Origin of the sequence: Janthinobacterium sp. 344 (genome assembly GCF_900112025.1) — a bacterium.
Lineage (GTDB): Bacteria > Pseudomonadota > Gammaproteobacteria > Burkholderiales > Burkholderiaceae_D > Janthinobacterium.
This window is the reverse complement of the sequence record NZ_FOKL01000005.1, coordinates 288,358-403,700: the sequence shown is the minus strand read 5'-3', so window position 1 is coordinate 403,700 and position 115,343 is coordinate 288,358. Positions and strand designations below refer to the sequence as shown.

The 115,343-nt window shown below is 65.8% G+C and carries 90 protein-coding genes and 3 tRNA genes (2 of these 93 only partly in view); 48 read left to right on the top strand and 45 right to left on the bottom strand.

What is annotated here, in order from left to right; genetic code table 11:
* On the bottom strand, positions 1 to 499 hold the 5' portion of the coding sequence (locus BM193_RS16140) for an ABC transporter ATP-binding protein (RefSeq protein ID WP_254786287.1). The gene continues 149 nt to the left of window position 1, outside the view; only the first 499 of its 648 coding nucleotides appear in the window; its start codon is at positions 497 to 499; its stop codon lies off the left edge, out of view.
* Positions 500 to 623: 124 nt separating this feature from the next.
* Here BM193_RS16140 and BM193_RS16135 point away from each other — a divergent pair, with 124 nt between their 5' ends.
* The gene (locus BM193_RS16135; RefSeq protein ID WP_092797474.1) at positions 624 to 1,313 is read left to right on the top strand and encodes an arylesterase; all 690 of its coding nucleotides are present in this window, start codon (positions 624 to 626) and stop codon (positions 1,311 to 1,313) included.
* A 220-nt stretch (positions 1,314 to 1,533) separates the two neighbouring features.
* Here the strand turns inward: BM193_RS16135 and BM193_RS16130 are convergent, their stop codons facing one another.
* The 8 genes from BM193_RS16130 to tig form a co-directional block, all read right to left on the bottom strand.
* A complete protein-coding gene (locus BM193_RS16130; protein ID WP_175533312.1) occupies positions 1,534 to 3,459 on the bottom strand; it encodes a SurA N-terminal domain-containing protein in 1,926 nt (641 codons plus the stop codon).
* Between the two features lie 422 nt (positions 3,460 to 3,881).
* Positions 3,882 to 3,958 (bottom strand) — tRNA-Asp (locus BM193_RS16125).
* 17 nt (positions 3,959 to 3,975) lie between these two features.
* A tRNA-Asp gene (locus tag BM193_RS16120) sits at positions 3,976 to 4,052 on the bottom strand.
* A 125-nt stretch (positions 4,053 to 4,177) separates the two neighbouring features.
* Positions 4,178 to 4,450, bottom strand: a complete 273-nt coding sequence (locus BM193_RS16115) for an HU family DNA-binding protein (RefSeq protein WP_010398442.1) — start codon at positions 4,448 to 4,450, stop codon at positions 4,178 to 4,180.
* Between the two features lie 204 nt (positions 4,451 to 4,654).
* Positions 4,655 to 7,066: an endopeptidase La gene (lon, locus tag BM193_RS16110; RefSeq protein WP_092797472.1), complete on the bottom strand. Its 2,412-nt coding sequence runs from the start codon at positions 7,064 to 7,066 to the stop codon at positions 4,655 to 4,657.
* Between the two features lie 274 nt (positions 7,067 to 7,340).
* On the bottom strand, positions 7,341 to 8,609 hold the full coding sequence (gene clpX / locus BM193_RS16105; RefSeq protein WP_076568804.1) for an ATP-dependent Clp protease ATP-binding subunit ClpX: 1,269 nt from the start codon (positions 8,607 to 8,609) through the stop codon (positions 7,341 to 7,343).
* Between the two features lie 199 nt (positions 8,610 to 8,808).
* Complete coding sequence (gene clpP, locus BM193_RS16100) at positions 8,809 to 9,435, bottom strand: ATP-dependent Clp endopeptidase proteolytic subunit ClpP (RefSeq protein WP_034751013.1); 627 nt, start codon at positions 9,433 to 9,435, stop codon at positions 8,809 to 8,811.
* 76 nt (positions 9,436 to 9,511) lie between these two features.
* Positions 9,512 to 10,849, bottom strand: a complete 1,338-nt coding sequence (gene tig, locus BM193_RS16095; RefSeq protein WP_092798030.1) for a trigger factor — start codon at positions 10,847 to 10,849, stop codon at positions 9,512 to 9,514.
* 600 nt (positions 10,850 to 11,449) lie between these two features.
* Between tig and BM193_RS16090 the strand changes: the two genes are divergently transcribed.
* Both BM193_RS16090 and BM193_RS16085 read left to right on the top strand, forming a co-directional pair.
* Positions 11,450 to 11,632 carry a hypothetical protein gene (locus BM193_RS16090; protein WP_092797471.1) on the top strand — a complete coding sequence of 61 codons (183 nt, stop codon included), beginning with the start codon at positions 11,450 to 11,452 and terminating at the stop codon, positions 11,630 to 11,632.
* A gap of 7 nt (positions 11,633 to 11,639) precedes the next feature.
* Positions 11,640 to 13,154 carry a hypothetical protein gene (locus BM193_RS16085; protein WP_092797470.1) on the top strand — a complete coding sequence of 505 codons (1,515 nt, stop codon included), beginning with the start codon at positions 11,640 to 11,642 and terminating at the stop codon, positions 13,152 to 13,154.
* 61 nt (positions 13,155 to 13,215) lie between these two features.
* Here BM193_RS16085 and BM193_RS16080 read toward each other — a convergent pair.
* From BM193_RS16080 to BM193_RS16070, 3 genes are all read right to left on the bottom strand, one after another.
* Positions 13,216 to 13,298, bottom strand: a tRNA-Leu gene (locus tag BM193_RS16080).
* Positions 13,299 to 13,608: 310 nt separating this feature from the next.
* Complete coding sequence (locus BM193_RS16075) at positions 13,609 to 16,719, bottom strand: efflux RND transporter permease subunit (protein ID WP_092797469.1); 3,111 nt, start codon at positions 16,717 to 16,719, stop codon at positions 13,609 to 13,611.
* Positions 16,716 to 17,885, bottom strand: a complete 1,170-nt coding sequence (locus BM193_RS16070; protein ID WP_092797468.1) for an efflux RND transporter periplasmic adaptor subunit — start codon at positions 17,883 to 17,885, stop codon at positions 16,716 to 16,718. The genes BM193_RS16075 and BM193_RS16070 overlap by 4 nt, the downstream gene beginning before the upstream one ends.
* A gap of 292 nt (positions 17,886 to 18,177) precedes the next feature.
* Between BM193_RS16070 and hpnC the strand changes: the two genes are divergently transcribed.
* The 6 genes from hpnC (at position 18,178) to BM193_RS16045 (ending at position 23,242) form a co-directional block, all read left to right on the top strand.
* Positions 18,178 to 19,050, top strand: a complete 873-nt coding sequence (gene hpnC / locus BM193_RS16065; protein ID WP_092797467.1) for a squalene synthase HpnC — start codon at positions 18,178 to 18,180, stop codon at positions 19,048 to 19,050.
* Positions 19,051 to 19,096: 46 nt separating this feature from the next.
* Positions 19,097 to 19,930, top strand: coding sequence for a presqualene diphosphate synthase HpnD (gene hpnD, locus BM193_RS16060; protein WP_092797466.1), 834 nt, complete (start codon positions 19,097 to 19,099; stop codon positions 19,928 to 19,930).
* Entirely contained in the window at positions 19,923 to 21,302 is a 1,380-nt protein-coding gene (gene hpnE, locus BM193_RS16055; RefSeq protein ID WP_092797465.1) for a hydroxysqualene dehydroxylase HpnE, read from the top strand. Before hpnD ends, hpnE begins: the two co-directional genes overlap by 8 nt.
* A gap of 130 nt (positions 21,303 to 21,432) precedes the next feature.
* On the top strand, positions 21,433 to 21,597 hold the full coding sequence (locus tag BM193_RS28795; RefSeq protein WP_175533311.1) for a hypothetical protein: 165 nt from the start codon (positions 21,433 to 21,435) through the stop codon (positions 21,595 to 21,597).
* Positions 21,598 to 21,624: 27 nt separating this feature from the next.
* Positions 21,625 to 22,425 (top strand): DUF1700 domain-containing protein, encoded by an 801-nt coding sequence (locus tag BM193_RS16050; RefSeq protein ID WP_254786261.1) that lies wholly within the window; start codon positions 21,625 to 21,627, stop codon positions 22,423 to 22,425.
* 10 nt (positions 22,426 to 22,435) lie between these two features.
* Entirely contained in the window at positions 22,436 to 23,242 is an 807-nt protein-coding gene (locus tag BM193_RS16045) for a head GIN domain-containing protein (protein WP_092797464.1), read from the top strand.
* 169 nt (positions 23,243 to 23,411) lie between these two features.
* Here BM193_RS16045 and BM193_RS16040 read toward each other — a convergent pair whose 3' ends face one another.
* On the bottom strand, positions 23,412 to 24,653 hold the full coding sequence (locus tag BM193_RS16040; RefSeq protein ID WP_092797463.1) for a TIGR03862 family flavoprotein: 1,242 nt from the start codon (positions 24,651 to 24,653) through the stop codon (positions 23,412 to 23,414).
* Positions 24,654 to 24,807: 154 nt separating this feature from the next.
* Between BM193_RS16040 and BM193_RS16035 the strand changes: the two genes are divergently transcribed.
* Positions 24,808 to 25,041, top strand: coding sequence for a hypothetical protein (locus tag BM193_RS16035; protein WP_092797462.1), 234 nt, complete (start codon positions 24,808 to 24,810; stop codon positions 25,039 to 25,041).
* 47 nt (positions 25,042 to 25,088) lie between these two features.
* Here BM193_RS16035 and moaD read toward each other — a convergent pair whose 3' ends face one another.
* The 3 genes from moaD to thrC are packed head-to-tail and all read right to left on the bottom strand — an operon-like array spanning position 25,089 to position 28,064.
* Positions 25,089 to 25,346, bottom strand: a complete 258-nt coding sequence (gene moaD, locus BM193_RS16030; protein WP_092797461.1) for a molybdopterin converting factor subunit 1 — start codon at positions 25,344 to 25,346, stop codon at positions 25,089 to 25,091.
* A gap of 10 nt (positions 25,347 to 25,356) precedes the next feature.
* Positions 25,357 to 26,583 carry a molybdopterin molybdotransferase MoeA gene (glp, locus tag BM193_RS16025; RefSeq protein ID WP_092797460.1) on the bottom strand — a complete coding sequence of 409 codons (1,227 nt, stop codon included), beginning with the start codon at positions 26,581 to 26,583 and terminating at the stop codon, positions 25,357 to 25,359.
* Positions 26,583 to 28,064: a threonine synthase gene (thrC, locus tag BM193_RS16020; protein ID WP_092797459.1), complete on the bottom strand. Its 1,482-nt coding sequence runs from the start codon at positions 28,062 to 28,064 to the stop codon at positions 26,583 to 26,585. The genes glp and thrC overlap by 1 nt, the downstream gene beginning before the upstream one ends.
* Positions 28,065 to 28,333: 269 nt before the next feature.
* Here thrC and BM193_RS16015 point away from each other — a divergent pair, with 269 nt between their 5' ends.
* On the top strand, positions 28,334 to 29,074 hold the full coding sequence (locus BM193_RS16015) for an AAA family ATPase (RefSeq protein ID WP_092797458.1): 741 nt from the start codon (positions 28,334 to 28,336) through the stop codon (positions 29,072 to 29,074).
* Positions 29,075 to 29,155: 81 nt separating this feature from the next.
* On the opposite strand, the gene BM193_RS16010 is transcribed toward BM193_RS16015, so the two are convergent.
* From BM193_RS16010 to kbl, 3 genes are read right to left on the bottom strand one after another with little or no spacing between them, the layout of a single operon-like run.
* Entirely contained in the window at positions 29,156 to 30,556 is a 1,401-nt protein-coding gene (locus tag BM193_RS16010; protein ID WP_092797457.1) for an L-serine ammonia-lyase, read from the bottom strand.
* 48 nt (positions 30,557 to 30,604) lie between these two features.
* Positions 30,605 to 31,570 (bottom strand): NAD-dependent epimerase/dehydratase family protein, encoded by a 966-nt coding sequence (locus BM193_RS16005; protein WP_092797456.1) that lies wholly within the window; start codon positions 31,568 to 31,570, stop codon positions 30,605 to 30,607.
* 20 nt (positions 31,571 to 31,590) lie between these two features.
* Positions 31,591 to 32,814 carry a glycine C-acetyltransferase gene (gene kbl, locus BM193_RS16000; RefSeq protein ID WP_092797455.1) on the bottom strand — a complete coding sequence of 408 codons (1,224 nt, stop codon included), beginning with the start codon at positions 32,812 to 32,814 and terminating at the stop codon, positions 31,591 to 31,593.
* A gap of 221 nt (positions 32,815 to 33,035) precedes the next feature.
* Between kbl and BM193_RS15995 the strand changes: the two genes are divergently transcribed.
* The 6 genes from BM193_RS15995 (at position 33,036) to BM193_RS15970 (ending at position 39,137) form a co-directional block, all read left to right on the top strand.
* Positions 33,036 to 33,611 (top strand): helix-turn-helix domain-containing protein, encoded by a 576-nt coding sequence (locus BM193_RS15995; RefSeq protein WP_092797454.1) that lies wholly within the window; start codon positions 33,036 to 33,038, stop codon positions 33,609 to 33,611.
* 313 nt (positions 33,612 to 33,924) lie between these two features.
* A complete protein-coding gene (locus tag BM193_RS15990) occupies positions 33,925 to 34,851 on the top strand; it encodes an STM4015 family protein (protein ID WP_092797453.1) in 927 nt (308 codons plus the stop codon).
* Positions 34,852 to 34,872: 21 nt separating this feature from the next.
* The gene (locus BM193_RS15985; RefSeq protein WP_254786283.1) at positions 34,873 to 35,955 is read left to right on the top strand and encodes an STM4014 family protein; all 1,083 of its coding nucleotides are present in this window, start codon (positions 34,873 to 34,875) and stop codon (positions 35,953 to 35,955) included.
* A complete protein-coding gene (locus BM193_RS15980) occupies positions 35,948 to 36,790 on the top strand; it encodes an STM4013/SEN3800 family hydrolase (RefSeq protein WP_092797451.1) in 843 nt (280 codons plus the stop codon). Before BM193_RS15985 ends, BM193_RS15980 begins: the two co-directional genes overlap by 8 nt.
* On the top strand, positions 36,787 to 38,166 hold the full coding sequence (locus BM193_RS15975) for an STM4012 family radical SAM protein (RefSeq protein WP_092797450.1): 1,380 nt from the start codon (positions 36,787 to 36,789) through the stop codon (positions 38,164 to 38,166). Before BM193_RS15980 ends, BM193_RS15975 begins: the two co-directional genes overlap by 4 nt.
* Positions 38,160 to 39,137, top strand: coding sequence for an STM4011 family radical SAM protein (locus tag BM193_RS15970; protein WP_254786260.1), 978 nt, complete (start codon positions 38,160 to 38,162; stop codon positions 39,135 to 39,137). Before BM193_RS15975 ends, BM193_RS15970 begins: the two co-directional genes overlap by 7 nt.
* 7 nt (positions 39,138 to 39,144) lie before the next feature.
* Here the strand turns inward: BM193_RS15970 and BM193_RS15965 are convergent, their stop codons facing one another.
* Positions 39,145 to 41,340 (bottom strand): prolyl oligopeptidase family serine peptidase, encoded by a 2,196-nt coding sequence (locus BM193_RS15965; RefSeq protein WP_092797449.1) that lies wholly within the window; start codon positions 41,338 to 41,340, stop codon positions 39,145 to 39,147.
* Positions 41,341 to 41,754: 414 nt separating this feature from the next.
* On the opposite strand from BM193_RS15965, the gene BM193_RS15960 reads away from it, so the two are divergent.
* The gene (locus tag BM193_RS15960) at positions 41,755 to 43,542 is read left to right on the top strand and encodes a GGDEF domain-containing protein (RefSeq protein WP_092798028.1); all 1,788 of its coding nucleotides are present in this window, start codon (positions 41,755 to 41,757) and stop codon (positions 43,540 to 43,542) included.
* A gap of 45 nt (positions 43,543 to 43,587) precedes the next feature.
* Here the strand turns inward: BM193_RS15960 and BM193_RS15955 are convergent, their stop codons facing one another.
* The 5 genes from BM193_RS15955 to BM193_RS15935 form a co-directional block, all read right to left on the bottom strand.
* Positions 43,588 to 44,019, bottom strand: coding sequence for a DUF6386 family protein (locus BM193_RS15955; protein WP_092797448.1), 432 nt, complete (start codon positions 44,017 to 44,019; stop codon positions 43,588 to 43,590).
* An 8-nt stretch (positions 44,020 to 44,027) separates the two neighbouring features.
* The gene (locus BM193_RS15950; protein WP_092797447.1) at positions 44,028 to 44,504 is read right to left on the bottom strand and encodes a DUF4262 domain-containing protein; all 477 of its coding nucleotides are present in this window, start codon (positions 44,502 to 44,504) and stop codon (positions 44,028 to 44,030) included.
* Positions 44,505 to 44,605: 101 nt separating this feature from the next.
* Positions 44,606 to 46,021: a tetratricopeptide repeat protein gene (locus BM193_RS15945; RefSeq protein WP_092798027.1), complete on the bottom strand. Its 1,416-nt coding sequence runs from the start codon at positions 46,019 to 46,021 to the stop codon at positions 44,606 to 44,608.
* Between the two features lie 218 nt (positions 46,022 to 46,239).
* Positions 46,240 to 46,869 carry a 3'-5' exonuclease gene (locus BM193_RS15940; RefSeq protein ID WP_175533310.1) on the bottom strand — a complete coding sequence of 210 codons (630 nt, stop codon included), beginning with the start codon at positions 46,867 to 46,869 and terminating at the stop codon, positions 46,240 to 46,242.
* A 36-nt stretch (positions 46,870 to 46,905) separates the two neighbouring features.
* On the bottom strand, positions 46,906 to 48,159 hold the full coding sequence (locus BM193_RS15935) for an Hsp70 family protein (protein WP_092797446.1): 1,254 nt from the start codon (positions 48,157 to 48,159) through the stop codon (positions 46,906 to 46,908).
* A 369-nt stretch (positions 48,160 to 48,528) separates the two neighbouring features.
* Between BM193_RS15935 and BM193_RS15930 the strand changes: the two genes are divergently transcribed.
* Positions 48,529 to 49,644, top strand: a complete 1,116-nt coding sequence (locus BM193_RS15930) for a LacI family DNA-binding transcriptional regulator (RefSeq protein WP_092797445.1) — start codon at positions 48,529 to 48,531, stop codon at positions 49,642 to 49,644.
* Positions 49,645 to 49,698: 54 nt separating this feature from the next.
* Here the strand turns inward: BM193_RS15930 and BM193_RS15925 are convergent, their stop codons facing one another.
* On the bottom strand, positions 49,699 to 50,118 hold the full coding sequence (locus tag BM193_RS15925; protein WP_092797444.1) for a YidB family protein: 420 nt from the start codon (positions 50,116 to 50,118) through the stop codon (positions 49,699 to 49,701).
* 262 nt (positions 50,119 to 50,380) lie between these two features.
* On the opposite strand from BM193_RS15925, the gene BM193_RS15920 reads away from it, so the two are divergent.
* From BM193_RS15920 to BM193_RS15910, 3 genes are all read left to right on the top strand, one after another.
* On the top strand, positions 50,381 to 50,593 hold the full coding sequence (locus BM193_RS15920) for a hypothetical protein (protein WP_034751103.1): 213 nt from the start codon (positions 50,381 to 50,383) through the stop codon (positions 50,591 to 50,593).
* A gap of 104 nt (positions 50,594 to 50,697) precedes the next feature.
* On the top strand, positions 50,698 to 51,423 hold the full coding sequence (locus BM193_RS15915) for a hypothetical protein (protein ID WP_092797443.1): 726 nt from the start codon (positions 50,698 to 50,700) through the stop codon (positions 51,421 to 51,423).
* A gap of 74 nt (positions 51,424 to 51,497) precedes the next feature.
* Positions 51,498 to 51,968 carry a DUF6328 family protein gene (locus BM193_RS15910; RefSeq protein WP_092797442.1) on the top strand — a complete coding sequence of 157 codons (471 nt, stop codon included), beginning with the start codon at positions 51,498 to 51,500 and terminating at the stop codon, positions 51,966 to 51,968.
* Here BM193_RS15910 and BM193_RS15905 read toward each other — a convergent pair.
* The gene (locus tag BM193_RS15905; RefSeq protein WP_092797441.1) at positions 51,965 to 52,867 is read right to left on the bottom strand and encodes a LysR substrate-binding domain-containing protein; all 903 of its coding nucleotides are present in this window, start codon (positions 52,865 to 52,867) and stop codon (positions 51,965 to 51,967) included. The genes BM193_RS15910 and BM193_RS15905 overlap by 4 nt on opposite strands.
* Positions 52,868 to 52,969: 102 nt before the next feature.
* Between BM193_RS15905 and BM193_RS15900 the strand changes: the two genes are divergently transcribed.
* The 3 genes from BM193_RS15900 (at position 52,970) to BM193_RS15890 (ending at position 55,937) form a co-directional block, all read left to right on the top strand.
* Positions 52,970 to 53,986 (top strand): aldo/keto reductase, encoded by a 1,017-nt coding sequence (locus BM193_RS15900; RefSeq protein ID WP_092797440.1) that lies wholly within the window; start codon positions 52,970 to 52,972, stop codon positions 53,984 to 53,986.
* 21 nt (positions 53,987 to 54,007) lie between these two features.
* Positions 54,008 to 54,424, top strand: coding sequence for an SRPBCC family protein (locus BM193_RS15895; protein ID WP_092797439.1), 417 nt, complete (start codon positions 54,008 to 54,010; stop codon positions 54,422 to 54,424).
* A gap of 295 nt (positions 54,425 to 54,719) precedes the next feature.
* Positions 54,720 to 55,937, top strand: a complete 1,218-nt coding sequence (locus BM193_RS15890; RefSeq protein ID WP_368087082.1) for an MFS transporter — start codon at positions 54,720 to 54,722, stop codon at positions 55,935 to 55,937.
* 38 nt (positions 55,938 to 55,975) lie between these two features.
* Here the strand turns inward: BM193_RS15890 and BM193_RS15885 are convergent, their stop codons facing one another.
* The 4 genes from BM193_RS15885 to BM193_RS15870 form a co-directional block, all read right to left on the bottom strand.
* Complete coding sequence (locus tag BM193_RS15885) at positions 55,976 to 56,245, bottom strand: hypothetical protein (protein ID WP_092797437.1); 270 nt, start codon at positions 56,243 to 56,245, stop codon at positions 55,976 to 55,978.
* A gap of 150 nt (positions 56,246 to 56,395) precedes the next feature.
* A complete protein-coding gene (locus tag BM193_RS15880) occupies positions 56,396 to 56,911 on the bottom strand; it encodes a hypothetical protein (RefSeq protein ID WP_139176098.1) in 516 nt (171 codons plus the stop codon).
* A 24-nt stretch (positions 56,912 to 56,935) separates the two neighbouring features.
* Positions 56,936 to 58,477, bottom strand: coding sequence for a hybrid sensor histidine kinase/response regulator (locus tag BM193_RS15875; protein WP_368087081.1), 1,542 nt, complete (start codon positions 58,475 to 58,477; stop codon positions 56,936 to 56,938).
* Between the two features lie 11 nt (positions 58,478 to 58,488).
* Positions 58,489 to 59,307, bottom strand: coding sequence for an alpha/beta fold hydrolase (locus BM193_RS15870; RefSeq protein WP_092797435.1), 819 nt, complete (start codon positions 59,305 to 59,307; stop codon positions 58,489 to 58,491).
* A 1,410-nt stretch (positions 59,308 to 60,717) separates the two neighbouring features.
* On the opposite strand from BM193_RS15870, the gene BM193_RS15865 reads away from it, so the two are divergent.
* The 16 genes from BM193_RS15865 (at position 60,718) to BM193_RS15790 (ending at position 91,106) form a co-directional block, all read left to right on the top strand.
* Positions 60,718 to 66,531, top strand: coding sequence for a non-ribosomal peptide synthetase (locus tag BM193_RS15865; protein WP_175533309.1), 5,814 nt, complete (start codon positions 60,718 to 60,720; stop codon positions 66,529 to 66,531).
* A 4-nt stretch (positions 66,532 to 66,535) separates the two neighbouring features.
* A complete protein-coding gene (locus BM193_RS15860) occupies positions 66,536 to 69,892 on the top strand; it encodes a non-ribosomal peptide synthetase (protein WP_092797433.1) in 3,357 nt (1,118 codons plus the stop codon).
* Positions 69,889 to 74,442, top strand: coding sequence for a non-ribosomal peptide synthetase (locus tag BM193_RS15855; protein ID WP_092797432.1), 4,554 nt, complete (start codon positions 69,889 to 69,891; stop codon positions 74,440 to 74,442). The genes BM193_RS15860 and BM193_RS15855 overlap by 4 nt, the downstream gene beginning before the upstream one ends.
* A complete protein-coding gene (locus tag BM193_RS15850; protein ID WP_175533308.1) occupies positions 74,439 to 75,776 on the top strand; it encodes an MFS transporter in 1,338 nt (445 codons plus the stop codon). The genes BM193_RS15855 and BM193_RS15850 overlap by 4 nt, the downstream gene beginning before the upstream one ends.
* Before the next feature lie 127 nt (positions 75,777 to 75,903).
* Positions 75,904 to 76,698 carry a DUF6875 domain-containing protein gene (locus tag BM193_RS15845; RefSeq protein ID WP_139176097.1) on the top strand — a complete coding sequence of 265 codons (795 nt, stop codon included), beginning with the start codon at positions 75,904 to 75,906 and terminating at the stop codon, positions 76,696 to 76,698.
* Positions 76,695 to 78,044 (top strand): FAD-dependent oxidoreductase, encoded by a 1,350-nt coding sequence (locus tag BM193_RS15840; protein WP_092797429.1) that lies wholly within the window; start codon positions 76,695 to 76,697, stop codon positions 78,042 to 78,044. Before BM193_RS15845 ends, BM193_RS15840 begins: the two co-directional genes overlap by 4 nt.
* Positions 78,044 to 79,552, top strand: a complete 1,509-nt coding sequence (locus BM193_RS15835; RefSeq protein ID WP_092797428.1) for a glycosyltransferase family 87 protein — start codon at positions 78,044 to 78,046, stop codon at positions 79,550 to 79,552. Before BM193_RS15840 ends, BM193_RS15835 begins: the two co-directional genes overlap by 1 nt.
* A 26-nt stretch (positions 79,553 to 79,578) precedes the next feature.
* A complete protein-coding gene (locus tag BM193_RS15830) occupies positions 79,579 to 81,819 on the top strand; it encodes a carbohydrate binding family 9 domain-containing protein (protein WP_092797427.1) in 2,241 nt (746 codons plus the stop codon).
* A 98-nt stretch (positions 81,820 to 81,917) separates the two neighbouring features.
* Positions 81,918 to 82,802, top strand: coding sequence for a decaprenyl-phosphate phosphoribosyltransferase (locus tag BM193_RS15825; protein WP_092797426.1), 885 nt, complete (start codon positions 81,918 to 81,920; stop codon positions 82,800 to 82,802).
* Positions 82,799 to 83,767 carry a lysylphosphatidylglycerol synthase transmembrane domain-containing protein gene (locus tag BM193_RS15820; RefSeq protein WP_092797425.1) on the top strand — a complete coding sequence of 323 codons (969 nt, stop codon included), beginning with the start codon at positions 82,799 to 82,801 and terminating at the stop codon, positions 83,765 to 83,767. Before BM193_RS15825 ends, BM193_RS15820 begins: the two co-directional genes overlap by 4 nt.
* Complete coding sequence (locus BM193_RS15815) at positions 83,764 to 85,056, top strand: FAD-binding oxidoreductase (protein WP_092797424.1); 1,293 nt, start codon at positions 83,764 to 83,766, stop codon at positions 85,054 to 85,056. Before BM193_RS15820 ends, BM193_RS15815 begins: the two co-directional genes overlap by 4 nt.
* The gene (locus BM193_RS15810) at positions 85,053 to 85,811 is read left to right on the top strand and encodes an SDR family NAD(P)-dependent oxidoreductase (protein ID WP_092797423.1); all 759 of its coding nucleotides are present in this window, start codon (positions 85,053 to 85,055) and stop codon (positions 85,809 to 85,811) included. Before BM193_RS15815 ends, BM193_RS15810 begins: the two co-directional genes overlap by 4 nt.
* Positions 85,811 to 86,431: an HAD-IB family hydrolase gene (locus tag BM193_RS15805; protein WP_092797422.1), complete on the top strand. Its 621-nt coding sequence runs from the start codon at positions 85,811 to 85,813 to the stop codon at positions 86,429 to 86,431. Before BM193_RS15810 ends, BM193_RS15805 begins: the two co-directional genes overlap by 1 nt.
* A complete protein-coding gene (locus BM193_RS15800) occupies positions 86,424 to 87,131 on the top strand; it encodes a 4'-phosphopantetheinyl transferase family protein (protein WP_139176096.1) in 708 nt (235 codons plus the stop codon). Before BM193_RS15805 ends, BM193_RS15800 begins: the two co-directional genes overlap by 8 nt.
* Positions 87,132 to 87,215: 84 nt before the next feature.
* A complete protein-coding gene (locus BM193_RS15795) occupies positions 87,216 to 88,463 on the top strand; it encodes a PepSY-associated TM helix domain-containing protein (protein ID WP_092797420.1) in 1,248 nt (415 codons plus the stop codon).
* Between the two features lie 339 nt (positions 88,464 to 88,802).
* Positions 88,803 to 91,106 (top strand): TonB-dependent receptor, encoded by a 2,304-nt coding sequence (locus BM193_RS15790; protein WP_254786259.1) that lies wholly within the window; start codon positions 88,803 to 88,805, stop codon positions 91,104 to 91,106.
* Between the two features lie 53 nt (positions 91,107 to 91,159).
* On the opposite strand, the gene BM193_RS15785 is transcribed toward BM193_RS15790, so the two are convergent.
* From BM193_RS15785 to BM193_RS15765, 5 genes are all read right to left on the bottom strand, one after another.
* The gene (locus tag BM193_RS15785) at positions 91,160 to 92,188 is read right to left on the bottom strand and encodes a DUF4034 domain-containing protein (protein WP_092832427.1); all 1,029 of its coding nucleotides are present in this window, start codon (positions 92,186 to 92,188) and stop codon (positions 91,160 to 91,162) included.
* Positions 92,185 to 93,393: a hypothetical protein gene (locus BM193_RS15780; RefSeq protein WP_139176095.1), complete on the bottom strand. Its 1,209-nt coding sequence runs from the start codon at positions 93,391 to 93,393 to the stop codon at positions 92,185 to 92,187. The genes BM193_RS15785 and BM193_RS15780 overlap by 4 nt, the downstream gene beginning before the upstream one ends.
* A 208-nt stretch (positions 93,394 to 93,601) precedes the next feature.
* Complete coding sequence (locus tag BM193_RS15775; RefSeq protein WP_092797416.1) at positions 93,602 to 95,443, bottom strand: glycoside hydrolase family 15 protein; 1,842 nt, start codon at positions 95,441 to 95,443, stop codon at positions 93,602 to 93,604.
* Between the two features lie 3 nt (positions 95,444 to 95,446).
* A complete protein-coding gene (otsB, locus tag BM193_RS15770) occupies positions 95,447 to 96,208 on the bottom strand; it encodes a trehalose-phosphatase (RefSeq protein WP_092797415.1) in 762 nt (253 codons plus the stop codon).
* Entirely contained in the window at positions 96,208 to 98,481 is a 2,274-nt protein-coding gene (locus BM193_RS15765) for an alpha,alpha-trehalose-phosphate synthase (UDP-forming) (protein WP_092797414.1), read from the bottom strand. The genes otsB and BM193_RS15765 overlap by 1 nt, the downstream gene beginning before the upstream one ends.
* A 260-nt stretch (positions 98,482 to 98,741) precedes the next feature.
* Here BM193_RS15765 and BM193_RS15760 point away from each other — a divergent pair, with 260 nt between their 5' ends.
* From BM193_RS15760 to BM193_RS28790, 4 genes are all read left to right on the top strand, one after another.
* Positions 98,742 to 99,857, top strand: coding sequence for a mechanosensitive ion channel family protein (locus tag BM193_RS15760; RefSeq protein ID WP_092797413.1), 1,116 nt, complete (start codon positions 98,742 to 98,744; stop codon positions 99,855 to 99,857).
* A gap of 50 nt (positions 99,858 to 99,907) precedes the next feature.
* On the top strand, positions 99,908 to 101,203 hold the full coding sequence (locus BM193_RS15755; protein WP_092798024.1) for a cation:proton antiporter: 1,296 nt from the start codon (positions 99,908 to 99,910) through the stop codon (positions 101,201 to 101,203).
* A 108-nt stretch (positions 101,204 to 101,311) separates the two neighbouring features.
* Entirely contained in the window at positions 101,312 to 102,493 is a 1,182-nt protein-coding gene (locus tag BM193_RS15750) for a serine hydrolase domain-containing protein (protein WP_092797412.1), read from the top strand.
* Between the two features lie 90 nt (positions 102,494 to 102,583).
* Positions 102,584 to 102,745 (top strand): hypothetical protein, encoded by a 162-nt coding sequence (locus BM193_RS28790; RefSeq protein WP_175533306.1) that lies wholly within the window; start codon positions 102,584 to 102,586, stop codon positions 102,743 to 102,745.
* Here the strand turns inward: BM193_RS28790 and BM193_RS15745 are convergent.
* Complete coding sequence (locus tag BM193_RS15745) at positions 102,742 to 103,125, bottom strand: YkvA family protein (protein WP_092797411.1); 384 nt, start codon at positions 103,123 to 103,125, stop codon at positions 102,742 to 102,744. The two genes, BM193_RS28790 and BM193_RS15745, sit on opposite strands and share 4 nt — an antisense overlap.
* A 112-nt stretch (positions 103,126 to 103,237) precedes the next feature.
* Between BM193_RS15745 and BM193_RS15740 the strand changes: the two genes are divergently transcribed.
* Positions 103,238 to 104,290: a DNA topoisomerase IB gene (locus BM193_RS15740; protein ID WP_254786258.1), complete on the top strand. Its 1,053-nt coding sequence runs from the start codon at positions 103,238 to 103,240 to the stop codon at positions 104,288 to 104,290.
* A gap of 11 nt (positions 104,291 to 104,301) precedes the next feature.
* Here the strand turns inward: BM193_RS15740 and BM193_RS15735 are convergent, their stop codons facing one another.
* Together BM193_RS15735 and BM193_RS15730 are read right to left on the bottom strand one after the other, a co-directional pair.
* Positions 104,302 to 104,520, bottom strand: coding sequence for a hypothetical protein (locus BM193_RS15735; RefSeq protein ID WP_092797409.1), 219 nt, complete (start codon positions 104,518 to 104,520; stop codon positions 104,302 to 104,304).
* A gap of 132 nt (positions 104,521 to 104,652) precedes the next feature.
* A complete protein-coding gene (locus tag BM193_RS15730; protein WP_092797408.1) occupies positions 104,653 to 105,339 on the bottom strand; it encodes an MgtC/SapB family protein in 687 nt (228 codons plus the stop codon).
* 207 nt (positions 105,340 to 105,546) lie between these two features.
* On the opposite strand from BM193_RS15730, the gene BM193_RS15725 reads away from it, so the two are divergent.
* The gene (locus tag BM193_RS15725) at positions 105,547 to 108,921 is read left to right on the top strand and encodes a hypothetical protein (RefSeq protein ID WP_092797407.1); all 3,375 of its coding nucleotides are present in this window, start codon (positions 105,547 to 105,549) and stop codon (positions 108,919 to 108,921) included.
* A 6-nt stretch (positions 108,922 to 108,927) separates the two neighbouring features.
* On the opposite strand, the gene BM193_RS15720 is transcribed toward BM193_RS15725, so the two are convergent.
* The 4 genes from BM193_RS15720 to BM193_RS15705 all read right to left on the bottom strand — a co-directional run bounded on the left by BM193_RS15720 (position 108,928) and on the right by BM193_RS15705 (position 112,486).
* Positions 108,928 to 109,749, bottom strand: a complete 822-nt coding sequence (locus BM193_RS15720) for a ferritin-like domain-containing protein (RefSeq protein ID WP_092797406.1) — start codon at positions 109,747 to 109,749, stop codon at positions 108,928 to 108,930.
* A gap of 41 nt (positions 109,750 to 109,790) precedes the next feature.
* Entirely contained in the window at positions 109,791 to 110,702 is a 912-nt protein-coding gene (gene dsdC, locus BM193_RS15715; protein WP_217638445.1) for a DNA-binding transcriptional regulator DsdC, read from the bottom strand.
* Positions 110,699 to 112,018: a D-serine ammonia-lyase gene (locus tag BM193_RS15710; RefSeq protein ID WP_092797405.1), complete on the bottom strand. Its 1,320-nt coding sequence runs from the start codon at positions 112,016 to 112,018 to the stop codon at positions 110,699 to 110,701. Before BM193_RS15710 ends, dsdC begins: the two co-directional genes overlap by 4 nt.
* 135 nt (positions 112,019 to 112,153) lie before the next feature.
* On the bottom strand, positions 112,154 to 112,486 hold the full coding sequence (locus BM193_RS15705) for a hypothetical protein (RefSeq protein WP_092797404.1): 333 nt from the start codon (positions 112,484 to 112,486) through the stop codon (positions 112,154 to 112,156).
* A gap of 242 nt (positions 112,487 to 112,728) precedes the next feature.
* Here BM193_RS15705 and BM193_RS15700 point away from each other — a divergent pair, with 242 nt between their 5' ends.
* Positions 112,729 to 112,953 carry a hypothetical protein gene (locus BM193_RS15700; RefSeq protein WP_092797403.1) on the top strand — a complete coding sequence of 75 codons (225 nt, stop codon included), beginning with the start codon at positions 112,729 to 112,731 and terminating at the stop codon, positions 112,951 to 112,953.
* Between the two features lie 90 nt (positions 112,954 to 113,043).
* On the opposite strand, the gene BM193_RS15695 is transcribed toward BM193_RS15700, so the two are convergent.
* On the bottom strand, positions 113,044 to 115,122 hold the full coding sequence (locus BM193_RS15695; protein WP_092797402.1) for a TonB-dependent receptor: 2,079 nt from the start codon (positions 115,120 to 115,122) through the stop codon (positions 113,044 to 113,046).
* Between the two features lie 88 nt (positions 115,123 to 115,210).
* A protein-coding gene (locus BM193_RS15690) for a DUF2946 domain-containing protein (RefSeq protein ID WP_139176094.1) crosses the window boundary here: on the bottom strand, positions 115,211 to 115,343 show its 3' end. Its footprint extends 260 nt past the window's final position; the window shows 133 of its 393 coding nt (coding positions 261-393); its start codon lies beyond the right edge, outside the window; the stop codon is at positions 115,211 to 115,213.

The following is a 115,343-nucleotide window of genomic DNA, read 5'->3' as shown; positions in this document are numbered from 1 at the left end:
GGCTGCCCGTCGGCTCATCGGCGAACAGCAGCGGCGGTTCCGTGACGAAGGCGCGGGCCAGCGCCACGCGCTGCTGCTCGCCGCCGGACAGGTATTTCGGATAGTGCTTCAGGCGGCTGCCCAGGTTCACCCTGCCCAGCATGGCTTGCGCCTTGTCCTTCGCCTGCGGGTCGCCGCGCAATTCCAGCGGCAGCATGACGTTTTCCAGCGCCGTCAGGTGCGCCAGCAACTGGAAGGACTGGAACACGAAGCCCAGCTTTTCCTTGCGAAAACCGGCGCGGCCATCCTCATCGAGGGCGAAGATATCCGTGCCGTCGAGCATCACCTTGCCCTCGCTGGGCGTGTCGAGTCCCGCCAGCAGACCCAGCAAGGTGGACTTGCCGGAACCGGAGGCGCCGACGATGGCCAGCGTCTCGGCCGTTTGCACGGTAAAATCGACGCGATGCAGGATGGTCAGCTCGCCATCGGCATCGGGTACGCGCTTGGCCAGCTGGACCACTTCGATGGCCGGCTGGGCATTTTGGCTGTTTTGGCTGTTGCTGGCGGCGGGCCGCTGGTCCGCTCGCCGTGCGGCTGTCTCTGACGGGAGAAAACTGGTGGAAGTCGCTTTAGGGAATTCAGGCATGCTGATCTATCTTAAAAAATTTCGTGAACAAATAAGTGTCGAGGGCGGCAGCCGCATGCGGCGGCGCACCCTGTCCCTGCTTCCTGCGGCAATCCTGCTCCTGGCGGCAGGCATGACGAACGCCTATTCTGCACCAAAAACGCTGCTGGTGCTCGGCGATAGCCTCTCGGCCGAATATGGGCTGGCACGGGGCACGGGCTGGGTGGCGCTGATGGAACAGCGGCTGAAGGCGCAAAAGAACGAGACGCGCATCGTCAACGCCAGCATCAGCGGCGAGACCACCAGCGGCGGCCGCGCCCGCCTGCCCGCGCTGCTGGCCAAGCACCAGCCGGACGTGGTGCTGATCGAGCTGGGCGCCAACGACGGCTTGCGCGGCCTGCAGCTGGCCGCCACCGAGGCGAACCTGCGCGCCATGGGCGAGGCGTCGAAAAAGGCCGGCGCGCAAGTGGTGCTGGTGGGCATGCGCATGCCGCCCAACTATGGCCGCGACTATGGCGACAAGTTCTATGCCATGTTTGGCAAGCTGGCGAAGGAATGGCAGGCGCCGCTCGTGCCCTTCATGTTCGAAGGCATCGCCGACCAGCCGCAGCTGTTCCAGGCCGACCGCATGCACCCGACCGCGCAGGCGCACCCGGCGATCCTGAAAAACATCTGGCCGCGGCTGGCGCCGTTGCTGGGGGCGAAGTAAGCCGGTTCATAAGCTCATTCAATTTCCCCCCCGAAGGCCGAACTGCCGAAAATCCGGGGTCAGACCCGGCGGGTCTGACCCCAGCTTTACGCGGGGTCAAACGGGGTCGCCCCGCCCCCAGCTTCACGCTGGGGACATAGCAAATTGCACAACATGCACATTTTCCAGACAAAAAAATAGCCGCTCGAAAGCGGCTATTTTTATGCGTGGAAACTCAATCTTATGGCGCTTCCGGCGCTGCGGCGGCTGGTGCCGTGACCGGCTTGACGATCTTCACCTTGGCCTTGGCTTTCAGGTACTCGACGTAATCGAACATTTCCTGTTGTGCCAGGATGCCGCTGATCTGGTCTTTCTCTTGCTGGCGGCGTGCCGCATCGACTTGCTCCGGCTGCTGCACCTTGCTGATGCGGTAGATGCCGTAGCCCAACGCTGGCAAGTCGACGCCCACGTACGCTGGCAGCTTGCTGGTGTCGGCTTTCATGACTTGCGCGATGGCGGCGCGGTTGATGCCGTCGAGCTTGCTGCGCGACACCCATTGCGCGGCGCCGAAACCGGTGGCGTCACCCGAGGCCTTCAAGGCGGCCAGCTTGGCTTCGCCGGCTTTCTTCGCCAGCTTTTCCGCTTCTTCCATGGTCACGCGCTGACGGATCATCGCTTCGACTTCGGCCAGCGGACGCTTCGATGCCGGCTTGAATTCCACCACGCGGCCAGCGATCAGCACGTTCGGCGCGACGGTCACGGCTTCCGTGTTGCGCTTGTCTTTCAGCGAGTCGTTCGAGAAGATGGCGCTCAGGAACTTGGCATTGTTGAATGGCGCGTTACCGAGGGCTGGCGACGGCGTGCGCGACAGGTTGGCGACGGTTTCCACTTTCAGCTTCAGCTTGTCAGCGGCCGGTTTCAGGCTGTCCGATTGCTCGTACACGGTGTTGGTGAAGGTTTCCGCCATTTCCGAGTATTTCTTGGCGGCGAACTGCTTGCGCAGGTCGGCCGTGATTTCGCCGCGCACTTCGTCCAGCGCCTTGACGTGCTGTGGCTTGAGCGAGGTGACGGTCAGAATGTGGAAACCGAAATCGGAAGCGACGACATCGCTGATCTCGCCTTGCTTGAGCTTCGAGACGGCATTGAGCAGCGGCGCAGGCAAGCCATCCTTGCCGATCACGCCCAGGTCGCCGCCCTGTTCCGCGGAGGCCGGGTCTTCCGACTTGGCTTTCGCCACGGCGGCAAAGGTGGCTGGCGCCTTGCGCACTTCAGCCAGGATCGCTTCGGCCTTGGCCTTGGCGGCGGCCTTGTCGGCGGCCGATGCGTCTTTCTTCACAGCCACCAGGATGTGGCTGGCCTGACGCGCTTCTTCCGTCGTGTAGGCTTTCTGGTTCTTCGCGTAGTAGCTGGTCACGTCGGCGTCGGTGACGTCGACCTGTTCGCCGGCGGCGCTGTCGTCGAGCACGACGTATTCGATCTTCGCTTGTTCCGGGATTTCAAAGAACTTGCTGTTCTTGTCGTAGAAGGCCTTGACCATGGCGTCCGTCACTTTAACTTCCGACACGTACTGGGCGATCGGCAACAGCAATTCCTGCACTTCACGCTCTTCCGAGGTGATGTCGGACAGGCGCTTGGTGACGGTGGTCGGGGCGAAGGCGGTGCCTTGCACGGCGCCAGCCAGTTGCTGCAGGGCCAGGTCGCTGCGGCGGCGCGCATCGTACATCTGCGGCGTCATGCCTTGGGCGGCCAGCATGGCCTTGTAGCGTTCCAGGTCGAACTTACCGTCTGGCAAGGTCAAGCCGGGGATGTCCAGCACTTCTTTTTGCAGCACGGCATCGCTGATGACCAGGTGGCTGCGGCCCACTTCGGCGGACACGGCGCGCTCGGCGATCAGGTTGTCGAGGATGCTCTGGCGCGCTTCCGGCGTATCGAACATTTTCTGGTCGAACTGCTCGCCCATCATCTGGCGGTAGCGGTCGATCTGCTGGCGTTGCGCTTCTTCATATTGCTGCTGCGTGATCACCTGATCGCCGACCTTGGCGATGGTGTTCGCGCCGTCGCCGAAGCTTTGGTAGCCACTGATACCGACCAGTGCAAAAGACGGGACGATCACCAGCATCAAGAGAAACTGCATGAAGCGTCGATGGGTACGAATAAATTCAAACATGGTCAGCCAATTCGGGATGAGTGGATCACTATAAAAAAAGGCGAACATGCGTTCGCCTTGATTTCTTCGGCGGAATGGACGGGACAGATGTCCACTTCCCCTTTAGATTCAACAACTTGGCGCTGGAACTAAAGCAGGATTCTGACGCCCAAGCCATTATCTCCTGATTCTACAATGCCCATAGCGCTATAGCAAGAGTAAATCAGGGTCGGCGCCCCGCCCCGGCCGCGCATGCGAACGCATTGCCGGCGGGGCGCCGAGCCCGGCCATTAAACCCGGTCCAGCTTAAAGGCGATTTAAATGCACGCCCTTCCTTATTCAAGAAAGCACTGCGGAGATTTAAAGCGGCGCCGCGCGAAGATAATCGGACGCATAAACAAAAAACCCGCGCTGCTTATTCAGCAGCGCGGGTTTCTATATTCTGGCGGAGCGGACGGGACTCGAACCCGCGACCCCCGACGTGACAGGCCGGTATTCTAACCAACTGAACTACCACTCCTTGAGAGCGTATTTTTTTGGCGGAGCGGACGGGACTCGAACCCGCGACCTCCGACGTGACAGGCCGGCATTCTAACCAACTGAACTACCACTCCGAAAAATACACAGTACTACTTGCATTTGCATCCAGGGTGGCGCTCCGAAGAACTTCAACCCTGAAATCGCGGCACCCGAGAGCGCCGCCAAATGTTTCCGGTGATTGTCACCTCACCGAAGTCCGTTAGTTTACAGCATCCTTCAAAGCTTTACCAGCTTTAAATTTCGGGACTTTTGCAGCTTCGATCGTGATCGCTTCTTTGGTACGCGGATTGCGGCCGGTACGCTCAGCGCGTTCGCTGACCGAGAAAGTACCGAAACCAACCAGCGTCACGCTGTCGTTGTTTTTCAAAGTTTCCGTCACGCCGCCGATAACAGCGTCGAGTGCGCGCGCAGCGGCGGCTTTGGAAATGTCAGCTTTTTCAGCAATGTGGTCGATCAATTCAGTCTTGTTCACTAGCATCCCCAATTACAAAGGTATAAAACGTTTACCGTATCGTTGCGGCACTTTTGGCACCACAGCTGTCCGGCGAAAAAAATGTGCAGGCGTATTAAACAAGCCACACTGTATATGTGTCAAGCGCTTTGGGGGCGCAATTCACGTTTCAATATAAAACAAGCGCTCTAAAAGCGCTTGTTTGGGGAAAACAGGGGTAAAACGTTAGTGTTTTACTACCTCGCCAGCCGCATCAGGCTTGGCCGCCGCGGCCGTGACAGCCTCCACGGCAGCGACTTCCGTCAACGGTTCAGGCATGCGTTCGAGCGCGATTTCCAGCACTTTATCGATCCAGCGCACCGGCACGATCTCCAGCTTGTTCTTGACGTTGTCCGGAATTTCGGCCAGGTCTTTCACATTCTGCTCTGGAATCAGGACCGTCTTGATGCCGCCGCGATGGGCCGCCAGCAGCTTTTCTTTCAGGCCGCCGATCGGCAGCACTTCGCCGCGCAAGGTGATCTCGCCCGTCATCGCCACGTCGGCGCGCACGGGAATGCCCGTGAAGACGGACACCATCGCCACCGTCATGGCCGCGCCAGCCGAAGGACCATCCTTCGGCGTCGCGCCTTCCGGCACGTGGATATGGATGTCGCTCTTCTCGAACACGTCCGGCTTGATGCCCAGGCGCGCGGAACGGCTGCGCACGACGGTGCGGGCCGCCTCGATCGATTCCTTCATCACGTCGCCCAGGGTACCCGTGCGGATGACGCCGCCCTTGCCCGGCATCGACACGGCTTCGATGGTCAGCAGATCGCCGCCCACTTCCGTCCATGCCAGACCGACCACCTGGCCCACCTGGTTTTCTTTCTCCGCGACGCCGAAATCATAGCGGCGCACGCCGAGGAATTTATCCAGGTTCTTCGAATTGACGATGACTTTCTTGTCGGACTTTTTCAGCAGCAGCATCTTGACCACCTTGCGGCAGATCTTCGACACTTCCCGCTCGAGCGAGCGCACGCCGGCTTCCCGCGTGTAGTAGCGGATGATGTCGCGCAGCGCCGATTCGGCCACCGAAATTTCTTCTTCCTTCAAGCCATTGTTCTTGATCTGCTTCGGCAGCAGGTAGCGCTGCGCGATGCTGGTCTTTTCATCTTCCGTGTAACCGGACAGGCGGATCACTTCCATGCGGTCCAGCAAGGCTGGCGGAATGTTGTACGAGTTCGACGTGGCCACGAACATCACGTCGGACAGGTCGAAATCGACTTCGATGTAATGGTCGGAGAACGTGTGGTTCTGTTCCGGGTCCAGCACTTCCAGCAGGGCCGACGACGGATCGCCACGGAAATCGGCGCCCATCTTGTCGACTTCATCGAGCAGGAACAGGGGATTGCGCACGCCGACTTTCGACAGCGATTGCAGGATCTTGCCCGGCATCGAGCCGATGTAGGTACGACGGTGGCCGCGGATCTCGGCTTCGTCGCGCACGCCGCCCAGGGCCATGCGCACGAACTTGCGGTTCGTCGCGCGGGCGATGGACTGGCCCAGCGACGTCTTGCCGACGCCAGGAGGACCGACGAAGCACAGGATAGGCGCTTTGAGCTTGTCGACGCGCTGCTGCACCGCGAGGTACTCCAGGATGCGTTCCTTGACCTTGTCGAGGCCGTAGTGGTCGCCTTCGAGCACTTTTTCCGCATTCGACAGGTCATTGTTGACCTTGGATTTCTTTTTCCAAGGCAAGTTGACGAGGGTGTCGATGTAGTTGCGCACGACGGTGGCTTCGGCCGACATCGGCGACATCAGCTTGAGTTTTTTCAGCTCGTTGGTGGCCTTGTCCAGCGCTTCCTTCGGCATTTTTGCCGAGGCGACTTTTTTCTCCAGCTCGTCGAGGTCGGCACCATCCTCGCCCTCGCCCAGCTCTTTCTGGATCGCCTTGACTTGCTCGTTCAGGTAGTACTCGCGCTGCGATTTTTCCATCTGGCGCTTGACTCTGCCGCGGATGCGCTTTTCCACCTGCAAGATGTCGAGCTCGCCTTCGAGCTGGCCCAGCAGGTGTTCCAGGCGCTTGGCCACGCTGAAGATTTCCAGGATGACCTGTTTCTGCTCCAGCTTCAGGGGCAGGTGCGCGGCCACCGTGTCGGCCAGGCGGCCGGCATCGTCGATGCCCGACAGGGAAGCGAGGATTTCCGGCGGAATCTTTTTGTTCAGTTTGACGTACTGGTCGAACTGCTGCACGATCGCGCGGCGCATGGCTTCGACTTCCGACTCGTCGCCCGGCTCGGACTCGAGCGGCGTCAGGTCGGCGATGAAGTGCGTCGGCGCATCGCTGATGTGGTTGATACGGGCACGCTGCGCGCCTTCGACCAGCACCTTGACGGTGCCATCGGGCAGCTTCAGCATTTGCAGAATATTGGCGACGCAGCCAATTTCATAGATATCCGAAGGAGACGGCTCGTCCTTCGCGGCTGCTTTTTGAGCGGCAAGCATGATGCTCTTGCCCTGCTCCATCGCAGCTTCCAGCGCCTTGATCGACTTTGGACGGCCAACGAACAGCGGTATCACCATATGCGGGAAAACGACGACATCCCGCAACGGCAATAACGGCAGTTGAGTTTGCTCAGTTAATTTGGAAGTTGTCATGGCGTACCTTATAGAAAGCGTGTTTACGATGTTGGCGCTCGCTGCCAAAACACAAGACCGGCGAGAATAAATAATTCTGTGAAACAAACATCACTGTCTATTTCGCAAAACACACCCGCATGACTCTAATGTGCAAGTTGAATGATAAAAAAGCCACGCGCAGCGAAGCGCCGCGAGTGGCTTTACGATTGAAGCCTGCACCATTATTGATTTAAATTGTACTGCCATGCCTTAAGGAATCAAAACCCTTTTTATGCATTTGTGTGGGCAGTTCTCAATTTTCTCCGGAGGCCTTGGCAGTCTCTTGGTAAATCAACAAAGGTTTGGCACCGCTGGTGATGGTATTTTCGTCGATGACGACCTTCACCACATTTTGTTCGCTCGGCAGTTCGTACATGACGTCCAGCAAAGCGTGTTCCAGGATGGAACGCAGGCCACGGGCGCCGGTCTTGCGCGCCAGCGCCTTGCGGGCGATCGCATGCAGGGCGGCCGGACGAATCTCCAGTTCCGCGCCTTCCATCTCGAGCAGCTTCGAATACTGCTTGATCAGCGCATTCTTTGGCTCGACGAGAATCTGGATCAGCGCCTCTTCCGTCAATTCCGCCAGGGTGGCGATGACAGGCAGGCGGCCCACCAGTTCCGGGATCAGGCCGAACTTGACCAGATCTTCCGGTTCCGCTTGCAACATCAGTTCGCTGGCCGAGCTTTGCGACTTGCTGCGCACGGTGGCCGAGAAGCCGATGCCGCTCTTTTCGGAACGGTTGGCGATCACTTTCGACAGGCCGTCGAAGGCGCCGCCGCAAATGAACATGATGTTGGTCGTGTCGATCTGCACGAAATCCTGGTTAGGATGCTTGCGGCCGCCTTGTGGCGGCACGGACGCCATCGTGCCTTCGATGAGTTTCAGCAAGGCTTGCTGCACGCCTTCGCCGGACACATCGCGCGTGATCGACGGATTGTCGGACTTGCGCGAAATCTTGTCGATCTCATCGATGTAGACGATGCCGCGCTGGGCTTTCTCGACGTCATAGTTGCAGCTTTGCAGCAGCTTCTGGATGATGTTTTCCACGTCCTCACCCACGTAACCGGCTTCGGTCAGGGTGGTGGCGTCGGCGATCACGAACGGCACATTGAGCATGCGCGCCAGGGTCTGTGCCAGCAGGGTCTTGCCCGAGCCGGTAGGACCGACCAGCAAGATGTTGCTCTTGGCCAGTTCGATGTCGTCTTTCTTGCCCAGGTGCTTGAGGCGCTTGTAATGGTTGTACACCGCCACCGACAGGATGCGCTTGGCAGTCTGCTGGCCGATCACGTACTGATCGAGCAAGGCGGCGATTTCTTGCGGCGTCGGCAGGTCGGATTTGGTACCGGTCACCGTCTCGATGCTCGACGTTTCATCACGGATGATGTCGTTGCACAAGTCGATGCACTCGTCGCAAATGAACACGGACGGGCCGGCGATGAGTTTCTTCACCTCGTGCTGGCTTTTGCCGCAGAACGAGCAATACAGTAATTTTTCGCCGCTAGAGGATTTTTTGTCTGACATAAGGCATTTTGGTTGGAACTGCATTAACAATATTGCAAAATCGCAAGCCGGATCGCGGTCGCCGCCCGCAAGGCAGCCACCCATGGCGCAAGTCAACAACGTGCACAAGCTCCATGCTACCCGAAATAAAAGCGAAACGCCCGAACGTTTGAGCGCCCGGGCGTTTACTTACAACCTTAGCAATACCGGTAGGGGCTCATCAAGCGCGGCTGGTCAACACTTTGTCGATCAAACCATACTCAACGGCCTCGTCGGCGGACATGAAACGGTCGCGGTCGGTGTCCTTGGCGATCTGTTCGATCGACTGGCCCGTGCGCTCGGCCATGATGCCGTTCAAGCGGGTACGCAGGTAAAGGATTTCCTTCGCCTGGATCTCGATGTCCGACGCCATGCCTTGCGAACCACCGGACGGCTGGTGAATCATGATGCGCGAGTTGGGCAGCGAAAAACGCTTGCCCTTGGCGCCAGCGGCCAGCAGGAAGGCGCCCATCGAGGCGGCCATCCCCGTGCACAGGGTCGAGACGTCCGGCTTGATGAACTGCATGGTATCGTAGATGGCCATGCCAGCCGAGACGGAACCACCTGGCGAGTTGATGTAGAGCGAGATTTCCTTTTCCGGATTTTCGCTTTCCAGGAACAGCAGCTGGGCGACAACCAGGTTGGCCATCTGGTCATTGACCGGGCCGACCATGAAAATCAAGCGTTCCTTCAGCAGGCGCGAGTAAATATCATACGAGCGCTCGCCGCGACCGCTTTGTTCCACCACCATCGGCACCAGGCCGAGCATCTCTGTGTCCAGCGCCGGATTACGGTTCATACCTGTCATTTCATTTCCTTGTGAAGCAGTTAGAGGGCGCCGCCTGGGCCTTGCGGCCGGGAGCGGCGTCCGGATACCAACTGGTTTACGCTTGTGCGTTGCTTCCCATCAGTTCGTCGAAAGCAACTGCTTTCGTCGTGACTTTCGACAGGCCCAACACGTAAGTGACGACGTTTTCTTCCAATACAAGGGCTTCGATCTCACCCAGGCGACGACGGTCGCTGTAGTAGTACTTCAGCACTTCGCGTGGATCTTCGTAGCTTTGGGCGAAATCTTCGATCTGCGCCTTGACTTGCTCAGGCGTCGCCTGCAGGTTGTTGTCGCCCACCAGCTGCGACAGGATCAGGCCCAGGCGTACGCGACGCTCGGCTTTTTCCGCGAACAGTTCTGCTGGGAAAGGCACATCCTTGACGTTCATGCCGCGCTGCGCCATGTCCTGGCGGGTCATTTCAGCCAGGCGCTCGGAATCCTGAGCGATCAGGGTCTTTGGCACTTCCAGCTCAGCAACTTTGATCAGCGCGTCCATGACGGCTTCCTTGTTGCGTGCCTTCACGCGGCCAGCGACTTCGCGCTGCAGGTTGACTTTGATGTCTTCGCGCATTTTGGCCAGGTCGCCATCGGCAACGCCCAGCGACTTGGCGAATTCGGCATCGACTTCCGGCAGGTGCGCCCATTCCAGCTTTTGCAGCGTGATGGTGAACGAGGCGGTTTTGCCGGCCACGTCCTTGCCATGGTAGTCCTCAGGGAACGACAATGGGAAAGTCTTCGACTCGCCCACTTTCAGGCCCAGGGTCGCGGCTTCGAATTCTGGCAGCATGCGGCCTTCGCCCAGCACGAAAGCGTAGCCTTCAGCTTTGCCGCCTGGGAATTCAACGCCGTCGATCGAGCCGACGAAGTCGACGGTCACGCGGTCGCCGTTCGCAGCGATCGGCTCGCCGCCGTCGCCGTGTTCGCCAGCTTCGCCCTTGGTGTGGAAATGCACGCGCTGCTTGCGCAGGATGTCGATGGTCTTGTCGATTTCGGCTTCCGACACGTCGGCTTGCACGGTTTCGATTTCAACGGCCGTCAGGTCGCCGATGACGACTTCCGGATACACTTCGAAGGTGGCGTCGAAAGCCAGCTGGCCTTCGGCTGCTTCTTTCGGTACGATGTTCGGGAAACCGGCGACGCGCAGGTTGTTTTCGTTGGCGGCGTCGTTGAAAGCGCGGCCGACTTTGTCGTTCAGCACTTCGGATTCGATCTGGTAGCCGTATTGTGCTGCGACCATTTTCAACGGCACTTTGCCCGGACGGAAGCCCGGTGCCTTAGCCGTACGGGCTTGCACTTTCAGGCGCTTCTCAACTTCCGTGCGGACGTCCGTCAGCGGGAAGGAGATCGTGATACGACGTTCGAGTTTGCCCAAGGTTTCGACTGCAGTTGCCATGTAAAAAATCGTCCAAAAAATAAACACTGTTGGTACGAGAAAAGAAGACCCGACCCCTTGCGCCATCACTGACGACAAGACATGGGTCCAGCTTCACTCGCTCGCATATTCATCTGTAAAAGCATTGAAAGCAGGACAATGGACCTGGTCTACTTGGCTGAGGGAAAACCCGCACCAGGCACCAAACAATCCGCCGCTCGCAATACTGCGACAGGGCTCCGAGCGTCCAGCCCTGCTTCAAGGTAAAGCGCAGGGCCGGCCATCATTCGGTAAAGCGTGGCATTATAACAAAGGACTTCGGAGAAGTGGCTGGCTTTGCAGCCCGACCACAGAGGATGCCAGCGGCGGCGAACGAGTCGCCGCAGCCTGGCGCTGCCCTGTCTTTACTCTTGCCCCGGCATTCTTCATTCGCCAGAGACAGGCTTTCCAGCCTGCTTCGTACATTAGTATATGCGAACTGTCGCTCCGTCCGAAACAAAGAAATGCGCTCTTGGCGAAGATTTCGGCCAAAAAACCTTTGATTTGCCTCAATTTGGCCATTTTTCAGGCAAACCTAAGTCCCCGTATGCCTCTCCAAGTGAATTTAAGGGAGAAAACATCATGAGCGACAGCGCACCCGGCACTTCCAGCAACGCCAAAGCCAAGCTGCAAATGGTCCTCAGCCGCCTGCTCGACGGCGTCACCGATGACGATCTGCAAAAAATCCAGACGGAAGTCGATGAAATGGAATTGCGCATGAAGGGCGACGGCCACCACGACCACGACCACCCGACCGTCGCCTGAGGCGGCGATGGCGGCATTTCTGCTGCGGGCCACGCCGCCCGGATTGGATGTGCTCGACGCCGTGGAAACGGCGCTGGTACGCCACCGCGCTTTTGGCGACAGCAACTACATCCGCGACCAGCTGGCCGTCGCCTACCGGCGGCGCCTGCACAAGCTGGGCAGCACCCTGCCCGAGGCGGAACGGCTGGCCAGCCTGCTGGACGCGGCGCCACCCGCGCGCCAGCACCAGCTGGTGGGCGACACCGTGTTGCGCTGCGCCGTACAGCACGCCATGCGGCAGCGGCATCTGGGCGACGAGTATGGCTTGCCCCTGCCCCAGTGCGCGGCGCTGTTCCAGGCCGCCGAAGCGCATCTGCGCGCCGACCTGCCCGGCGGCCCCCTGACGGCGCACTTGCCGGACATGGCGCGCCTGCACGACGCGCACCCGCCGCCGGACGGCGACACTTACATATGGCATGCGTGGCACCGGGGCACGCCGTATGCCACCGCCTTCCTTGCCGTGATGGAAGACAACTACGGCGCCCCGCTGGCCACGCCCACACCGCATGAGCGCGCCCTGCTGCGCCGCGGCTTGCGCCTGCTCGATACTCTGCTGCCCCGGTTGTGCGCCAGCGCCCTGTCGCACGTGCAATTGATCGCCCTGTTTCCCAAGCTGGGCACGTGGCGCGGCAAGGCCTCCAGCTCGCAGTTTCGCGTCAATGGCAGCGTGTTCCTGAACCAGGAGCTGATCGGCAACCCCTGGTGGCTGGCCGAGCACCTGCTGCACGAGGCGCTGCACCAGAAGCTGTACGACTTCCGCCATGGCCACAGCCTGCTGGCGCCTGACTATGCGCGCGACGACGGCGCGAAAGTCTGTTCACTGTGGAACGCCCCCGATGATGAGGGCAATCACTACTGGGATGCCCACCGCGTGCTGGCCGCCTTCCACGTGTACGTGCACCTGGCCTTGCTGTGCCTGCTGGCGGAGCGCCATGAAGCGGCGCTGGCGCCCCTGTATGGCCCCATCGGCAACAACATGAGCGGCAGCCGGCGCGCCATCGACCGGGCCCGCTACCTGGGCGAACAATTGCTGGCGACCACGTGGCCGGAGCTGGGCCTGGCCGGGCGACAGCTGACGCACTGGCTGCTGGCCGTGCTGGACGAACTCGATATGCAACGGCGGCCAGCCGGCGCCACCGTCCACCTGCTGCTCGACCTGTATGAACGCCAGAGCCGCAAGCTCGACACATTCCTCGCGCAGCAACCGCCCCCATCCGGCGAGACGCTGGCATTGCAGGCGCAACAGGAGCTGGCGGCGGCGCGCGCGGCACTGTATCTGCTGGACAAGGAAATGCCGCCATCGACGCCACCGCAGGAACAGGACTGGCCGCAGACGCGACAATACGTGCTGCAGGCGCTATTGCCCGTGGCACAGGATGTATCATGGATGGAAAGAACGGGCTACCCGCAGGCGCAGGCAATGATTGCGCAGATGGTGCAACAGTCGAGCCGGCAACTGGCCGCACTGGGCGCGCTGGGCTGAGGAATAGTAGTGCAAAGAAAATCTTGATGGTGCTGCACGTCCGGGCTGGAACAACCCGGATTGGTGCGGATGGGGAGACTCGAACTCCCAAGCCGAAGCACTGGCTTCTAAGACCAGCGTGTCTACCAATTCCACCACATCCGCATTTGTACTACTTTGTGCCGCTTGCCACAGGCTGCCGCCCCTGATTTTAACAACTCGGGAGCGATCTGGCTACCGTGGGCGCATTGAACGAGCCCGGAGCAAGCGCTCGGTAAAGCAAAGGCGGCATTCTACTGGATTTCCTAGAGGAATGCCGCCTTTTTTTTGCTGCACCGCGGAGCGCACCGGCGGTCGGTTGGCGGCATTTTTACCTCCAAAGACAGGCACCGGGGCCGTCCCCTCAAGGCACGCCCCCGGCATTTCCGCCAGTCGGGAAAATTGGCGCAGGCGCCCTGCGGCACACGCCAGGGTCCTACACCGCTGGCGTACCCGCTCCCCTTGCCGCAGGCTCCGGCCTCTTGACGCGGAACCAGGCCGCGTACAAGGCCGGCAGGAACAGCAGGGTCAGGGCCGTCGCCAGGATCAGGCCGCCCATGATGGCCACAGCCATCGGTCCCCAGAAGACGGAACGCGACAGCGGGATCATGGCCAGCGCGGCGGCGGCCGCCGTCAGCACGATGGGGCGGCAGCGGCGCACGGCCGAATCGATGATGGCATCCCATGGGGCCGAACCATCCTTGATGTCTTGCTCGATCTGGTCGACGAGGATCACGGAGTTGCGGATGATCATGCCGAACAGGGCGATGATGCCCAGGTTGGCCACGAAACCCAGCGGCCGGCCCAGCGCCAGCAAGGCAAAGGCGGCGCCCGCCACGCCCAGCGGCCCCGTCAGGAACACCAGCAAGGCGCGCGAGAAACTGTGCAGCTGCAGCATCAGCAAGGTAAAGATGATGAAGATCGCCAGCGGCAGGTTCGCCGCGATCGACGCCTCCGCCTCGCCGCTGTCGGCCGCCACGCCTTTCACCGTGATGCGGTAGCCGGCCGGCAGCTTGGCGCGCAAGGCATCGAGCTGGGGCGCCAGCTGCGTCGACACCGTCGCGCCCTGGATGCCGTCCACCACGTCCGACTGCACCGTGATCGCCCATTCGCGGCGGTCGCGCCACACCACGCCCGGCTCCCAGACGAAATGCACGCGCGCCAGCTGCGAGATGGGCACGGACTTGCCCGTTGCCGTCGGAATATTCGTGTCGTTCAGCACGGAAATCGTCGCCCGCTCGGCCAAAGGCTGGCGCACCTGGATATCGATCAGCTTGTTGTCTTCGCGGAACTGGCCGATGACCGTGCCGGACAGGATGGTGTTGGCCGCCTGCATCACCGTTTTCGAGGTCACGCCCAGCGCGCGCATCTTGTCCTGGTCCAGGTCCAGGCGCAGCACCTTCACCGATTCATTCCAGTTGTCATTGACGCCCAGGGTATTCGGGTTGGCGCGCATGATGTCCTTGACCTGGTCGGCAATGGCGCGCACGCCGGCCACTTCCGGTCCCGTGACGCGAAATTGCACGGGATACGGCACGGGCGGCCCGTTCGGCAACAGCTTGACCCTGCCCCGTACTTCCGGGAAATCCTTCTTGAAGACATCGACGATTTGCTGGCGCAGGCGTTCGCGGTCCGCCAGGCTCTTCGGCAATACCACCACCTGCGACACGTTGGTCTGCGGGAAGATCTGGTCCAGCGGCAGGTAGAAGCGGGGGCTGCCCGTGCCGACATAGCTGGTCACGCTTTCCACGCCGTCGAGCTTGCCGACAAAGGCTTCGAATTTCTTTACCTGCTTTTCATTCGCGGCAAACGTCGTGCCCTCGGGCGACCACATCTCCACCATCAGTTCGGGACGGCTGGAATCGGGAAAGAATTGCTTTTCGATGAAATTGAAGCCATAGATGCCCAGCGCAAAGATGGCCAAGGTGGCGGCAATCGTCGTCTTGCGCCATTCCACGCACCAGGTGACGGCGCGGCGGAAACGGCGGAAATTCGGCGTATCGAACAATTCGTGGTCGTTGTGGGCGTGCGGCTTGACCTTCAGCAAGATGTAGCCAATGTACGGCGTGAAGACCACGGCCACCACCCAGGAAATGATCAGCGCCAGCGCATTCACGGAGAACAGCGAGAATGTGTATTCCCCGGCGGCCGACTTGGCCAGGCCGATGGGCAAAAATCCCGCCACCGTGATCAGGGTGCCCGTCAGCATGGGCATCGCCGTGGACGTGTAGGCGAACGTGGCCGCGTCGAAGCGCGACATGCCCTCCTCCATCTTGCGCACCATCATCTCGACGGCGATGATGGCGTCATCGACTAGCAAGCCCAGCGCGATGATCAGGGCGCCGAGGGAAATCTTGTGCAAGTCGATGTCGAGCAGGCGCATGCACAGGAAGGTGACGGCCAGCACCAGCGGGATGGTCAGCGCCACCACCAGGCCCGGGCGCACGTCGATGCGCAGCGGCTTGGTGTGCAAGCCCAGCGCGACAAAGCTGACGGCCAGCACGATCAGGATGGCTTCGATCAAGGTATGCACGAATTCGCCCACGGACGCGGACACGGCTTCCGGCTGGTTCGACACGCGCTGCAGTTCTATGCCGACCGGCAATTCGCTTTTCATGCGGCTGACGGTCGTTTGCAGGGCCTTGCCCATGTCGATGATGTTGCCGCCCTTTTCCATCGACACGCCCAGGCCGATCACTTCCTTGCCATTGAAACGCATCTTGTCCTTGGGCGGATCGACGAATTCGCGTTTCACGGTGGCAAAATCACCGAGGCGGAAGGTGGTGTCGTTGGCGCGCAGCTCCAGGTTTTCCAGGTCCTTGACCGTGAGCATGGCGCCCGTCACGCGCACTTGCAGGTTGTCCGTCGGCGTGACCAGCACGCCCGTGGCGTTGATGGAGTTTTGCTCGGACAACTGCTGCACGATGGCATCAAACGGAATGCCCAGCTGGGCGAATTTCTTGTGCGAAAAGATGATATTGATCTTTTCATCCTGCACGCCGAACAGTTCCACCTTCGATACCTGCCCCACGGCCAGCAGCTCCTGGCGCACCTTGTCCGCATAATCCTTCATTTCCGCGTACGTAAAACCGTCGCCGGACAGGGCGAAGATGGAGCCGTACGTGTCGCCGAACTCGTCATTGAAGAACGGCCCCACCACGCCGGCCGGCAAGGTGCCCTTGATGTCGCCGATCTTCTTGCGCACCTGGTACCAGGCGGCCGCCGTTTCCTTGGGCGGCGCCGATTCGCGCAGCTCAAGCAGGATCAAGGTTTCACCGGGCTTGGAATAGCTGGTGATTTCATTGATGTAGGGCGTTTCCTGCAACTTCTTTTCCAGCTTGTCCGTCACCTGCTCGGCCATCTGCAGGGCCGTCGCGCCGGGCCAGTAGGCTTGCAGCACCATGGCGCGGAAAGTGAACGGCGGATCTTCGTCCTGGCCCAGGCTGGCATAGCTGAGCATGCCGCCGATCAGCAGCACGGCCATCAGGTAGCGCGTCAGTGGAATATGTTCCAGCGCCCAGCGTGACAGATTGAAACCGCCCTTCATTTGGCGGCTCCGAGCGCGACGCCGTCTGCGGACGCGGCAGCCGTCACGGGCGCGGCCGTTTCCGCGCCCAGTATGCTGACTTTCTGGCCCGGTTTCAGCAGGTTGACGCCGGCCGTGACCACCGTCTGGCCCGCCTTCACGCCCGAGGTCAGCAGCAACTCATTGCCGGCCACGCCGCCCACCGTCACGGGCACCAGCTTGACGACGCCGTTTTCCACCACCCACACGGAACTTTGCGATTTCTCATTGAACAGGGCCGTCAGCGGCACCTTGATCTGCGGCGTGGCCGATTGCGAGGCGAACTGCACCACGGCCGTCATGCCCAGGCGCGCCTGCGGCGCATCGGGAATGCTGACCTTGGCGATATAGGTGCGCGTGGCGGGATCGGCCACGGGCGACACTTCGCGGATCTTGCCAGGCAAGCCCTGCTGCGGGTCGGCCCACAGGCGCACGGTGACATCCTTGACCTTGCGCAAGGTCTCCACCTTGTCTTCCGGAATGCCGATCACGACTTCCTTTTCGCCGGACTTCGCCACCTGCACCACGGGCGTGCCGGGCGACACCACCTGCCCCACTTCGGCATCGATGCGCGTGACGACGCCGTCCGCATCGGCCAGCAGGCTGGCATAGCCGGACTGGTTGGCCTGGCCCCGGTAAGCGGCCTGGGCAGCCTCAAAATTCGCTTGCGCCGCCTTGTAGGCCGCGTCCTTGCTATCGAGCACCGCCTGGCTGACGAAATTTTTCTCGCGCAAGTCCTGATAGCGTTTCAGCTCGGCGCGCGCCAGGTCGCGGCTGGTTTCCGCGCTGGCCAGTGCCGCTTTGGACTGCGCCTGCGCCAGTTGCAGGTCGAGTGGATCGAGCTGCATCAGCAGCTGGCCTTTCTTGACGACGGCGCCCACATCGACCTTGCGCGCGACGATCTTGCCGCCCACGCGAAAGCCCAGCTGCGACGCGACGCGGGGAACGACCTCGCCCGCCAGCTCGGCACTCACATCAACATTACTGCTAGACAATACTATCGCGCGCACGGGGCGCACGTCCTCCACCTTCGGCACGGGCTTGGAACAGGCGGCCAAGGTCATCGCCAGGGCGGCGGCGGCCACCAGGCGCAGGGCGGGAAGCGTCGTTGCGCCGGTCTCGCGGCGCAGGGTTTTCAGGGCAAACAAGGTATTTTCCTTTACTATGCGGGCTGTAAGATTTTTATGCGAGGAAACTTTTTGCTTGCCATTGGGGGTGAGCCAAATTTTTTCGCACGCGATATCCTTAAATTTGTGACAATATCAGTGTGGTCATGGCGGGGTGCGTCAAACCCTTAATGACTTTCTGGTTATTAATTATAAGCGCGACTAAAAGTTTTTAGTGACTTTTGCGTCATTAATCTTGAGACGAACAACGTCCGGCGCAACCGCAGGGTTGCCCGGACGTCGGACAAAACTGCAAGACTAGAGAAGTGTGTTCATGCCTGTAGACCATTACGAGAATTTCCCTGTAGCATCATTTTTACTGCCGCGCCGCCTGGTGCCTGCCGTCGAGGCCATCTATGCCTTCGCCCGCAGCGCCGACGACCTGGCCGATGAAGGCGACGCCAAGCCGGCGGAACGCCTGTCCGCCCTGCACGCCTACGAAGAAGCGCTGGACCGTATCGCGCGGCAGGAAACCGTGTCCGATCCCATGTTCGCGCGCCTGGCCGCCGTCATCGCCAAGTTCCAGCTGCCGCTGAAGCCGTTCTACGACTTGCTGTCCGCCTTCAAGCAGGACGTCGAAACGACGCGCTATGCGCGCTACGAAGACGTGCTCGACTACTGCGCCCGCTCCGCCAACCCCGTGGGGCTGCTGATGTTGCACCTGTACGGTGCGGCCGATGAAGAGAATGTACGCGATTCCGATGCGATATGTTCAGCTTTGCAACTAATTAATTTCTTGCAAGACGTCGCCATCGACCAGCAAAAGGAACGCATCTACCTGCCGATGGAAGACCTGACCCGCTTTGCCGTCTCGCCCGCCGCCTTCGAGCGTCCCGAGGCGCACGGCAAATGGAGCGCGCTGATGCGCTTTGAGGTGGCGCGCACGCGGGCCCTGATGCTGTCCGGCGCGCCGCTGGCCCTGCGCTTGCGCGGGCGCATCGGCTGGGAGTTGCGGCTGGTGGTGCAAGGGGGCTTGCGCATCCTCGAATGCATCGAGGCCGTCAATTACGACGTCTTCCGGCGTCGCCCCAAGCTGGAAAAACGCGACTGGCTGATCATTTTCTGGCGCGCCCTGCGCATGTCGCGCAAAAACCTGCGGCAAGAGACGCAAGTAAACACGGCTTTTCCCCCGTCGCCCACTCTGTAAGACGATAGAATAGCGGCTTCGATCTGCAACCCTTGCTCTTTTGACTATGTCTCCCGACGAATACTGCCAACAAAAGGCCGCCCAGAGCGGCTCCAGCTTCTACTACAGCTTCCTGTTCCTGCCCGCCGAGCGCCGCAAGGCCATCACGGCCCTGTACGCCTTCTGCCGCGAAGTCGATGACACGGTCGACGAATGCACGGACGAGGCCGTGGCACGTACCAAGCTGGTGTGGTGGCGCAAGGAAGTCAAGGCCATGTACGAGGGCAATCCCACGCACCCCGTGATGCGGGCGCTGCAGCCGCACCTGGACGTGTATCAACTGGAAGAAAAGCATTTGCAAGCCATCATCGATGGCATGGAAATGGACTTGAACCAGACCCGCTACCTCGATTACCAGGCCATGAGCCGCTATTGCTGGCACGTCGCCAGCGTGGTGGGCATCCTGTCGGCCAGCATCTTCGGCGCGACGCGTCCGGAAACCCTGCTGTACGCGGAAAAGCTGGGGCATGCCTTCCAGCTGACCAACATCATCCGCGACGTGGGCGAAGATGCGCGCAAGGGGCGCATCTATTTGCCCATCAGCGAGTTGCAGCAATTCAATGTCACGGCGGCCGACCTGCTGAATGCCCGCCACAGCGAGAACTTTGAAAACCTCATGCGCTTCCAGGTGGCGCGCGCGCAACAGGCGTATGACGACGCCTTCGCCCTGCTGCCGGCCGAGGACCGCCGCGCCCAGCGCCCGGGCCTGATCATGGCCGCCATCTACCGCACCCTGCTCAACGAAGTCGAGCGCGACGGCTATCACGTGCTGAAACAGCGCATTTCCCTGACGCCGATCCGCAAACTGTGGCTGGCCTGGAAGACCTGGGTTCGTGGCTGACAGTCGCGTGAAGCAGCGCTACGCCGTCATCGGCGGCGGCTGGGCGGGTTGCGCGGCGGCCATGGAACTGGCGCGCGCCGGCCATGCCGTCACGCTCTACGAAGCGGCGCGCACCCTGGGCGGGCGCGCGCGGCGGGTGGAGAGGGAAAATACCGTACTCGACAACGGCCAGCACATCCTGCTGGGCGCCTACACGGAGACCCTGCGCCTGATCCGGCTGGCGGGCCAGGACCCTGCCGAACTGATCCTCACCCTGCCCCTGCAGATGCGCTATCCGGCCGCTTCCGGCGGCATGGACTTCGTTGCGCCGCGCCTGCCCGCGCCGCTGCACCTGGCGTGGGCCTTGCTGCGCGCCAAGGGTTTACGGCGCGCCGACAAGCTGGCCTTGATGCGCTTTTCCACAGCCATGCGCTGGATGGACTGGCAACTGCATAACGATTGCACCGTCAGCGCATTGCTGCAGCGCTTCGACCAGACGGATACCTTGAACCGGCTGATGTGGCATCCGCTGTGCCTGGCGGCATTGAACACGCCGCCCGGGCGGGCCTCGGCCCGCGTCTTCATCAACGTGCTGCGCGACAGCCTGGGCGCGCGCCGCCGCCGCGCATCCGACATGCTGATCCCGAAAGCGGACCTGAGCGCCCTCTTTCCCGACGCCGCCGCCCGCTACGTCGCGCAACATGGCGGACAGGTGAAGACGGGCGCCAAGGTCGCCGCCTTGCAGAGCCTGGCGGACGGCCGCTGGCAGCTCGACGATGGAGAGCACTTTGACGCCGTCATCGTCGCCACCTCGTCCGTACAGGCGGCGGCCCTGCTGCAAGGCGTGGCCGATGCCCGGCTGAACCAGTCCATCGGCCAGATGCAGGCCTTGACCACGGAAGCCATCAGCACCTGCTACCTGCAATACGCCGCCTCCGTGCGCCTGGACTTGCCGTTTTACGCCCTCGTCGATGCGCCAGAGCAACAGCACTGGGGCCAGTTCGTCTTCGACCGGGGCCAGCTCGACACCGGGCAGGCCGGATTGCTGGCCGTCGTCATCAGCGCCTCGGGTACCGCCGCCGAACAAGGCCACGGGCCGCTGGCGCAAGCCATCGCCACGCAGCTGGCGCACGCGTTGCGCCGGCCTGAACTGGCGCAGCCGCTGTGGACCCAGCTGATCACGGAAAAGCGCGCCACCTTTGCCTGCACGCCCGACTTGCTCCGCCCCGGCAATGCCAGCGGCGTGCCGGGCCTGCTGCTGGCCGGCGACTATACGGCCGGCGATGACCGCAGGCAGGATTATCCGGCCACCATCGAAGCGGCTGTGCGCAGCGGCGTGGCGGCGGCCAGGGCCGCCGGCGAAGGCCGGCAGGCGGCACGCCAGCCACAGTAGACGTGACGGTGCATCCCGCCCTGGTGTCGCTCGCCCCTGCCAAATTGCATTCTGTCGCACCGTGCTGGTGCGCCCGTGTGCGCTTGGGTACAGTCTGACCATCGACAACCGCCGCGCCACGAGGAATACCATGCATACCACCTTGCACTTGAAAAACAGCTTGAAAGCCGTGGCGGTGCTGGCCCTCGTGGCGCTGGCCATGCTGCTCGTCATTGACGGCCAGCAAGCACAACCAGCGCAGGGGATGCCGCTGCTGCTGAGCCAAGCGAGCATGCTGCTGCCGACGGTAGGCTGACCCGGCGCACCGGAAGACAGGAAGAATATGATGAACAAGCAAGATTATCTCGAGGCGCTGCGGCGCGCGCTGGCGGGCTTGCCACCGGACCTGGTGGCCAAGACGCTCGATTATTACGAACAGACCTTCATCGAAGGCGCCGCCGCCGGCCGCAGCGAGCAAGAGATCGCCGCCGACCTGGGCGACCCGAAGAAAATCGCCCTGACCTTGCGCACCAGCACGCACCGCCAGGCCTTCGAGCACAAAAAAAACCCCGTCAACCTGCTGCGCCTGCTGGTCTCGCTGGTGGGCCTGGCCATCTTCAACCTCTTCATGGTCGTGCCTGCCGCCGTGTATGCGGCCCTGCTGGCCGCCTTGTACGCCGTCGGCCTGAGCTTTTACCTGGCGGGCATCGCCATCACGGCCAGCGGCCTGTCCGGCGCCAACGAGCTGGTGCTCGACGGCCCCCTGCGCTACATGCTGATCCATGACAATGACGGTGGCGATAGCGACGACAGGGGCGAAACCCGCATCACCATCGGCGACACGGGCATCGAGGTGCACAACATCCCCGGCCCGGCACAGGGCGAAGCGGGCGATACGGACCAGGCGGAAACAGCGAACACCTCGTCACGCATGATGGAACGGGCCGAGGCGCTGGCCGGCGGCGGCATCCGCATCTCAACCGACCTGGACCGCGATGCGCGCACCACGCAAACCGTCTTCGGCATGGGCATGTTGCTGGGCGGCATAGGCATCTTCCTGCTCAGCCTGGTGGTCACCCGCTATACCCTGATCGGCATCCGGCGCTACATCGCCATGAATGTCTCCCTGCTCAAAGGTCACTAGAAAGGCTGCCATGAAACGCTTGCTCAAAGTCGGCCTGTCCATGTTCCTGCTGGCCCTGGTCCTCATCGCCATGTCGTATGCGGCGCTGCGCGCCAAGGGCATCAGCAGCCCCAGCAGCGCTGCCGGGCGCGCCGTGCGCAGCGACACGCGGCCCGTTTCCGCCAGCATCACCAGCGTCGACCTGGCCGGTCCCATCGACCTGGTGCTGCGGCGCGGCAGCACGCCCTCGCTGAAAGTGAGCGGCGAGCAGCGCCTGCTGTCGAACGTCGACACCACGGCCGATGGCACGACCCTGCATATCGGCCCCAAAGGCATGCTGTTCCACCACCGCCAGCCGCTCAAGGTGGAACTGGTGCTGCCCGCCCTGACACGCCTGGACGTGCACGGCAATGGCGACAGCAAGATCACGGGCTTTTCCGGCGACAGTTTTATCCTGGAATTGATGGGATCAGGCAACGTCAGCTTCACGGGCCGCTACAAGCAGGTGCAGGCGACCGTCAATGGCAGTGGCGACCTCGACATCAACGCCGGCAACAGCGACAGCGTGGTGCTGGAAATGGTGGGTTCGGGTCGCATCGCCGCCAGCGGCAATACCAAGTTCGTGCGCGCCGACCTCAGCGGTTCAGGCGATATCGACGCCGAGCACCTGGCCGCCGACAAGGCCAGCGTCAGCCTGCAAGGCTCGGGCCAGAGCACCCTGTTCGTGCGCGACGCCGCCAACCTGACCCTGCGCGGCAGCGGCGACATCCACGTCTACGGCAACCCGCGCCAGCGTGAAACGCAAAAGAGCGGGTCAGGCGACATCATCTGGCATTAATGATGACGCCGTTCACAATCTACTGCGCGGCGCGATTTGCGGCTGGCGATGCTCGCTGCCTCGGCGGCCCCGTACCAGAGTACAGCTGCGCTTCTCAGCCACAACTCGGGGCCGCTCGCTACGATTGTGAACAGCGTCGTGGCGCTAACGATCAAATGCTGTTGTAATTTCAAAAATTCCCTTCCAGCCAACTGACCGCCTGCTCGCCGGCCGCCTTGCCTTGCGCCAGGCAGGCCGTCAGCAGGTAGCCGCCCGTCGGCGCCTCCCAGTCCAGCATTTCACCGGCGACGAAGACGCCCGGCATGGCGCGCAGCATGCTGCCGTCGATGCCGTCGAAGTCCACGCCGCCGGCGCTGCTGATGGCTTCATCGATGGGACGCGGGCGCCGCAGGATGACGGGCAGCAGCTTGATGGCGGCCGCCAGCTTCGCCTCGTCGGCAAAGTCGGCCGCGCCCAGGCATTCGCGCAGCAAGCCCGATTTCACGCCCTTGATGCCCAGCCGGCTTTGCAGGTGGCTGGACATGGAGCGGGCGCCGCGCGGGCGCGTCACTTCCTCGAACACGCGCGCATGCGTGTGGTCGGGCGCCAGGTCCAGCCAGATGGTGGTCTGGCCGTCACGCGCGATCTGCTCGCGCAGCGCGGCCGATAGCGCATAAATCAGGCTGCCCTCGACGCCGCCGGCCGTGATGACGAACTGCCCTTGCCGCTTGATGATCAAGCCATCGACATCATGCGCCGTGATGGCCACCGTGGCCAGGTGCTCGCCCGCGTGGCGGCTGCTGAAATGCCCGCTCCAGTCCACGTCGAAGCCGCAATTGGCCGGCACCAATGGTGCCACCGAAACGCCCCGCCCTTGCAGCAGCGGCACCCAGGCGCCGTCCGATCCCAGGCGCGCCCAGCTGCCGCCGCCCAGCGCCAGGACCACGGCATCAAACGTGAAATGGCGCTCGCCGTCGGGCGTGGCGAACGCCAGCTGACCGTCCCGCCAGCCCGTCCAGCGGTGGCGCATGTGAAATTGCACGCCCGCTTCGCGCAGTCGATGCAGCCACGCGCGCAGCAAGGGCGCCGCTTTCATATCCGTCGGGAAGACGCGGTTCGAGGAACCGACAAAGGTCTCCACGCCCAGGCCGTGCACCCAGTCGCGCACTTTTTGCGGTCCGAACTGGTCCAGTGCCGGCTTGACCCGGTGCGCCTGCCTGCCGTAGCGCGAGACGAAGGGCTGGTAGCCCTCCGCATGCGTGATGTTCATGCCGCCGCGCCCGGCCAGCAGGAATTTGCGGCCGACGGAGGGCATGGCGTCGAACAGCTCCACCCTGGCGCCCCGGTCGGCTGCCGCCTGGGCGGCCATCAGGCCGGCGGGGCCGCCGCCGATGACGGCGATGTGAAACGGAGGGGAACTGGTTGGGGTCATGGCAAGCTGGGAGACGGTGAAAACCCCGGCATTTTAGTCGAGATAAGGCCCGGGGATGGCAATCATGCCGAAAAATGATGCATACTGCGTGGACATGCTGCAGCGATCAGCACGTTCACTTCACAAGACCACGAGACGACAAGAGGAGAAACACATGGGTGCAGGATACTGGATTTCCCGATATTTACTGGCCAGTTCGATTTTATTCATCATCCTGACGGTGGTCGAGTACAGCAAGGGCACGACCAGCCAGGCCGATATTCTCAGCGCGCTGGCCTGGTCGCTGGTGGCCTCGGCCATCTTCATCGGCTCGAAATACTGGCGCTACCGCAAAGCCGTCGCCTGCGCCACCTGCAGCGGTGACAAACCGAAAACCAGGTCGCCATGAAAAAACGGCCACTTCGATGAAGTGGCCGTTTCATTCGACAAGCGGCATCAGCCGCCCGTCACGGGCGGGAAAAATGCCACCTCGTCGCCTTCGGCGACCGGCGTGTCGGCAGCGCACATCACCTGGTTATGCGCCATGCGCAGCGAACGCGCCTGCGCCAGCGCATATTCCCAGTTGCCGCCGCGGGCGATCAGGAAAGTCCGCACGTCGCCCACGGTATGCAGCGGCTCGGCTACTTCCAGCACTTCCTGCGCCGTGCCCACCAGTTCGCGCACGCTGGCAAAAAACCGCAGATTGATCTTCATCGTCACTTCCTTAATACAGCAATTCGTTAAACGGGATGAAGCGCAGCTTGTCGCCGCGCGCAATCGACAAGCCAGGCGGGCAGTCGATCAAGCCATCGCCCCACACGGTGGACGTCAGCACGCCCGAGCTCTGGTTGGCGAACAGTTCCAGCTCGCCCCCGCCATTCACTTTGGCACGCAAGAACTCGTTGCGCTTGTCCGCCTTCAGGCGTTCAAAGGCGGCCGGCAGCGCGTAGCTGCGCGGCGCGAGGTCGCCCGCCACGCCCTGAAGGCGCAGGATGAGTGGCCGCACGAAGAGCAAAAACGTGACGAAGCTGGAGACGGGATTGCCGGGCAGGCCGACAAAGAAGGCCTCCTTGACTTCGCCAAAGGCCAGCGGCTTGCCCGGCTTGACGGCGATCTGCCACATGTTCAGCCGCCCTTCCGCTTCCACGGCCGGCTTGATATGGTCTTCCTCGCCGACCGACACGCCACCCGAAGTGATGATCAGATCATTGCCGTGGGCCGCCTGGCGCAGCACGGCGCGCGTCGCTTCCAGGCTGTCGGGCACGATGCCCAGGTCCGTGATCTCGCAACCGAGATTTTCCAGCAGGCCGCGCAGGGTAAAGCGGTTCGAGTTGTAGACGGCGCCCGGCGCCAAAGGCTCGCCCGGCATGGCCAGCTCGTCGCCCGTAAAAAACACGGCGACGCGCAGCTTGCGCAGCACGGGCAACTGCGCCAGCCCCACGGAGGCGGCCAGGCCCATTTCCTGGCTGCGCAGGCGGCGGCCCGCTTCCAGGATCACGCTGCCGGCGCGGATATCCTCGCCCTGGCGGCGCACCCATTCGCCCGCGTGCGGCACGTGGTTGACCGTCACCACGCCGTCCGCCACCGTGCACTGCTCCTGCATCACCACGCAGTCGGCGCCATCGGGCATCAGCGCGCCCGTAAAGATGCGCGCCGCCGTCCCCGGCTGCAAAGGCTGGCCCACGTGGCCTGCCGCGATGCGCTGCGACACGGACAGGCTGGCCGCGCCGCTGGCGCAGTCGCTGGCGCGCACGGCATAGCCATCCATCTGCGTGTTGTCGCGCTCGGGCACGTTCAGGGTCGACGTCTGCGCGGCCGCCAGCACGCGGCCATTCGCGCGCATGGTGTCGACCAGCTCCACTTCGGCCACCGGGCGCGCCGCGGCCAGCATGAAGGCTTGCGCCTCGGCCACCGACAGCATGGGTTTGCGTTGTGCGGTCGGATCGCTCATCACAAGCCCGTGTTGGCGGCGATATACGCCTTCATCTTTTCCACGTCGGCGTCCATCACGACGAACTTCTGCGGCAAGTCCTCGATGTTCTCGAAGCCGTTTGGCCGTTCCGCATCCACGCCCAGCGCTTCGAGGATGGTTTCATTGAACTTGGCCGCCAGCGCCGTTTCCAGCACGATCATCGGCACGTTCGGCTCCAGGTGTTCGCGCGCCACCTTGATGCCGTCCGCCGTGTGCGTGTCGATGGTGATGCCGTAGTCGTCGGCCACGTCGCGGATGGTGTCGAGGCGGTCCTGGTGCGTGGACTTGCCCGACTTGAAGCCGTACTTGGCCACCAGCTTGAACTCGTCGCCATCGCTGCCAGGCTTGCCGGACAAGTCGAAGCCGCCGTGCGTTTCCACCTTCGTGAACAGCGCGCGCACGCGGTCGCTGTCGCGGCCCACCAGGTCGTAGACGAAGCGCTCGAAGTTCGACGCTTTCGAGATATCCATCGACGGGCTGCTGGTGTGGTAGGTTTCGGCGGACTTGCGCACGCGGTAGACGCCCGTGCGGAAGAATTCGTCGAGCACGTCGTTTTCATTCGTGGCGGCCACCAGCTTCGAGATCGGCAAGCCCATCATGCGGGCGATATGGCCGGCGCAGATATTGCCGAAGTTGCCAGACGGCACCGTGAACGAGACTTTCTGCTCATTGCTGGTGGTGGCCGCCAGGTAGCCGCGGAAGTAGTACACCACCTGCGCCACGACGCGCGCCCAGTTGATGGAATTGACGGTGCCGATCTTCTGTTTTGCCTTGAAGGCCAGGTCGTTCGACACGGCCTTGACCATGTCCTGGCAATCGTCGAACACGCCTTCGACGGCGATGTTGTAGATGTTCGGGTCTTGCAGGCTGAACATCTGCGCCGTCTGGAAGGCGCTCATTTTCTTGTGCGGCGAGAGCATGAAGACGCGGATGCCCTTCTTGCCGCGCATCGCGTATTCGGCCGCGCTGCCCGTGTCGCCCGAGGTGGCGCCGAAGATATTGAGTTCGGCGCCCGTCTTGGCCAAGGTGTATTCGAACAGGTTGCCCAGCAGCTGCATGGCCATGTCCTTGAAGGCCAGGGTCGGGCCGTTCGACAGCGCCTGCAGGATCAGGGTGGTCGATCCCCCCTTGACGAGGTTTTCTTCCAGCACGCGCAGCGGCGTGATGTCGGCCGCGTTTTCGCCGGCGCGGGCGTTCTTGTAGACTGCCTTGGTATAGGTTTTCGCCGTCATTGCCTTCAGGTCCGCGGCCGGGATATCGGTGGCGAACTTCTTCAGGATTTCGTAGGCCAGGTCGGCATACGACAATGTGCGCCAGGCATTGAGCTCGGCACCAGTGACTTGCGGGTAGTGTTCTGGGAGGTACAGTCCGCCATCGGGGGCCAGGCCGCCCAGGAGGATGTCGGAAAATTGCGGCGGATTCGATGGCGCTTTGTCAGCGCGGGTAGACACGTAATGCATAGATTTGAAGAGTCCAGTTGAGCTGAGTGCGGTTGATCATGAATGGCAGCGGATATTATAGTGCCAGCCGCCGTCCAAGGCGAATCGCGTGGCGCGCATCGGCGCAGGATGTGACAATTGGAGAACCTGTCTATTGCCAAACAAGCCATAATGACAGGCGATCAAGCCCGCCGGCCATGGCTGCGTGCCTGCTGGCGCGCGCCGCCGATTTGCGCCACACTGTGCCTGTCGCCCCTTGCCACGCCCATTGATGGAGTCGAGAACCGGCCATGCCGATCAGTAAAAAACCGTACCTGCAAAGCGCCGCGCTGCGCGCCGACGCCGTCGTCGACCTGCAGCGCTATCCCTTCACCATCCCCGCCATCCGCGACTTCGTGCACATCGACTTCCACCGCGACGTGACGTTTTTCGTCGGCGAGAACGGCAGCGGCAAGTCCACCATGCTCGAAGCGCTGGCCGTGGCGCTGGGCTTTGGCAAGGATGGCGGCACGCGCAATGTGCGCATCGCCCTGCCCTCGGACGAGGAATCGGGCCTGCATGCGCATCTGCGCCTGAGCAAAAGCTATAAAAAACCCGACGACAGCTATTTTTTGCGCGCCGAGAGTTTTTTCAACGTCGCCACCTACATGGACGACATGCCCGAATACCTGGCAAGCTACGGCGGCAAGTCGCTGCACGCGCAGTCGCACGGCGAGGCGTTCATGGCGACCCTGATCAACAAGCTGCGGGGCAAGGGCCTGTACCTGCTGGACGAGCCCGAGGCGGCCCTGTCGCCCAGCCGCCAGCTGGCCGCCTTGTCCGTGATCCACCAGCTGGTGCAGGACGATTCGCAGCTGATCATCGCCACCCACTCGCCGATTCTGCTCGCCTACCCGCACGCGAAGATCCTGATGTTTACGGGCGGCGGCATCCACGAAGTGGCGTATGAAGACACCGAGCACTTCGCCGTGACGCGCGATTTTCTGAACAACTACCCGCGCAGGCTGGAGCAGTTGTTCGAGGAGGAGTGAGGACCAACCCAAGGACAAACTCTGGGGTCGGACCCTGAGGGTCCGACCCCAGTCCTTGCCGTTGGGGTATTTGGCTGATGCTCAGCAAGCGGCGTGGTTGACGGTAATCACGTGCACGGCCAGGCCGCCCAAGGACGTTTCCTTGTATTTGTCCTGCATGTCCGCGCCCGTCTGGCGCATGGTTTCGATGACTTCGTCGAGGCTGACGAAGTGCGTGCCGTCGCCCTTCAGCGCCAGCGAAGCGGCCGTGATGGCTTTCACGGCGCCCATGCCATTGCGTTCGATGCAGGGGATCTGCACCAGGCCGCCGATCGGGTCGCACGTCATGCCCAGGTGATGCTCGATGCCGATTTCGGCCGCGTTCTCGATCTGCTCGTTCGTGCCGCCCAGGGCCGCCACCAGGCCGGCCGCCGCCATGGCGCAGGCCACGCCCACTTCGCCCTGGCAGCCTACTTCGGCGCCCGAGATCGAGGCATTGCGCTTGCACAGCATGCCGATGGCCGCTGCCGTCAGCATGAAGCGGCGCACGCCGCCCACCGGGTCGCTGGGGCGGCAGTCTTCCGCGTAGTAGCGCAGCACGGCCGGGATGATGCCGGCGGCGCCGTTGGTCGGCGCCGTCACCACGCGCCCGCCGGCAGCGTTTTCCTCGTTGACGGCCATCGCGTACAGGCTGACCAGGTGCACGGCGTCGTGCGGCAAGTCGTTGGCGCGGTTGTCCGACGCCTTCGCGTCCTGCGCCAAGCGCCACAGTTTCGCCGCGCGGCGCTTGACGTTCAAGCCGCCCGGCAGGTTGCCCGTCGTTTCCAGGCCGTGCGCGATGCAGTCGCGCATGACGTGCCAGATGCGGTCCAACCCTGCATTGAGTTCGGCCTCGCTGCGCTTGACGCACTCGTTGGCGCGCAGCATTTCAGGAATCGACAGGCCGCTTTCCACGCCATGCGCCAGCAACTGCTCCATGGTGTCGAAGGGGAAAACGACGCGGGCAGCGGCGGCCGATTCCACGGCCGCTTCCGCCTGGGCCTCGCCAGCTTCGCGGATAAAGCCGCCGCCGATCGAGTAATACACCTTGTCGACCCGGCTGCCGTCGGCCAGCTTCAACGTAAAGCGCATGCCGTTCGGGTGTTCTGGCAAGGATTCGCTCTTGTGCCAGACCAGGCCCGTGGCGGCCGTAAACGGCACCACGCGCGTGCCCAGCAGCGCGATTTCGCCGGCCGCCTCGATGGCGGCCAGCTTGCTGTCGACGTCATCAGGCGCCACGTCCTGCGGCGTTTCGCCCATCAGGCCCAGAATGACGGCCTTGTCCGTGGCATGGCCCACGCCCGTCAGCGCCAGCGAGCCATACAGGGCCGCCTCGACGCCCACCACCTGGTCCAGCGGACCGTATTCGACCAGAAAACGCCGCGCCGCCACCATCGGTCCCACGGTGTGGGAACTCGACGGCCCGATGCCGATTTTAAACAGGTCAAATACGCTCATATCCATGTAGTGTCTCTTTATATTAGTATGTTTTGATGAATGCTCGGGCGTGCCTCAGGCTGCCTTGGCAGCCTGGCCCACGTCGACATTGGCCAGCATGTCCGTGACCATCCGCTCGACGCCGATTTGCGCCTTCCAGCCCCAGTCGGCGCTGGCCGTGCTGTCGTCCAGGCTTTGCGGCCAGCTGTCGGCGATGGCCTGGCGGCTGTCCGGCTTGTAGCTGATCTTGAAGTCGGGGACCATGTGCACGATGGCTTTCGCCAGCTGCTCGGGGTTGAACGACACACCGGCCACGTTGTACGAGGAGCGGATCTTGATCGATGCGGCGGGCGCGTCCATCAGTTCGATGGTGGCGCGGATCGCGTCGGGCATGTAAATCATCGGCAAGGTCGTGTTCGCATCGAGGAAGCAGTCATAGCGCTCGCCGCGCAAGGCCGCATGGAAGATGGCGATGGCGTAGTCGGTGGTGCCGCCGCCCGGAGGCGACTTGTAGCTGATGATGCCAGGGTAGCGGATGCTGCGCACGTCCACGCCGTACTTGTTGAAATAGTATTCGCACAGGCGCTCGCCGGCCAGCTTGCTGATGCCGTACATCGACGTCGGGTCCATCACCGTCATTTGCGGCGTGTTCACTTGCGGCGTGTTCGGGCCGAAGGCGGCGATCGACGATGGCCAGAAGATGCGCAACGGCTTGCCCGCTTCGCCGCGCTCGCGCGCCAGTTCCAGGATATTGAGCAAGCCATCCATGTTCAGGCTCCACGCCTTCAGCGGGGCCGCTTCGCCCGTGGCCGACAGCATGGCCGCCAGCTGGTACACCTGCGTGATGTTCTCGTCGGCGATGAGCTTCGCCAGGCCGTCCTTGTCCAGCACATTCAGCTGCACGTAGCGCTTGGCCTGGTACAGATTGTTCGTGCCGATGTCGCTGGCGATGACGTTGTCCGCGCCGTGCTGCTGCGCCAGGGCGCCCACCAGTTCACTACCGATTTGGCCGTTTGCGCCAATGACTAAGATGCGTTCCATGCTATTTTCCTGAATTCTTGTTAATTGGTCGTGGTGGTGGTCAGCAGACCCAGTTCCTTGCCCGCCTGCTCGAAGGCGGCCAGCACTTGCACCAGCTGTGCGCGCGTGTGGGCGGCCGACAGCTGCACGCGGACCCTGGCCTGGCCCATCGGCACAACCGGGTAGAAGAAGCCCGTCACCAGCACGCCCAGTTCATACAGGCGGGCGGCGAATTTCTGCGCCACGGGGGCGTCGAACAGCATCACGGGAACAACGGGATGGGTGCCCGGCTTGATGGTAAAACCGATGCGCTCGATCTCGCTGCGGAAGAAGGCCGTATTCTCATGCAGGCGGTCGCGCAGTTCCGTCGACTTGGCCAGGCGCTCGAGCACCGACAGCGAGGCGCCGGCGATCGATGGCGCCAGCGTGTTCGAGAACAGGTAGGGGCGCGATTTCTGGCGCAGGGTGTCGATGACTTCCTTGCGCGCCGACGTAAAACCGCCCATGGCGCCGCCCAGGGCCTTGCCCAGGGTGCCCGTGATGATGTCGATGCGGCCCATTACATTGTGGTGCTCGTGCGTGCCGCGGCCCGTCGCGCCCATGAAGCCGGAAGCGTGGCATTCGTCGATCATCACCAGCGCGCCGTATTTGTCGGCCAGGTCGCAGATCTTGTCGAGTTGCGCAATCGTGCCGTCCATCGAGAAGACGCCATCCGTGACGATGACTTTATGGCGCTTGCCGGCGGCAATCGCCGCCTGCAGCTGCACTTCCAGGTCGGCCATGTCGTTGTGCGCATAGCGGTAGCGGCCGGCCTTGCACAGGCGGATGCCGTCGATGATGGAGGCGTGGTTCAGCGCGTCCGAGATGATGGCGTCGTTTTCATCGAACAGGGGCTCGAACACGCCGCCGTTGGCGTCGAAGGCGGCCGCGTACAAAATCGTGTCTTCGGTGCCCAGGAAGGCGGAAATCGCCTGTTCCAGTTCTTTATGCACGGTCTGCGTGCCGCAGATGAAGCGCACGGACGACAGGCCGTAGCCGTATTTTTGCGTGGCGGCGATGGACGCTTCCTGCGTCTGCACGTCGCCGGACAGGCCCAGGTAGTTGTTCGCACACATATTGATCAGGGTACGGCCATCGTCGCACACCACTTCGGCGCCCTGGCGCGAGGCGATCACGCGCTCGGGCTTGTACAAGCCCTGCTGGCGCAGTTGATCGAGATTCTGTTGCAGACCGCTGAAAAAGGTGTTCTTCGCTTGCTCGCTCATGATGTTCCTTGTGTCCCTGATGGATGCGTGTGGTGTGCGTGTGGTTTCAGCCGCCATAGGGAAATGCCGCCGCTTGACCGGTGCGCGCACAATGCTGTACCGTGAAGCGCTGTTTGAAGTCTACACGTTTCCGTGTTTTTCCTCAAAATCCACTATTTCGAACTGAAATTCAATATAGTGGATATTACCCAAGCCTTTTGAACTTTGCAAGCCAACTGCCGATGAAAACCAGCGTTTCGACCAATTCCCCTCCTGAAGTAGGTGCCACATTGCAACGGCTGCGCCTGGCGCGCGGCCTGACACTCGAGGATTTGTCGCGCATCGCGGGCGTCTCGAAGTCCATGCTGTCGCAGATCGAGCGCGAAAAAGCCAACCCCACCATCGCCATCACGTGGCGCCTGGCCAACGCCTTGGGCGTGCAGATCGGCGAATTGCTGTCCAGCGCGGAAAAAGCCGTGGAAACCATCCGCGTCACGGATGCCCACGAAACCCCCACCCTGCCCGGCGACCACGCTGGCTACGTGCTGCGCATCCTGGGGCCGATGGAACTGGCCGGCAAATATGAATGGTATGAAGTGACCCTGGCGCCCGGTGGCGAACTGGCGTCGCAGCCGCACGACCCGGGCACCACCGAGCATTTGACCGTCATCCACGGCAACCTGGAACTGGAAGTGGGCGCGGCGAAGAAAAAGGTCAAGAATGGGGGCACGGCGCGCTATCCCGCCGACCAGCCGCATACGATACGCAACCTGGGCAAGACCGAGGGCAAGGCCCTGCTGGTCGTCATCCACAGGTAGCTAGCGCATGAGAAAACGGCCATGGCTGCGTTACGCGCCCTCGCCGTACTATTCGTACTGTCGTCGGGCGCGCGCCTTGCCCTGAGCGTTTTTCATCCGCTTTCGACTCCACACAGGAAAGCCGCGATGCTCTACGGCAACATTAGCACTGCTGCGGTGCGCAATATGTCCATATGGCTATGCTAAGATTTTAGTATAGACAAGATTTCCAGGCCTGGATGTCTTCGCAGAGCGTCGCGGCACATCCCGGCTCGTCCCTCCGCCACACTGTGCGCGGCATCCAGGCCTCCACCGCCTACAGGGAGCCACAGCGATGACCATTTCCGACAGCACCACCACCTTCCACCATAAAAAAGTCGTCGAGTACGACCCGGACCTGCCGTTCGATGCATCACCAGGCATCGTCTACCGCCTGTCGCTCGAATACGACGACGAGCGCAAGATGGATGAACTGATCGCCGGCTTCCTGGACAAGGCCGACAAGGGCGCGCTCGAAGCGCTGATCATCGGCATGTGGGGCGACCCGTACGAATCGGGCGCCGACGAGGTCATGGCCGCGCTGATCGCCCAGGCGCCGCAGCTGCCGAAGCTGCGCGCCCTGTTCATCGGCGACATGACGTACGAGGAATGCGAAATCTCGTGGATCGTGCAAGGCAGCTACAAGCCGCTGCTGGACGCCTTCCCGCTGCTGGAAGAGCTGCGCATCCGCGGCGGCAATGAACTGGTCATCGAGCCGTTCGCGCACCAGCACCTGCGCCGCTTCACCATCGAAGCGGGCGGCCTCGATCAAAAGATCGCCGAGGCGCTGGCGCAATCGAGCATGCCGCAGCTGGAACACCTGGAGCTGTGGCTGGGCACGGACGACTATGGCTTCTCGGGCGACGTCGACCTGTACCGCAAGGTGCTGGCACAGCTGACCGTGCCGACCCTGACATATCTGGGCTTGCGCGACGCGGAAATCGCCGACGACCTGGCCGTGTGGCTGGCCGAGGAACCGCTGGTGGCGCAGCTCGATACGCTGGACCTGTCGCTGGGCACCATCGGCGACCTGGGCGCCGTGGCCGTGCTCAATCACACGCAGCTGGGCGGCTTGAAGCGCCTGGACCTGTCGCACCACTACATTTCCGAGGAAAACCAGGCGAAGCTGAAGGCGCTGCCGTTCGAGGTGGTGCTGGACGACCCGCAGGAAGAGGACGAGGACGACGGCGAAAGCTACCGCTACGTGGCCGTCGGCGAATAAGCGGAGTTTTATCCTTTGCTGATGCCTCTCACCCTGCTGGCGACACAGGGCAGCAAGCGCGTGCGCCTGATGCAGGCGGCGCGCGCGCAGCTGCGCCTGCCGCCCGCGCAGGTGCTGGAATGGCGCGACTGGCTGGCGCAGCCGGCGCTGCTGCAGCACGCCCTGCGCCAGCCAGGCATACTCAAAATCGAGCCGCCCGGCGACGATCGCGCCGCCCATTTGCAGTTGCTGCAGACGGGGTGCTGCCTGCAAGGCCGCCCGCCCGTGCCTGCGCCCGAACACGGCGAACTGCTGGCCATGGATGCGTGGTTTGCCGGTTTTACGGCGGCCATGACTGCCCTGGACGCGCAACTGCTGGACCTGCCGCACACGCGCATCTTCAATGCGCCGGACGACATCACCCGCATGACGGACAAGCTGGCATGCCAGCGCCACCTGGCCGCGCACGGCGTGCCCGTGCCATTCCTGCTCGGCCCCGTGCACGGCTACGCGCACCTGCAGGAACTGCTGCGCGAGCATGACCTGGACCGCGTGTACCTGAAGCCGCGCTATGGCTCGTCGGCCTGCGGCGTCGTCGCCTACCGGCGCAATCGCGCGGGCCGCCAGCAAGCCACCACCTCGGCCACGCTAATGCGCACGCAGGGCGCGACGCGCCTGCTGAACAGCAAACGCATGGCGCGCTACGCATCGGCACACGACATCGCGGCCCTCGTCGACGCGCTGGCCGCGCAGGCGCTGTACGCGGAGGCATGGCTGAACAAGCCGCGCTGCGGCGACAGCCATTACGACCTGCGCGTCGTCACCATTGACGGCCAGCCCGCGCACCGGGTGGCGCGCATCGGCAGCCAGATGATGACCAATCTGCACCTCGACAACCGGCGCGGCGAGGCGGCGGGCCTGCTGAACGACGCCGACATGCGGGCACTGGAAGACACCGCCGCCCTGGCCGCGCGCGCCTTCCCCCGCAGCCACGTGACGGGCTACGACGTGGTGGTGCGCCACGGCCAGGCCCATGTGCTCGAGGCGAACGCCTTCGGCGACCTGCTGCCCGGCCTTCTGTGGCAAGGCATCGATACTTATACGGCGCAACTGGCCCATGCTTAAAGAAACACCGACCATTCCCGACATGCACGCCATCGTCGGCAGCCACGATATCGTCTTCATCACGCTCGACACCCTGCGCTTTGACGTGGCGCAAGCCCTGTACGAGGCGGGCGAATTGCCCGTGCTGGGGCGCCTGCTGCCGCCTGGCGGCTGGGAGCGGCGCCACTCGCCCGCCACGTTTACCTATGCGGCGCACCAGGCCTTCTTCGCCGGCTTCTTGCCCACGCCGGCCGCGCCAGGCCGCCATCCGCGCCTGTTCGCCTCCGCCTTCGCGGGCAGCGAAACGACCTCGCCGCACACCTTGACGTTCGAGGAAGCCGATATTCCCGCCGCGCTGGCCGCGCGCGGCTACCGCACCATCTGCATCGGCGGCGTGGGTTTCTTCAACAAGCAAACCGCCTTGGGCTCCGTGCTGCCGTCGCTGTTCCAGGAAAGCCACTGGAGCGCGGGCATGGGCGTGGCCAGCCGCCATTCGACGCAAAGACAGGTGGCGCTGGCCATCGAACGCCTGCGCGACGGCGCGCAGCGCACCTTTTTATTCATCAACGTGGCGGCCCTGCACACGCCGAACCGCGCCTACCTGCCCGGCTGCCGCAGCGACAATCTGGACAGCCACGCGGCCGCCCTGCGCTACGTGGACGCGGCGCTGGCGCCCCTGTTTGCCGCCTGCGCGGCGCGCGCGCCCACGTTTGCCATCGTCTGCTCGGACCACGGCAGCGCGTATGGCGAAGACGGCTACCGTGGCCACCGCGTGGCCCACGACAGCGTGTGGCAGGTGCCGTACGCGCATTTCTTCCTCGCGCCCGAATCAACGTTTCAGGAGTCCCCTCAATGAACCCATCCGAACAGCCGGGCACCCTGGCGCAGCGCATGCGCCACACGCCCTACCAGGCGTATTCGTACTCGTATCCGCACAAGGCGGCCTACCGCACCCTGGCCAGGGCGGCGCCGCTGGCGCCGCTGTGGGCGCAGCAGGACCGTTCCGCCCTGTTCGCGTATATCCATATTCCGTTCTGCGAGATGCGCTGCGGCTTTTGCAATCTGTTCGCCATGGCACGCCCCGGCGCCGACATGGTGGAGCGCTACGTGCAGCAAGTGCTGGTGCAGATGCGCGCCCTCGATGGCGCGCTGGGCGAACGGCGCTTCGCCCGCTTCGCGCTGGGCGGCGGCACGCCCACCTACCTGTCGCCCGCGCAGCTCGATACCTTGTTGTGCGGCGCGCGCGACATCCTCGGCATCGATTTGCAGGCCACGCCCGCCGGCATCGAAGCGTCGCCCGAGACCATCACGGCGGAGCGGCTCGCCGTCTGCCGCGCACATGGCATCGACCGCGTCAGCCTGGGCATCCAGAGCTTTGCCGCCGGCGAAATGCGCGCGCTGGCCAGGCCCCAGCAAAACGCCACCGTGCGGCAGGCGATCGGGCTGATACGCGCGGCCGGCTTTCCCACCCTGAACCTGGACCTGATCTACGGCATCGCGGGGCAGACGATCGACAGCCTGCTGGCGTCCATCGACAGCGCGCTGGCTTTCCGGCCCGAGGAGATCTATCTGTACCCGCTGTACGTGCGCGAACAGACAGGCCTGGGCAAGGTGGCGCGGCGCCAGGGCGCGCAGTCGCTCAACCCCATCATGCTGGCGCTGGGCGGCGACAGCCGTCTGGCCCTGTACGCGGCCGCGCGCGACCATTTGCGCGCGCAGGGTTACGAGCAAGTCTCCATGCGCATGTTCCGCGCACCGCATGCGCCGGAACAGAATGGCCCTTCGTACTGCTGCCAGAACGATGGCATGGTGGGCCTGGGCGCGGGCGCCCGCTCGTACACGTCGCGCCTGCATTATTCGAGCGAGTATGCGGTGGCGCGGCTTGATACCATCAACATCATCGACAATTACCTGGCGCTCGACGAAGCGCGCTTCGCGCAGGCCGAGCACGGCTACGTGCTCGATGACGAAGAACAGCGCCGGCGCTACGTGATCCAGTCGCTGCTGACGGAACCGGGCCTGGACCGCGATGCCTACGCGGCGCGCTTCGGCTCCCGCTGCGAGATGGACCTGCCGCAGCTGGCCGAGCTGCACGCGCTGGAACTGGTGGAAGTAAATGGCCCGCTGCTGCGGCTGAACGACCGGGGCTACAGCTACGCCGACACCATCGGCCCCTGGCTGGCATCGGGCACGGTGCGCGCGCTGATGGCCGAGGGCGGACAGGCGTGCTGACAGCGCCGCCAGGTTTCGCGCAAGCGGGCACGCTGTCGCTGCTGTACCGGGGCACGCTGGCCAGCTGCAACTACGCCTGCGGCTACTGCCCGTTCGCCAAGAAGCGCGACAGCCGCGCCGCGCTGGCCCGCGACGCGCGCGAAGTGGCGCGTTTTACGGATTGGATTGCGCGGCAAACGCGCCCCATCGGCGTGCTGTTTACGCCCTGGGGCGAGGCGCTGGTGCGGCGCCACTACCGCGCGGCCATGCAAGCCCTGGCCGCCTTGCCGCACGTGCGCCAGGTGGCGCTGCAGACGAATCTGTCCGGTCCGCTGGACTGGCTGCAGGGGATGGATGGCCTGGAAAAGATCGGCCTGTGGTGCACCTACCACCCGGACCAGACGACCTTGGCGCGCTTTCTTGCGCGCTGCGCGCGCCTGGACGCCATGGGCGTGCGCTATTCCGTCGGCGTCGTGGCGATGAATGCACACCTGGATGCCATCCGCGCCCTGCGCGCCGCCCTGCCCGCGCACGTCTACCTGTGGCTGAACGCGTATGACCGGCGTGGTCCCGGCTACTACGCGGTGGAAGACCTGGCCTGGCTCGACGCCGTCGACCCATGGTTCGCGCAAAACCGCCGCCCTTCGCCCTCGCGTAATAAACCGTGCCTGGCGGGCGAGGCGTCGCTATCCGTCGATGGCGACGGCGAACTGGCGCGCTGCCATTTCGTGCCCGAGCGGCTGGGGAATCTGTATGAGGATGATCTGGCGGAGATGCTGCAGGAACGCCGCTGCCCGCGCTTCAAGTGCGATTGCTATATCGGCTATGCGCAGCGCAAGGATTTGCCGTTTCAGGCGGTGTTTGGGGAGGGGGTATTGGCTAGAATAGCCCCAGAGACAAGGGCCGGGGTCGGCCCCGACGGGGGAATGTGTCCCAATGGGACACATTCCGATCGAGATGCGACCGACCCCGGTGTCTGTCTTGGGGTTTAAATAAGACTTACTGCGCCGCCACCTTGGCCGGCTCCGCCACTGCCGGCGTCATCTTCAGCGAACGGCTGAGGAAGCCCCAGCGGTCCGCCACTTCTTCGATCTGCTTGGTCGTCGGCTTGCCGGCGCCATGGCCCGCCTTGCTGTCGATGCGGATCAGCACGGGCGCCGCGCCGCCTTGCGCTGCCTGGGCGGCGGCGGCGAACTTGAAGCTGTGCGCCGGCACCACGCGGTCGTCATGGTCGGCCGTGGTGATCATGGTGGCCGGATAGCAGCCGCCCGCCTTCAGGTTATGCAGCGGCGAGTATTTCACCAGCGCCTTGAACTGCTCGGCATCGTCCGACGAGCCATAGTCAGGCACCCAGCCCCAGCCCACGGTGAACTTGTGGAAGCGCAGCATGTCGAGCACGCCCACTTGCGGAATCGCCGCGGCGAACAGGTCGGGACGCTGCGTCATGGCCGCGCCCACCAGCAAGCCGCCATTGCTGCCGCCGCCGATCGCCAGCTTCGATGGCGAAGTGACCTTGTTGTCCACCAGCCATTGCGCCGCGCCGATAAAGTCGTCGAACACGTTTTGTTTGTTCAGCTTGGTACCGGCCTGGTGCCACGCTTCGCCGTATTCGCCGCCGCCGCGCAGGTTGGCCATCACGTAGACGCCGCCCATTTCCACCCAGGCAAGATTGGCCACGGAGAAGCTCGGCGTGAGCGAAATATTGAAGCCGCCATAGCCGTACAGATACGTCGGGTTGGTGCCGTCGAGCTTCATGCCTTTTTTCGAGACGATGAACATCGGCACCTTGGTGCCGTCGCGGCTGGTGAAGAACTGCTGGCGCGTTTCAAAGGCGTTCGGGTCGAAATCGACCTTCGGCTGGCGGTACACCGTGCTCTTGCCCGATTTCATGTCGTAGCGGTAGATGGTGGCGGGCGTCGTGAAGCTGGTAAACGAGTAGAACGTTTCCGTGTCGCCACGCTTGCCCGCAAAGCCGCCGGCCGAACCGATGCCCGGCAAGGTCACTTCGCGCACCGGCTTGCCCTTCAGGTCGACGATCTTGATCTGCGTTTGCGCATCTTTCAGGTAGTCGAGCACCAGCTGGTTGTTGATCAGGTTGACGGCGACGAGGGTTTCCGCGCTTTGCGGCACGATTTCCTTCCAATCGGCGGGCGCGGGCTTGCGCGTGTCGATGGCGATCACGCGCGATTTCGGCGCATTGTTGTCCGTCTTGAAGAAGAACACGGGGCCGTCATTGTCGATGAACGCGTACGACGCGTCGAACGCTTCGAGCAAGCCCACGACCTTGGCGTTCTTCTGGCGCAAGTCCTTGTAGAAGACGCGGTTCTTGCGTTCCGTGCCCTGCGTAGCCGTGATGATCAGGTAATTGCCGTCATCGCTGACGACGCTGCCGCCAAACGCCCATTCCTTCTGGTCGGGACGGTCGAAGACCAGCACGTCGTCGCTTTGCGGCGTGCCGATCTTGTGGAAGTACAATTTCTGGAAGTAATTGATATCGGCCAGCTTGGTCGCTTCGTTCGGCGCGTCATAGCGGCTGTAGAAGAAACCGCTGTTGTCCTTGGTCCACGAGGCGCCCGAGAACTTGGCCCACTGGATGTGGTCCGTCAAATCCTTGCCCGTTTCGATGTCGCGCACTTTCCATTCGTTCCAGTCGGAACCGGAAGCGGCCGTGGCATACGCCAGGTACTTGCCGTTCGGGCTGATCGAGGTGCCGGCCAGCGCCACCGTGCCGTCGCTCGACAGCGTGTTCGGGTCGAGCAGCAGACGCGGCTCGTCCGTCAGTTTTTTCACCGTGTACAGCACGGCCTGGTTTTGCAAGCCGTCGTTGCGGCTGTAGAAATAACGGCCGCCCTGCTTGGTCGGCGTAGAGAAACGCTCATAGTTCCACAGCTTGGTCAGGCGCTGCTTGATCGCCGCGCGCTCGGGAATGGTGCCCAGGTACGCTTGCGTCAGCTTGTTTTGCGCCACGACCCATTCCCCCGTTTCCGCGCTGTTGGCATCTTCCAGCCAGCGGTATGGATCGGCGATGGTGGTGCCGAAGTAGCTGTCTTGCTGGTCGACTTTTTTACTGACCGGATATGCCACGGGCGCGCCATCGCCGGCAGGGCAAGCGGCGGCTGGAGCGGTCTGGGCCAGGGCGTTGCCACCGAATGCGGCCAGCAAGCTGAATATGAGGGTTGCACTACGTAATTGCATGGGTTCTTGTCTCATTGTTGGATGTCGGGGAAAGCATGCCGCTCAAGCAAACTCTGCGGCTGCCTATGTTGACTTTCGCCAAGAGAAATCATAGCGCGGATTGGCACTTTTAAAGCACAGTTATCTGATGATTTTCCCATCTTTTGTTTGGGCAATTCCAAGAACCGGCCATGATAAATCTCGCTTTCGGCGGAATCGGCAAACTGACGTTCACACAAGAAACATTATCAAAAGCAAAGTCGTTTCATCAAGCGGTCATAAATCATCTTTACTATCGGCAACATGTTCATGGCCCGTCCAGAGGCCGTGCCGCCACGTCCGCCTATGCACACTCTCGCCCTCCCCACCGCCACCGCCGCGCCGCCCGGCGCGATGCCAACGAACGTTGCCTACCTGAAGCCGCCAGCGGCCGCCATGAGCATCGAAGGGACGGATGCCTTGCACGAGATCCTGGCCGGCCGCAAGCTCAGTGCCCTGTTCCAGCCCATCATCCACATGCAAAGCGGCGAGATCATCGGCTACGAAGGCTTGATCCGGGGGCCATCGGACAGCCCCCTGCATGCACCGATGAACCTGTTCAAGGTGGCGCGCGCGCATGACCTGACCCTGGAAGTGGAGCACCTGTGCCGCCAGGTGGTGCTCGAACGCTTTGCCGAGTTGCAGCTGCCGGGCAAGCTGTTCCTCAACGTCAGCCCCGAATGCTTGCTGGTGCGCAATGCGCGCCATGGCGAGACGCTGGAATACATCGAGCACATCGGCATCAATCCGGACCGGGTCATCATCGAGCTGACGGAAAACCAGCCCACTTATGACTACGAGCTGATGCGCGAAGCGGTGCTGCATTACCGTAACATGGGTTTCCAGATCGCCATTGACGACCTGGGCGAAGGCTTTTCCAGCCTGCGCCTGTGGTCGGAATTGCGCCCGGAATACGTGAAGATCGACATGCATTTCATCCAGGGCATCAACAATGACCCCGTGAAACTGCAATTCGTGCGCTCGATCCAGGAAATCGCGGAAAAGTCGGGCACCCTGGTGATTGCCGAAGGCATCGAGGCGCAAACGGAATTGCTGGTCTTGCGCGACCTGGGCGTGGCCTTCGGACAAGGCTATCACCTGGGCCGGCCCCACATGGTGCCGGCGCGCGCCCTGCCCGCCGAAGTGGTGCAGGCGCTGGGACGCCATGGCGTGGCCGTGTATCCGCAGCGCAGCAGCCTGGAGAAGAACGGCGCCAGCATCCGCAAGCTGCTGCACCGGGTGGCGGCCGTCTCGCCGGAAAAAAACAATAACGAGGTGTACGAGATTTTCCTGAAGGAGCCCAAGCTGATGATCATCCCCGTCGTCGATGACGGCATGCCGCTGGGCCTGATCAGCCGCTTCGAGATGATCGACCACTTCGCCCGCCCCTATCAGCGCGAACTGTACGGCAAGAAATCGTGCAGCCTGTTCATGGATGCCAATCCCCTCGTCGCCGACCACGAGACCAGCTTGCAGGAACTCAGCTACACCATGGTGCAGTCCGATGCGCACCATTTATTCAATGGCTTCATCATTACCGAGCACGGCCGCTACCTGGGCATGGGCACGGGCCACGACCTGATGCGCGAAATCACGCAGATGCAGATCAATGCGGCCCGCTACGCCAATCCCCTGACGCAACTGCCCGGCAACGTGCCCATCAATGAACATATCGACCGCCTGCTGCACAGCGGCACCCGCTTCTGGGTCTGCTATTGCGACCTCGACCACTTCAAGCCCTTCAACGATGTGTACGGCTACCGCAAGGGCGACGACGTGATCCAGCTGACGGGAGAAATCCTCAGCGGCCATTGCGACCCGAACCGCGATTTCATCGGCCATATCGGCGGCGACGATTTCATGATCCTGTTCCAGAGCGAGGATTGGGAAACGCGCTGCCAGGCCATGCTGGACGATTTTGCGGCCGCCATCCTCGCCTATTACAGCCCGGGCGACTGCGAGCGGGGCGGCTACATCAGCGAAGACCGGCAGGGCAAGAAAGTGTTTTATTCACTCATCAGCCTATCGCTGGGCGTCATCAAGGTCGAGGCGCACCAATACTACACGCACCACCAGATCGCCACGCGGGCGGCCGAAGCGAAAAAGCAGGCGAAGAAAATCCACGGCAACAGCCTGTTCCTGGACCGCCGGCAAGGCATGGGCCTGGCGCGCATGGATGCCTAGACAGGCTGGCTGTACCTTGCACCGCCTGTATCTTGCACTGTTGGATTAGATGCGCACCAGCGCGTCAAAGGCATTGCTGGCACGCGCATCGGGCAGCAAGGCCAGGCGGATGCGCGCACCATCGCGCCGCGCCTGCAGGCAGTAACTGCCCGCGGGCACGTCCAGGAACAGGCCGCCGCAATCGGCATCCGGCTCCAGCCCGCCACCCGTGACGTCCTCACCCGCACCGATGTAGACGCGGCCCGAGCGCACGGCCAGGTGCACGCTCACCTGGGGCGCGGCAAGTTCCGCCTGCAGCGTGACCTCATACGCGTCATCGCCGCCCACGTTGAAAAACGCCACCTGGCCCGCGTTCACGGCCGCCAGTTCCGCGCAAGGGATGCTCCACCAGTCGCCATCGTCGTCCAGCCTGTGGCGCACGGCGGCCGGGTCGAACACGCACACGGTGGCCGTGCCGGTGACTACCGTGACGGTCATGCCCTCAGTCATGCCGCCTGCGGTGCCGGCCCCAGCAGTGGCTGGCTGGCGACATACGCTTCGCCGGCCTGCGCATCCCACGGGAAATACCCATCGCGCGACGGCCAGACGATCTGGTACAAGCTAAAATCATTGCCCTGGTAATACCAGCGCGCATAGCCGACGTAGTCGCGGTACTGCGCTTGCGGCACGCGCACGAAGGCGCACCGGTGGCCTTGCAGCAAAGCATCCGTGGTGGCCGTGAAATCCGTGATGGCGCCGCCGCGCGCGGCATCGAGCGCCACGTCGAGTATGGTGTGGGCCATGGCTTGCGGCAAGCCCATGATAAGAAACTCGGGCAGGCCGAAGCTATGGCCAGCGCCTATCGTGAAGGCATAGCCGGGTCCCTCGTCATCGCCGGCGATGTACACGCCGTGCCAGCCATGTATTGCGATATCATCGATGACCTTTTGTTCGGATGCATCTTCGCCTGCCTGCCTTACCATCGCGATCCTTTCCCTGTCCCGCATACCAACACATGCCGGAGCAAGGCATGCCGAGGGGGCATTATCGCATGCGTCGGCGCGCACGACACGGTGGCGCCGCCTCACGCGCGCGGCGGCACTGGCGGCGCTGGCGGCACTGGCGGCAAGGCCAGGCCATGGGCCAGACGCCATTGCCGCATCAACTCCCGGGCTTGCTGCAATTGCCCCGGTGCCAGCTTGGCGCCGCTGGCCTCGCGCGCGCCGGCCGCCGTGCCGTCGCCGCCGTCGGCCGCCAGCGCCAGCCACATGTAGGCGCGCACGGGGTCCTTGTCCACGCCGCGTCCGCCGTTGTACATGCCGCCCAGGTTGTACTGGGCCAGCGCATGGCCCTGCTCGGCGGCACGCGTGTACCAGTGCACGGCCAGGCCATCGTCTTGCGGCACGCCATGGCCATTCGCATACATGACGCCCAGGTTGTTTTGTGCGCTGGCATCGCCCTGCTCGGCAGCCGTGCGGTACCAGTGCACGGCGCACACGGCATCGCGGGCCACGCCGTGGCCATTGGCATACATCACGCCCAGGTTGAACTGGGCGTTTGCCGCCCCTTGGGCCGCCGCCCGGGCGTACCAGTCGAGCGCCTGGCGCAAGTCGCAGGCAACGCCGCGCCCGCCCGCGTACATGCCGCCCAGGTTGTATTGCGCCATGCAGTGGCCCTGCAGGGCGGCGCGGCGGTACCAGGCCACGGCGCGCGCCTCGTCCCGCTCCACGCCCTGCCCGCGCGCCAGCATCACGCCCAGGTTGAACTGCGCATCCATGTCGTCCTGCTCGGCGGCCCGCTGCAGCCAGGCATAGGCGCGCAGCTGGTCGGGCGCCACGCCCAGGCCTTCCGCATAGGCCACCCCCAGCTGCCGCTGCGCCACGGCCAGGCCTTGGGCGGCCGCCTGGCGAAACCAGGCCAGCGCCTGCGTGTCGCTCTGCGCCACGCCCTGGCCCCGCTTGTAGACGAGGCCCAGGTTCAGCTGCGCCTGCGCATCGCCCTGCAAGGCGGCCTTGCGGAACCAGGCCAGGGCCAGCGCATCGTTCTTTTTCGCGCCCAGCCCCTGCGCATACGCTTCGCCCAGCAGCGACTGCGCGCTGGCCACACCCTGCTCGGAGGCGCGGTAGAACCATGCCAGTGCCAGCTCGTCGCTTTGCAGCACGCCTCTTCCCTTGCGGTACATCTGGCCCAGGTTTTGCTGGGCCGACGCATCGCCCTGCGCGGCGGCGCGGCGGAACCACAGCACCGCCTCTTCATCACTCTGTGCCACGCCACGGCCATGGTAATACAGGGCGCCCAGGTGATTTTGCGCGAATGCCAGCCCCTGCAGCGCCGCCAGGCGCAGCCAGACAAAGGCGCGCGCATCGTCGTGCGCGACACCCTCCCCCTTCTTGTACATCAGCCCCAGGTTGAATTGAGCATAGGCATTGCCCTGTTCGGCAGCCGTGCGGAACCAGATATACGCCTGGTGGCTATCTCTGGCAGTATGGTGCTTGTCCATATGCGCCCCCATCCACATTGCGCTTGCCGGCAGCGCGCGCAAAACGGCGGCCCAGGGCGGCGAAATCGTGTGTTGCTTAAATTTTAAATTCGATGCGGGGAAAGGACTTGAGCGAACTCAAAGGAAATAACAAAATTACATCGTTTTGATGAGTCCGCTTCCAAGGGAAGCGGACGATTGCACGCCAGAATTGGCGCGCGGCAAACATCGGGGAAACGTCAGCGGCGCGACGGGTGTTTCTGCAGGAATTGCGGCACCTTGGCCGCCGCCAGCTTGTTCAAGGACACGAGCAAATCGGCATCGACGTCGGCGATGCCATAGTTGCTGCGCAAATGGCGGCCGATATGGATCAGCACTTGCGCCGCCACTTCCGCATCGGACTCGGCCCTGTGGGCGGCGCTCTTGAAAGCGATGCCCAGCTGGCTCGACAGCAGCCCCAGCTTGTAGCTGGACATGCCGGGAAACACGCGGCGCGACAGTTTCAGCGAACACACGAGCGACTGGTGCGCGGGGGCCAGGTTCAGCCTGGCGCTTTCCGCGCGCAGGAACTTTTCATCGAAACTGGCGTTGTGCGCCGACAAGGCATCGCTGCCGATAAAATCCAGCAGCTGCGGCACGACGTCCGCCACGGGCGGCGCCTTGTCCACCATCGCCTGCGTGATGCCCGTCAAGCCCGTGATGAACGCGGGAATGCGCGCATTGCAGTTGATCAGGGTCACATAGCGGTCCGTGATCTGCCCGCCCTCGATGCGCAGGGCCGCCACTTCCGTGATGCGGTCGCCCATGTCGGGAGACAGACCGGTCGTCTCGAAGTCGATCATGACGATCGGTTTGTCAAACACATGCATGGGGCGTTCTTTCGTGAGGGCGGCAATGGGGGAGGATTATCCACCGAATTTACGCACCGCGTCCAGCGCCAGTCCCGCGCCGATGCTGCCGAACAAGTCTCCTTCGACCTTGCGCGCCGCCGGCACCAGGGCCGCGATCTTTTCGCGCAGCAGGCGCACGCCGCTCGAGCCGCCCGTGAAGAACACGGTATCGACGGCGTCCGGCGCCACGCCCGCGTCGCGCAGCAGCCGCAGCACGGTCTCTTCCACGGAACCGCACAGGTGGCCGATGGCGTCGTCGAATTGCGCGCGTTTCAGCAGCAGGCTTTGCGCGGGCGACAAACGGTCCAGCTCCAGCTGCACTTCGGCCGCGTCCGACAGGGCGATCTTGCCCTCCTCCACCTTCATGGCCAGCCAGTGGCCGGCGCGCTCGTCGATCAGCGTTTGCAGCCGTTTCACTTTGTCTTGCTCGCGCGCATCGCGGCACACGTCGGCCAGCTGCACCCAGATCTTCTTGGTATAGGCCAGGTTGATCGTGTGCCAGGTGGCCAGGTTGAAATAATAGCTGGATGGCACTTCGCTATTGTTATGCAGGCGGCTGCCATAACCGAGCAAAGGCATGACGGACGACAGGCTCAGGTATTTATCGAAGTCCGTGCCGCCGATGTGCACGCCGCCCGTGGCGAGGATGTCGTCGCGGCGTTCCGTTTTTTTCGCCCGCTCGGGCGACAGGCGCACCAGCGAAAAGTCGGACGTGCCGCCGCCGATGTCGGCGATCAGCACCAGCTCTTCCCTGGCTATCTGCGACTCGTAGTCGAACGCGGCGGCGATGGGTTCGAACTGGAAGGCCACGTCCTTGAAACCGACGGAACGGGCCACGTCGGCCAGCGTGTCCTGCGCCAGCTGGTCGGCTTGCGCGTTGTCGTCGATAAAGAAGACGGGACGGCCGAACACGGCGGACGAGAATTCGCGGCCGGCGGACTGCTCGGCGCGGCGTTTCACTTCGCCGATGAATTGTGCCAGCAACATGCGGAATGGCAGCGCGCGGCCGCCCACTTCCGTCTGGCCGTCGATGAGACTGGTGCCCAGCAAGCTTTTCAGCGAGCGCATCAAACGCCCTTCATAGCCGGCCAGATAACCGGCCAGCGCCGCGCGGCCAAAACTGACCTCCTCGTCTTCCGCATTGAAGAAGACGACGGATGGCAAGGTGGTCTTGCCATCCTCCAGGCCGAGCATGGTGCTCTGCCCGGGACGTACCCAGCCTACCGTGGAATTTGACGTGCCGAAATCGACGCCGCATGCATGGTCCATGTCGACCCTTCCCTGAATAAAGGGGCGTTATGTTATCAGAAGGCACGCAGTTGCACTAGACATATATGCGTGCGCCTGACGTTCCCCCAGGACGGCGGCACGGAGCTTGCCTAGCGGCAAGTACCGCCTGGACCGGCTGGCAAGCCGTCGCACCCGCCGACCACGTGGCGGCCATGCAGGCAACGGCGAGGCAACGGCGGCCGCGGCACGCATGCCACTTGCCAATTCATCATATTTTTTGCAACATGAATAAGAAAACAGTCTTGCCATATGGCAATCTTTTACGCTATGCTCGTCCTTCCCGTCCGGGCCGCCACAAGCGGCCGGGCCCGCAGGAACACTTTGAGACAGCTTGCTTGCCAGACCAATATGCGAAAAAAGAATACTGTCGACCGCATCCCCAGTACCACGTCCGCCGCACGCAGCCTGCCCTCCGCCGGACGCCGCGTCACCTCGTATGACGTGGCCCTGCTGGCCGGCGTGTCGCAGTCGGCCGTGTCGCGCTGCTTCAAGCCCGGCGCCAGCGTGTCGCAAGCCACGCATGCCAAGGTCATGCAGGCGGCCATCACGCTCGACTATATCCCCAACGCGGCCGCGCGCAGCCTGATCACGCGCCGCTCGAACCTGGTGGCCGTCATCATTTCCAACCTGGCCAGCCTGTACTATCCGCAAGTGCTGTCCGACCTGAGCCAGCAGATCGCCCGCCAGGGCAAGCGCCTGCTGCTGTTCACCCTGGAACGCGAAGCCGATATCGGCAAAGTGCTCAGCGACGTGTGGCAGTACCAGGTCGATGGCGCCATCGTCGCGGCCGGCCTGTCGGATGAACAAATGGCCGAGTTCGGCCGGCGCGAGGTGCCGCTGGTGCTGTTCAACCGCAGTCCGCGCGAACACGCCGTGCATGCCGTGCTGTGCGACCAGGCGGAAGCGGCGCGCCTGCTGGTATCGCGCCTGGCCGAGGCCGGCCACCGCCAGTTCGCCATCATCGACGGCCCTGGCGACTCGGTCGTGGCGCAGGAACGCAAGGCGGGCGTGCTGGACCGCCTGCTGAGCCTGGGCCTGCCCGCGCCCATCGTCGTCAGCGGCAACTACGACTACGCCAGCGGCGGCGGCGGCTTGCGCAAGGTCATCGACCGCCTGGGCCGCGTGCCGGACGCCGTCATCTGCGGCAATGACATCATGGCCATCGGCTGCCTGGACACGGCGCGCCACCAGCTGGGCATCCAGGTGCCGCTGCAAATGTCCGTGGCCGGCTTCGATGCGCTGGAAGCGTCGGGCTGGCTCAGCTACGACATCACCACCCTGCGCCAGCCCGTGCAAAAGATGGCGGCCGATGCCGTCGCCATGCTGGGCGAGCTGATGGAGCGGCGCGGCGGCAGCGCCGAGCGGCGCCGCTATTGCTCGTATCTGGTCGAGGGCAGCACGGCGCGCCTGACGCGCGAACCAGCGTATATGGAGCAGCGCTTCGGCATGATGGCGGCCGCCTAGACACAAAAAAACCTCGCATCGCTGCGAGGTTTTTTGCTGGGCACATGCCGACGATCAACCGAAGAACTTGCCCTTCAGCATATTCAAGCCCTGGCTGACCAGGTCATTGCCTTCCGGCACTTTTCCATCGGGCGTCAGCTTGTCGATCAGTTGCGGCAGCAATGCCGCCAGGCCACCGGACGCGGCGTCCGGCGCGACGCCGGCCTTTTCCGCGATCTGGCTGACCGTGTCGGCGCCCAGCGCATCCTTGATCTGTTCGCCCGATACGGGCGCGTTCGCGCCCGTGCCGATCCAGCTGGCCACCTGGTCGCCCAGGCCGCTTTCCTGGAATTTTTGCAGCAGGCCCGGCAAGCCGCCATGTTGGTTGACCAGGTCCATCACGCTGGCCATCAAGCCCGATGGGGCTTCCCCGTCCGCGCCCTTGTTGCCCAAAGCGCTCATCGCCTGTCCTGCAAGTTGGTCTAGCAAACTCATCGTAATCTCCTGAACGCTATCAATGTGAGGCCGCATGCCGCGGCGTCCGGTATGGCGCAGACCATTCTCCGCCATGGAAAATCATTATACTATGAATAATAGAAATGCTATTATAGCAATTCTCGCGTTGGCGACAGAGCGGGCTCGACTGCCGAGTCACCCCCCTCCATGATATTTACTTCGGCACGACATGCAAGCGTAAATTGAGTGACAACAAAAACGTGTAGAATAATTTTTCCTACTTACTGAGGAGTATCAAGAGATGAACATCAATAAAGCGGTAGACAAGGCCTACGAAAAAAAGACGTTCAAGGAAATCGCCGATGCCCCCGTCGACGCGCTGCAAGGCGTCAGCGAGAAGGATGCGGAGCTGCTCAAGCAGGCATTCAACATCAAGACCGTGCGTGACCTGGCCAATCTGAAATACTCGAAATGGGCGCGCGCCATCGTCACGCTGGCCGACACGGAAGAATAAGGCGGGGCCATGTCCCGCACGCGGCATACCGCCAAGCCCGCCCGTGACGGCGGGCTTGTGCATTTTGTGGCTGGCAAGGCGATAGCCGCGCGCGGGTGCGCCCGGTGACGCCGCTGACCTTGCCCGGCATGTGCTGGCCCCTGCAGGCGAGCACGGGCCATCTTGGCGTCACGACAACGCTCATCACGGGCCACTTCCGCGCCGGCGCGGGCCAGGACGCCATCGTCCAGTGCGCGCTGGTCCCGGCAGGCAAGTTCCGCAACGGCGCGCTACGTCACTGGTGCCGCACGCACCAGCACTATTGGGGCACACAGGCCGACCTCGCGGACGCGCAGGCGACGCAGCAGCGGCGCTGCCGGCAACATGCCAGCCCCATGGGCTATGTGCTGTATCCGGCGCTGTTCGATCCCATGCAGTGTCACGCCGCCACCTTGCGCCTGGACCAGGATGGCATGCTGCAATTGCGCGCCAGGGCCGACCTGGGCGGCGCCCTGCTGGTGCGCGATGCGCCCGCCCTGGCCATCGATTGCCGCGCGCTGTCCGGCGTGTTTCATCCCGACATCGTCCAGCTGAACATCACGCCGCCGGCCGCGCAGGCGTTCGCCGCCGCGCTGCAGGCCGGCGTGCCGCTGGACTGCAGCGACTGCGCCCGCTGCGGCCATCCGCACCTGGACCTGGGCAGCTTCGCACAGGCGCCGCACCGCCGCCACACCTGCGGCCATTGTGGCCACGACGCTTCCCACAGTGCCAGCGCCATCGTCTCCACGCCGCTGTGGCGCCTGCGCGCGTTCGCCTTGCGCCACCCGCAGCGCTTCGCGCAATGCCTGTGAAGGTGCGCCCGCCCACAGTCAGGCGCCGCGCCGCCGCGTAGACTGCCAGCATTGCCACCACAAGGAACGCCGCCATGCCGCACGCTCAACCACGGGACGACCAGCAGCCAGCCGACGAAGGCGATTTGTCCGACCTGCTCAGCGAATTGCGCATCCTGCTGCCCGGCGCGCAGATGCTCACGGCCTTCCTCATCATCCTGCCCTTCAATGGCGGCTTCGCGAAAATCGTGCAGGCGGAAAAAATCGTCTTCCTGCTGACCTTTTTCCTGTCCATGACCAGCCTGGTGCTGCTCAGCGCGCCGGCCATCCAGCACCGCGTGATGCGCCCCCTGCAAGACCGCGAGCGCTTCAAGCGCGTAGCCGACCGCATCATGATGTGCGGCGCCTTTTCGCTGGCGCTGGCATTCATCCTCGGCACCAACCTGGTGATGTCGGAAGTCTTCGGCCACATCGCCGGCATCGTCGCCTGCGTGCTGATGGGCACGCTCATCGTCTGCCTGTGGTGGTGGCTGCCCCTGCACCTGAAACATGCGAGGAAAATCTAGGCTGCCGCCCCCGCCTGCTCCAGCAAGGTGGCACGGAAGATGCCCACCAGCGGACGCAAGTTGACCTTGTGCCAGGCCAGCCACAAGGGCGTGCGGTAGCTGAACCATGGCAAGGCGCGCACGACGACGCCGGCTGGCGCGTGCTGGCGCAGGCTGTGCTGGATCATGGCCATGCCCAGTCCGGCCGCCACCAGGCCCAGCGCCGTCAGCGGTTCCGTCGCTTCCATGCGGATATCGGGCGTGAAACCGGCGCGCGCGCAGGCGGCGATGAAGTTATCGTGCTTCAGCACGCTTTCCTTGTGCAACACGGCAATCCATTCCTGGCCCGCCAGGTCGTCCGGGGTCAGCTCGGCCTTGCCTGCCAGCGGATGCGTTTCCGGCATGGCCAGCAGCATGGGATCGCTCAGCACCTGCGCGCAGTCGAGGTCCGGATCATTCGGCAGCGGCGGTTCGCACAGCAGGGCGATGTCGAGGCTGCGCTGGCGCAAGCCTTCGATCTGCTCGGCCGAATGCAGGTTGTACAGGGCCACGTGCACCTGCGGCCGCGACGCGCGCAAGGTGCGCAAGCCGTCGGGCAGGACGCCCGCATGCATGGCGTTTTCGATGTAGCCTATGCACAGGCCGCCCTCGTCGCCACGGCCCAGGCGCCTGGCCAGCGCCTCCAGGCGGTTCCCGTGGGTAATGAAGGCGCGCGCCTCGGCCAGGAAAGTATGGCCATCGCGCGTCAGGCGGATGCGCTGCGCGCTGCGCTCGAACAGGGTCAGGCCCAGCTTGTCTTCGAGCTGGGCGATCTGCCGGCTCAGCGGCGATTGGGAAATATGCAGGCGCTCGGCGGCCCGTCCCACGTGTTCTTCCTCGGCGACGGCGATGAAGTATTGCAATTGACGTATGTCCAGCATGTCAGACCTTTTGAGACTCAAGTTGCGCCAATTATGTCTTGGACAGGCTTAACTTGTCCAGCTATTCTGTCTCCATTCACTCACTCATTGAAGGAAAACACCATGACGATCAAACACTTACTGACAGGCAAACTGGGTTTTGGCACGGCGCCGCTGGGCAATATGTTCCGCAACATTCCCGAGGAAGAAGCGCTGGCGACAGTCGATGCGGCCTGGGACAGCGGCATCCGTTATTTCGATACGGCCCCGTTCTATGGCGCCGGCCTGGCCGAGCTGCGCCTGGGCGCCGCCCTGAAACAGCGCCGCCGCGACGATTACGTGCTCAGTACCAAGGTCGGCCGCCTGATCCTCGACGAGCAGGAAGACCCGGCGACGCGTGACATGGGCGAGAAAGGCGGCTTGTTCGAATTCGGCCGCAAGAACAAGATCGTCGACGACTATTCGGCCGACGCCACCCTGCGCTCGATCGACGACAGCCTCAAACGCCTGGACACGGACCGCCTCGACATCGTCTGGGTACATGACATCGCGCAAGACTTCCATGGCGACAACTGGCTGGCGCAATTCGAGATTGCCCGCACGGGCGCCTTCCGCGTGCTGACCCGCTTGCGCGAGGAAGGCGTGATCAAGGCCTGGGGCGTGGGCGTAAACAAGGTGGAACCGCTGGAACTGACCCTGGATTTGAGCGAAGCGCAGCCGGACGCCTTCCTGCTGGCCGGCCGCTATACCCTGCTCGACCATGAACGGGCGCTGCAGCGCCTGATGCCGGCCGCGGCAAGTCAGAACGTCGACATCGTCGTGGGCGGCCCCTACAGCTCGGGCATCCTGGCCGGCGGCGCGCACTTCGAATACCAGAAAGCCTCGCCCGCCATCATCGCCAAGGTGGAACGCATCAAGGCCATCGCCGCGCGCCATGGCGTCAGCGTGAAGGCGGCGGCCCTGCAATTTTCCTTGGCCAACCCGGCCGTGGCCGCCGTGATTCCCGGCGCCAGCCGCCCGGAACGCCTGGCCGAGGACCTGGCAGCCTTGCACGCCGTCATCCCCGCCGCCTTCTGGCACGAGATGCGCGCCGAACAGCTGGTGTCGCCGTTCGCCCCGCTGCCCGGCAGCACTCTCTAATATATAGACAAGGAATTCATCATGGCACACACCACCACCTCCATCGACATCGCCGCCACGCCGGCGCAGGTATGGCAACTGATCGGCGGCTTCAATGGCCTGCCCGACTGGCTGCCCTACATTCCCAGCAGCACCTTGAGCGCAGGGGGCCGCATCCGCCACCTGGCCAACCCGGCCGGCGACGTCATCGTCGAACAGCTGGAAGCGTATGACAACACGGCGCGCCGCTACAGCTATTCGATTCTGCAGGCGCCGTTTCCCGCCAGCGATTACCTGTCGACCCTGCAAGTGGAACCCATCGCCGGCAGCGAACACGCCCGGGTCACGTGGTCGGGCCGCTTCACGCCCGTGGGCGTGAGCGAGCAGGAAGTGACCGACTTGTTCCACGGCATCTATGTGGCGGGGTTGGAAGCGCTGCAGCAAACATTGTCGAACTAATACGCCAACGTGACCATTTCCGCCACAGCCGCGTTTTCTTCGCTCTCCCTGTGGCGGCCTGGCGCGCTTTCCGTGTTATCGTTAACAACAAGGGCTGTCGCGGCGGTGTGCAGTGCAGCAGATTTTAGCCATCGCCCAGCAGAGCTTGCCCGAATCTTTTACAATGTTGTCCTTGGGCAGTTGTTATAGCCCGAAAATACCGGCCAGCCGTCGACTCTGGTGGCGCATTGCCACTTCCGGCCGGGCCACAGCGCGCCTCTCCACCCAGTCACATCCTTACCCAACTAACAAGAACATGCACGCCTCCGCAGACCCATTGATTCCGCGCGTCACCGCGCCTTTTGGCGCTGGATACGCCGACCTGGCCCTGGCCATCGGCGGCCTCGCCATCGGCACGGGCGAATTCGCCTCCATGAGCATCCTGCCCGTGGTCGCCGACGACCTGGGCACGACCTTGCCGCAGATGAGCCACATGATCAGCGCCTACGCGCTGGGCGTGGTCATCGGCGCGCCCCTGATCACCATCTTCCTGGCGCGCATGCCGCGCCGCCTGATGCTCATCTGTTTGATGCTGATGTTCGCGGGCGGCAACTTGCTCAGCGCCATCGCGCCGAACTATGGCTTGCTCGTCGTGGCCCGCTTCGTGGCCGGCATCCCGCACGGCGCGTATTTCGGCGTGGCGGCCCTGGTGGCGGCCGCCCTGGCCGAACCGGACCGGCGCGGCCAGGCCGTCGCCCGCGTGCTCATGGGATTGACTGTCGCCAATATCTTCGGCGTGCCCCTGGCCACGTATATCGGCCAGACCCTGGGCTGGCGCTCGGCCTTTTTACTGGTCGCCGCGCTGGGCCTGCTGACCATGCTGATGGTGCGCATCTTCGTGCCCATGGTGGCCGCCGGCGATTCCAGCCCGCGCCGCGAGCTGGGCGTGTTCCGCCGCCTGCAAGTATGGCTGACCTTGCTGATGGTGGCGATCGGCTTCGGCGGCATGTTCGCCGTCTACACCTTCATCACGCCAACCTTGCTGGAAATCACGAAAGTCTCGCCCCTCGTCATTTCCATCCTGCTGGCCATCATCGGCATCGGCATGACGGTGGGTAATCTGATCGGCGGCTGGCTGGCCGACCGCTCGCGCCTGTGGACCATCTTCGGCGTGCTGCTGTGGAACGTGGCCGCCCTGGCCGCGTTTACCTATACCAGCAGCAATGTCTGGCTGACGGCCATCAACCTGTTCGCCATCGGCGCCGGCATCGCCGTCGCCCCGGCCGTGCAGACGCGCCTGATGGACGTGGCCGGCGACGCGCAGACGGTGGCCGCCGCCCTCAACCATTCCGCCTTCAACATCGCCAACGCCCTGGGCGCCTGGGCCGGCGGCATCGCCATCGCCATGGGCATGGGCTTGCGCTCGACGGGCTGGGTGGGCGCCATGCTGGCCTGCGGCGGCATCGTCGTGCTCGGCATTTCCGTGCTGGTGGAAAACCGCAGCCGCAACGTGGGCGGCGTGCAGCCCGCTTGAGGATTAATACGGCGGCGGGCCGCCAGGGCCGCCGCACTTTACGCGTCCACCCAGGCAAACAGCGCCTTGTCCGGCCCCGCGGCTCGATGCCAGGCTGACTGCGATTCCATCAGAAAGCCGGCCAGGTCGAAAGGATTGATCGCCGAACCTGCCCATGGCGCCATGCTCGACCACGCCACCGCGAGCCGGTTCAGTTCATCGGCCACCAGCCGCCCCAGCGCCTGCCCCACGTCAGCCCTGAAAACGTACAGATCGCGCCCCTCGATTCCTGCGGGCACGAGCGCAGGCGCCGCCGAGCCGGTCAGCAACTGCGCCAGGAACGCGAAATCGAGCGCCCCCCGGCAAGGTGATGCCGGTGACGGGGAAGGCCTCGACGGCCGCCGTCCAGCTGGCGCAGGCGCGCATGTCCGACGGGGAACAGACAAAGAGATCGACTTTTTTCATCTTATCTTCAAGCATCAGCCTACATCGTGCCCATTCGAGGCCGCGCGGGAATAGCGTTGTTCAAAATCGGCGACGCTGTCCGCTTCGGCCCACAAGCCGGCAATGTAATCGAACTCCATCTCGAACGGCGCCTCAAAATCGGCCACGTCCGTCGCATACTCGCAATTGCGGCTCAGCATGACCAGCCAGTCGGGGTAATCGAGCGCCCGGTACAGGCGGGTCAGGATGACATCGAGCGACGCCATGCTTTCGCGGCCCGCCAGGTAGGCGGCGCGCAATTCGACGATGAATTTTCCCGCCAGAAACTCGTCACTGAGCCGCTGCGCGCCCCGGTAGCGCTCGACGATGGCCTCGGCCAGCGGCAGCACCTCGTCAATGCCCCGGGCGCTGGCCAGCAGCACGATGTCCAGGTCGTCGCCTTCCTCATCCAGGCGCAGGCGTTCCACGGCCCAGTCCACGCAGCGGTCCGCCGGGCCAAAACCCAGGCGCAGCTGGAAAACGGCGATTGCCAATTCTGTCAGTTGTTCCATGTCGTTCATATACGAATGCCGGCCTCAGCTCGCCTGCAGCATCTTTTGCAGCACCGCATCGAGCTCATAAAAATCCACCGGCTTGGTCAGGTGCAAGTCAAAGCCCGCGTCGGACGCCATCTTGCGGTCCTTGTCCTGGCCCCAGCCCGTGACGGCCACGAGGATGGCGTGCTGGCCACAGGGCTCGCCGCGCAAGCGCCGCGCCACGTCGTAGCCGTTCATGTGCGGCAAGCCGATGTCGAGCAGGATCACGCGCGGCGTAAAAGCTTGCGCCGCCGCAATGCCAGCCGGGCCATCGTAGGCCGTGCGCACTTCATAACCGAGGATGTCGAGCGCCAGCGCCAGGCTTTCGGCCGCGTCGGCGCTGTCGTCGATGACGAGCACCTTGCCCTCGCGCGTGCCGGCCAGCAGGCGCCGGTCGACGGGCGCGGGCGCGGCCAGCGGCACGGCCGGCAGCGGCAGGCGCAATTCGAACGTGCTGCCCTGCCCCACGCCGTCGCTGCGCGCGCTGATGCTGCCGCCATGCAATTCGGCCAGGCCCCGCACGAGGGACAGGCCGATGCCCAGGCCGCCCTGGGCGCGCGACAGGGCCGGCTCCAGCTGCGAAAACATGTCGAAGACGGTGTCCAGGTGTTCCGGCGCGATGCCGATGCCCGAGTCGCGCACGGTGAGGTGCACGTCTTGCGCCGTGCACGCCACGTCCAGCCAGATGCTGCCGTTGACGGGCGTGTACTTGACGGCGTTTGTCAGGAGGTTGGAGACCATCTGCCCCAGGCGCGTGGCGTCCGCGTCGAGCCAGATGGCGTGCGGCCACTGCTCCACGTGCACCTTGTGGCCGGACTGGGCCGCAAGGGAGGCCACGCTGTGCAGCGCCGCTTCCACCACGGGCGCCAGTTCCACGCTGGCGCGGCGCAGTTCCAGCCGTCCCCGCGTGATGCGCGACACTTCCATCAGGTCATCGACCAGGTGCGTCATGTGGCCCAGTTGCCGGCCCAGCACGTCGCGTGCCCAGCACAGCTGCGGATCGTCCAGCTGCGCCAGGCGCAGCACTTCCAGCACATTGCGCAGGGGCGCCAGCGGATTGCGCAGCTCGTGCGCCAGGGTGGCCAGGAACTCGTCCTTGCGCCGGTCGGCCGCCGCCAGCTGCTCGTTGAGGATGCCCGCCTCGTTGCGCGCCAGTTGCAGCTGCTGCTCGTATTTGCGGCGGTCGCTGGCGACAAAGACGGCGATCTCGTCATAACGCACGCCCTCGTGTTCGCGCCGCACGGCGTTGAACAGCATGGGAATCGCCTGTCCCTGGCGCTGGCGCATGTCGAGCAGCACCTCCGAGACGCTGCCCTGCACCTGCATCAGCGGCAGCCAGTGCGTCTGGTGAAATACGCGCCCGCCGATGGTCAGCAAGTCCTGCAGCTTTTTCTTGCCCAGCAATTCACCGGCGCCATAGCCAAGCCAGCCGCAAAAGGTGGCGTTCGCCTGCAATATCGTGCCGTCGCTGGCGCACAGCAGCAAGCCGCAGGCGGCGTGCTGGAACAGGGTGTGGGCGTCAGGCAAGGAAGGCATGGACATGGCGTCGCGCATCACAGGTGCAGGCCATCGAGGAAGCGGCGGATGGCGCGGTAGCTGGCGTCGGGCGCGCTCATGTGCGGGCAGTGGCCGATGTTCTCCACCACCTGCAAGCTGCTGCGCGGCAGCATTTCGCGCAAATACTCGCCCACCGAGGTGGGGGCGATGAAGTCGTCGCTGCATTGCACGATCAGGGCGGGCGTGGTGTTGCGCGGCAGGATGGCACGGTGGTCGGATAGAAACGTTGCTTGCGCGAAATGCCGGGCGATGGCCGGGTCGCTACGGCAAAAGCTGCGCGCCAGGTCCTCGCCCAGCGCCGGCTGTCCCGGCGCGCCCATGATGGCGGGCGCCATCGTGGCGGCCCAGCCCAGGTAATTGCTGTCCATGGCGCTCAGCAGGTCATCGATGTCGGCGCGCGAAAAGCCGCCACGGTAGCCGGTGGCAGCGTCATCTATATAACAGGGCGACGGCGCCAGCATGACCTGCGCCGCGAACAGGCCGGGCGCGGCAACACTGGCCAGCAAGCCGCTCATGGCGCTGACGGAGTGGCCGATGCAGATCACGGGAGCATCGCCCGTGCCCGCCACGGAATCCACCACCGCCCGCAAGTCTTCGGCATGGCCGTCGAGCGTCGCATGGCGCCCCCTGTCGTAGGATGCCAGGTCCGACTGGCCGCTGCCCGCCAGGTCGAACAGCACGGTGCGGTAATGCTGGCGGAACTGCGGCTCCAGATAGCGCCACATCGTCTGGTCGCAGCCGAAACCGTGGGCAAACACCAGGGTTGCCGGCCCCTCGCCAGCGACGTGGACGTTGTTGCGATTGTGAATATGCATGCCTGCCCCGTTCATTGTTTCCGCAGATTGTTTCCGCAAAACTACATTTATTATCAACTTTGTACGCCAGAATACCCGAGCCCGCGACATTACGCCACCCTCGGCCCCCGCCACCATACCCGTTTCCGCCCAATACCGCCGTTCCCGCCAGCCGCGCCCGATCTCCCTGCCTCGCTATCGTTTTGATAGTCACTGGCATTTTATCCGGCGCCATAATACCCGCCACGTCCGCGCATATAATCGCCAGCCGTGCATCGGCGGCGCCGCCAGGTGCCATTATCGGCAATATGCCAAAAACTCACACATATACACACCATTCGCCATTCATTTAAACCTAAAGCATTTTTATGCGCAGATAAGCGTCAATTGAACAAAGTTAGGCGCCGCGACTTTTCATATGCATTCCCGCAGAATAAGCACATACCATACTTTTGATAGTCAATTTCTACCGAATCACATTAAATTATTTTATTTTCTTATATGTTTTCATTCTTTGCAGATTGCCATATAGGGGATTTCTTATATCGACAATCGATGATAAAGATGCCATTTTTTGTGAATATATGGAAATAACCTTTAATACTTAAGCAATTATTAAGATTGTAAAACTCAGTATGTTTTACGGCCCGGCGGATAGCGGACAAGGACGTATTTCTACGGCTTACACGGGGCAAGCGAGGCGATGCTGGCCAGGCTTGGCCGGGGCCGCCACCCAGATTAGCCCCTTGCGCAATAGCATATATGGCAACTTTCAATTATGACAGAACTATCAATGAATGTGACGGCGTTTTTTAACTTTTCTTCTGCCTTAATGACTATATACAATATTTTCCATGTTTTTGTTATTTACTAAAAATTACAGCTAGTTAACACCGTCGCATTGCCGCCACGAGCGTGGCCGCATGCCGTACCAGCATTGCCTTTCCACGCACGCCTCCTGGCTTGAAAATCCCATTCCTTCCCATTCATTGAACGTCGCCCGCAGCGGCCCGCGCCGCATTGCCGCTTGCACGGTGGCCGCTCAAAGCCCCTTCCGGCGGTGAAACCGCGCCCCGTCCGCGTGCACCCGCAGCGCCATCGACATATTCATCCAACGATATAAGCGCCATTTCCCGGCATTGTCCGGATTGCCGGAACAGCCTGGATCATGGCGCCCGCCCGCACGCACGAATAATCGAAAAATTGGCTAAAAAATCATTATTCAAACCAAGTGTTGTTATTAAGTTGAAAACACCAAGATGCCCTGGAAATGAAAAACCCGATGCTATATTCGCAACGCTGATTTCCCGCCCCGATGCCGTTCCAGCCGCTGGTACGGACCGGACTGATTCACTGCCTCACTTTTCGGTAACCACCATGGCTCTGACAGATTATTTCCACACTCTTCGGCATAGCCGCCAGGCAGGCGCCATGCCAATTGACGGCCTTTCCGCCCCTCTGACACAGGAGCAGGCCGATTTCTGGCGTCAGCATCTGCACGGCGCCCCCGCCCTGCTGGAATTGCCCGGCGTGCGCTCCCGGCCTGCACGCCAGAGCTGGCGCATCGGCAGCGTGCCCTTCGCCGTCGACGGCGATACCGCCGCACAGCTGCGGCGGCTGGCCAGGCACTTCGACGCGACGCCGCTGGCCGTGCTGTTGACGGCCTGGTCCGCTTTCCTGGCCCGCCTCAGCGGCCAGCAGGACCTGGTCGTCGGCACCGCGCAGCCCGATGCCGTCGCCCCGCTGCGCCTGCGCCTCGATGACGCCAGCACGGGCAACAGTCTGCTGGCGCAGGCCGCTGCCGCCCTGGCCATGGCGCAGCGCCACCCCGCGTGCCTGGCGCAGCTGGTCGAGACGCTGCAGCCGCCGCGCAGCGACAGCTTTCATCCCCTGTTCCAGGCCGTGCTGGCCTTTGGCGCCCACCCGGCGCAGGACACGCCGTTCGACCTGGCGCTGGTGCTCGATGATGCCGCCGGCGGCGGCTATGCGGGCCGGCTCGACTTCGCGCTGGACCTGTTCGACGCGGACGGCATCGCCGCCTGGGCGGACAACCTGCAACAACTGCTGCGCTCGCTTCTGGCCGACCCCGCCCTGCCGCTGGCGCAGCTGGACCTGCTGCCGCCCGCGCAGCGGCAACTGCTGCTGCACGACTGGAACGCCAGCGGCCTGGCCCTGGGCCCGCTGCGCAATGCGCACGACTTCATCGATGCCCAGGCGGCACGCACGCCGCAGCGCACGGCCATCGTGCATGGCGGAGACCGCGTCAGCTACGGCGAACTGGCGCGCCGCGCCGACGGCGTCGCCGCGCGGCTGCTGGCGCTGGGCGTGCAGCCGGGCGAGCTGGTCGGCCTGCACCTGCGCCGCGGACCGCAACTGGTGGCCGGCCTGATGGGCATCCTCAAGGCGGGCGCCGCCTACGTGCCGCTCGATCCCGCCTATCCGGCCGAGCGGCTGGCCTTCATGCTCGACGATTCGGGAGCGCGCCTGGTGCTGGGCGAGCGCGCGCTGCAGGCGCAGCTGCCCGCCGGCGCGCGCGCCTTCCTCGCCATCGACGACATCGCCGAACGCGCGACCGATGCGCCGGCCGTCAGCGTGACCGTCGATCCCGCCTCGCCCGCCTACGTGATCTACACGTCCGGCTCGACGGGCCGCCCCAAGGGCGTGCTGCTGCCGCACCGCGCGCTGGTGAATTTTTTCGGCGCCATGCTGCACCAGCCGGGCATGACGGCCGGCGACACCATCTGCGCCGTGACCACCCTGTCGTTCGACATCGCCGTGCTGGAACTGCTGCTGCCGTTCACCGTGGGCGCCACGGTGGCCATCGCCGACACGGCCACGGCCGCCGACGGCGTGGCGCTGGCCCGGCTGATCGACGCCTGCGGCGCCACGCTCGTGCAAGCCACGCCCGCCACCTGGCGCATGCTGCTCGACTCGGGCTGGAAGGGCCGCCAGGGCTTGCGCATCATCAGCGGCGGCGAACCGATGACGCGCGAGCTGGCCGACGGCCTGCTGGCGCGCGTGGCGCAGTTGTGGAACTTGTACGGTCCCACCGAGACGACGATTTATTCGACGGGCGAGCAGGTGCTGCGCGGCGATGGCCTGATCACCATCGGCAAGCCCGTCAGCAATACCCAGGTCTACCTGGTCGACCGCCACTTGCAGCCGGTGCCCGTGGGCGTGCCCGGCGAACTGCTGATCGGCGGGCTGGGAGTGGCCAGCGGCTACCATGCGCGGCCCGAGCTGACGGCGGAAAAATTCATCGCCGACCCGTTTTCCGGCGTGCCGGGCAGCCGCCTGTACCGCACGGGCGACCTGGTGCGCTGGACGCGCGACGGCCGGCTCGACATGCTGGGGCGCATCGACAACCAGGTCAAGCTGCGGGGCTTTCGCATCGAGCTCGGTGAAATCGAGGCCGTGCTGGCCAGCCATCCGGCCTGCCGCCAGGCCGTCGTGGTGTGCCGCGAAGACCGTCCCGGCGACAAGCGCCTGGCCGCCTACGTGCGCGCCGATGCCAGCCACATGACGCCGGCCGATGGCGCGGCCTTCATCGCCAGCCTGCGCGCGCAGCTGGCGCAAGCCGTGCCGGCCTACATGGTGCCGCCCGCCTTCGTGCTGCTGGAGCGCTTCCCCATGACACCGAACGGCAAGGTGGACCGCCGCGCCCTGCCTGTGCCCGGCCGCGCCGCCCTGTCCGGGCGCCAGGTGGAGGCGCCGGTGGGCTTGCAGGAAATGCTGGTGGCGCGCCTGTGGCGCGAGCTGCTGGGACTGGAACAGGTGGGCCGGCATGACGATTTCTTCGAGCTGGGCGGCCATTCGCTGCTGGCCGGCCAGCTGGTGTCGCGCCTGCGCCAGTCCAGCGGCACGGCGCTGACCCTGGGCCAGCTGTTCGGCGCGCCCACGGTGGCCGGCCTGGCCGCCATCCTCGACAGCGCCCCCGCCGGCGCCGTCCCGCCCCCGCTGTCGGCGCAGGCGACACCGGATGGCGGCAAGGTGGCGCTGTCGTACACGCAGCAGCGCCTGTGGTTCCTGAACCAGCTCGACGCCGCCGCCGGCGCCGCCTACCACATGCCCGTGGCGTGGCGCCTGCGCGGGCCCCTGCAAGCGGGTGCGCTGCGCCTGGCGCTCGACGCCCTGCCGCGGCGCCACGCCATCCTGCGCACGCATTTCGGCGCCAGCGACGGCGTGCCGCACCAGGTGGCGGGCGCGCCGTTCGCCTTCCCCCTGCGCCAGGAAGACCTGTCGGCGCTGGCCCCGGCGCAGCGCGAGGCGGCCGCCCAGGCCCTGTGCGCGGAGGAAATCGCGCGCCCCTTCGACCTGGCGCGCGGCCCGCTGCTGCGCGCCCTGCTGCTGCGCGTATCGGCGGATGAACACACGCTGCTGCTGGTGCAGCACCACATCATCAGCGACGGCTGGTCGCTGGGCATCCTGTGCGGCGAACTGGCGGCGCTGTATGCGGCCTTCAGCGCAAACCTGCCCGACCCGCTGCCGCCGCCCGCGCTGCAGTACGCCGACTACGCGCGCTGGCAGCGCCACGCCGCGCACGCGGCGCCGCTGCAGGCGCAGCAGGCATATTGGCGCGCGCAGCTGGACGGCGCGCCGGCGCTGCTGGCGCTGCCGCTCGACCATCCCCGTCCCGCGCGCCAGAGCTACCGGGGCGCGCGCCTGCCCATCGCCCTGGAGGCGCCGCTGGCCGATGCGCTGCGCCGGCTCAGCGCCCGCCACGGCGCCACCCTGTTCATGACCCTGCTCGCGGGCTGGAGCGCGCTGCTTGCGCGCCTGGGCGGCCAGGACGACATCGTCATCGGCACGCCCGTCGCCAACCGTCCGCTGCCCGAACTCGAGGCGCTGCCGGGCTTTTTCGTCAACACCCTGGCCCTGCGCGTGCGCCTGCACGGCGACCCCACGGTGGCCGCACTGCTGGCGCGCATCCGCGCCACGGCGCTGGCCGCGTACGAACACCAGGACCTGCCGCTGGACCAGGTGGTCGATGCCGTCAAGCCCGTGCGCAGCCTGGCCTACAGCCCCCTGTTCCAGAGCGTCATGGCGCTCAACAACACGCCGGCGCCGGACGCGCACGACGCCCTGTTCGATCCCCGTCCGCTGCCGCTGCCCCAGGCCAGCACGCATTTCGACCTGTCGCTGCTGCTCGACGACGATGGCCGGCAGGTGGCGGGCCATATCGAATATGCGAGCGACCTGTTCGACCATGACGGCATCGCGCGCCTGGCCGCCAGCCTGCAGGCCGTGCTGGCGGCCATGGCCGCCGACGAACACCAGGCCCTCAGCCGCCTGCCGCTGATGGATGCGGCGGCGCGCCGGCAAGTGCTGCTCGACTTCAACCGCGGCACGGTGGCGCCGACCTGCCAGGGCAGCGTGCATGCGCTGTTCGAACAGCAGGCGGCGCGCACGCCGCAGGCGCCGGCCCTGCGCCATGGCGCGCGCAGCCTGAGCTACGCCGCCCTCGATGCGCAGGCCAACCGCCAGGCGCATGCGCTGCTGGCGGCCGGCGTGCAGCCGGGCCAGCGCGTGCTGGTGCTGCTCGAGCGCAGCGACGCGCTGGTGTCGACCTTGCTGGCCATCCTGAAGGCGGGCGCCGCGTACGTGCCGGTGGAAGCGAACTGCCCGCCGCAGCGCCTGGCGCATATCCTGGCCGACGCCGCGCCCGCGCTGGTGGTCAGCAGCGCCGCGCTGGCGGGCCGCCTGCCGGCCGGCGCTCCGCCGCTGCTGCTGGTGGAGACGGGCGCGCAACCGGCGCCGGGCCTGCCGGAAACGACGCCTGGCGTGAGCGGCATCGACGGGGCAGCGCTGGCCTACGTCATGTACACCTCGGGATCGACGGGCATGCCCAAGGGCGTGATGGTCGAGCACCGCAACATCGTGCGCCTGGCCGTCGACAGCGGCTTCGCCCCTCTGACAAGCGGCGACCGCGTGGCCCACTGCGCCAACCCGGCGTTCGATGCGGCCACCTGGGAGCTGTGGGCGCCGCTGCTGAACGGCGCCTCGGTGCTGGTGATCGAGCACGACACCGTGCTCGATCCCGCGCGCTTCAACCGCGCGCTGGCGGACGGCGGCGTGACGGCCCTGTGGCTGACGGCGGGCCTGTTCCACGAATACGCGGACGCGCTGGAAGAAGCGTTCGCCGGCCTGCGCTGGCTGCTGGCCGGCGGCGACGTGCTCGATCCGCAGGTGGTGGCGCGCGTGATGGGCAAGGCGCGCCCGCCGCGCCATCTGCTCAACGGCTACGGCCCCACCGAGACGACCACGTTCGCCACCACGTATGCCGTGACGGGCGCGCCGCACGAGGCGCGGGCCATTCCCATCGGCCGGCCGATCGGCAACACGCAGGTGTACCTGCTCGATCCCCTGGGCCAGCCCGTGCCCGTGGGCGTGCCCGGCGAGCTCCACATCGGCGGCGACGGCGTGGCGCGCGGCTATTTGAACCTGCCGCGGCACAGCGCCGAGCGCTTCATCGCCGACCCGTTCTCGCAACAGCCGGGCGCGCGCCTGTACCGCAGCGGCGACCTGGGCAAATGGCGTGCCGACGGCAGCATCGAATTTGCCGGCCGCAACGACTTCCAGGTGAAGATCCGCGGCTACCGCATCGAGCCGGGCGAGATCGAAGCGCGGCTGGCCGCCTGCGCCGGCGTGCGCGAGGCGCTGGTGCTGGCGCGCGAGGACAGCCCCGGCGACAAGCGCCTGGTGGCCTACCTGACGGCGAAGGATGGCTTCGAGGTGGCGGCCGCGCGCGAAGCGCTGCGCGCCCAGCTGCCCGCCTACATGCTGCCATCGGCGTTCGTCGTGCTGGAACGCTGGCCGCTGAACGCCAACGGCAAGGTGGACCGCCATGCCTTGCCCGACCCGGCCGACGTGGCCGCGCCGGCGGCCGCCGCCGCGCCCCTGTCGGCCGAGCAGGAAGTGCTGGCGCAGCTGTGGCGTCCCCTGCTGCGCCTGGCCAGCGTGGGGCCGGAAGACAGCTTTTTCGACGTCGGCGGCAATTCGCTGCTGGCGACGCGGCTGGTGGCGCGCATCGGCCAGCACTACGCCATCGATTTTCCGCTGCGCGCCGTGTTTGACGCGCCGCGGCTGGCGCAGATGGCCGACGCCATCGCCCTGCAGCTGGCCAGCCAGCATGCCGACGCGCTCGACGAACTCCTGAAACAACTTGACAACCTGAGCGACGAACAGGCCAGCGCGCAATTGCAGCACGCGCCCGCGCCTGTCGGCGGCTCGCCTATCCTGGGATGATGACATGACCGATTTGAACCAACGCCTGGCCGGCCTCTCGCCGGAAAAACGCGCGCTGCTGATGCAGCAGCTGAGCAAGCAGACGGCGCCCGCCGCGCGCAGGGAGATCACGCGCCAGCCACGGCCCGCGCGCATTCCCGTCTCGCATGCGCAGAACCGCCTGTGGTTCCTGGAACAGATGGACCCGAATTCGGCCACCTACAACGTGCCGTCGGCGATGTGGATGCGCGGCCGGCCCGACTGCGCCATCCTGCAGCGCAGCCTCGACGAGATCGTGCGCCGCCATGAGGTGCTGCGCACGGCCATCGTCACGGACGACATCGGCCCGCAGCAGCGCATTTTGCCGCCGGCGCCCGTGCCGCTGCGGCGCGTCAGCCTGGAGCACCTGCCGGCGGCGCAGCGGCGCGAGGAAGCGGCCGCGCTGGCGCAGCAGGAGGCCGGCACGCCGTTCAACTTCAGCACGGGGCCGCTGCTGCGCGCGCTGCTCATCAGCCTGGACGAGGAACAGCACCTGTTCGTGCTGAACGGCCACCACATCGCGCTCGACGGCTGGTCCTACACCATCATCTACACGGAACTGTGCCAGCTGTACGACGCCTATTGCGCCGGAAAACCTTCGCCGCTGGCCGAGGTGCCGCTGCAGTACGCCGACTACACGCTGTGGCAGAACGCGCTGCTCGACGACGAGGGCGAGACCATGCGCAAGCAGTTCGCCTACTGGCAGCAGCGCCTGGTGAGCCACCCGCCCGTGCTGGAGCTGCCGGGCGACCGTCCCCGTCCGGCGCAGCAGAGCCGGCGCGGCGCGGCCTCCGTGCACCGCCTCGACCCGACCCTGTACGACGGCTTGAAGCGCCTGAGCCGCCAGGAGGGCGCGACGCCGTTCATGGTGTTTGCCACGGCCTTCAAGGCGCTGCTGGCGCGCTACACGGGCCAGCTCGACCTCGTCATCGGCATGGGCGTGGCGAACCGCCCGCGCCAGGAGCTCGAGGCGCTGGTGGGCTTTTTCGCCAATACCCTGGCGCTGCGCACGGACCTGACGGGCGACCCCACCTTCCGCGAACTGCTGGCGCGCGTCAAGGATGGCACGCTGGGCGCGTATGCGCACCAGGACATGCCCGTCGAACGCCTGCTCGACGTGCTGAAGATCGACCGCTCGCTGAGCCACTCGCCGCTGTTCCAGGTGATGCTGTTCTTCCAGAACTTCCCGTCCGAGGAAATCCGCCTGCACGGACTGGTGCTGTCGCCGATCGAACCGGGCGTCATCTCGTCGGGCACCTCGCGCGTCGACCTGACCCTGTTCGCCAGCGAGGAAAACAATGGCCTGGCCATGTACATCGAGTACGCGACCGACCTGTTCGACGCGACCACCATCGCCGCCATGGCCGGCCACCTGCAGCAGCTGCTGCAAAGCGCGCTGGGCGACCCGGACCGCCGCCTGTCGGAACTGGAGCTGCTCACGCCGGCCGAACGGCGCAGCGTGCTGCACGACTGGAACGATACGGCGCGCGCGCTGCCGGCCGGCGGCGCCGTGACGGCGCATGCGCTGTTCGAGGCGCAGGCGGCGCGCACGCCGCAGGCCATCGCGCTGTCGCACCTGGGACGCGAACTCAGTTACGCGGAACTGGACCAGCGCGCCGATGCGCTGGCGCGCCACCTGCTGGCGCGCGGCGTGCAGCCGGGCGAGCTGGTGGGACTGTTCGTCAAGCGCTCGCCCGACATGCTGGTGGCGCTGCTGGGCATCCTCAAGGCGGGCGCCGCCTACGTGCCGCTCGACCCGATCTACCCGGCCGAGCGCATCGCCTTCATGCTCGACGACGCGCAGACGCGCTATGTGGTGACGCAGCGCGCGCTGGCGCCGCTGCTGCCGGCCAGCGGCCCGGCCCTGGTGCTGCTGGAAGAGGCGCGCCTGAACGAAGTGGCGCCGCCGGCGCCCGTGGCGGCCGGCGAGACGGCATACGTGATCTACACCTCCGGCTCCACGGGGCGGCCCAAGGGCGTGCGCCTGCCGCACAGCGCCGTCGTCAACTTCCTGCTGGCGATGATGGAACGGCCCGGCATCACGGCCGCCGACCGCCTGTGCGCCGTCACCACCCTGTCGTTCGACATCGCCGTGCTGGAATTGCTGCTGCCGCTGGCGGTGGGCGCGCGCATCGAGATCGCAGACCCGGCCACGGCGGCCGACGGCATGGAACTGGCGCGCCTGCTCGACAGCGCGCAGGCCAGCATGCTGCAGGCGACGCCCGCCACCTGGCGCATGCTGCTCGACGCGGGCTGGCAAAGCCGTCCCGGCATGGCCATGCTGTGCGGCGGCGAGGCGCTGAGCCGCGAACTGGCCGACCGCCTGCTGGCCGGCGGCGGCGCCTTGTGGAATATGTACGGCCCCACGGAAACGACGATCTGGTCGAGCGTGGAAAAAATCGAGGCGGACGGCGCGCCCATCGCCATCGGCCGCCCCATCGCCAATACGCGCCTGTACGTGGCCGATGCCTTCCTGCAGCCGCTGCCGCCCGGCATCCCCGGCGAACTGCTGATCGGCGGCGCCGGCGTGGCGCAGGGCTACCACGCGCGGCCCGAGCTGACGGCGGAAAAATTCCTCGCCGACCCGCATTCGCCGGAGCCGGGCGCGCGCCTGTACCGCACGGGCGACCTGGCGCGCTGGAGCCGCGACGGCAACATGGAGGTGCTGGGCCGCATCGACAACCAGGTCAAGCTGCGCGGCTACCGCATCGAACTGGGCGAGATCGAAGCCGTGCTGGCGGAACAGCCGGGCGTGCGCCAGGCCGTCGTCATCTGCCGCGAAGACCGTCCCGGCGACAAGCGCCTGGTGGCGTATCTGCTGTCCCACGCGGACCAGGTGCTGCAGGCGGCGGCCCTGCGCGACGCCATCGCGCCGCAGCTGCCCGACTACATGCTGCCCTCGGCCTACGTGATGCTGGACCAGCTGCCGATGACGCCGAACGGCAAGGTCGACCGCAACGCCCTGCCCGTGCCCGACATCGAGGCGGCGCCCGGCGACAGCTATGTCGCGCCGCGCAACGCCGACGAGGAACTGCTCTGCGGCCTGTGGCAGGAGGTCCTGGGCCTCGAACGGGTGGGCATCGAGGACAACTTCTTCAAGCTGGGCGGCCACTCGCTGCTGGCCACGCAGCTGGTGATGCGCGCGCAAAAGGCGTTTGGCGGCGAACTCAGTCTGCGCCTGCTGTTCGAGGCGCCCACTGTGGCGGCTTTCGGCGCGGCGCTGATGCGCAATCGCCTCGACAGCGTGGATGCGGGCGACCTGGCCAGCATGCTGGACCAGCTCGAAGGCCTCTCGGACGACAACATCGAAGCGCTGCTGGGCGGCGCACTGGAAAATACATGAGCCACTCCCCTCTTCACGACGACCCGCGCCTGGCGCGGCTCACGCCGCAGCAACTGGCCCTGCTGCGCCAGCGCCTGGCCGCGCAGGCCGCGCCGCAGGTCTCCCTGGCCGACGCCGTGCGCGCCCTGCCGCCGCTGGCCGAAGGCACGCCGCTGCCCCAGTCGCCGGCGCAGCAGCGCATGTGGTTCTTCGAACGGCTGCAGCCGGGCACGGGCGCCTATCACCTGTACCAGCACTGCCGCCTGAGCGGCGCGCTCGATGCCGCCGCGCTGGAAGCGGCGTTCGCCGCCATCGTGGCGCGCCACGCGGCGCTGCGCACGGGCTTTGGCGAAGAAGGCGGCCAGCCGCTGCAGACGGTGGCGGCGCGCGCGCCCTTCACCGTGCAGCGCCTGGACCTGTCGCACCTGGATTTCGCCGCCGCGCAGGCGGCCGCGCTGGACCACGCGGGCGCCGAGACGCAGCGCCCGTTCGACCTGGCCCGCCCGCCGCTGCTGCGCGCCAGCCTGGTGACGCTGGCGCCGCAGGAATACGCGCTGGTGGTGGTGCTGCACCATATCATCGCCGACGCCTGGTCGATCAACGTGCTGTATGGCGAGCTGCAAGCGCTGTACCGCGCGCATGCCGCCGGCGCGCCGTCGCCGCTGGACGTCCTGCCGCCGCTGCCGCTGGCCTTTCCCGACATCGTGCGCTGGCAGGCGTCGCCGCCGCGCCAGGCCGCGCTGGCGCGCCAGGTGGCGTTCTGGCACCAGGCCCTGGCCGGCAGCAGCGGCTTGCTGGAATTGCCGGCCGACGCGCCGCGCGGCCCCAGCCTGTCGCCGATCGGCGAGCGCCACGGCTTTGACGTGCCGCCGGCGCTGTCGCAGGCCGTCAAGGCCCTGGCGCAGGCCGAGGGCGCGACCCTCTTCATGGCGCTGCTGTCGGCCTTCCAGGTGCTGCTGGCGCGCCTGGCCAACCAGGACGACGTGGTGGTCGGCACCCCGGTCGCCAACCGCGGCGCGGCCGAGTGCGAGCCGCTGATCGGCCTGTTCGTCAATACCCTGGCCCTGCGCGCGGACCTGTCCGACGATCCCCCGTTTACCGCCCTGCTGGCGCGCAACCGCCAGCACTTCCTCGACGCCCTGGCGCATGCGGAGGCGCCATTGGAGCGCATCGTCGACGGCTTGCAGATCGAGCGCGTGCCGGGCCGCGGCACCCTGTTCCAGACCATGTTCGTGCTGCAGGCGCCCGCCGCCAGCGCCAGCCCCGAAGAAGCGCAGGCGGCCTGGCACGGCCTGCGTCCCGGCCCGTTCGAGCCGCCGTTCAAGGCGGCCCGCTTCGAGATCACCCTGTCGATGGTGGAAATCGACGGCGCCCTGTCCGGCGTCATCGACTACAGCGTGGCCCTGTTCGAGGCAAGCACCATCGCCCGCATGGCGGAACAGTTCACGCAGCTGCTGGCGGCCATCGTGCAGGCGCCCGCCACGCCAGTGTCGCGCCTGGCCCTGCTGCCGGCAGCGCAGCGGGCGCAATTGCTGGCCCTGGGCGACGGCGGCGCGCCCCTTGGCGCGGAAGGCTTGCCGGAAGGGGGCCTGCATGCGCTGCTGGCGCGCCAGGCCGCCCGCGCACCGCAGGCCGTCGCCATCGCCGATGACCATGTCGAGCTGCGCTACGGCGAACTGCTGGCGGCCGTGCATGCGCTGGCCGCGCGGCTGCAGGCGGCGGGCGCGCGGCCGGGCAGCCACGTGGCGCTGCTGGCCGACCGCTCGGCAGACGCCCTGGCGGGCCTGCTCGCCATCGTCGCCACGGGCGCCGCCTACGTGCCGCTCGATCCCGCGCTGCCCGAGGCGCGCCTGCGCTTCATGCTGGACGACGCGGGGGCCATCGCCATCGTCGCGCCGCCCGCGCTGTCCGCGCAGGCGCGCGACCTGGCAAATGGCCTGCCCGTGCTGGCCACCGATGCGCCGGCGGACGCCGCGCCTTTTGTCCCGCCCGCCATCGATGGCGCCACGCCCGCCTACCTGATCTACACGTCCGGCTCCACGGGCACGCCGAAAGGCGTGGGCGTCAGCCAGGCCAATGTGCTGCACCTGCTGCACGCTTTTACTCAAGTCCACGACCTGGCCGGCCAGCGCGTGCTGATGATCCCGCCGCTGCAATTCGACGCCTCCGTGGGCGACATCTTCCCCGTGCTGGCCTGTGGCGCCACCCTGGTGCTGCACGGCGCGCCGAACCAGCTGGGCGCCGTGCAGCTGCAAGCGTATTGCGCGCGCCACGCCGTCACGGCCATCGACGCGCCGGCCGCCCTGTGGCGCCGCTGGACGGACGCCTTCGACAGCGCCGGTAATGCCACGGGCAGCGTGCTGCCCGGCCTGCGCCTGATGATGTTCGGCGGCGAAGCCGTGCCCGTGGAGCAGGTGCGCCGCTTCGCCCGCCTGACGGGCAAGCGCGTGCGCCTGGTCAACCATTACGGCCCCACCGAGGCCAGCGTCTGCGCCACCACGTTTTCCACCGTGGATGGCGCGGGCCTGGAAGGCAGCGACCTGCCCATCGGCCAGCCGCTGCCCGGCGTGCGCGCCTATGTGCTGGACCGCCATTTGCAGCTGGCGCCGCGCGGCGTGGCGGGCGAACTGGCCATCGGCGGCGCCGGCGTGACGGCCGGCTACCGCCATGCGCCCGAGCTGACGGCCGAACGCTTCGTCGCCGATCCCTACTGCGGGCAGGAGCATGGACGCCTGTACCGCAGCGGCGACCTGGCGCGCTGGAACAGCGACGGCAGCCTGCAATTCCTGGGCCGGCGCGACCATCAGGTCAAGCTGCGCGGCGTGCGCATCGAACTGGGCGAAGTGGAAAGCGCGCTGCTGGCCTGCGACGGCGTGCAGGCGGCCGTCGCCACGGTGCTGGAAGTGGCGCCCGGCGACAAGCGCCTGGTGGCGTATTTTGTCGGCCCCGGCGTGACGGGCGCCGCCCTGCGCGCCGAACTGGCCGCGCGCCTGCCCGACGCCATGCTGCCGGCCATCTTCGAGCACCTGCAGGCGCTGCCGCTGAGCGCCAACGGCAAGATCGACCGGCGCGCCCTGCCCGCCCCCACGCAGGCGCTGCAGCACCTGGAAACGCGCCGCATCGTGGCGCCGGCAAGCAGCACGGAACAGCGCATGCTGGCCGTCTGGCAGGAACTGCTGGGCCGCGAGGGCCTGAGCACGGACGATGAGTTCTTCAGCGCCGGCGGCGACTCCCTGCTGACCCTGCCCCTGGTATTCCAGCTGCAGCGCGCCTTCGGCGTCGAAGTGCCGCTAACGGCCGTGTTTTCCGCGCCCAGCATCGCCGCGCTGTCGCGCGTGGTGGACGACCTGCTGGCCGGCGTCGCCGCGCCGGAGCTCGACCTGGCGGCGCAAGCCGTGCTGCCGCCCGACATCGACGCGGCGCGCGCGGCCCCGCGCCGGGCCGGCGCGCCGCGCGCCATCCTCGTCACGGGCGCCACGGGCTTCCTCGGCGCCTGGCTGCTGCGCGACCTGCTCGACGCCAGCGCGGCGCAGCTGCTGTGCCTGGTGCGCGCCGACGACGCCGCCGACGGCGCGCGGCGCCTGCGCGCCAACCTGCAGCACTACGGGCTGTGGCAGGAACGCTATGCGGCGCGCCTGACGCCGCTGCCGGGCGACCTGGCCGCGCCGCGCCTGGGCTTGACGGACGACGACTACGCCAGCGTGGCCAGCGGGGCCGACGCCATCGTGCACAACGGCGGGCAAGTCAACTTCCTGGCGCCGTATGCCAGCCTGGCGCCGGCCAACGTGGGCGGCACCATGGAGGTGCTGCGCCTGGCCACCACGGGCGCGCTGAAAGCCGTGCACATGGTCTCGACCCTGGGCGTGTATGTCAGCGCGGACTACCTTGGCGCCAGCGTGCGCGAAAGCGACGCGCCGCCCACGGCCGCCAGCCAGCAAGGCGGCTATAACCAGAGCAAGTGGGTGGCGGAACAGCTGGCCCTGGCGGCGCGCGCGCGCGGCGTGCCCGTGGCGCTGTACCGGCCGGCCCGCATCACGGGCGACAGCGGCAGCGGCAGCGCCAACCTGGGCGACTACTTCAGCGCCTGGGTCAAGGGCTGCGCGCAACTGGGCATGGTGCCCGACATCGCCGGCGCCAGCTACGACATGGCGCCCGTCGATCACGTCAGCGCCGTCATCGCCCGCCGCGTGCTGGCGGATGATGGCGCCGGCGGCACCTGGCACTTCCTCAATCCCGCGCACCTGCCGACCAGCGCCCTGGCGGACGGCCTGCGCGCGGCCGGCCACCCGGTGCGCCTCGCCGACTACGCCGCCTGGCGCGACGCCTTGCAGCGGGCGGTGGCCGGCGGCGAAGACAACGCGCTGGCCAGCTTCGCCGCGCTGTTCCCGGAGCAGGCCGACGCGCGCGAGCCGGGCTTCGACTGCGGCGCCACGGAGCGCATGGCCGCCGCCCTGGGCCACGTCTGTCCGCCGGCAGACGGCGCCCTGTTCGCCACCTACCTCGCCTACATGCAGCGGCAGGGCTACCTGCCCGACGCGGGCGCCACACCACAAGAAAGGGCATGCGCATGAACACGTCCACTCGCCGCTATGCGGGCCTGCGCGACTTTTTACTGATCTGGTTCGGCCAGATGACGTCGGGCATCGGCTCGCGCCTGTCCAGCTTTGCGCTGGGCATCTGGGTCTTGCGCACGACGGGGTCGACCACCCAGTTCGCGCTGATCTTCGTCGCCATGGCCGTGCCGGCCCTGCTGATCGCGCCGTTCGCCGGCGCCCTCGTCGACCGCTGGGACCGGCGCCGCATCATGCTGTGCTGCGACATCGTCTCGGCCAGCGCCCAGCTGGTGCTGGCGGGCCTGCTGATGCACAGCCAGCTGGCCATCTGGCACATCTACCTGTGCGTGGGCGCCACGGCGCTGGCCAACGCCTTCCACGGCCCCGCCTATGCGTCGAGCATCCCGCTGCTGGTGCCGCACGGCCAGCTGAGCCGGGTCAATGGCCTGGTGCAGACGGGCGGCGCCATCGCCCAGGTGGCCGGCCCGCTGCTGGCCGGCGTGCTGGTGAGCCTGATCAGCCTGCCCGGCGTGCTGCTGATCGACGCCCTGTCGTTCGTCGCCGCCTTCATCGCCATGCTGATGGCGCGCATCCCGCGGCCGCCGCGCAGCCAGCACAGCGAGGGCCACAGCCTGTGGCGCGAGGCGGCGACGGGCTGGCGCTATGTGCGCGAGCGCAACAGCCTGTTCGGCCTGCTGCTGGTGTTCGGCACCTGCAATTTCCTGTTCGGCATCGCCGCCATCACCATCACGCCGCTGGTGCTGTCGATGGCCGATCCGGCCCTGCTGGGCGTGCAGATGTCGATCGGCGGCGCGGGCCTGCTGCTGGGCGGCGTGCTGATGGCGGCCTCGGGCGGCATGAAGAAGCGCATCAACGGCGTGCTGGGCTTTTCCCTGCTGGCGGGCCTGGCGCTGGCCGCGCACGGCCTGGCGCCATCGTTCGTGCTGGTGACGGCGGCCGGCTTCGTGTTCTTCCTGACGCTGCCCGTGATCAGCGCCTCGAACGATTCGCTGTGGCAAAGCAAGGTGCCGCCCGGCCTGCAGGGGCGCTGCTTCGCCATCCAGCGCGTGCTGTCGGAAGCGGCCATGCCCGTCGGCTACTGCCTGGCGGGGCCGCTGGCCGAACACGTCTTCGAGCCGCTGCTGATGCCCGGCGGCGCGCTGGCCGGCTCCATCGGCCAGCTGATCGGCACGGGCGCGGGGCGCGGCATGGGCCTGATGTTCATCGTGCTGGGACTGGCGATGAGCCTGGTCGCCATGCTGGCCTACAGCATCCCCGCCCTGCGCCGCGCCGACGAGCTGCCCGACGCCTGGACCCAGCCTCCGCCCGAAGGGGACGCGCAGCCCGCCTGATTCTTTCCCCGTAGTACCAAGCTGAATGAAAAAGCGCTGCCACGCAGCGTTGTGGGGACGCTTTTTCTTCAAAAACGCCATGCATAGCGCAATGACATCGCAATAACGACCCACTGGAGCAAGCAAGATGACTGACACACACATGCTGCACACGGCACCGGCGCCCAACAAGTGCCCGGTCGCCCATCACGACAAGCAAGCCGCCGCCGCGCACGGTCCCGGATACGGACTGATGCGCGTTTCCCAGGTGGCGCGCGACTACCCCAGCCACTCCGCGCTGGCCAGCGTGCTGGAATGGATGCGCGCCTTCCTCGCCCGCAGCCACCCAGAACTGGGCCGCAAGGGCGCCGTCTGCCCCTTCGTCCCCGTGGCGCTGGAGCAGGACAGCATCTGGATGGCCGAGATCGCCGAACGCGAACCCACGCTCGACAGCATTTCGCGCGTGATCCTGTATTACCGCGACCTGTTCCTCGCCACCGAGCCGACCAGCGGCCCGGACGCCATCAACAAGGCCTTCCTGGTGATCTTCCCCAACCTGGGCGCCGAGGGCGCGGGCGTGGTCGACGAGGTGCAGCAGCTGCTGAAGAAGGACTTCGTGGAAAAGGGCCTGATGCTGGGCGAGTTCCATGCCAGTAACGAAAGCCCCGGCTTGCGCAATGCCGAGTTCCGCCCCCTGCGCAGCCCCATCCCCATGCTGGCCATGCGCCACATGGTCGATTCGGACCTGCCCTTCCTGCTGCGCACGGCGTATGCGGCGCCCGTGCGGGCCGCCTACCTGCGCGCCTACCTGTTCCGCCTGGCGGGCAGCCTGGGCTGGTCGCGCTTCGAGCAGGCGCTCGACGGCGTGGTGGCCGCCGAGATCGAACAGTGGCAGGCGCGCCTCGGCGAACCGGACGCCGATGGCGCGGGAGAGACGGCATGAGCGCCGCCCACAGCGAGCGCATCGCCATCGTCGGCGGCGGCCTGGCCGGTTCCCTGCTGGCGCTGGCGCTGGCGCGGCAGGGCCATGGCGTCGACGTGTATGAGCGCCGGGCCGACCCGCGCCGCCAGGACGGCGCGGCGGGCCGCTCGATCAACCTGGGCCTGTCCAAGCGCGGCATGCAAGCCCTGCAGATGGTGGGCCTGCTGGAGCAGGTGCTGGCGCATGCCGTCGTCATGCGCGGCCGGGTCATCCATGCGCCGGACGGCGGCACGCGCTACCAGGCGTACGGCAAGGACGACAGCGAAGTGCTGCATTCGATCGACCGCAACCTGCTCAACCACCTGCTGCTGGATCAGGCCGAGCAGCATCCGCAGGTGAAGCTGCATTTCGAGCACCGGCTGGTGCGCGCCGACAAGGCGCAGCGCGAACTGGAACTGGAAGCGCCGGGCGGACGCCGCATCAGCGCCCATCCGGCCTGGGTGGTGGGCGCCGACGGGGCGTTTTCCAGCATGCGCCGCGAATTGCAGCACGGCATGCGCGCCGACTACCAGCAGGAATACCTGGAATGGGGCTACAAGGAACTGACCCTGGCGCCGCGCGCGGACGGCAGTTCGGCCATCGAACTGACGGCCCTGCACGTGTGGCCGCGCAGCCACTGCCTGTTCGTCTCGCACCCGAACCAGGACGGCTCGCACACCCTGACCCTGTTCCTGCCGTTCGAGGGCGAGGACAGCTTCGCCAGCGTGCGCAGCGAGGACGACGTGACGGCGCTGTTCGCCAAGTACTTCCCCGACCTGCTGCCATTGCTGCCCGGCCTGCAGGAACAGTGGTCGCGCCACCCGACTGGCACCCTGATCACCACGCGCACGGCGCCATGGCGCTTCGGCGACTGGGCCGTGCTGGTGGGCGACGCCTGCCACGCCGTGTATCCGTTCTATGGCCAGGGCATGAATTCCGCGTTCGAGGATTGCTGCACGCTAATGAACGCGCTCGCTGCGGCGCCCGGCGACACGGCCAGCGCGTTTGCCAGCTACGAGCTGGCGCGGCGGCAGCACACGGATGCGCTGGCGCAATTATCAAAAAGTAACTTCACGGAACTGCGGCAAAAGGTGCAGTCGCCGTGGTTCGTCGCCCGCAAGAAGCTCGACGTGCTGCTGAACCGCGTCTGGCCCCGTGGCTGGCTGCCCCTGTACACCATGATCGCCCACACCACCATGCCCTACGGCGACGCGCTGCAGCGGGCGCGGCGCCAGGAAAGAGTCTTGCACGCCTCGGGCGCGCTGGCCCTGGCCGTGCTGGGCATCGCCGCCGTCGTCCTGTCCCTGACCCTGATTGGAGCTAACTGATGCATCCTGTACATTCACAAGGCCGCGCGTGGGAGCGCCTGGCCGTGGCGCTGCTGCTGTGCGCCTTCTTCGGCATCTGCGCGGCCGTCGCCGCCACCGCCCTGCAAGCGGCGCCGTCGCCGCTGGCGCTGCTGCCGCTGGCCATCGCACTGGGACTGAGCCCGGTGCTGGCCCGCCATCTTCCGCGCCAGCTGGACGGCCTGCTGCGCGCGCATCCCGTGCTCAGCCTGCTGTGGCTGGCGCTGGCCGCGCTAGCCGTGGCGCGCATCGCCGGCGTGGCCCTGTTCATGGCCGACCCGCAGCAGCCGCAGCTGTCGGCCATCTGGTACGACCCGTTCTACGTCAACCACAGCTGCTTTTCCTCATACTGGAAAGCGGCCGAGCTGGCCAGCGCGGGCGCGGCCAACATCTACGACAGCGCCCATTACGCGGGCAACGAGGGGCGCTTCAAGCTCGACGAATACCTGTATCCGCCGCCTTTTTTGATCCTGCCGCAGCTGGCGGCCTCGCTGGGCGCCGGTTTCGTGGCCATGCGCGCCCTCTGGTTCGCCGTCGATGCGGCCCTGGTGGCGGCCATCATGCTGGCCGTCTGCGCCTGGATCGGCGGCGCCACGGGACGCCGCGCCGCCCTGCTGCTGCCGGCCGCCTGGCTGGCCCTGCCCACCCTGATCACCATGCAAACGGGCAACTTCCAGCTGGCCGCCATCGCCCTGGCCCTGCTGGCCATGCTGCTGTTCCAGCGGGGACGCGACGAGGCCGGCGGCGCCGTGATGGCGCTGGCCCTGTTCAAGATCTTCCCCGGCGTGCTGTGCGCCTACCTGCTGTTCTGCAGGCGCTGGCGCGCGCTGGCGTGGAGCATCGCCTTCTCGCTGCTGTACGCGGCGCTGGCGTACGCCATGCTGGGCGCCCAGCCGTTCCGCGATTTCATCGGCTATGAAATGCCGCGCATCGCCAGCGGCGAGGTGTGGACCTGGATGCAGCTCGAAGGACTGGAAGCGGTGGTCGCCATCAACTACTCGGTGCCGGCCCTGGTGCTCAAGCTCAGGCTGTTCGGCGCCGATGGCCTGGAATACCGCCACCTGGCCGCCGTGGCCCTGCTGTGGAGCGGCGTGGTGGTGGCGCTGGCCTGGCTGGCGGCGCGCCGCGCCAAGGCGTATTCGCGGCTGGAACTGGCCGCCGTCTGGCTCGGCCTGCTGGGCCTGGCCGCCGTGCGCAGCCCCTTCGTGCCCGACGATTACGCGCTGTTCCCCGCCCTGTGGCTGTGGTGCCTGCTGGCCGCCGGCCAGGCGCGCGGCGCCCTGCGCATCGCCCTCTTCGGCGTGCTGTGGCTGGCCTTCGCCGTCGTCATGCCGATCGGCCTGGTGCAGCCGCGGCACCTGCCCCTGCTGCTGGCCGTCTCCACCGTCAGCCAGCTGCTGGCCCTGGCCTTCTGGCTGTGGCCCGTGCTGCGCCGCCCGGCCGCCATGCGTATCCAAGCTACTGCGTCCGCGTCGCCCGCGGCCGCCTGAACCCCATCCGAGACCAAAGGAACACCATGAAACAAGCTATTTTGACCCCGCTGCGCCGCACCGCCCTGTGCCTGATGCTGGCCTTTTCCGCTCCCGCCCTGGCCGACGAGCGTCTGCAGATCCCGCGCGCCGCGCGCGCTCCCGTGCTGGCTGACTACGTCGGCCAGCTGCCGGCCGACGCGGGCGTGGAAATCAAGGGCTTCCGCCAGTACGCGCCCGGCGACGGCGAACCGTCGCTGCTGGAAACGAAGGCCTACCTGTCGTATGACGACGAGCACCTGTACGCCGTCTTCGTCTGCACGGACGACCCGGCCCTGGTGCGCGCGCGCATCGCCCGCCGCGAAGACTTGCCCGGCGACGACGCGGTGCAGCTGGAAATCGACTCGTTCAACGACAAGCAGCGCTCGTTCCGCTTCTATGCCAACCCGTACGGCGTGCAGATGGATGCCAAGCACACGGAAGGCCTGGGCGACGATTTCAATTTCGACACGCAATGGCAGTCGGACGGCAAGATCACGCCCACCGGCTATGTGGTGACGATGGCCATCCCGTTCAAAAGCCTGCGCTTCAACCGCGCCGACGTGCAGAACTGGGGCATCGCCGTGGGCCGCATCGTGCCGCGCCTGAACGAATTTTCCTACTGGCCCTACATCACCAAGCGCCAGGCCGCCTTCGTGCCGCAGCTGGCGCCCGTGCAGATCCCGGAGCCGATCACGTCCGGACGCAATATCCAGCTGATTCCGTACGGCTACATCGGCCGCAGCCGCGCCCTGAACGCCGGCGATCCGGCCAACACCTTCTGGGACCGCGACGACAAGAACCAGGCGGGCCTCGACGCCAAGCTGGTGCTGGCCGACAAGTTCGCCCTCGACCTGACCTACAAGCCCGATTTCAGCGAGGTCGAGTCGGACGAGCCGCAAGTGCTGATCGACAAGCGCTACGAAGTGCTGTTCCCGGAAAAGCGCCCGTTCTTCCTGGAAAACTCGGGCTTCTTCACCACGCCGCAGCCGCTGTTCTTTTCGCGCCGCATCGCCGAGCCCCGCTACGGCGCGCGCCTGACGGGCCGCGAAGGCCACTGGTCCGTGGGCGGCTTGCTGATGGATGACCTGGCGCCGGGCGAAGCGCTGCCCCGTGACAGCCGCGACTATGGCAAGACGGCGCGCATCGCCGTGGCGCGCGTGCAGAACGATTTCGCCGGCGATTCCAACGTGGGCGTGCTGCTGACGGACCGCAAGTTCGGCCAGCAGAGCAACCGCGTGGCCGGCGTCGACCTGCGCTACAAGATCGACGAAAACTGGGTGCTGAGCAGCCAGCTGGCGCACAGCAAGTCCAGCCTGGATGGCCAGCCCGACCACAGCGGGCGCCTGGCCTTCGTCGAGGCCAGCCGCTCGGACCGCAATTTCAACTATGCGGGCCAGTACCTGGACATCACGCGCGACTTCGATCCCGCGCTGGCCTTCATTCCCCGCACGGATATCCGCCAGACGACGCAGACGGCCTCGTACCTGTGGAACTTCCCCGATGCGCCATGGCTCGTCAGCGCCGGCCCCAGCATCAAGGCCGTGGGCACCAAGGACCACGACAACGTGCTGCAGGACTGGTCCAGCGATGCCTTCTTCAGCGTCAACGGCTTGCGCGCCACCACGTTCGAGGCGCACAAGCTGGACGGCTTCGAGAAGTACGCGGGCCTGGACTTCCGCAAGTCCGGTTATTCGCTGGCGGCCAGCACTGAATGGCTGAGTTGGCTGACGGGCTGGATCACCGTGGGCCAGAACGAGGTCATCAACTACCAGCCGGCGGCCGGCATCGCCCCCTTCCTCGGCGACGCGCGCAGCGTCTCGGCCAACCTGAAGTTCACGCCCGTGGCCCAGTTCCGCGTCGAACAGACCCTGTACTGGAACGACCTGCGCACGCAGGCGGGCGTGGCGGGCATGCCGTCGGGCAGCATGGTCTACCGCGAGCTGCTGTCGCGCACCAAGCTGCGCTACCAGCACAGCCGCTTCCTGGCCGCCCACCTGATCCTCGACTACAGCCACCTGAAGACGAACCAGGCGCTGACGGGCATCGAGGGCGGCAAGCGCCTGACGGGCGACCTGCTGTTCAGCTATGTGCTGAGTCCCGGCACGACGGCGTATGCGGGCTACACGGACCGCCAGGAAAACCTGCAGCTGATCGGCAATCCGCAGCTGCTGCAGCGCACGCGCGACCTCGACATGCACACGGGCCGCAAGGTGTTCGTCAAGTTCAGCTACCTGTTCCAGCTGTAGCCGCCCCCCCCCCCGGGGCGGCGCGCCCGCCCCGGCCTTTTGCTAGCCACTGGAGTCGTCATGCAAGCACTCTTTTCCTCCGCCACCGGGAGCGCCCCATGCGCGCGCTGATCCGGCTGCTGCGGCCGCACCAGTACATCAAGAACGGCTTCGTCCTGCTGGGCCTGCTCTTTGCCACGCAGCGCGACGCCGCCACGGCCACGCATGCGGCGCTCGCCTTCCTGGCCTTTTGCGCCATGGCCAGCGCCGTCTACGTGCTCAACGACCTGCTGGACGCCGAGGCGGACCGCCAGCATCCGCAAAAATGCCGGCGTCCCATCGCCAGCGGCCAGATCAAGGCGCCGCTGGCCTGGTGCGCCTGCGTGCTGCTGGCATGCGTCGCGCTGGCCCTGGGCGCGGCCGTGGGGCTGGCCGTGCCGGCCCTGCTGCTGACCTACCTGGCGCTGAACGTGGCCTATTCGCTGTACCTGAAGCACGTGGTGATACTCGACGTCTTCGTCATCTCGGCCGGCTTCATGCTGCGCATCCTGGCCGGCACCGTGGGCATCGGCATCGCGCCCTCGCAATGGCTGCTGCTGTGCGGCCTGATGGTGACGCTGTTTCTCGGCTTCGCCAAGCGCCACGCGGAACTGATGCAGCTGGCGGCGGCGGACGGGCCGCGCGCCGGACCGGGCGGCGCCTGCGCGCGCCCCGTGCTGGACGACTACAGCGGCGTGATGCTGGGGCAGTTCATCGCCGTCAGCGCCGCTTGCACCGTGCTCAGCTACAGCCTGTACACGGTGAGCCGCGACACCATCGCCATCCACGGCACGGCAAACCTGATCTATACGGTGCCATTCGTGGTGTACGGCATCTTTCGCTACCTGTTTTTGTTGCACCTGCGGGCGCAGGGCAACGACACCGCGCACGACCTGCTGACCGACCGCCATCTGCTGCTGACCGTGGCATGCTGGCTGGCCGTCACTTTCGGTGTGCTGCCATGAGCGGCGCACCGCTGTCGGGATGGCGCTACCGCGCCTTCCTGCTTTCCATCGCCATGGGCGCCGCCGGCTACCTGGCCTTTTCACTGTGGGGCGGCCTGCCCGCGCTGGGCAGCGCCGCCGCGCACGTGGGCGCGGCCGGCGCGGCGCTGATGCTGGCCCTGTCGCTGCTCAACTACGGCCTGCGCTTTTGCCGCTGGCAGTGCTACCTGGGCGCCATGGGCCACCACGTGCCGTGGCGCGCCAGCCTGCGCATCTACCTGGCCGGCTTCGCCTTGACGGTAACGCCGGGCAAGGCGGGCGAAGCGCTGCGCGGCGTGCTGCTGGCGCGCCTGGGCGTGCCGCATGCGCACAGCCTGGCGGCGCTGCTCAGCGAACGCCTGTCGGACTTGCTGGCCGTCATTTGCCTGGCCCTGTTCGGCCTGAGCCAGTATCCGCCCCTGCTGCCGCTGGTGGGCGCCGCCAGCGCCGCCGCGCTGGCCGGCGTGTGGCTGCTGACGCGCGCGGCGCCGGCCCGCTGGCTGGCGGCCTGGGGCGCGGCGAAGTCCGCCGGCTCCGGTACACGGTGGCGTGCGCTGGCGGGCCACCTGGCGCAGCTGCTGCGCCAGGCGCAGGCCTGCCATGCGCCCCGGCTGCTGGTCTCGTCGCTGGTCCTGGCGCTGGCCGCCTGGACAGCCGAAGCGCTGGCCTTCTACTGCCTGCTGCAGTGGCTGGGCGCGGATGCCAGCCTGCCGTTTGCCTGCCTCGTGTTTGCCAGCGCCGTGCTGGCCGGCGCCCTGAGCTTCCTGCCGGGCGGCCTGGGCGGCACGGAAGCGGCCATGGTCAGCCTGCTGCTGTGGCATGGCATGGCGCCGGCGCAAGCCGTGGCCGCCACCATCCTGATCCGCCTGACGACGCTGTGGTTTGCCGTGGCGCTGGGCGTGGCCGCCCTGTCCTCCGGCCGCACCACCGAGGCGCAGCCGTCATGAGCGGGGCGGCGCGCTCGTGGAATGGCTTGCCGCAGGCGGCGCATGCGCGCCAGCTGGCCCTGCAGGTGCGCGATGCCGTGCTGCCCGCGGCGGATGGCAGCCTGCTGGCGCACGGCAATGGCCGCAGCTATGGCGACGTCTGCCTGAACGACGGTGCCAATGTGCTGCTGACGCGCGGGCTGGACCGCTTCATGAGCTTTGACCGCGCCAGCGGCGTGCTGCGCTGCGAAGCGGGCGTGCTGCTGGGCGATATCCTGGCCCTGGTGCTGGCGCAGGGCTGGTTCCTGCCCGTCACGCCCGGCACGCGCCACGTGACGGTGGGCGGCGCCATCGCTAACGACGTGCACGGCAAGAACCACCACGTGGCGGGCAGTTTCGGCCACCACGTGCGCGCTCTTGAACTGCTGCGCTCGGACGGCAGCCGCCTGCTGTGCGGCCCGCACCGGCAGGCGCCGTGGTTTGCCGCCACCGTGGGCGGGCTGGGCCTGACTGGCTGCATTGTCTGGGCCGAGCTGCAGCTGATGCCGGTCGCCAATGCCTACATGCTGGTCAGCGAACGGCGCTTCACGGGACTGCGGCGCTTCTGGGAGCTCAACGACGCCGCCGAGCGCGCGGCGCCGTACACGGTGGCGTGGATCGACTGCCTGGCGCGCCAGCCGCGCGGCATCTTCAGCAGCGCCCGCCACGCGCCGCCGCAGCCCGCCTTGCCGCCGCAGCGGCAGGCGCAGCGCCGCATGCCCGTCACGCCGCCCGTCTCGCTGGTCAACGGCCTGAGCCTGCGCGCCTTCAATGGCCTGTACTACCACCGGCGCCTGGCCTCCGGGCCGGCGCTGCGCCATCACGGCGGCTTTTTCTACCCGCTCGACGGCGTGCGCGACTGGAACCGCATCTACGGCCGCCACGGCTTTTACCAGTACCAATGCGTCCTGCCGCCGGCCAGCAGCCGCGACGGCATCGCCGCCATCCTCGCGCAGATCGCCGCCAGCGGCCAGGGCTCCTTCCTGGCCGTGCTGAAGACCTTCGGCGCGCGGCCGGCGCCCGGCATGCTGTCGTTCGCCCGGCCCGGCGCCACCCTGGCGCTGGACTTTCCCAACCGGGGCGCGGACAGCCTGCGCCTGTTCGCCAGCCTCGACGCCATCGTTGCGCAGGCCGGCGGCGCCCTGTATCCGGCCAAGGATGCGCGCATGCCCGCCAGCCTGTTCCGCGCCGGCTTTCCCGCCTGGGAAGCCTTCAGCGCCTTCATCGATCCCCGATTTTCATCAAGCTTCTGGAGAAGAGTCAACCCATGAGATCACTGCAACGCACCGTCATCTTCGGCGCCACCTCCGCCATCGCCCACGCCACCGCGCGGCGCCTCGTCGCCGGCGGCGCCAGCATCCATTGCGTCGCGCGCAACCGCGCCAAGCTCGATGCCCTGCTGCAAGACCTGCGCGTGCGCGCCGGCGCCGATGCGCCCTACATCGGCGGCGAATGCGCCGATCTCGACGACTACAGCCAGCATGCGGGCCTGCTGGCGCGCGCCGATGCGGCCCTGGGCGGCATCGACGCCGTGCTGGTGGCCCACGGCTGCCTGCCCGACCAGCAGGCCTGCGCCGATTCGGTGCCGCTGATGCTGGCGCAATGGACCACCAACGGCGGCAGCGCCATGGCCATCCTGGCGCTGGCCGCCAACCTGCTGCAGCCGCGCGGCCAGGGCGTGCTGGCGGCCATCGGCTCGGTGGCGGGCGACCGTGGCCGGCAAAGCAACTATATGTATGGCACGGCCAAGGGCGCGCTGGCCATCTACCTGCAGGGACTGCGCCACCGCCTGGCGCCGCATGGCGTGGCCGTGCTGACCATCAAGCCCGGCTTCGTCGACACGCCCATGACGGATGGCCTGGACAAGGGCGGCCCCCTGTGGGCCAGCGCCGACACGGTGGCGGCCGGCATCGTCGCGGCCATGCGGCGCGGCCAGGCGCAAGCCTACCTGCCCGGCTTCTGGCGCTACATCATGCTGGCCATCCGCCTGGCGCCCGACGCCGTCTTCCACCGCACGCGCCTGTGATGGCCGCCCGCGACGCCGCCAGCGGCCTGCCGCCGGCCGCCCTGTTCGACTTCGACGGCACCCTGAGCCGGCGCGATTCGCTGCTGCCCTTCCTGCGCCAGGCCTGCGGCACGCCGCGCCTCGCGGCGCATCTGCTGCGCCTGTCGCCCGTGCTGCTGGCATATGCCTGCGGCCTGGTGCGCAACGACCGTGCCAAGCGCCGCCTGCTGGAACGCTGCCTGGGCGGCATCGATGGCGCCGCGCTGGCGCGCCTGGCCGAGGCCTATGCGGGCGCGCCGCTCGATGCGCTGCTGCGCCCGCAAGGCATGGAACGCCTGCGCTGGCACCAGGCGCAAGGCCACGCCTGCGTGCTGGTCAGCGCCTCGCCCGCGCTGTACCTGCGCGCCTGGGCGCGGCGCCACGGTTTCCACCACTGCATCGCCTCGTCGCTGGCGGGGGCGAATTGCCATGGCCAGGAAAAAGTGCGCCGCATCGCCCGCTGGCTGGCGCGCGCGCCGCACGACATCGGCTACGCGTATGGCGACAGCGCGGCCGACCTGCCCATGCTGGCGCTGGCGCGCCACGCCTTCCTGTGGCGCGGCGGGCGCTTCGTGGAACAAGCGGGAGCACACCATGCTTGAGCCGGCCGTCTTCCTGTGGCTCGTCGACCTGGACGACCCGGCGCTGGACGCGCTGGCGCCATGCCTGAGCGCGCAGGAACAGGCGCGCGCGGCCCGCTACCGGGGCGACGCCCTGCAGCGCGGCTACCGGCGCGCGCGCGCCGCGCTGCGCCACATCCTGGCCCACCACACGGGGCAGCCACCGGCCACCCTGGCGCTGGCCGAGGGTCCGCTGGGCAAGCCCGTGCTGGACGGGCTGGCGCTGCATTTCAATCTCAGCCACAGCGGCGCGCTGGCGCTGGTGGCGGTGGCGTCCGTTCCCGTCGGCATCGACCTGGAACAGCGGCGCGCCCGCTTCGACGCCGCCGCGCTGGCGCCGCTCGTATGCGGCCCCGCCGAACAGGCCGACCTGGCCGCCCTGCCGCCCGCCCTGCGCCAGCGCCACTTCCTGCAGCTGTGGACGCACAAGGAAGCGTATTGCAAGCTGCTGGGCATGGGCTTGCGCAAGGACCCCGCCCTGCTGGCGTTCGGTGGCGCGCCCGGTCCGGCCGCCGTCGCCGATGCGCAGGAGCCGCGCTGCGCCGCCTGGGTCTATCCGCTGTATCCGGCCGACGGCTACGCGGCCAGCCTGTGCGTGGAAAAATATGGCGCCAGGCCAGTGTGGATGCGCTTCCGGGCCTGGCCAGCCGCGCTGTTGCCGCTTGGACAAGCGCTTGCATAAAACACCCTCACCCTCGATAATGAGAATGCTTCGCATTTGTCGCCATGCGGATTTTTCAACAAGTTTTGCAGGGTTTCATCACGCATGCGCGCTTTCTGGACTGTCGTACACCGCTGGGCTGGCCTGACCATCGCCCTCTTCCTCATCGTTGCCGGACTGACGGGCGCCGTCACGTCGTGGGACCACGAACTGGACGAGTGGCTCAACGCGGACATCATGGACACGCCGGGCCGCGGCCCCCTGCAGGCGCCGTTTGCCCTGGCGCAAAAAGTGGCGGCCGCCGACCCGCGCGCGCAAGTCAATTACCTGACCCTGGGCCTGGAGGAAGGCCATGCGGCCGCCTTCATGGTGCGCCCATTGACCGATGCGGCCACGGGCAAACCGTTCGTGCTCGGCTACAACACCGTCTACATCGACCCCGTCACGGCGCAGATCACGGGCACGCGCGATTCGACGGCCATTTCCCTGTCGCGCCGCAGCCTGATGCCGTTCCTGCGCCATTTGCACTACAGCCTGCACGTGCCCGCCTTCTGGGGCACGGACCGCTGGGGCTACTGGCTGATGGGGAGCGTGGCCCTCATCTGGCTGCTCGACAGCCTGGTGGCGCTGTATCTCACCACGCCGCGCCGCCTGCGCCCGCGCGCGCACGACGAGGCGCCGCGCCACCGCGACGCCGCCAGCTGGTGGCAGCGCTGGAAGCCATCGTGGGTGGTGCGCTGGGCGGCCGGCGGCTACAAGCTCAATTTCGATCTGCACCGCGCGGGCGGCCTGTGGGTGTGGCTCATCATCATCGTCGTGGCGTTCACGTCGTTCTCGCTGAACCTGTACCGCGAAGTGTTCTATCCCGTCATGTCGCTCGTCTCGACCACCACGCCGGGCCCCTATGAAACGCAGACGCCGGCGCCGTACGGCAGCTACATCGCGCCCGCCATCGGCTTCGAGCAAGCCGTCGGCATCGCCACGCAGGCGGCCGCGCAGCGCGGCATCACGGCGCCCATCGGCGGCATTTATTATGGCGGCAATTACTCGTTCTACAACGTCTCCTTCTTCGACCCGGCCGACGAATTCGGCGCGGCCGGCATGGGCCTGTCGAACATCTACGTCGACGGCATGGACGGCAAGATCATCGGCCAGCACAAGCCGTGGGAAGGCACGGCCGCCGACGTCTTCGTGCAGCTGCAATTCCCCCTGCACTCGGGCCGCATCCTCGGCCTGCCGGGACGCATCATGATGTCCTGCATGGGCCTCATGGTGGCCATGCTGTCCGTCACCGGCATCGTCATCTGGGAAAGAAAACGCCGGGCGCGCCGCCTGCAGGCGGGCAGCCGCTGACAGTCGCCTGAGGTAGCGACGCCACAACGGCGCAGGCGGACGCATCCGGCCTGCGCCGCACGCCTTGCCACCGCCATGCTCACGAGCAGCGCGTGACGCCATCCCCCTTCCGCACCTTGCGATACAGCCGCTGGCACATGCCGGCCGGCTGCGCCGCGCGCCTTCCATAGGCCAGCCATCGCCATCCCCCTAATGCAGTTTACTTGCAATAGCGTGGGGTGCCGGCTATTATTGCAACTCGATTGCATTTACACCGCCGCGCTGCCCCTGCGTCCAGCGCCAGCGCCCCATTCCGCCTTGCTAGAGAAACCTATGCGCCATCACGTATTCGCAGCCGCCATGCTGTCCACTTCCCCGCTCGCCTGTGCGGCGGACGACGTCACCCTGCAAGCCATCAAGGTCCGCGCGGACCGGCCTTCAGACATCGACAGCGTCGTTGTCGTCGACAATGACCAGGTGCGCAACGGCACCCTGGGCGGCATGCTCGAACATGTCTCGGGCGTGCAAAGCAGCGCCTTCGGGCCAAATGCGGGTGCGCCGGTGATCCGCAGCCTGAGCGGCAGCCGCGTGCAGATCCTCGAAGACGGCCAGTCCATCCTCGGCATGAATGCGCTCAGCGGCGACATCAACATCCCCTTCGATCCGCTGTTTGCGCGCAAGGTGACGGTAAACAAATCGTCGGACAGCGTGCGTTATGGGGGCAATGCGATCGGCGGCAGCGTCGACGTCGATTCCGGCCTCGTTTCCAGGAAGATGGAAAGCCAGCCCAAGGACGTGGAGCTGGTGCTGCGCAAGGGCATCAATGCCGCGAACGCGCAGGGCTTGCGGGCGAACTTCAACGACGGGCAGCGCTTCTCGACGAATCTGCAGCTGTCCTTCCAGACAATCGGCCATTACGACATTCCCGGCAACAGCAAGGCCGGCGCGTGCAACAGCCAGCTGTTCCCGGCGACAGGCGGGGTCAACACCTTCCTGGCCGACAGTTGCCAGAAGGAAGCGCGCATCCAGCAGGTCTACAACAAGGCGTCGCAGCCGTTCATCGACCAGTTCATGACGGAAAATCCGGACTGGGCGGACGGGGATTTTTCCTTCTTTACCAACAATCCGACCTCCGTCTGGCAGCGCAAGACCTACGTCAATCCCGCCAACCCCGCCTACGTGCCGGGCACGCCGTCGATGACCCAGAACAAGATCAACAAGGACGTGACGCCCGATTACCATGGCACGCTGGGCAACAGCTATGCCAGCAATGCCCACTTTGCCGTCGGCAGCACCTATTTCTTCGAGCGCGGCTACGTGGCCGCCAGCGTCGACAGCAAGGAAAGCGAGTACGGCGTGCCCGGCTTTTCCATGGAAAACCAGTCGTTCGGCGCCAATTACGCCCAGGGGCGGCCCGTCGGCGTCGTGATACGGCAGGATAAATATGCGCTGGAAGCCCTGCTGCGCGATCCCCTCCCCTACCTGGAAAGCGTGCAGCTGCGTGCTTCCCGCCTGAACAATACGTCGGGAGAGCGCCTTGGCGCCGCCAGGGCGAATGACTACCAGTTCGACACGAATCAAGCCGAACTGCTGCTGGCGCAGCGGCGCGCGGGGCCGCTGAGCGGCTTGCTTGGCCTGAGCCACACGGCCAGGGACATCAGCGGCACGGGGCCGCAGCGCTACCTGCCCGACGTCAGCACCCGCAGCCGCGCGCTGTTTTTGAAGCAAAACATCGACTTTGACTGGGCCTCGTTCGATGCGGGCGTGCGCCATGAGCGCGTACAGCATACGATCCACGAGAGCGGCTTCAAGACGGCGCGCAATGCGGCCAATTCGACGCTTGAAGACAGGGAGTTCAGCCTGAACAGCTACAGCGTGGGCGCGTCGGCCCCGCTGGGCCGGCTGTTCGGCGTGAAGCTGCGCTACGCCGCCTCGGAACGGGCGCCCGACGTCAATGAGCTGTATGCGAGCAACCGCCACTATTCGATCCTGACCCAGGAAGAGGGAAACCAGGACTTGAAGGCCGAACGGGCGCGCAATACGGAACTGACGGCCCTGTTCGGCCATCGGGGCTTCAAGCTGTCGGCCACCGGCTACGTCATGAAGTATGAACACTATCTGTATCTGGGCCACTCGGGACTGCAAACGGCCAATCGCCTGCCCCTGAAATACTGGAAGCAGACGGATACGACGGTCCGGGGCTTCGAGATCGACGCCTCCCAGGTGATCCAGCTGGGCGGCTACGGCAAGCTGGACCTCTCCGCCTTTGCCGACCTGGTCAAGAACCGGGCGGACCATCCGGACAAGCTGCGCGCGCACAACGACGGCGCCTACCTGCCCAACATGCCCACCAGCCGCTATGGCGCCCATGTGCAGTGGCAACGCCAGGGCTGGAAGAGCCGCCTGTCCGGTACCCGCTACGACAGGCAGAAGTACCTGGGCAAGAGCGTCAGCGAGGAAGTGCCGCTCGACGGCTACACCATGGTGAACTTCCAGGTCAGCCGCGCGTTCCAGCTGCCCCATGCGCCCATGGCGGAAATGGAAGTCTTCCTCAGCGCTTCCAACCTGCTCGATGACGAGGCGCGGCCACACAATTCCCCATTAAAATACATCGCGCCCTTGCCGGGGCGGGCATTCCAGCTGGGCTTGACGGGCAGGCTGTAAGGCACCGGGGGGACTGCGGCGGCCACCACCATGCACATTGCCAGGGCTGCGATTCAGATCTCGTTGGCCAAGCGCTGGCAGCCTTCCAGGCTGCGCTCGCCGTTATCGCCCCACTCAGAGATTTTCAGGCCGGTGCCGATTTTTGCAAGCTGCTCCTGCAAGGTAGCCTTGTCCTGGGCCATGCAGGCGAAGTAAGCATAGCGGTTGCGCCTGCCCACGGCGTCCGGATAGCGCTCGAGGATGTCTTCATACCCCTGTTGAATCAGCGGCCATTCGGCCAGCGTATCCTTGAACAGTCCATGCTGGTATTGCCCCAGGGCCGCAGATGAATACATCCAGCCATACATGCCTGCGCCGTACTGCGACCGCGTCTGCGTGGCGACCTGGCGGATATACTTGTCCAGCGCCTGCGCATCGCCGCCCCACTTGGGCAGCAGCGACGTACCAACCTCGAAATATAACTCCATGTCGCGCGGATTGCGCTTCAGGCCATCCTGTACGATCGACTCCATGTGTTTCCGCTGAAAGCCCAGTGCCCGGCCAATTTCCAGCAGGGTCAGATGGGCATAGCTGTCGGTCAGGGCCACCTCACCATGCATCTTCAGATACTCGAGAGCCTGGCGCAAATAGCGCTCGAATTGCACCATCTGCTGCGGCGACACCTTGCTGGCGAAACTGCCGCCCCGGTACGACCAGCCATGCTCGACCAGCACCCTGGCATGCAGAATATGGGCCAGGGCAGATTGCGGATACTGCCTGGTCCATTGCAGGGTAAGTTCCTCCAGTTCCCGGATATACGGTTCACGCGGCTTGGCCTGGTGGCCGATCACGTTCCTTATTCCGTTGCGAAACATCATCAGTTCCGGGCGCCCTTCGGCCGTCATCGCGCCACTTTCCCTGAGTGCGGCATTCCTGCTGTCCAGCGCGGCGAAGTCGCCCGTCCAGAGGTCCTCGGCCGCCCGGGTAGTTTGCGGCGGCTCGTCTGGTGCCCCCCAGGCCGGAGCAACGGCTCCGGTGGCCAGCATGGCCCAGCCCAGCATGGAAAGGCAGGCGCTACGTACGCGGCGTCCCAGGGGGGTCATGGATTGGCTCTCTTTCCTGTCTGTTTCGGTGTGTTATCCTGCGCTGCATCAGGATCAGTAAGGTCCCACACGAGTTGATAACGGACACTGTTACCGTTGTCCGGTTTCGGATAACTTGTTCCCTGCATCGCATGGCTGAGCGCCGGTGCGTCAAAAATCTGTTCGAAAGCGATGGGCCGGGCGCCACGGATGCCAGGTACTTGCAGCGTGCGCTCGACGATGCTCGCTTGCCGCGGCAGTTGGGCGCTATCGAACTGCACACGGACAGTGGAACTGCCCGTCACACTGAAACGCCTGGCAAGTTGCGGGTAACCGGACCTGGTTGCCGGGGGCATGGCACCGCCGCCAGTGTCGTCATACGCGCCGGCATAGCGCTCTGTGACGGTGTTCAAGGTGGCATAGCGAAAACCGTACAGCACCTGCGCCGGCGTCGCCCCTTGCAGCAAGCTCAATTGCAGCCACCATTGGTGCAAGCCGCATTGTTCATCCCGGCCCAGGACCGCATACGCGCTGCGTTTTGACAGCAAGGCATCCGCCAGCATGGGTGGCAACGCCAGCGCCGGCCGTGGTGCGCCATCCTGCCACCGCTGGATGAACGTGGCGACGGCATCTTGCGGCAGCGGTTCAGGCATGGCAGGTATGGCGGGCCGGGGCTTGTCCCAGCGGGCCAGCAGCTGGCGCTCCGTGGCCAGCGCCGCATCGCGCCGCCCGGCGGGCATGGCCTGTATGCGTGCTACTTTCCTGGAAAAATCATTGAAGCGCCAATCGGCATTGCCCACGCAAACCCTCCGCGCCGTCTTGAGCACTGCCAGTGTCGCCTCTTCGTAGGCGGTATCGCCCGCGTCGAGCTGCCACATTGCCAGTTCGTTGAGCAGCCTGGCATGTACGGCCGTGTAGAGATCCGTGCCCGCCTTCGTATCGGTTTGCTGCGCGGCCTCCTCGTTCAGCCAGCTTTCCAGCATGCGGTCCACCTGCGCCAGATGGGCGTCGCCCAGCGCCATGGCCGAGGCACGCAGAGGCGGATCGAGCTCCAAGTTCGCGTCCAGCGTGAAGACAAGCGCCACCTCGCGATGCAGTTGCTCGAGGATTTCGGCATACTGGCCCCGATCGTTGACCGGCGCGGCGGCAACGGCGGTACACCACAGTGCCACGCCGAATGGCAGCGCATGGCGCAAGATAGGCAAATACAGGCAATGGGGTGTCAAGAATAGGCTCTTCACTGGGAGATGGATCGATCGACGCCGCCGCCATCGGACGGCGTACCGGAGCACGCGAACGACAGCTTATCATCTTGTTAATATTGAATATGCACGCATTCTCACGATTCCCCGCTATCGGTCAAATAGTTTATCTCCTGGAAAAACACTCAGGCACCCGGACCGTGGCGCGCGTGGCCCGGGCACCAGGCGCCCGCTACACGGCGCTATCCCAAGGCGCCGACAGCCGCACGGCGCAGTTAATCAAGCCCACCATCGAATAGGTCTGCGGGAAATTGCCCCACATTTCGCCCGTCACGGGATGCGTGTCTTCCGACAGCAGGCCCAGGTGGTTGCGCGCCAGCAGCATGGTTTCGAAGATCTTGCGCGCCTCGTCCTTCCTGCCGATGCGCGCCAGGGCGTCGATGCGCCAGAAGGTGCAGATGTTGAAGGCGGTTTCCGGCTTGCCGAAGTCGTCGGGCGCTTCGTAGCGGCGCATGTAGGGGCCGTCGCACAGCGACGCTTCCAGCGCGTCGACGGTGGCGATGAAGCGGGGGTCCATGGGATCGATGAAATTGACTTCCGCCATCAGCAGCACGGACGCGTCGAGGTCGCGCCCGCCCAGGCTTTCCGCGAAGGCCTGGCGTTCCTCGCTCCACGCTTCGCGCAGCAGGCGTTCGCGGATCAGCACGGCGCGGCCGTTCCAGTGCTCGGCCCGATCCGCCAAGCCCAGCTTGTGCGCGACTTTCGCCAGGCGGTCGCAGGCGGCCCAGCTCATCAGCATGGACGAGGTGTGGACGCGCGCCCGCGTGCGCAGCTCCCACATGCCCGCGTCCGGTTCCGCATGCAATTTGAACGCCTGGTCGCCCACGGCTTCCAGCGCGGCAAACTCGGCTTTTCCCGCCCGGTGGAACAATCGGTGGTCGAGAAACGCCTGTGCCGCGCCCAGCACGATATTGCCGTAGACGTCGTGCTGGAAGTGTTCCTGCGCCTGGTTGCCCACGCGCACGGGGCCGTTGCCCCGGTAGCCGGGCAAGTGGTCGAGCGTGGATTCCGGCAACTGTTCTTCCAGGCCGATGCCGTACAGGGGCTGGATGTGGCCGCCTTTCGAGCGGGCCACGATATTCGTCAGCCAGCGCAGATACTCTTCCATCGTGCCCACTTCCGACAGGCTGTTCAGGGCGCGCACGACGAAGAAGGCGTCGCGCAGCCAGCAATAGCGGTAATCCCAGTTGCGGCTGCTGCCCGGCGCCTCGGGGATGCTGGTGGTCATGGCGGCGATGATGGCGCCCGTGTCCTCATACAGCGACAGCTTTAATGTGATGGCGGCGCGGATGACCACGTCCTGCCATTCCAGCGGCACGGCCAGGCGCCGCGTGTAGGTGCGCCAGTAATTGATGGTTTCCTTTTCGAAGATGCGCGCCGTCTCGTCGATGCCGCCGGCCAGGGTTTCATCGGGCCCCAGCAGGAAGTTGGCCGTGCCGCCCAGCACGAAATACGTTTCGCTCAGTACATAATTGAGCGACACATCCGTGTTCAGGCGCAAGGTCTGTTCCGGCCCCACGTAGCGGATGTGGTGGCTGCCCTGCGTGATTTGCGGCGCCAGCTTGCCCCAGTCGTAGCGGGGGCGCAGGCGCACCCGGATGCGCACGGCCCGGTCCAGCGGGCGCACGCGGCGGATCAGCATCAGCGGGCGGAACATGCGGTCGCGGCTGAGGAAACGGGGCGCAAAATCCGTGATTTCCACGCCGCGCCCGTCCGTGTCGTACAGCCGCGTGCGCAGCACCGCCGTGTTCGGCTCATAGAATTGCTCGCTGCGCGCGAAGTTCTCGATGTCGATGGCCCACACGCTGCCGTTCTGCGTGTCATCCAATAGCGTATTAAAGACGGGATCGCCGTCGAAACGGGGCAGGCAGGACCAGACCACCTGCCCGGCCCGGTCGATCAGGGCGCTGAAGGCGCAATTGCCCACCACGCCGCAGTTCAGCGACGCTTGCGCGGGCGGCTTGCTGGCGGCGGGCGCGTTGGCGCCGCTGGGGGTGTCATACGATGTCGTCATGGGCTACTCCTTCAAAGGGGATATGGCGGCGGCCAGCAAGGCCGAGCGCAAGGCGCCCGGGCTGCCCAGGCGCAGGGCGGCGGCGCTGGGGCCGCTGCCCACTTTGACGCCCTGCCCGCCAACTTGTTGTACATAGGCAAAGCCTGCCTCGTCGGTGGTGTCGTCGCCGGCGAACACGGGGCGGCGGCCGGCGAACGGGCTTTCCTGCATGAAGGCGGCGATGGCGCCGCCCTTGTCGGTGGCGGCCGGCTTGGCTTCCAGCACCATTTTGCCATGCAACAGCAAAATCCCCGGGCACGCTTGCACGGCCGCCGTCATTTCCTGCTGGCACAATTGTTCCAGTTCCGGCGCCAGGCGGTAATGCAGGGCCACGGCGCCCCGCTTCTGTTCCACCAGCAAGCCAGCATGGCGCTGCGCCAGCGCCCGGGCGCAGGCCAGCACGGGCGAGACGTCGGGCGTGGCCGCCACGTGCAGCACGCCATCGGCGCCGCGCCGCTCCACCCCATGCACGCCGGCAACCGGCAAGACGAGGGGCGCCAGCATGGCGTCGATCTGCGCCACGGGGCGGCCGGAAATGAGGGCCAGCGCGCCGCCATGGCGTTCGGCCAGCAGCGCCAGCGCTTCCACCACGCCCGGCTCCAGGCGCACGCCGTCCGGCGTGGGCGCCAGGTCGACCAGGGTGCCGTCGAAGTCGAGGAAAACGGCGCTGCCAGGCGCGCTCAGCAGTTGCAGCAGGGCCGCGCCATCGTCAAGAGTGTCCGTCATCAGATCCCCTTGCGCCGCTTGATGCGGCTGTGGGCGTCGATCTTGGTCATGACCTTGTCGCGCTGGCGCAAGCGGGCCGCGTCGAGCAGCATGCGCCCGGCCCAGCGGTAGACATTGAAATGTTTCACGCGCGCCCGCATGCTCTTCATGCGCTCGCGCTGTTCCACGGGCGGCATCACGAGGGCGCGGTACAGGGCGTCGGCGCCCTGCTCGATGTGATACGGGTTGATGATCAGCGCCTCGTGCAGCTCGCGCGCGGCGCCCGTGAATTGCGACAGCACCAGCACGCCCAGCTCGTCATCGCGCGCGGCGATGAATTCCTTGGCCACCAGGTTCATGCCGTCGTGCAGACTCGTCACCATGCACACTTCGGAGGCGCGGAAATAGCGCTGCAAATCGTCCTGGCCATGGTGCTCCGCCTTCAGCAGGATGGGCACGTAGTTGCCGCTGCCGAAACGGCGGTTGATGCGCTCGACCATCTTGCGCACCCGCGCATCGAAGCTTTGATATTCATCGAGCGACGCGCGGCTGGGGGCGGCAATTTGCACGAAGGTAAAATTGCCCACCATGCCGGGCTGCTGTTCCAGCATGCGTTCGACGGCCTGGAAGCGCTCGACGATGCCCTTGGTGTAATCGAGGCGGTCCACGCCGATGCCCAGCAAATGGTCGGCGGCCACGCCCAGTTCGCCGCGGATCTGCGCGCGGCACGCGGCCACGTCGGGCTGCGCGGGATTGTCTTCCGGCCAGGCGATGGAGATCGGGTAATCCTCGACCTGCGTCATCTCGCCGCCATACGAAATCGTCGACGCCTCGGGTTCGATGCGCGTTTCCAGGTAGCGGTCCACCGTTTCAAGGAAATTCTTGCGGTGGAATGGCGTATGGAAGCCGAGTATCGTGCTGCCCAGCAAACCGTCGAGGATTTCCTCGCGCCATGGGCAAATGCCGAACGATTCGGAATTCGGCCAGGGGATATGCCAGAAGGTAATAATCGTCGCCTTCGGCAAGGCTTCGCGCACCATGCGCGGCAGCAAGGCGAAGTGGTAATCCTGCACCAGCACGACGGGGTTGTCCGTCTTCGCCTCGGCGATCACGGCATCGGCGAAGCGGCGGTTGACCTTCACGTACTGGTCCCAGTCGGACGAGCGGAACACGGGGCGCACGTGGGCGATATGGCACAGCGGCCACATGCCTTCATTGGCGAAGCCATAATAATAGCCCTGCTCTTCTTCTTCCGTCAGCCACACGCGGCGCAAGGTATAGCTGGGGTTATCGGGCGGCACGGGCACATGGTCGAACTTATCCACGGTCTCGCGGTCGGCGGAACCGGCCCCGTGCGCGATCCACGTGCCGGAACAGGCGCGCATCACCGCTTCGACGGCCGTCACCAGCCCGCTGGCGGGACGCTGCACCGCAACACCCTGCTCCGTCTTGGTATGGATATAGGGCTCGCGGTTCGACACCACCAGCACCTGGTCGCCGGCCAGGTCCGCTTCCAGCAGGGCGCGCAGCTTGTCCGGCGTCCAGTCGGACGACCAGCCATTGTCGCCCTGGCGTTCCAGGTGGTATTCCTGCAGCAGTTCGCGCAAGTCGCCGATCAGCGGCTGCATTTCCGGCGGTGGCGCGGGCGCGGCGGCGGGTGCGGCGGCGGCATCGGCCGTCACGGCCAGGTTCTTTTTCGACAGCAATTCCCCGCGCAGGATGTCCTTCACGGCCGACAGCCAGCCGCGCCAGCTCAGGTGCGCCACGAAGACGGTCATCAGGGAAATCAGCACGGCCAGCACGGCCAGGAAAGCGAAGATAAAACGCTTGGTGTCGGTATTGCGGCGCTCGACAAAGCTCATGTCCTGCACCAGCACCAGGCGCCCCAGTTGCGAGGCGTCCTGCATGACGGGCGTTTCGCTGATGTGGACCTGGCCTTGCGGCAGTTGCGCAAGCGATTTGTAGAGGCCGCCCGTGGATGGCGTGCTCCAGCAGCCGATCGAGGCGGGGTATTCCAGGGATTGGTAGACCAGGTGGCCTGCGTTGTCGCAAAAGCCGATGGCGATCAGGCGTTCGTCGCGCGTGGCGCCCTGGAACAGTTCTTTGATGCGCGTGGCGTCTTGCGCGGGCAGGTATTCGGTCAGCGAGGGCCGGAGGGTTCCAGCGAGCAATTCGGCCCGGCTGTCGAGGTCGCGCACATACCAGCGCAGGGTGATATTGTCCAACAGGGGTACCACGATATAGGCAAACAGGCCCAGCACCAGAGCCAGCGGCAGGATGAAGCGCAAGGACATTCGCAGTGATCGTACTATCATCGTTTTCCTTTGCAAGAGCTAAAAGCATGGCAAGTATGCCAATGTTGTCTTGATGGCGGCGCCCGTTTGCTTTCCGTATTGAAACGTCAACGTGGCATGGCGCAGCGCAGCAATTTTTGCCAGTATCGCTCTTCCCGCCGGGCTTATCCGTTCGGCAACGCACCTCCCCGCAATGCCGTCTGCCCGTAAAATAGACCTTTCCGACATCCATTTCACTAATTAATAAGGAGTTTTCGCCTATGGATCTCAGCACGTTCCACTCGCTGATGGGAGGCCCGCTGCGCTCGGCGCTGACCGTGCTCGTCTCCGCTCTGCTCGTCACCGTGGTCGCCATCGGCGTGCACCGGGCCGGCATCGGCTTGCTGAAAAGACTGGCCAACGGCCGCCCGTTCACCACCAATGCCACGCGCGTCGCCTTCCGCGCCAGCCAGCTGTGCGTGATCGTCTTCGGCCTGCGCATGGTGCTGGCCGGCGCGCCCGAGGATACGCCGGGCCTGGTGGCCATGTCGCACCTGGCCAGCGTGGCGCTGATCGTCGCGCTGACCTGGCTGGCCATGCAATGCATCCAGACCCTCTCCATCACCATTTCCGAAATCAATCCCGTCGACGTGGCCGACAACCTGCGCGCGCGCCGCCTGATCACCCAGGCCCGCGTGCTGACGCGCAGCGCGCACGCCATCGTGGTGGTCCTGGGCCTGGCCTTCGTGCTGCTGACCTTGCCCGGCGCGCGGCAGATCGGCGCCAGCCTGCTGGCCTCGGCCGGCGTGGCGGGCCTGGTGGCCGGTATCGCCGCCCGTCCCGTGCTGGGCAATTTCATCGCCGGCCTGCAAATCGCGTTCTCGCAGCCGATCCGCATCGACGACGTGCTGATCGTCAACGGCGAATGGGGCAAGGTCGAGGAAATCAAGGGCACCTACGTGGTCGTGCGCGTGTGGGACGAGCGCCGCCTGATCGTGCCGCTGCAATGGTTCATCGAGAATCCGTTCGAGAACTGGACGCACAGTTCCTCGACCCTGCTGGGCACGGTATTCCTGTGGCTCGATTTCAGCATCCCGCTCGAACCGCTGCGCGCGGAACTGGCGCGTATCTGCGAGGCGGCGCCGCAATGGGACAGGCGCGTGTGCACCGTGCAGGCCACCGATTCGAACGAGCGGGCCGTGCGCGTGCGTTTCCTCATCAGCGCGGCCGATTCTGGCCTGGCCTTCGAGCTGCGCTGCATCGTGCGCGAGCAGATGCTGGCCTTTATCACGGCCAACTATCCGCACGGCTTGCCGCGCCTGCGCTCCACGCACGACCCGCTCGAAGTCCACGCCATGCAGGCGCAAAACGATAGCGTGCCGCTGCACAAGGCCTAGAAAACCCTGCGGCGCGCTGCCCCGTCCCGCGCACCGCTACAATGGCCGGCATGAGCACCACCGCCTGGTTCATCCTGATCGGCTGCCTGATGCTGGCGCGCGGCCTGGGCGCCGCCAGCATCGCGCGCCTGCCGTTTACCTCGGCCATGGCTTACCTGGGCGTGGGCTTGCTGCTGGGCCCCATGTTCCTGGGACTGTTTGCGCTGGACCTCGTCAAGCAGGCGCCGCTGCTGGAAACCCTGGCGGAAATCGCCGTCCTCATCTCCCTGTTTTCCGCCGGCGTCAAGATGCCCGTGCCGTTCAGCCTGGCGCGCTGGCTGCCCTCGCTGCGCCTGGCATGGCTGTCGATGGCCGTCTCCGTGGGCCTGGTGGCCGCCTTTTCCTGCTGGGTGCTGGACCTGCCGCTGGGCGCGGGCATATTGCTGGGCGCCATCCTGGCTCCCACCGACCCCGTGCTGGCCACCGACGTGCAGGTGCGCCACGCGGGCGACAGCGAACAGCTGCGCTTCATGCTGACCAGCGAAGCGGGCATGAACGATGGCAGCGGCTTTCCCTTCGTCATGCTGGGCCTGGGCCTGCTGGGACTGCACGAGCTGGGGCCGCACGGCATCACCTGGCTGTGGCGCGATTTGATCTGGGCCAGCGCGGGCGCCATCGCGCTGGGCGCGGCCGGCGGCGCGCTGCTGGCCTGGCTGGGCTGGCAAGTGCGGGGCAAGGAACCGAAGCACGAAGTGCTGGACGACCTGGCGGGACTGGGCCTGATCGCCCTCGTGTATGGCGTGGCCACCTGGCTGCACGCCTGGGGCTTCCTGGCCGTGTTCTTTGCCGGCGTGGCCCTGCGCCAGACGGAACTGGTGCTGGCCGGCGCGCCGAAGGACCGGCAAGGCCTGCTGCAGGCGGAAGACACGCACGCCGTGTCCGCGATAAAACCGCACGACAGCGAGGCGCCGCTCACCGTCAGCGGCGAAGCGCTGGTCTTCAAGGAACACCTGGAGCGCCTGTCCGAACTGACCCTGGTGCTGCTGCTGGGCGGCGCCGTCACGGCCGCCGCGTGGAGCTGGCAGGCATGGGCCGTGGCGCTGTTCCTGCTGCTGGTGGCGCGGCCCGCCAGCGTGATGCTGGGCTTGCTGGCCTCGGGCACCAGCGTGCGCCTGCGCGGCCTGGCCGCCTGGTTCGGCGTGCGCGGCATCGGCTCCATGTACTACCTCTGCTATGCCATCGCGCATGGCGTGCCGCACGGCCTGGCGCGCGAGCTGGCCGATATCACCATCGTCGTCATCATCCTCTCCATCGTCGCGCATGGCCTGACCGTCAAGCCCCTGCTGGCCCGCTACTGGCGCAAATAAGCCCTTGATTGAAAGGAAAGTCATTGCCGTACAGCAATGATTCGCCAATTAGCCGTGGCGCATCGGGAAATATTGTTAAGATAATCAAAAACGGCAAAGAAAGATGCGATGAAACGAAGAAGTGTGCTGGGACTGGGCGTCTCGCTGGCCCTGCTGCAAACGGGATGCGCCACCGATCCCGCCAAACTGGCGTGGGAAAAAGAATTTGATGCGTTCATGCATGATGGCCTGGCGCGCACGGAAACGCCGGGCATGAGCGTGGCCGTGGTGCGTGGCGACAACACGCTGTTCGCGCGCGGCTATGGCTGGGCCGACATCGCGGCCGGCAAGCAAGCCGATGCCGATACCGTGTTCCACCTGGCGTCCGCCAGCACCCTGGTGACGGCCACGGCCGCGATGATGCTGCTGGAACGCGGCGCCTTCCAGCTGGACGACAAGGTGGCGGCCTACCTGGACTTCCCCTTCATGCATCCGAAGTTTCCCGATGTGCCCATCACCTTCCGCCATCTGCTCAGCCACACCTCGGGCATTTCCGATGCCGTGTACGAGAAAACGGCAGCCTTCGCCGTGCAGGGCGACCCGCGCCTGCCGCTGCGCGACTTCGTCAAAGGCTATCTGTCGCGCGGCGGCGCCTGGTATGACGCGGACCTGTCGTTTGCCGCCCGGCCCGGCACGCAATGGCGCTACAGCAAGGTGGGCATCGCCCTGCTCGGCTACCTGCTGGGCCGATTGCATCCCGATGGCTTCGACGCATGGACGCATGAACGCCTGTTCGAACCGCTGGGCATGGACAGCACGGCCTGGAGCCTGGCCAGCCTGCCGCGCCGCGCCGTCGTCGCCACGCCGTATGCGCACAAGGAGACGGACCTGCAGGCGCTGCCGCCCATCGGTTATCCCGACTGGCCGGCCGGCCTGCTGCGCAGCTCGGCCAACGACTTCGCCCGCTTCCTGGCGATCTTCAGCAATGGCGGCCGGGTCGATGGCCAGCGCTATCTGCAGGAAGCCACCTTGCAACTGTTTTTCGCGCCGCAGGAAGCCAGCCTGCCACCGGCCGACCTGGCCGCGCGCCAGGCCCTGGCCTGGGTCTTGCGCGACGTCGACGGCACTGCGCTGGCCGCCATGAGCGGCAACGATCCGGGCGCCGCCTCCATCATCTGCGTCGACCGCGCCAGCAAGACGGCCGTGCTGGCCTTTGCCAACGTCAGCGCCGACAAGGAGTTGCGCACGTTCCAGAAAGAGGTCGTGCGGCGCCTGCTGGCGCATGGCGGCAGCGGCGCGCCGGCCAAATAGAGCGGCGCTTGTGTGAGCGGGCGCACGGTGGCGCACGGGCAAGAACGTATGCTGTGCTGGTCAGACTTTTTTTTAACACGGGAGACCAGCATGACGAACCGCATCGGCAACAAGGACGTGGCGCAGCAGCGCAGCAAGAGCGAAAAAGCCCATATCAAGGCGCACAACATTGCCCGCGAGGCCGTGAAAAAGGCCGAAGCGAGGGCCAAGTACCGCAATGCCGTCAAGGGCCAGCCGGCCCCCGCGGACTAGGCGCCGAACCAGCCGCGCAGCTTCTCGGCCGCGCGTTCCTTGACGTCGGCCGTGATGTAGGTGGCCACCGTGGCGACAGCGGCCGCCAGCACGGCCAGGTCGTCCGCATAGCCGACCACGGGCGTGATGTCGGGAATCGCATCGATGGGCGAAATGAAATAGCCGAGCGCGCCATAGATGGCCGTCTTCGCCCACAGCGGCGTGTTCGGCTGCTGTGCCGCGTAATACAGCCATAGCGCCTTTTCGATGACTTCGCGCCCCGCCGTCTTGGCAAACTTGACGACCTTGTCCCAGAAACTGTCATCCGTATATTTTTTTTCGTACTGCTGCCCGGCTCTGGGGGCGTGGTCTTGCTCGAGATTTTTTCTTCTACCAAACATCTGCTGCTCCTGTGTGCCGCCTGCCGCGCCAAGAATGCGCTACGAATGCGCACCTTAGCATAACGGCGCGCCCGGTGCGCGGCGTACAAGGTAAGCTTTCACAATGGAAAACATGGATCTGTCAGCCACCACCACGGCCCGCGCGGCCGGCCTGCGCTACACGGGCGACCATCAAGCCGGCATCGCCCGCCTGGGCGCACCGGGCAAGTTCCGCTACGCGGACGCGGAGGGCCAGCCCGTGCGCGATGCCGACATCCTGGCGCGCATCAAGACCCTGGCCATTCCGCCCGCCTGGACGAACGTATGGATCTGCCCGCGCGCGAATGGCCACCTGCAGGCCACGGGGCGCGATGCGCGGGGCCGCAAGCAATACCGCTACCATGCGCGCTGGCGCCAGGTGCGCGACGAGGTCAAGTATGAGCGCATGCTGGGCTTTGGCAACGCCCTGCCCGCCATCCGCGCGGCCGTCGCGCGCAGCATGCAGCTGCCCGGCTTGCCGCGCGAAAAAGTGCTGGCCACCATCGTGCACCTGCTGGAACTGACGATGATGCGCATTGGCAATGAGGAATATGCGCGCACCAACAAGTCGTTCGGCCTGTCCACGCTGCGCACGCGCCACGTCGACATCGACGGCAGCGCCGTGCAATTCCACTTCAAGGGCAAGAGCGGCGTGCGCCACGATATCCGCCTCAGCGACCGCAAGCTGGCGCGGGTGCTGCAGCGCATGCGCGACTTGCCGGGCCAGGAACTGTTTCAATACATCGACGAGGCGGGCGAGCGCCATGGCGTCGATTCGGGCGACGTCAACGATTACCTGCGCGACGTGACGGGCGAAGACTACACGGCCAAGGATTTCCGCACCTGGTCCGGCACCCTGCTGGCGGCATTGGCCCTGCAGGCGTTCGAGCAGGTCGATTCCGAGGCGCAGGCGAAGAAGAACATCGTGCAGGCGATCGAGTCGGTGGCGAAAAAACTGGGCAACACGCCGACCATCTGCCGCAAGTGCTATGTGCACCCGGCCGTGCTGGAATCGTACCTCGATGGCAGCTTACTGGAGGGCATGCGCGCGCGGGCGCGGCAGCAATTGCAGGAGGAACTGCCGGCCCTGGCGCCGGAGGAAGCGGCCGTGCTGGCCTTGCTGCAGCAGCGCCTGCAAGCCGCCTGACAGGCAGTCCGTCACGCCTGGCGTGCCGGCTGGCAGTGGGCCGACAGCTTGAGGGCATCGTTGCCGCACACGGGCAAGCGATCGTGGCCCGCCTCGCGCGCCACAGGCGCCGGGCCGGCCTCGGCGCTGTCGTCGGCAGGCAGGTAGCTGGCAGCCAGGGTCGACAAGGTGAACAGGCAGATCAGTGCGAAAGGCTTGTTCAGGTGAAAAGGCTGGCCTGGCTTATGCATCGTGTTCTCCCGTCAGATTGGTTGGCTGTTGCAGTATGGATACGATGATCGCGTGTTTCCACAATGCATACAATCGGACAGCTCCGGGAAGATGGGTAGGACAACGCTGACAGACCCAGCAATAACGCCGCCTCAGTGCGGCGTTGCGTCCGGGTCCTTGACCTGCAGCACGCCCGGCGTCGCTTCCAGGCGTTTTTGCAGGGCCAGGAATTGCACGGGCGTCACGCGGGCAAAGGTGATGACGATGTCGTCCAGTTGCGGCGCGCTGTCCTTCTGGCGGATCACGAACTGCTGCACGCGCGTGGTGCCGGCCCCCAGCGCCTCGTGCAGCTTATCCAGCGACAAGGCGTCGCGTTCGGCCGTGATCAGCAACTCGCGCCGCTGCCGGCTGCCGATAAAATGCTTTTCCAGCGGTTTGATGCCGGCCAAAATGATCAGGATGATGACCGTGGCCGCCACGGCCGGCGTGTACAGCCCGCCGCCCACGGCCAGGCCGATGCCGGCCACGGACCAGACGCTGGCCGCCGTCGTCAAGCCGCGCACGATCTCGCCGCGCGCCAGGATCGCCCCGGCGCCCAGGAAACCGATGCCCGAGACCACCTGCGCCGCCATGCGCGACGGGTCCAGCGTGACCCGCTCGCTGAGCACCTCGCTGAATCCGTAGGCCGAAACGATCATGATCAGGGTCGAGCCCACGCACACCAGCATGTGCGTGCGCAAGCCGGCCACCCAGGCCAGCCGCTCGCGCTCGTAGCCGATGGCGCTGCCCAGCAGCGCCGAAAAGGCCAGCCGTCCCACCAGTTCCCATTCCGTTGCCATCGCGCCTCCTGTGACGTGCCGGCCGCGTAGCGGCCCATGTTTCAATTTACCATGTTTCTCGACCACCCCACGGCTGTCGGAAATTTTGACAGCCGCCCCGCAAGCCATGCCACAAGCCCTTGTTTTTCAAGGCAAAGCACGACAGGAATACTTCCTGCTTGACTTCCTTCCCGGGCACGCTTGGCGCCAGAAAACGGGAGATCGATCATGAGCTATATCAAACAGGCGCTGCTGGCGCTGCTGCTGTGCGCGATGAGCGCCGCGCAGGCCACCAGCATCGCCTACACGGCCACGTCGCTGGGCGGCACGCAGTGGCGCTACGACTATACCGTCAGCAATACCACCCTGGCCGTGCCGATCGAGGAATTCACCGTGTTCTTCAGCGTGGGCACCTACGCCAACCTGCAGAACGTCTCCACGGCGCCGGGCTGGGACGTGCTGCTGGTGCAGCCCGACGTGGCCATTCCCGCCAGCGGCTACCTCGACGCCCTGGCGCTGGCGGCCGGCATCGCGCCCGGCGCCACGGCCACGGGCTTTTCCCTCACCTTCGATTACCTGGGCGCAGGCAGCCCCGGCGCGCAGCCGTTTTCCATCGTCGACCCCGTTTCCTTCATCGAGCTCGACGCTGGCATCACGCAGCCGGCCGCCATCGCCCTGCCATCCACGCCGTGGCTGCTGCTGGCCGGCGTGCTGGCCTTGGCCGGACTGCGGCGCCGCCAGCTGGCCGCCGCCGCGCTGGCCCCGCTCCTGGCGCTGGGCCTGTGCGCCTGCGGCGGGCCCAACGACCCCACGCTACCGCCCACGCCGAAAGTCATGCTGGCCGCCGGCACTGGCGTGGTGCAGGCCGCCGGGGACTTCGAGGTGACGGCGCTCGACCAGGTGGCCGAACAGCGCGTCAGCCGCACGGCCTGGGACTATACCTACCGCGTGCACATCCGTAACAATGGCAGCGCGGCGGCCAGCAATGTGCAAGCCGTGCTGGCCAGCGCGCCCGATGGCAGCACCATCATCGATGGCGACGTGCTGGCGGGCAGCATCGACGCTGGCGCCACCGTCATTCCCGACGACACCATCGTCCTGCGCATCGAACGCAGCGTGGCCTTCCAGAGCGCGGGCCTGGCCTGGACCTTCAGCGCCAACGGCGACATCGCCCTCGATCCCGTGCGCCCCGCGCAGGTGGTCACGCTGCCGCTGGCAGAGCTGGGCTTGCCTGACGGCGCCGACAGCGTGAGTGCCAGCGGCGCCATCACGGACGTGCTGCTGCAGGACGGCAGCCTGCGCTTCTCCACGCCGGGCGACACGGGCGTGGACCAGCACGCGCAGCTCTTCCTCCGCAAGGGCAGCAGCGTCACCACGCTGGACGTCCTGATCCAGACGGAGCTGCCCACCGCCATCGACACCTACGTGGAGCCGGACGACGGCGGCAGCTTGCCCGCCACGGCACCCGTGCTGGCCATCACGGGACTGGGGCCGAACAACCGCCTGGAGCCGGGCGGGCTGGCGTTCCGCCTGGTCGGCGCGGCCCCCATTGCGCTGCAGGATGACAGCGACGGCTTGCTGTCCATGCCCGATGGCGCGGCCGTCAGCCTCAAGCAATACTGGGTCTTCGACGCGGCCACGCGCACCTTCCGCATCGGCGCCACGGCCATGCAGCAGCTGCTGGCTGGCCTGCCCAACGGCAGCTACGACCTGAACCTCAATTTCGTCTCGCAGGACGGCGAATTCACGGCCAGCTATGCCTTGATCGCCATCAAGTCCGGCACCGTGCTGCAAGGCCAGCTGCGCACGCCGGCGGGCGCCAACGCCACGGGACTGGCCGGCAAGAAGATGCTCCTGGCCGGCTATAACAGCCACCAGCGCCAGGTGGCCGTGGTCGATGCCACGGGCGCCTTCCACTTCGATGGCGTTCTGCCCGACACTTACCAGCTGACCCTGAACGACCTTGCGCACCCGAACGTGGTCAGCGTCAGCGCCGTCGTGTTTGACAACAGCAGCACCGTCAGTGTCGGCATCGTGTATCCGTACGCAACCGGCCTGGCCCAGCGCGGTGCGGCGCCAAGCTATGTGGCGGGCACGGTGACGCAGGATGGCGCGGGGCCGCCCGCGCGCGACGTGCGCGCCAGCCCCCGTGCCGCGGACGATGCCACGCCGCAAGATGACGAGGGCAGCAAGACGTTCACGGCCACGGCGGCCACGCAAAACCAGACCATCACCTCGCCCATCGCCTTCACGGTACCGAAGGGCACGAAAAACGTGGGCGTGAAGATCACCGTCAGCACGGCCGAGTATCCCGTCTACACGACGGCGCAAAGCCAGTACAACGATACCTGGTCGTATGCCGTGACAGGCTTGCCAGGCGTCAACCTGGCGGCCACGGGCGCCGTCAACCAGACCCACTACACGCAGGGCACGGTCGTCCGCACCGAGTGCGTCGATGTCAGCAAGCAGGCCAAGGACGGGGCATTGAGCGTGGGCGGCAATGTCAGCGCGACGAATATCGGCGACAGCGCCCTGCCCACCGTGACGACGGTGGAACTGAGCCTCGTATGCAAGGGCTTGAAGGTGACGCAGGCGAAATTTCTCTCGCCCAACAAGAACGGCCGCCCCATGCTGCAGCCGATCAAGCTGACCGGCAATCTGCCAGGGCCGTATGTGTCCGTCTCGCAAGGAACGGCGACAGCCACCCACACCTTGCCGCTGGAATTGCATTACACGCCGGCGGCGGCGACGATCACGGAAGTGAACATCGGCATCTCGGCCGGCGGCGGCGATCCCGCCTTCAGCGCCGAGAATTTATTGTCCCAGACCAATACCAAGAGTGCCGGCAAGATAAAATTTCCCGGCCTGGTACTGCCCGCCTTCGCCGGCGCCAAGCTCGACAAGAAAGCCGTCATCACGCTGCGCCTGAAGGGCAAAGTCGACAATACGGATGCCAGTTCCGACCCGGCCGAAGGGGGGCAGGTGGAATTCAAGGGCGCCACGGCCTACATCCCCCTGTACCTGGCCAACAATGAGGCGGCGCTGGCGGCGCGGCGCTACGGCACGCGCGATCCTGGCGGCGATTCGTGGGCCACGCGCCTGACCATCGCCTGGCTGGCGGGCAAGGCTTACCGTTTCGACGACATCAGCGGCCAGCACGTGACGCAGACGGCGTCGGGCCGCTCCATCCTCGGCCACAGCGGCCACAGCGACGGCCAGCAGATCGACCTGCGCTACGCGGACGGCGCGGGCGGCTACACGGATGCGCTGGGCGGCCAGAACAACGGCGCCGCCATTCACAAGCTGATCAATGACGCGAAGGCGGAAGTCGTGGCCAACCCGGCGCAAAAGCCGAAGCTGGCGGCCCTGCAGGCATGGATCGCGGCCAACCGCGCCATGCTGGCCCAGGAAGCGGCGCCGGCCAGCACGCGCGTGGTCTACATCGGCCCCAGCTTCGTCAAGCTGGCCCTCGTCGACGGGCGCTTTTCCGCCGATCCCGCCGACAAGATCCCCGGCGCGGGCGCCTGGAACAAGCCCATCAAGGTGCATATCGAAGCGGGCCACCTGAGCCACTGGCACGTCAGCATCACGGCCCATCCGTGACCCCGTTCAGGCAGGCAGGTCGGACAGTTCCAGTTCCGAAAACCCGGCCCGGCGCCGCGCTTCCAGGTTGAACGGGCCGCGCAGGGTCGGCGCCGCATAGCGCAGCGCCAGTTCCGCATACGTGGCGCGCAGCTCCAGGCCGCGCTGCCCGCACAGGTAGCCGTACCAGCGGTTGCCGATTTCCACATGGCCCACCTCGTCGCGCAGGATGACGTCGAGGATGGCGGCAGCGGCCATATCTCCCGCCTGCGCCAGCTTGGCGCGCAGCGGCGGAATCGCGTCCAGGCCCCGCGCCTCCAGGGTGCGCGGCACCAGCGCCATGCGCGCCAGCACGTCGCCGCGCGTCTTGTCGACCATTTCCCACAGGCTGTCGTGGCCGGGGAAGTCGCCATACGTGTGGCCCAGCACCTGCAGGTGCGCCTGCAGCATGGCAAAGTGCGTCGCTTCCTCCTTCGCCACGCGCAGCCAGTCCGTATAGTATTCAGCGGGCAAATCCGGGAAGCGCCACAGCGCGTCCAGCGCCAGATTCATGGCGTTGAATTCGATGTGCGCCAGCGCGTGCACCAGCATGGCGCGCCCTTCCGGCGTGATCATCGACCGCCGTCCCACCAGGCGCGGCGGCACCAGTTCAGGGCGCTCAGGCCGGCCCGGCACGGGGCCCGACGGCGCCAGGGGCGCGTGCGCATCGAGCGGCGGCGGCGCCGCGGCCATGGCCGCCACCATCGCCACCTTGGTCGCCGGGTCCGGTTCCAGCAGGCAGGCCAGCGCAGTGGTGCGTAACTCGCGCAATGCCGGTTGCGCGGTCGAGGTCGATGGGGATGGCTGCATGGGCATTCTTTCGTGCGCGGTTCAATGAGGGGCGCAGTGTATCAAATTGCCTGCGCCAGCAGCCAGTCGAACAAGGCCTGCACCCTCGCCGGCAGCGGCCGCGCCGCATGCACGAGGTAGTACGCCTGCGGACTGGGCAAGTCGAAACCGCCGAACGGCGACACCAGCTGGCCGCTGTCGAGCCACGGCTGCACCAGCTGGCGCCGGCCCATGGCCACGCCCGCATGGTGGATGGCCGCCTGCGCGCACAGGTCGGCGCGGTCGAAACGCAGGCTGCGGGTGGGCGGGCTGACGCCAGGCGCCTGCCCGTCCAGCCACAAGCGCCATTCCGCGTCGGGTGCGCAGGCGGGCCAGGCCAGGGTATCGTGCAGCACGGTGGCGTCCATCAGCTTGCGTGGCGCGTCCTGCAAGCCGTGACGGCGCGCGTAGTCCGGGCTGCAGACGGGCGCCAGCCATTCCGCCATGAGCTTGCGCACCGTCAAGCCGGGAAAGTGGCCGTCGCCATAGTGCAAGGCCAGGTCGACCTGGCCGGCGCGAAAGTCCACGGCCTCATTGCCGACGCGCAGGTCGATGGTGAGGTCGGGATACCTTGCCGTGAAGCGTGCCAGGCGCGGCACCAGCCAGCATTGCGCCACCGAGGGACGCGCATGCACGGTGATGCCGCCCGTGAGCGCATCGCCGCCGGCGATGGCCGCGTGCAAGCCCTCCCACCCCGTTTGCAGGGCGGAAAAGATGCGCTCGCCATCGGCCGTCAGTTTCACCTGCCGCGTCAGGCGTTCAAATAGCAGCATGCCCAGGCTGCTTTCCAGCCGGGCGATGCGGTGGCTGACGGCGCTGGGCGTGAGCGCCAGTTCCTGCGCGGCCAGGGCAAAGCTGGCATGGCGCGCCGCCACGAGAAAAGTGTGCAGGTTGGCGAACTGGCTGGCCGTCAGCGGCGCGCCGGCCCGCATCATGCGCCTCCGGCCTTCAGCTGCGCGCGGCCGCGGGCCACATAGGCCGCCATTTCCGCCTGCGGCACCATGCTGCCGCCCGTGCCCCACACGAGGTGCGTGGCCGCGTCCAGGTACTGCTGGTATTGCGGCGCCGCCAGCACGGGGGCGATGCCCGCGAAACCGGCCACGGCGGACGGTTCCAGGCGCAGGCCTTGCGTTTGCTCCAGCAGCGCCAGCAAGCGGTACAGTTCTTCATCGGTGACGGTGGCGTAGCCATCGATCAGGCGCTGCATGGCGCGCCCCACGAAGCCGGAGGGCCGGCCAACGGCCAGGCCATCGGCGGCCGTGACGTTGTCGATGCCGATATCCTGCACGCTGATCCGCTCGTGCAAGCCCGTATGCACGCCCAGCAGCATGCATGGCGAGTGGGTCGGCTCGACGAACACGCAGTGCACGCAGTCGCCAAACGCCAGCTTCAAGCCGAACGCCACGCCGCCGGGGCCGCCGCCGACGCCGCATGGCAGGTAGACGAACAGGGGGTGCTGCGCATCGACCGTCACGCCGGCGTGCGCCAGCTGCGCCTTCAGGCGCTCGCCCGCCACCGCGTAGCCGAGGAACAGATCGTGCGAGTTTTCATCGTCGACGAAGTGGCAGGCGGGATCTTCCTGCGCCTGCCTGCGCCCTTCTTCCACCGCCACGCTGTAGTCGGTGGCGTATTCCACCACCGTCACGCCATGGCTGCGCAGCTTGTCCTTCTTCCACTGCCGCGCGTCAGACGACATGTGCACGGTGGCGCGAAAGCCCAGGCGCGCGCTCATGATGCCGATCGACAAGCCCAGATTGCCCGTGGAACCGACGGCGATCGCGTACTGGCCAAAGAAGGCGCGCACGGCGTCGCCAGCCAGCAGGCTGTAATCATCGCCCTCCTTCAGCAGCCCGGCGTCCAGCGCCAGCCTCTCCGCATGTTTCAACACTTCATAGATGCCGCCGCGCGCCTTGATCGAGCCGGAAATGGGTAAATGGCTATCCTGCTTGAGCCACAGCGTGCCCGGCGCGATGCCCAGCGCCGCCTGCATGGCGGGCAGCGGCGCGACGGGCGACTCGATGACGCCGCCGCTGGCCTGCGTTTCCGGGAACGCCTTCGCCAGGTACGGCGCGAAGCGCGCCAGCCGCGCGCTGGCCTGCGCCACATCGGCCGCCGCCAGGCCCACGTCCTGCAAGCCCTCGGCAGCGGGCGCGGTAGCGGGGTTGAACCAGCTCAAGGGCCGCAGGGCCGTCAAGTCATGCATCAGCGGGAATTGCGCGCGCAAGGCGGCGATGGTGTGTTCGGGCAACATGGAAACCTCGTGACGGGACAGGCCATGATTAGACCCCATCCTGGCGCCGATGGCAAAGGATGGCTCGTCAGGCAATGCGTGACAAGGCATCACCTGTGCCCGCGACCGGCCGTGGGCACGCCGGCAAGCTGCGGCCTAGCGCATCGCAGGCGCGCCCCCATTGCCGCCCTCTTGCTCCACGCCGTTGATCTTGTTGTACAGCGTTTGCAGGTAAGTATAATCGGCCATGAACAGGTCCTCGATCACCTTCGCATTGATCATGTCTAGGCTGCCCAGCCGCACCACGACTCTGGCCAGCACCAGGACCGTCAGGTAGGCGGGGTTCGCCTGCACGCGGTGGTCCTTCAGCGGCAGGATTTCATCGGCGGCCGTCGCCAGCCGCATCACGCCCTGGCGGTGCAGCGTGCCATCGCCATCGCGATAGCCGAGGGGCAGGGTAAATTCAACTTCCGTACTGAACACTGTCATCGCATCTCCTCGTCGTGGGCAGGCGCCATCGCATGCACGGCATGCAATGTTGTCGCCATACTATGCAATAAAACGTTCCGTTAAGCAATATCCAAAGCCGATCATCCGTATCGCCGCCGATAGCTAAATTTAATTCCTGACGGCACTATCGATTAAAGAAAAGTTTCCACAAAGGCATAAAAATAAGTTATCTTTAAGGCAAACAAAAGGAGACATTTTTTCTCTTTTCTACCGAGGCAAAAATGCGCTCCAAGAATGACAAGGTCACGGCGACGAAGATGGAATTACTTGACTGCGCACGGCAGGACAATTTGACGGCCCAAAAGGTCGAAGTGGGCATCATTTTCCAGGAAATGCTCGATACCGCCACGGCCGCCGCCTACTTGGCCAAGAACAAGGTGCCGATCGCCACCGCGCTGCGCGTCCTGACGGGATCGCGGCGCAAAAAGAGCGATGCGGGAAACTGATCGCTCCCGGACAGGCGATGGCAGCTTGCTGGCGGCCCGCATCCGCACGCGCCTTCGGCCGCAGGGCCGAAGGCGCTTTTCCTTGCGCGCTTAGAACGCCAGGCGCAGCCCCAGATCGATCGACCGCCCCTCGGCCGGCAACGCTTGCAGCGCCCCGCCCTGCGCCTTCAGGCCCGACAGGTAGACGCCACCGAGCGGGTCCGCATACGCGCGGTTGAACAGGTTGCCGACCCCGGCGCTCAAGGTCGCCGTCGCGTTCAGCGCCACGCTGCTGCGCAGGTTGACGAGCGCATAGCCGCCCGTCTCGGGTTCGAAGCGCCGGGCATCGACCTTGTCCTTGCGGGCAACGAGCTTCGCTTCGATGCGGCTGCTCCAGGCACCCAGCTTGTGCTCGACGGCCAGCAAGGCGTTGAGCGGCATCATGCGGTACAGGTCGCCGCCATCGGCGCGCTTGCCCCGCGTCCAGGCGGCGTTGCCCGTGGCCATGAAGCGGCCCCAGCGGGCGCTGCCGGCCAGCGGCAGCTGCCATGCCAGATTCGCGCCGTACAGCCTGGCATCGTGGTTGGCAAAGCGCAGCAAGTTGCCGTGCGCGCCCATCTGCATATACGGGTGGAAAGGCGCCAGCACATCGACGTCGATGTAGTTGTCGACTTTGCTGTAATACGGATTGACGCGCACGAACCAGCCCTCCTCGCCGCCACCGTGCCAGTCGGCCGTGAACGCGGCCGTGTACGCCGTCTCGGGTTTCAGGTCGATACTGCCCACATAGCCATTGCCGTCGCCAAACCAGTTGGTCATGGTCATGGCCATCGCACCGCGGCCCCACGAATAGCGCTCATACAGGTTGGGCGAGCGCACCTTGCGCGCCAGCGCGAATGCGTAGCTGCTGGCCAGGTCCGGCGTGTAGGTCGCTTGCGCGGAGGCATCGATATTCGTGTCGCGCCGGTGGCGGTCGCGCGCGTTGAAGGCCGTGGCGGCCATCACGTCCGGCATGTTCATCATGTTGGTGCCGTACGCCTGCACGTCGCCCGCATCCATGCGCACGGATTCGCCGCGCAGGCCCAGCACACTCGTCCAGCGCGCAGCATGGCGCGTTTCCAGCTCGCCGAACAGCACCGTGCGCTCGCGCTTGCCGTCATTGATGTTCAGGTAGGTGCGCGGCCCCATCATCATGGAACCGGGCACGGCCGGCCAGACATCGTCGAGGCGGAAGCCGTGCCACTCCTGGCCCAGGCGCAGCTCGCCCGCCCCTGTCGGCAGGCTGGCCATCAGCGCATAGCCCGTGTTGCGCCCGTGCGTGCGCATCGGCATCGTGCCCGCGCGCTCGGGCGTGAAAAAGCCCATTTCGTGGTCCGTCTGCTGCCAGTAGGCGCGCGCGTCCAGCACGCCCCAGTCGAATGTGCCCTGGTAGGCCAGGTTGGCGAACTGGCCATGGTTGTCCGTCATGTCCATGTACTGGTTCGGGAAACCCTGGTACGGGATGTGCTGCACGCCGGCGCGCAGGGTCAGCTGCTGGCCATCGCGCTTCGCCGCCAGCACGATGGCCTGGTTGATGCTTTCGACCATGCTGGCCAGCACGGTGTTGCCATGCCCATCTTCATAGCTGTGGCCGCGCGCATACGCGCCGCTGTAGCCGATGCTGAGCGTATCGCTGGCGGCCGACGCGTTCACGCTGGTCGCCACGCTGTTGTTGACGCTGCGCCCGGACACGGCAAAGCCGCCCTGCGTGAGCAGCGGCGCGCCGGGCTGGGCGAACACGGGCGCCAGCGTCTGTACCTCGATGCTGCCGCCGATGCTGTCGCCGCCCGCGCTGACGGGCGTCACGCCCGCGATCAGCTTGATGCGCTGCACCTGCTGCGGGTCGACATACGACAGGGGCGCGTTCATGTGATTGGCGCAGGCGGACGTCAGTTCCATGCCATCGATGCGAATCTTGATGCGGTCATCGGCAAAGCCATTGACGACAGGCAAGCCGGACACGCCGCCACCGGCCGCCACGCCGTAGCCGGGTGTGCTGGAGAGCATGAGCGCCGTGTCGGCGGCGGGCCGGTAGCCGTCCTGCACGCCCTTGACGATGACTGTCATTTCAGGCAGAACCTCGTCAGGGCGCGTTTGCGCCACGGCGGGCATGGCGATGGCGAGGGAAAGACATAAGGAGATCGGTTTCATGGAGCTGCTTTCAGATGCTGTATAGGTAACACGAACAGGCGCCAGCACGCGACAAGCGCGCGCAAGACGGTTCAGGGAAAGGGACAGATCAGAAAGCGGCGGGCGGGCCACGGGGCTGGACGGGCGTCCAGGCGAACAGGGGCTTGGCGGATTGGTAGAACAGCAGGGGCAGCAAGCCCGTGAGGACTTCGCCGGAGGCGAGCACGAGCGTCGTGGGCGGA

What these genes read in the sequence shown, in the direction of transcription:
- BM193_RS15865 (WP_175533309.1), top strand. Translation starts at nt 60,718, where the DNA reads ATGCCAATTGACGGCCTTTCCGCCCCTCTGACACAGGAGCAGGCCGAT.
- BM193_RS15820 (WP_092797425.1), top strand. Translation starts at nt 82,799, where the DNA reads ATGAGCGGCGCACCGCTGTCGGGATGGCGCTACCGCGCCTTCCTGCTT.
- kbl (WP_092797455.1), bottom strand. Translation starts at nt 32,814, where the DNA reads ATGAGCGAGCAAGCGAAGAACACCTTTTTCAGCGGTCTGCAACAGAAT.
- glp (WP_092797460.1), bottom strand. Translation starts at nt 26,583, where the DNA reads ATGAGCGATCCGACCGCACAACGCAAACCCATGCTGTCGGTGGCCGAG.
- BM193_RS15955 (WP_092797448.1), bottom strand. Translation starts at nt 44,019, where the DNA reads ATGACCGTCACGGTAGTCACCGGCACGGCCACCGTGTGCGTGTTCGAC.
- BM193_RS15980 (WP_092797451.1), top strand. Translation starts at nt 35,948, where the DNA reads ATGCTTAAAGAAACACCGACCATTCCCGACATGCACGCCATCGTCGGC.
- BM193_RS15900 (WP_092797440.1), top strand. Translation starts at nt 52,970, where the DNA reads ATGACGATCAAACACTTACTGACAGGCAAACTGGGTTTTGGCACGGCG.
- BM193_RS15785 (WP_092832427.1), bottom strand. Translation starts at nt 92,188, where the DNA reads ATGACCCCCCTGGGACGCCGCGTACGTAGCGCCTGCCTTTCCATGCTG.
- BM193_RS15725 (WP_092797407.1), top strand. Translation starts at nt 105,547, where the DNA reads ATGAGCTATATCAAACAGGCGCTGCTGGCGCTGCTGCTGTGCGCGATG.
- hpnC (WP_092797467.1), top strand. Translation starts at nt 18,178, where the DNA reads ATGCCTGTAGACCATTACGAGAATTTCCCTGTAGCATCATTTTTACTG.
- BM193_RS15695 (WP_092797402.1), bottom strand. Translation starts at nt 115,122, where the DNA reads ATGAAACCGATCTCCTTATGTCTTTCCCTCGCCATCGCCATGCCCGCC.
- BM193_RS15745 (WP_092797411.1), bottom strand. Translation starts at nt 103,125, where the DNA reads ATGTTTGGTAGAAGAAAAAATCTCGAGCAAGACCACGCCCCCAGAGCC.
- BM193_RS15755 (WP_092798024.1), top strand. Translation starts at nt 99,908, where the DNA reads ATGAGCACCACCGCCTGGTTCATCCTGATCGGCTGCCTGATGCTGGCG.
- BM193_RS15730 (WP_092797408.1), bottom strand. Translation starts at nt 105,339, where the DNA reads ATGGCAACGGAATGGGAACTGGTGGGACGGCTGGCCTTTTCGGCGCTG.
- BM193_RS15860 (WP_092797433.1), top strand. Translation starts at nt 66,536, where the DNA reads ATGACCGATTTGAACCAACGCCTGGCCGGCCTCTCGCCGGAAAAACGC.
- BM193_RS15760 (WP_092797413.1), top strand. Translation starts at nt 98,742, where the DNA reads ATGGATCTCAGCACGTTCCACTCGCTGATGGGAGGCCCGCTGCGCTCG.
- BM193_RS15880 (WP_139176098.1), bottom strand. Translation starts at nt 56,911, where the DNA reads ATGGAACAACTGACAGAATTGGCAATCGCCGTTTTCCAGCTGCGCCTG.
- BM193_RS15995 (WP_092797454.1), top strand. Translation starts at nt 33,036, where the DNA reads ATGAAAACCAGCGTTTCGACCAATTCCCCTCCTGAAGTAGGTGCCACA.
- thrC (WP_092797459.1), bottom strand. Translation starts at nt 28,064, where the DNA reads ATGCATTACGTGTCTACCCGCGCTGACAAAGCGCCATCGAATCCGCCG.
- BM193_RS16040 (WP_092797463.1), bottom strand. Translation starts at nt 24,653, where the DNA reads ATGACCCCAACCAGTTCCCCTCCGTTTCACATCGCCGTCATCGGCGGC.
- BM193_RS15990 (WP_092797453.1), top strand. Translation starts at nt 33,925, where the DNA reads ATGACCATTTCCGACAGCACCACCACCTTCCACCATAAAAAAGTCGTC.
- clpX (WP_076568804.1), bottom strand. Translation starts at nt 8,609, where the DNA reads ATGTCAGACAAAAAATCCTCTAGCGGCGAAAAATTACTGTATTGCTCG.
- BM193_RS16050 (WP_254786261.1), top strand. Translation starts at nt 21,625, where the DNA reads ATGATGAACAAGCAAGATTATCTCGAGGCGCTGCGGCGCGCGCTGGCG.
- BM193_RS16130 (WP_175533312.1), bottom strand. Translation starts at nt 3,459, where the DNA reads ATGTTTGAATTTATTCGTACCCATCGACGCTTCATGCAGTTTCTCTTG.
- dsdC (WP_217638445.1), bottom strand. Translation starts at nt 110,702, where the DNA reads ATGATGCGGGCCGGCGCGCCGCTGACGGCCAGCCAGTTCGCCAACCTG.
- BM193_RS15930 (WP_092797445.1), top strand. Translation starts at nt 48,529, where the DNA reads ATGCGAAAAAAGAATACTGTCGACCGCATCCCCAGTACCACGTCCGCC.
- BM193_RS15775 (WP_092797416.1), bottom strand. Translation starts at nt 95,443, where the DNA reads ATGACGACATCGTATGACACCCCCAGCGGCGCCAACGCGCCCGCCGCC.
- BM193_RS28795 (WP_175533311.1), top strand. Translation starts at nt 21,433, where the DNA reads ATGCATACCACCTTGCACTTGAAAAACAGCTTGAAAGCCGTGGCGGTG.
- BM193_RS15700 (WP_092797403.1), top strand. Translation starts at nt 112,729, where the DNA reads ATGCGCTCCAAGAATGACAAGGTCACGGCGACGAAGATGGAATTACTT.
- BM193_RS15895 (WP_092797439.1), top strand. Translation starts at nt 54,008, where the DNA reads ATGGCACACACCACCACCTCCATCGACATCGCCGCCACGCCGGCGCAG.
- BM193_RS16045 (WP_092797464.1), top strand. Translation starts at nt 22,436, where the DNA reads ATGAAACGCTTGCTCAAAGTCGGCCTGTCCATGTTCCTGCTGGCCCTG.
- BM193_RS15910 (WP_092797442.1), top strand. Translation starts at nt 51,498, where the DNA reads ATGCCGCACGCTCAACCACGGGACGACCAGCAGCCAGCCGACGAAGGC.
- BM193_RS16135 (WP_092797474.1), top strand. Translation starts at nt 624, where the DNA reads ATGCTGATCTATCTTAAAAAATTTCGTGAACAAATAAGTGTCGAGGGC.
- BM193_RS15920 (WP_034751103.1), top strand. Translation starts at nt 50,381, where the DNA reads ATGAACATCAATAAAGCGGTAGACAAGGCCTACGAAAAAAAGACGTTC.
- BM193_RS15835 (WP_092797428.1), top strand. Translation starts at nt 78,044, where the DNA reads ATGCATCCTGTACATTCACAAGGCCGCGCGTGGGAGCGCCTGGCCGTG.
- BM193_RS15740 (WP_254786258.1), top strand. Translation starts at nt 103,238, where the DNA reads ATGGATCTGTCAGCCACCACCACGGCCCGCGCGGCCGGCCTGCGCTAC.
- clpP (WP_034751013.1), bottom strand. Translation starts at nt 9,435, where the DNA reads ATGACAGGTATGAACCGTAATCCGGCGCTGGACACAGAGATGCTCGGC.
- BM193_RS15815 (WP_092797424.1), top strand. Translation starts at nt 83,764, where the DNA reads ATGAGCGGGGCGGCGCGCTCGTGGAATGGCTTGCCGCAGGCGGCGCAT.
- BM193_RS15965 (WP_092797449.1), bottom strand. Translation starts at nt 41,340, where the DNA reads ATGCAATTACGTAGTGCAACCCTCATATTCAGCTTGCTGGCCGCATTC.
- moaD (WP_092797461.1), bottom strand. Translation starts at nt 25,346, where the DNA reads ATGAAGATCAATCTGCGGTTTTTTGCCAGCGTGCGCGAACTGGTGGGC.
- BM193_RS15870 (WP_092797435.1), bottom strand. Translation starts at nt 59,307, where the DNA reads ATGCATATTCACAATCGCAACAACGTCCACGTCGCTGGCGAGGGGCCG.
- BM193_RS15825 (WP_092797426.1), top strand. Translation starts at nt 81,918, where the DNA reads ATGCGCGCGCTGATCCGGCTGCTGCGGCCGCACCAGTACATCAAGAAC.
- BM193_RS15830 (WP_092797427.1), top strand. Translation starts at nt 79,579, where the DNA reads ATGAAACAAGCTATTTTGACCCCGCTGCGCCGCACCGCCCTGTGCCTG.
- BM193_RS16015 (WP_092797458.1), top strand. Translation starts at nt 28,334, where the DNA reads ATGCCGATCAGTAAAAAACCGTACCTGCAAAGCGCCGCGCTGCGCGCC.
- BM193_RS15720 (WP_092797406.1), bottom strand. Translation starts at nt 109,749, where the DNA reads ATGCAGCCATCCCCATCGACCTCGACCGCGCAACCGGCATTGCGCGAG.
- BM193_RS15855 (WP_092797432.1), top strand. Translation starts at nt 69,889, where the DNA reads ATGAGCCACTCCCCTCTTCACGACGACCCGCGCCTGGCGCGGCTCACG.
- BM193_RS15810 (WP_092797423.1), top strand. Translation starts at nt 85,053, where the DNA reads ATGAGATCACTGCAACGCACCGTCATCTTCGGCGCCACCTCCGCCATC.
- BM193_RS15960 (WP_092798028.1), top strand. Translation starts at nt 41,755, where the DNA reads ATGAGCATCGAAGGGACGGATGCCTTGCACGAGATCCTGGCCGGCCGC.
- BM193_RS15985 (WP_254786283.1), top strand. Translation starts at nt 34,873, where the DNA reads ATGCCTCTCACCCTGCTGGCGACACAGGGCAGCAAGCGCGTGCGCCTG.
- BM193_RS15950 (WP_092797447.1), bottom strand. Translation starts at nt 44,504, where the DNA reads ATGGTAAGGCAGGCAGGCGAAGATGCATCCGAACAAAAGGTCATCGAT.
- BM193_RS15765 (WP_092797414.1), bottom strand. Translation starts at nt 98,481, where the DNA reads ATGTCCTTGCGCTTCATCCTGCCGCTGGCTCTGGTGCTGGGCCTGTTT.
- tig (WP_092798030.1), bottom strand. Translation starts at nt 10,849, where the DNA reads ATGGCAACTGCAGTCGAAACCTTGGGCAAACTCGAACGTCGTATCACG.
- BM193_RS15795 (WP_092797420.1), top strand. Translation starts at nt 87,216, where the DNA reads ATGCGCGCTTTCTGGACTGTCGTACACCGCTGGGCTGGCCTGACCATC.
- BM193_RS15875 (WP_368087081.1), bottom strand. Translation starts at nt 58,477, where the DNA reads ATGTCCATGCCTTCCTTGCCTGACGCCCACACCCTGTTCCAGCACGCC.
- BM193_RS15840 (WP_092797429.1), top strand. Translation starts at nt 76,695, where the DNA reads ATGAGCGCCGCCCACAGCGAGCGCATCGCCATCGTCGGCGGCGGCCTG.
- BM193_RS15850 (WP_175533308.1), top strand. Translation starts at nt 74,439, where the DNA reads ATGAACACGTCCACTCGCCGCTATGCGGGCCTGCGCGACTTTTTACTG.
- BM193_RS15790 (WP_254786259.1), top strand. Translation starts at nt 88,803, where the DNA reads ATGCTGTCCACTTCCCCGCTCGCCTGTGCGGCGGACGACGTCACCCTG.
- BM193_RS16075 (WP_092797469.1), bottom strand. Translation starts at nt 16,719, where the DNA reads ATGAAGGGCGGTTTCAATCTGTCACGCTGGGCGCTGGAACATATTCCA.
- BM193_RS15935 (WP_092797446.1), bottom strand. Translation starts at nt 48,159, where the DNA reads ATGGACCATGCATGCGGCGTCGATTTCGGCACGTCAAATTCCACGGTA.
- BM193_RS15945 (WP_092798027.1), bottom strand. Translation starts at nt 46,021, where the DNA reads ATGGACAAGCACCATACTGCCAGAGATAGCCACCAGGCGTATATCTGG.
- BM193_RS15925 (WP_092797444.1), bottom strand. Translation starts at nt 50,118, where the DNA reads ATGAGTTTGCTAGACCAACTTGCAGGACAGGCGATGAGCGCTTTGGGC.
- BM193_RS16085 (WP_092797470.1), top strand. Translation starts at nt 11,640, where the DNA reads ATGGCGGCATTTCTGCTGCGGGCCACGCCGCCCGGATTGGATGTGCTC.
- otsB (WP_092797415.1), bottom strand. Translation starts at nt 96,208, where the DNA reads ATGACGGACACTCTTGACGATGGCGCGGCCCTGCTGCAACTGCTGAGC.
- BM193_RS15735 (WP_092797409.1), bottom strand. Translation starts at nt 104,520, where the DNA reads ATGCATAAGCCAGGCCAGCCTTTTCACCTGAACAAGCCTTTCGCACTG.
- BM193_RS15975 (WP_092797450.1), top strand. Translation starts at nt 36,787, where the DNA reads ATGAACCCATCCGAACAGCCGGGCACCCTGGCGCAGCGCATGCGCCAC.
- BM193_RS15845 (WP_139176097.1), top strand. Translation starts at nt 75,904, where the DNA reads ATGACTGACACACACATGCTGCACACGGCACCGGCGCCCAACAAGTGC.
- BM193_RS16035 (WP_092797462.1), top strand. Translation starts at nt 24,808, where the DNA reads ATGGGTGCAGGATACTGGATTTCCCGATATTTACTGGCCAGTTCGATT.
- BM193_RS15710 (WP_092797405.1), bottom strand. Translation starts at nt 112,018, where the DNA reads ATGTTGCCCGAACACACCATCGCCGCCTTGCGCGCGCAATTCCCGCTG.
- BM193_RS16005 (WP_092797456.1), bottom strand. Translation starts at nt 31,570, where the DNA reads ATGGAACGCATCTTAGTCATTGGCGCAAACGGCCAAATCGGTAGTGAA.
- BM193_RS16090 (WP_092797471.1), top strand. Translation starts at nt 11,450, where the DNA reads ATGAGCGACAGCGCACCCGGCACTTCCAGCAACGCCAAAGCCAAGCTG.
- BM193_RS15800 (WP_139176096.1), top strand. Translation starts at nt 86,424, where the DNA reads ATGCTTGAGCCGGCCGTCTTCCTGTGGCTCGTCGACCTGGACGACCCG.
- BM193_RS15940 (WP_175533310.1), bottom strand. Translation starts at nt 46,869, where the DNA reads ATGCATGTGTTTGACAAACCGATCGTCATGATCGACTTCGAGACGACC.
- BM193_RS15750 (WP_092797412.1), top strand. Translation starts at nt 101,312, where the DNA reads ATGAAACGAAGAAGTGTGCTGGGACTGGGCGTCTCGCTGGCCCTGCTG.
- BM193_RS15905 (WP_092797441.1), bottom strand. Translation starts at nt 52,867, where the DNA reads ATGCTGGACATACGTCAATTGCAATACTTCATCGCCGTCGCCGAGGAA.
- BM193_RS15705 (WP_092797404.1), bottom strand. Translation starts at nt 112,486, where the DNA reads ATGACAGTGTTCAGTACGGAAGTTGAATTTACCCTGCCCCTCGGCTAT.
- BM193_RS15890 (WP_368087082.1), top strand. Translation starts at nt 54,720, where the DNA reads ATGCACGCCTCCGCAGACCCATTGATTCCGCGCGTCACCGCGCCTTTT.
- hpnD (WP_092797466.1), top strand. Translation starts at nt 19,097, where the DNA reads ATGTCTCCCGACGAATACTGCCAACAAAAGGCCGCCCAGAGCGGCTCC.
- lon (WP_092797472.1), bottom strand. Translation starts at nt 7,066, where the DNA reads ATGACAACTTCCAAATTAACTGAGCAAACTCAACTGCCGTTATTGCCG.
- BM193_RS15805 (WP_092797422.1), top strand. Translation starts at nt 85,811, where the DNA reads ATGGCCGCCCGCGACGCCGCCAGCGGCCTGCCGCCGGCCGCCCTGTTC.
- BM193_RS28790 (WP_175533306.1), top strand. Translation starts at nt 102,584, where the DNA reads ATGACGAACCGCATCGGCAACAAGGACGTGGCGCAGCAGCGCAGCAAG.
- BM193_RS16010 (WP_092797457.1), bottom strand. Translation starts at nt 30,556, where the DNA reads ATGGATATGAGCGTATTTGACCTGTTTAAAATCGGCATCGGGCCGTCG.